At 61.7% G+C, this 112,005-nt stretch carries 109 protein-coding genes (1 of these 109 only partly in view); 54 read left to right on the forward strand and 55 right to left on the reverse strand.

The window, feature by feature from the left end; all coding sequences use genetic code 11:
- The first annotated feature begins 245 nt into the window (after positions 1-245).
- Entirely contained in the window at positions 246-2,672 is a 2,427-nt protein-coding gene (locus PFU01S_RS06795; RefSeq protein WP_028687024.1) for a TonB-dependent siderophore receptor, read from the forward strand.
- A gap of 51 nt (positions 2,673-2,723) precedes the next feature.
- On the opposite strand, the gene PFU01S_RS06800 is transcribed toward PFU01S_RS06795, so the two are convergent.
- Positions 2,724-7,061, reverse strand: a complete 4,338-nt coding sequence (locus PFU01S_RS06800; RefSeq protein WP_028687023.1) for an NEL-type E3 ubiquitin ligase domain-containing protein — start codon at positions 7,059-7,061, stop codon at positions 2,724-2,726.
- A 234-nt stretch (positions 7,062-7,295) separates the two neighbouring features.
- Between PFU01S_RS06800 and nhaA the strand changes: the two genes are divergently transcribed.
- Both nhaA and PFU01S_RS06810 read left to right on the forward strand, forming a co-directional pair.
- Positions 7,296-8,633: a Na+/H+ antiporter NhaA gene (gene nhaA, locus PFU01S_RS06805; RefSeq protein ID WP_027914788.1), complete on the forward strand. Its 1,338-nt coding sequence runs from the start codon at positions 7,296-7,298 to the stop codon at positions 8,631-8,633.
- 154 nt (positions 8,634-8,787) lie between these two features.
- On the forward strand, positions 8,788-9,645 hold the full coding sequence (locus PFU01S_RS06810; RefSeq protein WP_027914787.1) for an SDR family oxidoreductase: 858 nt from the start codon (positions 8,788-8,790) through the stop codon (positions 9,643-9,645).
- 39 nt (positions 9,646-9,684) lie between these two features.
- Here the strand turns inward: PFU01S_RS06810 and PFU01S_RS22350 are convergent, their stop codons facing one another.
- The 11 genes from PFU01S_RS22350 to pedF all read right to left on the reverse strand — a co-directional run bounded on the left by PFU01S_RS22350 (position 9,685) and on the right by pedF (position 20,208).
- Positions 9,685-9,825: a hypothetical protein gene (locus PFU01S_RS22350; protein WP_165919249.1), complete on the reverse strand. Its 141-nt coding sequence runs from the start codon at positions 9,823-9,825 to the stop codon at positions 9,685-9,687.
- Positions 9,826-10,047: 222 nt separating this feature from the next.
- Positions 10,048-11,775, reverse strand: a complete 1,728-nt coding sequence (locus PFU01S_RS06820) for a PAS domain-containing hybrid sensor histidine kinase/response regulator (RefSeq protein WP_027914786.1) — start codon at positions 11,773-11,775, stop codon at positions 10,048-10,050.
- A complete protein-coding gene (gene ercA, locus PFU01S_RS06825) occupies positions 11,759-12,922 on the reverse strand; it encodes an alcohol dehydrogenase-like regulatory protein ErcA (RefSeq protein ID WP_027914785.1) in 1,164 nt (387 codons plus the stop codon). Before ercA ends, PFU01S_RS06820 begins: the two co-directional genes overlap by 17 nt.
- Before the next feature lie 89 nt (positions 12,923-13,011).
- Positions 13,012-13,284, reverse strand: a complete 273-nt coding sequence (pqqD, locus tag PFU01S_RS06830; RefSeq protein ID WP_027914784.1) for a pyrroloquinoline quinone biosynthesis peptide chaperone PqqD — start codon at positions 13,282-13,284, stop codon at positions 13,012-13,014.
- A gap of 63 nt (positions 13,285-13,347) precedes the next feature.
- Positions 13,348-13,419 carry a pyrroloquinoline quinone precursor peptide PqqA gene (gene pqqA / locus PFU01S_RS21680; protein WP_080672057.1) on the reverse strand — a complete coding sequence of 24 codons (72 nt, stop codon included), beginning with the start codon at positions 13,417-13,419 and terminating at the stop codon, positions 13,348-13,350.
- A gap of 119 nt (positions 13,420-13,538) precedes the next feature.
- On the reverse strand, positions 13,539-15,059 hold the full coding sequence (exaC, locus tag PFU01S_RS06835) for an acetaldehyde dehydrogenase ExaC (protein WP_028687022.1): 1,521 nt from the start codon (positions 15,057-15,059) through the stop codon (positions 13,539-13,541).
- A 118-nt stretch (positions 15,060-15,177) separates the two neighbouring features.
- Entirely contained in the window at positions 15,178-16,968 is a 1,791-nt protein-coding gene (gene pedH, locus PFU01S_RS06840) for a PQQ-dependent alcohol dehydrogenase PedH (RefSeq protein ID WP_027914782.1), read from the reverse strand.
- A gap of 142 nt (positions 16,969-17,110) precedes the next feature.
- The gene (locus tag PFU01S_RS06845; protein ID WP_028687021.1) at positions 17,111-18,043 is read right to left on the reverse strand and encodes a quinoprotein relay system zinc metallohydrolase 1; all 933 of its coding nucleotides are present in this window, start codon (positions 18,041-18,043) and stop codon (positions 17,111-17,113) included.
- A gap of 39 nt (positions 18,044-18,082) precedes the next feature.
- Complete coding sequence (locus tag PFU01S_RS06850; protein ID WP_028687020.1) at positions 18,083-18,847, reverse strand: quinoprotein dehydrogenase-associated SoxYZ-like carrier; 765 nt, start codon at positions 18,845-18,847, stop codon at positions 18,083-18,085.
- Between the two features lie 9 nt (positions 18,848-18,856).
- Positions 18,857-19,723: a substrate-binding periplasmic protein gene (locus tag PFU01S_RS06855; protein ID WP_088523007.1), complete on the reverse strand. Its 867-nt coding sequence runs from the start codon at positions 19,721-19,723 to the stop codon at positions 18,857-18,859.
- A 23-nt stretch (positions 19,724-19,746) separates the two neighbouring features.
- On the reverse strand, positions 19,747-20,208 hold the full coding sequence (gene pedF / locus PFU01S_RS06860) for a cytochrome c-550 PedF (RefSeq protein ID WP_027914778.1): 462 nt from the start codon (positions 20,206-20,208) through the stop codon (positions 19,747-19,749).
- Between the two features lie 251 nt (positions 20,209-20,459).
- Between pedF and exaA the strand changes: the two genes are divergently transcribed.
- Complete coding sequence (gene exaA, locus PFU01S_RS06865; RefSeq protein WP_027914777.1) at positions 20,460-22,355, forward strand: quinoprotein ethanol dehydrogenase; 1,896 nt, start codon at positions 20,460-20,462, stop codon at positions 22,353-22,355.
- A 62-nt stretch (positions 22,356-22,417) separates the two neighbouring features.
- On the forward strand, positions 22,418-23,077 hold the full coding sequence (locus tag PFU01S_RS06870) for a pentapeptide repeat-containing protein (protein WP_027914776.1): 660 nt from the start codon (positions 22,418-22,420) through the stop codon (positions 23,075-23,077).
- Positions 23,078-23,091: 14 nt separating this feature from the next.
- Here PFU01S_RS06870 and PFU01S_RS06875 read toward each other — a convergent pair whose 3' ends face one another.
- The gene (locus PFU01S_RS06875) at positions 23,092-23,730 is read right to left on the reverse strand and encodes a response regulator (protein WP_027914775.1); all 639 of its coding nucleotides are present in this window, start codon (positions 23,728-23,730) and stop codon (positions 23,092-23,094) included.
- A complete protein-coding gene (locus tag PFU01S_RS06880) occupies positions 23,727-25,010 on the reverse strand; it encodes a HAMP domain-containing sensor histidine kinase (protein WP_027914774.1) in 1,284 nt (427 codons plus the stop codon). The genes PFU01S_RS06875 and PFU01S_RS06880 overlap by 4 nt, the downstream gene beginning before the upstream one ends.
- Positions 25,011-25,157: 147 nt before the next feature.
- Here PFU01S_RS06880 and PFU01S_RS06885 point away from each other — a divergent pair, with 147 nt between their 5' ends.
- From PFU01S_RS06885 to PFU01S_RS06910, 6 genes are all read left to right on the forward strand, one after another.
- Positions 25,158-26,351: an ABC transporter substrate-binding protein gene (locus PFU01S_RS06885; RefSeq protein ID WP_028687018.1), complete on the forward strand. Its 1,194-nt coding sequence runs from the start codon at positions 25,158-25,160 to the stop codon at positions 26,349-26,351.
- Positions 26,352-26,380: 29 nt separating this feature from the next.
- The gene (locus PFU01S_RS06890) at positions 26,381-27,370 is read left to right on the forward strand and encodes a YVTN family beta-propeller repeat protein (protein WP_033695038.1); all 990 of its coding nucleotides are present in this window, start codon (positions 26,381-26,383) and stop codon (positions 27,368-27,370) included.
- A complete protein-coding gene (locus PFU01S_RS06895; protein ID WP_028687017.1) occupies positions 27,367-28,107 on the forward strand; it encodes an ABC transporter ATP-binding protein in 741 nt (246 codons plus the stop codon). The genes PFU01S_RS06890 and PFU01S_RS06895 overlap by 4 nt, the downstream gene beginning before the upstream one ends.
- Positions 28,107-28,898 (forward strand): ABC transporter permease, encoded by a 792-nt coding sequence (locus tag PFU01S_RS06900; RefSeq protein ID WP_027914770.1) that lies wholly within the window; start codon positions 28,107-28,109, stop codon positions 28,896-28,898. The genes PFU01S_RS06895 and PFU01S_RS06900 overlap by 1 nt, the downstream gene beginning before the upstream one ends.
- A 133-nt stretch (positions 28,899-29,031) precedes the next feature.
- A complete protein-coding gene (locus PFU01S_RS06905) occupies positions 29,032-29,592 on the forward strand; it encodes a PQQ-dependent catabolism-associated CXXCW motif protein (protein WP_027914769.1) in 561 nt (186 codons plus the stop codon).
- 56 nt (positions 29,593-29,648) lie between these two features.
- The gene (locus PFU01S_RS06910; RefSeq protein ID WP_027914768.1) at positions 29,649-30,311 is read left to right on the forward strand and encodes a response regulator transcription factor; all 663 of its coding nucleotides are present in this window, start codon (positions 29,649-29,651) and stop codon (positions 30,309-30,311) included.
- Here PFU01S_RS06910 and nahK read toward each other — a convergent pair.
- The 11 genes from nahK to pstS all read right to left on the reverse strand — a co-directional run bounded on the left by nahK (position 30,300) and on the right by pstS (position 42,973).
- Positions 30,300-32,954, reverse strand: coding sequence for a hybrid sensor histidine kinase/response regulator NahK/ErcS' (nahK, locus tag PFU01S_RS06915; RefSeq protein WP_081783937.1), 2,655 nt, complete (start codon positions 32,952-32,954; stop codon positions 30,300-30,302). The two genes, PFU01S_RS06910 and nahK, sit on opposite strands and share 12 nt — an antisense overlap.
- Positions 32,884-34,047 (reverse strand): nitric oxide-sensing protein NosP, encoded by a 1,164-nt coding sequence (gene nosP / locus PFU01S_RS06920; RefSeq protein ID WP_028687015.1) that lies wholly within the window; start codon positions 34,045-34,047, stop codon positions 32,884-32,886. The genes nahK and nosP overlap by 71 nt, the downstream gene beginning before the upstream one ends.
- 274 nt (positions 34,048-34,321) lie before the next feature.
- Positions 34,322-34,735, reverse strand: a complete 414-nt coding sequence (locus PFU01S_RS06925) for a helix-turn-helix domain-containing protein (RefSeq protein WP_028687014.1) — start codon at positions 34,733-34,735, stop codon at positions 34,322-34,324.
- Positions 34,732-36,048: a type II toxin-antitoxin system HipA family toxin gene (locus PFU01S_RS06930; protein ID WP_028687013.1), complete on the reverse strand. Its 1,317-nt coding sequence runs from the start codon at positions 36,046-36,048 to the stop codon at positions 34,732-34,734. Before PFU01S_RS06930 ends, PFU01S_RS06925 begins: the two co-directional genes overlap by 4 nt.
- Before the next feature lie 306 nt (positions 36,049-36,354).
- On the reverse strand, positions 36,355-37,545 hold the full coding sequence (locus PFU01S_RS06935; protein ID WP_027914764.1) for a porin: 1,191 nt from the start codon (positions 37,543-37,545) through the stop codon (positions 36,355-36,357).
- Between the two features lie 260 nt (positions 37,546-37,805).
- Entirely contained in the window at positions 37,806-38,405 is a 600-nt protein-coding gene (locus PFU01S_RS06940; RefSeq protein ID WP_042139284.1) for a hypothetical protein, read from the reverse strand.
- The gene (locus tag PFU01S_RS06945) at positions 38,402-39,094 is read right to left on the reverse strand and encodes a hypothetical protein (RefSeq protein WP_027914763.1); all 693 of its coding nucleotides are present in this window, start codon (positions 39,092-39,094) and stop codon (positions 38,402-38,404) included. Before PFU01S_RS06945 ends, PFU01S_RS06940 begins: the two co-directional genes overlap by 4 nt.
- A gap of 88 nt (positions 39,095-39,182) precedes the next feature.
- Entirely contained in the window at positions 39,183-39,944 is a 762-nt protein-coding gene (gene pstB / locus PFU01S_RS06950; RefSeq protein ID WP_042139286.1) for a phosphate ABC transporter ATP-binding protein PstB, read from the reverse strand.
- Positions 39,945-40,017: 73 nt separating this feature from the next.
- A complete protein-coding gene (pstA, locus tag PFU01S_RS06955) occupies positions 40,018-40,911 on the reverse strand; it encodes a phosphate ABC transporter permease PstA (RefSeq protein WP_027914761.1) in 894 nt (297 codons plus the stop codon).
- On the reverse strand, positions 40,911-41,876 hold the full coding sequence (gene pstC, locus PFU01S_RS06960) for a phosphate ABC transporter permease subunit PstC (RefSeq protein ID WP_028687012.1): 966 nt from the start codon (positions 41,874-41,876) through the stop codon (positions 40,911-40,913). Before pstC ends, pstA begins: the two co-directional genes overlap by 1 nt.
- Before the next feature lie 65 nt (positions 41,877-41,941).
- Positions 41,942-42,973 (reverse strand): phosphate ABC transporter substrate-binding protein PstS, encoded by a 1,032-nt coding sequence (pstS, locus tag PFU01S_RS06965; protein WP_028687011.1) that lies wholly within the window; start codon positions 42,971-42,973, stop codon positions 41,942-41,944.
- 232 nt (positions 42,974-43,205) lie between these two features.
- Here pstS and PFU01S_RS06970 point away from each other — a divergent pair, with 232 nt between their 5' ends.
- Positions 43,206-43,901 (forward strand): type 1 glutamine amidotransferase domain-containing protein, encoded by a 696-nt coding sequence (locus PFU01S_RS06970; RefSeq protein ID WP_027914758.1) that lies wholly within the window; start codon positions 43,206-43,208, stop codon positions 43,899-43,901.
- A gap of 161 nt (positions 43,902-44,062) precedes the next feature.
- Complete coding sequence (locus PFU01S_RS06975) at positions 44,063-44,470, forward strand: response regulator (protein ID WP_027914757.1); 408 nt, start codon at positions 44,063-44,065, stop codon at positions 44,468-44,470.
- Between the two features lie 79 nt (positions 44,471-44,549).
- Here PFU01S_RS06975 and PFU01S_RS06980 read toward each other — a convergent pair whose 3' ends face one another.
- Both PFU01S_RS06980 and PFU01S_RS06985 read right to left on the reverse strand, forming a co-directional pair.
- The gene (locus PFU01S_RS06980) at positions 44,550-44,789 is read right to left on the reverse strand and encodes a hypothetical protein (RefSeq protein ID WP_033736765.1); all 240 of its coding nucleotides are present in this window, start codon (positions 44,787-44,789) and stop codon (positions 44,550-44,552) included.
- An 85-nt stretch (positions 44,790-44,874) separates the two neighbouring features.
- Positions 44,875-46,473, reverse strand: coding sequence for a histidine kinase famiy protein (locus PFU01S_RS06985; RefSeq protein WP_028687009.1), 1,599 nt, complete (start codon positions 46,471-46,473; stop codon positions 44,875-44,877).
- Positions 46,474-46,700: 227 nt separating this feature from the next.
- On the opposite strand from PFU01S_RS06985, the gene PFU01S_RS06990 reads away from it, so the two are divergent.
- The 3 genes from PFU01S_RS06990 (at position 46,701) to PFU01S_RS07000 (ending at position 49,999) form a co-directional block, all read left to right on the forward strand.
- Positions 46,701-47,510 carry an alpha/beta fold hydrolase gene (locus PFU01S_RS06990; RefSeq protein ID WP_027914754.1) on the forward strand — a complete coding sequence of 270 codons (810 nt, stop codon included), beginning with the start codon at positions 46,701-46,703 and terminating at the stop codon, positions 47,508-47,510.
- The gene (locus PFU01S_RS06995) at positions 47,507-48,679 is read left to right on the forward strand and encodes a PAS domain-containing sensor histidine kinase (protein WP_033736763.1); all 1,173 of its coding nucleotides are present in this window, start codon (positions 47,507-47,509) and stop codon (positions 48,677-48,679) included. Before PFU01S_RS06990 ends, PFU01S_RS06995 begins: the two co-directional genes overlap by 4 nt.
- A gap of 114 nt (positions 48,680-48,793) precedes the next feature.
- Positions 48,794-49,999: a zinc-dependent alcohol dehydrogenase gene (locus tag PFU01S_RS07000; RefSeq protein WP_027914752.1), complete on the forward strand. Its 1,206-nt coding sequence runs from the start codon at positions 48,794-48,796 to the stop codon at positions 49,997-49,999.
- Positions 50,000-50,053: 54 nt separating this feature from the next.
- Here PFU01S_RS07000 and PFU01S_RS07005 read toward each other — a convergent pair whose 3' ends face one another.
- The 4 genes from PFU01S_RS07005 to PFU01S_RS07015 form a co-directional block, all read right to left on the reverse strand.
- Positions 50,054-52,087 (reverse strand): hybrid sensor histidine kinase/response regulator, encoded by a 2,034-nt coding sequence (locus PFU01S_RS07005; protein ID WP_028687007.1) that lies wholly within the window; start codon positions 52,085-52,087, stop codon positions 50,054-50,056.
- Between the two features lie 107 nt (positions 52,088-52,194).
- The gene (locus tag PFU01S_RS07010) at positions 52,195-52,719 is read right to left on the reverse strand and encodes a hypothetical protein (RefSeq protein ID WP_023536033.1); all 525 of its coding nucleotides are present in this window, start codon (positions 52,717-52,719) and stop codon (positions 52,195-52,197) included.
- Positions 52,720-52,830: 111 nt separating this feature from the next.
- Positions 52,831-52,995: a hypothetical protein gene (locus PFU01S_RS22355; protein ID WP_165919250.1), complete on the reverse strand. Its 165-nt coding sequence runs from the start codon at positions 52,993-52,995 to the stop codon at positions 52,831-52,833.
- A 9-nt stretch (positions 52,996-53,004) separates the two neighbouring features.
- Positions 53,005-53,238 (reverse strand): PLDc N-terminal domain-containing protein, encoded by a 234-nt coding sequence (locus PFU01S_RS07015; RefSeq protein ID WP_028687006.1) that lies wholly within the window; start codon positions 53,236-53,238, stop codon positions 53,005-53,007.
- A gap of 165 nt (positions 53,239-53,403) precedes the next feature.
- Here PFU01S_RS07015 and PFU01S_RS07020 point away from each other — a divergent pair, with 165 nt between their 5' ends.
- Positions 53,404-53,907, forward strand: coding sequence for a CinA family protein (locus tag PFU01S_RS07020; protein ID WP_028687005.1), 504 nt, complete (start codon positions 53,404-53,406; stop codon positions 53,905-53,907).
- Positions 53,864-54,424: a hypothetical protein gene (locus tag PFU01S_RS07025; protein ID WP_156041701.1), complete on the forward strand. Its 561-nt coding sequence runs from the start codon at positions 53,864-53,866 to the stop codon at positions 54,422-54,424. Before PFU01S_RS07020 ends, PFU01S_RS07025 begins: the two co-directional genes overlap by 44 nt.
- A 75-nt stretch (positions 54,425-54,499) precedes the next feature.
- On the opposite strand, the gene PFU01S_RS07030 is transcribed toward PFU01S_RS07025, so the two are convergent.
- The gene (locus PFU01S_RS07030) at positions 54,500-54,793 is read right to left on the reverse strand and encodes a DUF6555 family protein (RefSeq protein ID WP_027914747.1); all 294 of its coding nucleotides are present in this window, start codon (positions 54,791-54,793) and stop codon (positions 54,500-54,502) included.
- Between the two features lie 224 nt (positions 54,794-55,017).
- Between PFU01S_RS07030 and PFU01S_RS07035 the strand changes: the two genes are divergently transcribed.
- The gene (locus PFU01S_RS07035) at positions 55,018-56,772 is read left to right on the forward strand and encodes a glycoside hydrolase family 15 protein (RefSeq protein WP_028687003.1); all 1,755 of its coding nucleotides are present in this window, start codon (positions 55,018-55,020) and stop codon (positions 56,770-56,772) included.
- Positions 56,773-56,872: 100 nt separating this feature from the next.
- Complete coding sequence (locus PFU01S_RS07040; RefSeq protein ID WP_027914745.1) at positions 56,873-57,343, forward strand: PA2171 family ribosome-binding persister protein; 471 nt, start codon at positions 56,873-56,875, stop codon at positions 57,341-57,343.
- Positions 57,344-57,385: 42 nt separating this feature from the next.
- On the opposite strand, the gene PFU01S_RS07045 is transcribed toward PFU01S_RS07040, so the two are convergent.
- Complete coding sequence (locus PFU01S_RS07045) at positions 57,386-58,495, reverse strand: Gfo/Idh/MocA family protein (protein ID WP_028687002.1); 1,110 nt, start codon at positions 58,493-58,495, stop codon at positions 57,386-57,388.
- A gap of 185 nt (positions 58,496-58,680) precedes the next feature.
- On the opposite strand from PFU01S_RS07045, the gene PFU01S_RS07050 reads away from it, so the two are divergent.
- Entirely contained in the window at positions 58,681-58,926 is a 246-nt protein-coding gene (locus PFU01S_RS07050; RefSeq protein ID WP_027914743.1) for a hypothetical protein, read from the forward strand.
- A 182-nt stretch (positions 58,927-59,108) separates the two neighbouring features.
- Here PFU01S_RS07050 and PFU01S_RS07055 read toward each other — a convergent pair whose 3' ends face one another.
- Positions 59,109-59,333 (reverse strand): hypothetical protein, encoded by a 225-nt coding sequence (locus tag PFU01S_RS07055; protein ID WP_027914742.1) that lies wholly within the window; start codon positions 59,331-59,333, stop codon positions 59,109-59,111.
- A 73-nt stretch (positions 59,334-59,406) separates the two neighbouring features.
- On the reverse strand, positions 59,407-60,120 hold the full coding sequence (locus PFU01S_RS07060; RefSeq protein ID WP_028687001.1) for a DUF72 domain-containing protein: 714 nt from the start codon (positions 60,118-60,120) through the stop codon (positions 59,407-59,409).
- 127 nt (positions 60,121-60,247) lie between these two features.
- Between PFU01S_RS07060 and PFU01S_RS22100 the strand changes: the two genes are divergently transcribed.
- From PFU01S_RS22100 to PFU01S_RS07070, 3 genes are all read left to right on the forward strand, one after another.
- Positions 60,248-60,397: a hypothetical protein gene (locus PFU01S_RS22100; RefSeq protein WP_154665190.1), complete on the forward strand. Its 150-nt coding sequence runs from the start codon at positions 60,248-60,250 to the stop codon at positions 60,395-60,397.
- Positions 60,398-60,462: 65 nt separating this feature from the next.
- Complete coding sequence (locus PFU01S_RS07065; protein ID WP_042139293.1) at positions 60,463-60,846, forward strand: low affinity iron permease family protein; 384 nt, start codon at positions 60,463-60,465, stop codon at positions 60,844-60,846.
- 210 nt (positions 60,847-61,056) lie between these two features.
- A complete protein-coding gene (locus PFU01S_RS07070; RefSeq protein WP_028687000.1) occupies positions 61,057-62,181 on the forward strand; it encodes a mechanosensitive ion channel family protein in 1,125 nt (374 codons plus the stop codon).
- A gap of 144 nt (positions 62,182-62,325) precedes the next feature.
- Here PFU01S_RS07070 and PFU01S_RS07075 read toward each other — a convergent pair whose 3' ends face one another.
- A complete protein-coding gene (locus PFU01S_RS07075; RefSeq protein ID WP_028686999.1) occupies positions 62,326-65,982 on the reverse strand; it encodes a CheR family methyltransferase in 3,657 nt (1,218 codons plus the stop codon).
- A gap of 216 nt (positions 65,983-66,198) precedes the next feature.
- On the opposite strand from PFU01S_RS07075, the gene PFU01S_RS07080 reads away from it, so the two are divergent.
- The 8 genes from PFU01S_RS07080 (at position 66,199) to uvsE (ending at position 75,422) form a co-directional block, all read left to right on the forward strand.
- Positions 66,199-66,642, forward strand: coding sequence for a hypothetical protein (locus tag PFU01S_RS07080; RefSeq protein ID WP_028686998.1), 444 nt, complete (start codon positions 66,199-66,201; stop codon positions 66,640-66,642).
- Positions 66,643-66,753: 111 nt separating this feature from the next.
- Entirely contained in the window at positions 66,754-68,232 is a 1,479-nt protein-coding gene (locus tag PFU01S_RS07085; RefSeq protein ID WP_028686997.1) for an MFS transporter, read from the forward strand.
- An 82-nt stretch (positions 68,233-68,314) separates the two neighbouring features.
- Positions 68,315-68,695 (forward strand): hypothetical protein, encoded by a 381-nt coding sequence (locus PFU01S_RS07090; protein WP_027914736.1) that lies wholly within the window; start codon positions 68,315-68,317, stop codon positions 68,693-68,695.
- A gap of 107 nt (positions 68,696-68,802) precedes the next feature.
- Positions 68,803-70,590, forward strand: a complete 1,788-nt coding sequence (locus tag PFU01S_RS07095) for a thiamine pyrophosphate-requiring protein (RefSeq protein ID WP_028686996.1) — start codon at positions 68,803-68,805, stop codon at positions 70,588-70,590.
- Between the two features lie 97 nt (positions 70,591-70,687).
- Complete coding sequence (locus PFU01S_RS07100; RefSeq protein WP_028686995.1) at positions 70,688-71,194, forward strand: (2Fe-2S)-binding protein; 507 nt, start codon at positions 70,688-70,690, stop codon at positions 71,192-71,194.
- Positions 71,191-72,192, forward strand: a complete 1,002-nt coding sequence (locus PFU01S_RS07105; protein ID WP_027914734.1) for an FAD binding domain-containing protein — start codon at positions 71,191-71,193, stop codon at positions 72,190-72,192. The genes PFU01S_RS07100 and PFU01S_RS07105 overlap by 4 nt, the downstream gene beginning before the upstream one ends.
- Complete coding sequence (locus PFU01S_RS07110) at positions 72,189-74,381, forward strand: xanthine dehydrogenase family protein molybdopterin-binding subunit (protein ID WP_028686994.1); 2,193 nt, start codon at positions 72,189-72,191, stop codon at positions 74,379-74,381. Before PFU01S_RS07105 ends, PFU01S_RS07110 begins: the two co-directional genes overlap by 4 nt.
- A gap of 27 nt (positions 74,382-74,408) precedes the next feature.
- Positions 74,409-75,422, forward strand: a complete 1,014-nt coding sequence (uvsE, locus tag PFU01S_RS07115; RefSeq protein WP_028686993.1) for a UV DNA damage repair endonuclease UvsE — start codon at positions 74,409-74,411, stop codon at positions 75,420-75,422.
- A gap of 17 nt (positions 75,423-75,439) precedes the next feature.
- On the opposite strand, the gene PFU01S_RS07120 is transcribed toward uvsE, so the two are convergent.
- The 5 genes from PFU01S_RS07120 to PFU01S_RS07140 all read right to left on the reverse strand — a co-directional run bounded on the left by PFU01S_RS07120 (position 75,440) and on the right by PFU01S_RS07140 (position 78,743).
- Complete coding sequence (locus tag PFU01S_RS07120) at positions 75,440-75,667, reverse strand: hypothetical protein (RefSeq protein WP_028686992.1); 228 nt, start codon at positions 75,665-75,667, stop codon at positions 75,440-75,442.
- A 270-nt stretch (positions 75,668-75,937) separates the two neighbouring features.
- Positions 75,938-76,750 (reverse strand): exodeoxyribonuclease III, encoded by an 813-nt coding sequence (gene xth, locus PFU01S_RS07125; protein WP_027914730.1) that lies wholly within the window; start codon positions 76,748-76,750, stop codon positions 75,938-75,940.
- Entirely contained in the window at positions 76,747-76,989 is a 243-nt protein-coding gene (locus PFU01S_RS07130) for a hypothetical protein (RefSeq protein WP_023536082.1), read from the reverse strand. Before PFU01S_RS07130 ends, xth begins: the two co-directional genes overlap by 4 nt.
- Before the next feature lie 59 nt (positions 76,990-77,048).
- Positions 77,049-77,753, reverse strand: coding sequence for an SDR family oxidoreductase (locus PFU01S_RS07135; protein ID WP_027914729.1), 705 nt, complete (start codon positions 77,751-77,753; stop codon positions 77,049-77,051).
- An 84-nt stretch (positions 77,754-77,837) separates the two neighbouring features.
- Positions 77,838-78,743, reverse strand: coding sequence for a LysR substrate-binding domain-containing protein (locus PFU01S_RS07140; protein WP_027914728.1), 906 nt, complete (start codon positions 78,741-78,743; stop codon positions 77,838-77,840).
- Positions 78,744-78,962: 219 nt separating this feature from the next.
- On the opposite strand from PFU01S_RS07140, the gene PFU01S_RS21685 reads away from it, so the two are divergent.
- The 3 genes from PFU01S_RS21685 (at position 78,963) to PFU01S_RS07155 (ending at position 82,157) form a co-directional block, all read left to right on the forward strand.
- Positions 78,963-79,412, forward strand: a complete 450-nt coding sequence (locus PFU01S_RS21685; RefSeq protein ID WP_081783936.1) for a GNAT family N-acetyltransferase — start codon at positions 78,963-78,965, stop codon at positions 79,410-79,412.
- A 126-nt stretch (positions 79,413-79,538) separates the two neighbouring features.
- The gene (locus PFU01S_RS07150; protein ID WP_027914726.1) at positions 79,539-81,392 is read left to right on the forward strand and encodes an ABC transporter ATP-binding protein; all 1,854 of its coding nucleotides are present in this window, start codon (positions 79,539-79,541) and stop codon (positions 81,390-81,392) included.
- Between the two features lie 228 nt (positions 81,393-81,620).
- Entirely contained in the window at positions 81,621-82,157 is a 537-nt protein-coding gene (locus tag PFU01S_RS07155) for a WCX domain-containing protein (protein ID WP_027914725.1), read from the forward strand.
- Positions 82,158-82,164: 7 nt separating this feature from the next.
- On the opposite strand, the gene PFU01S_RS07160 is transcribed toward PFU01S_RS07155, so the two are convergent.
- Positions 82,165-82,887, reverse strand: a complete 723-nt coding sequence (locus tag PFU01S_RS07160) for a hypothetical protein (RefSeq protein ID WP_027914724.1) — start codon at positions 82,885-82,887, stop codon at positions 82,165-82,167.
- A gap of 83 nt (positions 82,888-82,970) precedes the next feature.
- On the reverse strand, positions 82,971-83,273 hold the full coding sequence (locus PFU01S_RS07165) for a DUF3077 domain-containing protein (RefSeq protein WP_027914723.1): 303 nt from the start codon (positions 83,271-83,273) through the stop codon (positions 82,971-82,973).
- Positions 83,274-83,440: 167 nt separating this feature from the next.
- On the opposite strand from PFU01S_RS07165, the gene PFU01S_RS07170 reads away from it, so the two are divergent.
- Positions 83,441-84,064 (forward strand): glutathione S-transferase family protein, encoded by a 624-nt coding sequence (locus PFU01S_RS07170; protein ID WP_027914722.1) that lies wholly within the window; start codon positions 83,441-83,443, stop codon positions 84,062-84,064.
- Positions 84,065-84,096: 32 nt separating this feature from the next.
- On the opposite strand, the gene PFU01S_RS07175 is transcribed toward PFU01S_RS07170, so the two are convergent.
- Positions 84,097-85,266: an MFS transporter gene (locus PFU01S_RS07175; protein ID WP_027914721.1), complete on the reverse strand. Its 1,170-nt coding sequence runs from the start codon at positions 85,264-85,266 to the stop codon at positions 84,097-84,099.
- 94 nt (positions 85,267-85,360) lie between these two features.
- On the opposite strand from PFU01S_RS07175, the gene PFU01S_RS07180 reads away from it, so the two are divergent.
- Positions 85,361-86,272, forward strand: a complete 912-nt coding sequence (locus PFU01S_RS07180) for a LysR family transcriptional regulator (protein WP_027914720.1) — start codon at positions 85,361-85,363, stop codon at positions 86,270-86,272.
- Here the strand turns inward: PFU01S_RS07180 and PFU01S_RS07185 are convergent.
- Both PFU01S_RS07185 and PFU01S_RS07190 read right to left on the reverse strand, forming a co-directional pair.
- The gene (locus PFU01S_RS07185) at positions 86,245-87,669 is read right to left on the reverse strand and encodes an MBL fold metallo-hydrolase RNA specificity domain-containing protein (RefSeq protein ID WP_028686990.1); all 1,425 of its coding nucleotides are present in this window, start codon (positions 87,667-87,669) and stop codon (positions 86,245-86,247) included. The two genes, PFU01S_RS07180 and PFU01S_RS07185, sit on opposite strands and share 28 nt — an antisense overlap.
- 106 nt (positions 87,670-87,775) lie before the next feature.
- Complete coding sequence (locus PFU01S_RS07190; RefSeq protein ID WP_027914718.1) at positions 87,776-89,158, reverse strand: aminotransferase-like domain-containing protein; 1,383 nt, start codon at positions 89,156-89,158, stop codon at positions 87,776-87,778.
- A 124-nt stretch (positions 89,159-89,282) separates the two neighbouring features.
- Between PFU01S_RS07190 and PFU01S_RS07195 the strand changes: the two genes are divergently transcribed.
- A complete protein-coding gene (locus PFU01S_RS07195) occupies positions 89,283-90,152 on the forward strand; it encodes a DMT family transporter (RefSeq protein ID WP_028686989.1) in 870 nt (289 codons plus the stop codon).
- An 81-nt stretch (positions 90,153-90,233) separates the two neighbouring features.
- Here the strand turns inward: PFU01S_RS07195 and PFU01S_RS07200 are convergent, their stop codons facing one another.
- Genes PFU01S_RS07200 through PFU01S_RS07220 form a run of 5 tightly spaced genes read right to left on the reverse strand, consistent with a single transcriptional unit; the run spans position 90,234 to position 96,731 of the window.
- On the reverse strand, positions 90,234-90,611 hold the full coding sequence (locus PFU01S_RS07200) for a response regulator (protein ID WP_027914716.1): 378 nt from the start codon (positions 90,609-90,611) through the stop codon (positions 90,234-90,236).
- Between the two features lie 45 nt (positions 90,612-90,656).
- Entirely contained in the window at positions 90,657-91,883 is a 1,227-nt protein-coding gene (locus tag PFU01S_RS07205; protein ID WP_028686988.1) for a hybrid sensor histidine kinase/response regulator, read from the reverse strand.
- A complete protein-coding gene (locus PFU01S_RS07210) occupies positions 91,877-92,452 on the reverse strand; it encodes a chemotaxis protein CheB (RefSeq protein ID WP_027914714.1) in 576 nt (191 codons plus the stop codon). Before PFU01S_RS07210 ends, PFU01S_RS07205 begins: the two co-directional genes overlap by 7 nt.
- Positions 92,449-93,270, reverse strand: a complete 822-nt coding sequence (locus PFU01S_RS07215) for a CheR family methyltransferase (RefSeq protein WP_027914713.1) — start codon at positions 93,268-93,270, stop codon at positions 92,449-92,451. The genes PFU01S_RS07210 and PFU01S_RS07215 overlap by 4 nt, the downstream gene beginning before the upstream one ends.
- Positions 93,267-96,731, reverse strand: a complete 3,465-nt coding sequence (locus PFU01S_RS07220) for a response regulator (protein WP_028686987.1) — start codon at positions 96,729-96,731, stop codon at positions 93,267-93,269. The genes PFU01S_RS07215 and PFU01S_RS07220 overlap by 4 nt, the downstream gene beginning before the upstream one ends.
- Before the next feature lie 235 nt (positions 96,732-96,966).
- On the opposite strand from PFU01S_RS07220, the gene PFU01S_RS07225 reads away from it, so the two are divergent.
- Positions 96,967-97,326 (forward strand): response regulator, encoded by a 360-nt coding sequence (locus tag PFU01S_RS07225; protein WP_027914711.1) that lies wholly within the window; start codon positions 96,967-96,969, stop codon positions 97,324-97,326.
- Here the strand turns inward: PFU01S_RS07225 and cobF are convergent.
- The gene (gene cobF / locus PFU01S_RS07230) at positions 97,298-98,104 is read right to left on the reverse strand and encodes a precorrin-6A synthase (deacetylating) (protein WP_042139299.1); all 807 of its coding nucleotides are present in this window, start codon (positions 98,102-98,104) and stop codon (positions 97,298-97,300) included. The two genes, PFU01S_RS07225 and cobF, sit on opposite strands and share 29 nt — an antisense overlap.
- A 298-nt stretch (positions 98,105-98,402) precedes the next feature.
- On the opposite strand from cobF, the gene gloA reads away from it, so the two are divergent.
- Together gloA and PFU01S_RS07240 are read left to right on the forward strand one after the other, a co-directional pair.
- Positions 98,403-98,930, forward strand: coding sequence for a lactoylglutathione lyase (gene gloA, locus PFU01S_RS07235; RefSeq protein WP_028686986.1), 528 nt, complete (start codon positions 98,403-98,405; stop codon positions 98,928-98,930).
- 93 nt (positions 98,931-99,023) lie between these two features.
- The gene (locus PFU01S_RS07240) at positions 99,024-99,266 is read left to right on the forward strand and encodes a hypothetical protein (RefSeq protein WP_027914709.1); all 243 of its coding nucleotides are present in this window, start codon (positions 99,024-99,026) and stop codon (positions 99,264-99,266) included.
- Positions 99,267-99,326: 60 nt separating this feature from the next.
- Here PFU01S_RS07240 and PFU01S_RS07245 read toward each other — a convergent pair whose 3' ends face one another.
- Positions 99,327-100,148, reverse strand: a complete 822-nt coding sequence (locus PFU01S_RS07245; protein ID WP_028686985.1) for a shikimate 5-dehydrogenase — start codon at positions 100,146-100,148, stop codon at positions 99,327-99,329.
- A gap of 216 nt (positions 100,149-100,364) precedes the next feature.
- Between PFU01S_RS07245 and PFU01S_RS07250 the strand changes: the two genes are divergently transcribed.
- The 4 genes from PFU01S_RS07250 (at position 100,365) to PFU01S_RS07265 (ending at position 103,390) form a co-directional block, all read left to right on the forward strand.
- On the forward strand, positions 100,365-100,547 hold the full coding sequence (locus PFU01S_RS07250; RefSeq protein ID WP_027914707.1) for a hypothetical protein: 183 nt from the start codon (positions 100,365-100,367) through the stop codon (positions 100,545-100,547).
- Between the two features lie 176 nt (positions 100,548-100,723).
- Positions 100,724-101,839: a sensor histidine kinase gene (locus tag PFU01S_RS21690; RefSeq protein WP_028686984.1), complete on the forward strand. Its 1,116-nt coding sequence runs from the start codon at positions 100,724-100,726 to the stop codon at positions 101,837-101,839.
- Between the two features lie 166 nt (positions 101,840-102,005).
- Entirely contained in the window at positions 102,006-102,383 is a 378-nt protein-coding gene (locus tag PFU01S_RS07260) for a response regulator (protein ID WP_027914706.1), read from the forward strand.
- 128 nt (positions 102,384-102,511) lie between these two features.
- Positions 102,512-103,390, forward strand: a complete 879-nt coding sequence (locus PFU01S_RS07265) for a DMT family transporter (RefSeq protein WP_028686983.1) — start codon at positions 102,512-102,514, stop codon at positions 103,388-103,390.
- A gap of 72 nt (positions 103,391-103,462) precedes the next feature.
- Here PFU01S_RS07265 and PFU01S_RS07270 read toward each other — a convergent pair whose 3' ends face one another.
- The gene (locus PFU01S_RS07270; protein ID WP_134325423.1) at positions 103,463-103,645 is read right to left on the reverse strand and encodes a hypothetical protein; all 183 of its coding nucleotides are present in this window, start codon (positions 103,643-103,645) and stop codon (positions 103,463-103,465) included.
- A gap of 288 nt (positions 103,646-103,933) precedes the next feature.
- On the opposite strand from PFU01S_RS07270, the gene pbpG reads away from it, so the two are divergent.
- Positions 103,934-104,863, forward strand: coding sequence for a D-alanyl-D-alanine endopeptidase (gene pbpG / locus PFU01S_RS07275; RefSeq protein WP_027914703.1), 930 nt, complete (start codon positions 103,934-103,936; stop codon positions 104,861-104,863).
- A gap of 24 nt (positions 104,864-104,887) precedes the next feature.
- Here pbpG and PFU01S_RS07280 read toward each other — a convergent pair whose 3' ends face one another.
- Positions 104,888-105,334, reverse strand: coding sequence for a hypothetical protein (locus PFU01S_RS07280; RefSeq protein WP_027914702.1), 447 nt, complete (start codon positions 105,332-105,334; stop codon positions 104,888-104,890).
- A gap of 165 nt (positions 105,335-105,499) precedes the next feature.
- On the opposite strand from PFU01S_RS07280, the gene PFU01S_RS07285 reads away from it, so the two are divergent.
- From PFU01S_RS07285 to PFU01S_RS07320, 8 genes are all read left to right on the forward strand, one after another.
- Positions 105,500-106,834: a lysine N(6)-hydroxylase/L-ornithine N(5)-oxygenase family protein gene (locus PFU01S_RS07285; protein ID WP_028686982.1), complete on the forward strand. Its 1,335-nt coding sequence runs from the start codon at positions 105,500-105,502 to the stop codon at positions 106,832-106,834.
- A 166-nt stretch (positions 106,835-107,000) separates the two neighbouring features.
- Positions 107,001-108,194, forward strand: coding sequence for a PepSY-associated TM helix domain-containing protein (locus PFU01S_RS07290; protein WP_027914700.1), 1,194 nt, complete (start codon positions 107,001-107,003; stop codon positions 108,192-108,194).
- On the forward strand, positions 108,191-108,730 hold the full coding sequence (locus tag PFU01S_RS07295) for a PA2404 family protein (RefSeq protein WP_027914699.1): 540 nt from the start codon (positions 108,191-108,193) through the stop codon (positions 108,728-108,730). Before PFU01S_RS07290 ends, PFU01S_RS07295 begins: the two co-directional genes overlap by 4 nt.
- Entirely contained in the window at positions 108,727-109,047 is a 321-nt protein-coding gene (locus PFU01S_RS07300; protein WP_027914698.1) for a hypothetical protein, read from the forward strand. The genes PFU01S_RS07295 and PFU01S_RS07300 overlap by 4 nt, the downstream gene beginning before the upstream one ends.
- Positions 109,044-109,613 carry a DUF6162 family protein gene (locus tag PFU01S_RS07305; RefSeq protein WP_028686981.1) on the forward strand — a complete coding sequence of 190 codons (570 nt, stop codon included), beginning with the start codon at positions 109,044-109,046 and terminating at the stop codon, positions 109,611-109,613. The genes PFU01S_RS07300 and PFU01S_RS07305 overlap by 4 nt, the downstream gene beginning before the upstream one ends.
- 17 nt (positions 109,614-109,630) lie before the next feature.
- The gene (locus PFU01S_RS07310; RefSeq protein ID WP_027914696.1) at positions 109,631-110,533 is read left to right on the forward strand and encodes a metal ABC transporter substrate-binding protein; all 903 of its coding nucleotides are present in this window, start codon (positions 109,631-109,633) and stop codon (positions 110,531-110,533) included.
- Positions 110,530-111,276 carry a metal ABC transporter ATP-binding protein gene (locus PFU01S_RS07315; protein WP_027914695.1) on the forward strand — a complete coding sequence of 249 codons (747 nt, stop codon included), beginning with the start codon at positions 110,530-110,532 and terminating at the stop codon, positions 111,274-111,276. Before PFU01S_RS07310 ends, PFU01S_RS07315 begins: the two co-directional genes overlap by 4 nt.
- Positions 111,276-112,005, forward strand: the 5' portion of a protein-coding gene (locus PFU01S_RS07320) for a metal ABC transporter permease (RefSeq protein WP_027914694.1). 170 nt of this gene lie beyond the right edge of the window; only the first 730 of its 900 coding nucleotides appear in the window; it begins with the start codon at positions 111,276-111,278; its stop codon lies beyond the right edge, outside the window. Before PFU01S_RS07315 ends, PFU01S_RS07320 begins: the two co-directional genes overlap by 1 nt.

Genomic DNA, 112,005 nt, shown 5'->3' on the forward strand with positions numbered 1-112,005 from the left:
CGGCGCCTGGGCTACCGCGCGCTTAGAAGCAAGAGCAAAAGCAACTGCAACTGCAACTGCAACTGCAACTGCAAGCCGCGCGCCCTGCAAGATGTATTGCAACTGAAATTAGTCTTGTAGGGCCATAGAATATCACCCTAGCCAAGGCTCATCCCCAACAACCCTGGTGAATCATCGTGCTCGTTCGTTCATATAAAAAAGCGGCGGAATAACCCGCGATCACGCCTAGGACGAACGGACACGCCATGACACTTCGCACCCAATCACTTTCACGTACCCAGATATTGCGCCTAACCTTGCTAGCCGTTGCCCTCTCACCGCTTGACCACCTACCCGCCCTGGCAGCTGATCAGGTGAAGACCATCAGCCACGATATCGCCGCAGGCCCCCTCGACAGCGTACTGAACGAATACGCCCAGCGCGCCGCCCTTTCGGTGTCGTTCGATCGTAACGCCCTCGCCGACCTGCGCTCGAGCGGCCTGCAAGGACGCTACGGCGCATGGGAGGGGCTTAATCACCTGTTGCAAGGCACTGGCCTGCGCCTTAGTCGCGACACCAATGGTGGCTACCTAGTGCTCCCCCCCGCCCCGAGCAACAGCGGGGCGATTGAACTGACCGCCCTGAGCATTTCCGGCAAGGCCCCCGGCGCACTCACCGAAGGTTCAGGCGCCTACACGACCGAATCGTCCAGCAGCTCCACGCGCCTGAACCTGTCACTCAAGCAAACCCCACAATCGATCACGGTCCTGACGCGCCAGCGCCTGGACGACCAGAAGCTCGATACCCTCACCGACGCACTGGACGCAACCACCGGCATCACCGTCATTCGCGAAAGTCTGGGCGCCGACAGTACGGCGTACCTGTCACGGGGCTTTGCCATCCGCAACTTCGAGATCGACGGCGTCCCCACGTCGGCGAACATGGACAACTACACCCAGAACACGGCCATGTACGACCGCGTGGAAATCGTGCGCGGCGCCACGGGCCTGATCAGTGGCATGGGCAACCCATCGGCCACCATCAACCTGATTCGCAAACGCCCCACCGTTGATCCTCACGTGCAACTGAGCGCCGAGGCTGGTAGCTGGGATCGCTATGGCCTGGGTGTTGATGTGAGCGGCGCGCTCGATGAAAGCGGCAGGCTGCGCGGCCGCCTGGTGGCCGATCACAAGGACCAGCACGCCTGGATCGACCGCTTTAGCCAAGCAATCTCGACCCTATATGGCATCACCGAACTGGACCTGAGCGACACGACCCTGCTGACGTTGGGCCTCAGCCATCAGGTCACCCACAGTACCGCCCCCATTCGCACCGGCTTCCCGCTGTTCACCACGGACGGGGCACGCACACATTTCTCCCGCTCGTTCAATACCGCGCCAAACTGGAGCTACTATGATCGGCAGCAAAGTACCCTCTTCACCTCGCTTGAACATCAGTTCGCCAACGGGTGGAGCGGCAAGGTGGAGTACACCCACGCGCGCAACGACTACGACACCGTGATCGCCTACGTCGATGGCGAAATCGACCCAGCAACCGGTGCCGGTGCAACGATCAACCCGACACGCTGGAAGGCAGCGCCCACCCAGGACAGCCTGGACGCCTATCTCACCGGCACCTTCGACGCCCTGGGGCGCGAGCACGAATTGATCGGTGGCGTGACCCTGTCGCGGACCGAGGAAAGAGGCACCTCCAACTTCGGCGGCTGGCAGAGCGCTCGAACAGGCTACGACGACACCATCGACAACATCTTCAACTGGAACGGGTCGTCCCCCAAGCCAGTGTTCACCCAAATCGGTACCACCGACATGACCGAAACCCAGTACGCCGGCTACTTGACCTCGCGGCTGCACCTGAGCGACGCCGCCAGGCTGATCCTCGGGGCGCGCGTGGTCGACTGGAACAGGGTGAACAAGAGCGCGCTCTATAGTGGCTCGCGTCAACGCACCGAGCGCACCGAAAATGGTGTGGTCATCCCCTATGCTGGGCTGGTCTATGACCTGAACGATACTTGGGCTGCCTACGCCAGCTATACCCAAATCTTCAACCCGCAAGGTAACCAGATCCGCGACGTCAAGGGCTCGCCCCTCGATCCACAGGAAGGCACAGGCTACGAAGTAGGATTGAAAGCCGACCTGCTCGACGAACGCCTGACCGCGAGCCTGGCCCTGTTCCGAGTAGAGCAGGACAACCTGGCAATCGCCGATGGGCGCCTGCTCCAGCCCAACGGGTTTCAGGCGTATCGCGCCGAGAGCGGCACCACGAGCGAAGGTGTGGAGCTTGAGGTCAACGGTGAGCTGGCTGAAGGCTGGCAGGTCACGGCGGGCTATTCCTATAACGTCAGCTTCGATACCAACGACGAGCGCATCGTCACCGAGATTCCGCGCAACAGCGTGAAGCTGTTCACCACTTACCGCCTGCCGGGTGGGCTGGATAAATGGACTGTCGGCGGCGGGTTCAACTGGCAAAGTGAAACGGGCTACGCCTTGAGCTACGCCACCACCCAGAGCAGTTATGCGCTGGTCAACCTGATGACTCGCTACCAGGTCACTCCACAGCTTTCAGCCAGTGTGAACGTCAGTAACCTGTTCGACAGGCACTACCTGACGACCACGGCGGGTGGCATCTACGGCGCCCCACGCAACGTCATGACAACGCTGCGCTACAACTTCTGAGGCCCACACCCGCCAGCGGATAAGCGGGCCCATCAATGACGGGCCCGGTAGTCACGCCAGTTCTCCCTCCCAGGGATGCTCCAGCAGCAGCCGCAAGGTCAATGACAGGGTCAGCTGGCGCTCGGCCGCGCTGCGCTCATCGGCAAGTTTACCCACGGCCTCGATGATCTGCTGCTCGGTCATACCTTCCTGGCCCTGCAAAAGTGCCTCGAGCTGGACGTGGTAGGGCTGGTTCAATGTCTCGTATTCGTTTGCATACGAAGTGCGCACAAAATCCATCCAAAACGTGCGCTGCAGTAGCGAATCGGCAATCCGCGCGTTGCTTTCAGCCAGCAGAATACTGCGTGCGGCTTCACGCAGACGCACATCGTCGACGTCGGAAAATACCCGGTGATACATGTAGCGTGATTGAGCCGGCAGTCCCAACGGCCGGACCAACCCTGCCCGATATGCCAGGTGTATCTCCACTTCATCGATCAGGCCGTAGGGGTTGCTGGCCCGCTCGCTGGCAATGTGCTGGGCTGCGACACGATCCACCTCGTCCAGGCGATACAGCTCGCGGCCAATGCGCACGAGAGCAGGCGCCGTGTCTGCGGCGGCAAGCCCTGCGGTGCGGGTCGCGACCAGGGCACGCACCTCGAACAGGCTAAGCATCAGCAGCATCTGATCAGCACAGGTGCGCGGGCCCGCTGCCTGCTGGAAGACAGCTTCACGGACCTGCGAATGCTCGACACACACCTCGATCAACGCCCAGATGCGCCTGCGCAGATCGATGCCTTGAAAGTCATAGTCGTTCGAGCGCCCAAGGTCGTTGAAGAACCGCATCAGGTCATCGCTGCCAGGCTCGTCGGTCAGCGCCGCCCAATGCTCGGAGCGAATCCCACGCTCCTCAGGGCTGGAGTCCGCCAACCAGCGCTCAAGGGATTCTTGCCCGCCAGGGCCATGACGGCGCACAGGCAAGGCCGTTGCCCCGACTTCGCCCAGCGTGCTGCGTAGCGCGGTCTGGGTGGGTTCGGGCACAGGGTTATCGTGCAGGCTTAGCCCAGCCAGACGCCGGTGGGAGTGAGCAAGGGTCGGGCTCATGCCCGCGATATGGTTGTCGCGAAGGTCGATGTCTTCCAACGCGGGGTGCATGTATGCCTCTATCGGCAACTCGTTCAAGCCCGTGCCACGCAAGTGCAGCCGTTGTAGATCCAGCAACCGTCCCAGCGGTGGCAGCCGACCGATAGGGTTATGCGACAGGTCAAGGATGCGCAACCTGGTCAATGCACTGAGCCTGGCCAGGCCTGCGTCGTCGATCACGATCTGGTTGCGCGTCAGGCGCAGCTCGGTGAGCTGGGTCAGTGCCTGCAAGCCTTCTGGAACACTGCTTAGCAAGTTGTGGCTCAAGTCCAGGGTGCGTACATTGGGGAATCGCTGGAGAAACCCCTCGGTGATGCCCGACAAGTAGGCGCGGCGAATTGTCAGGTGGGTGACGTGATCGAACGACGCTTGCTCAGGCAACAGCGGAAGACTTTCGATGCGCTCGCTGTCGATGACCAGGCGGTACTCGCCATCGGCATCGGGTCGCTTACGCCGCCAGCATTGGCGGATGCGACGAGCAATCTGTCGACGGCGCTCAGGCAAAGGCGCAGTGGTTGCTTCTCGGCGCCAGGCTGCCAGGTTTTCACCCAGATCGACAAGGCACTGCTGCAATTGGCGCAGGTGATCCCACGGTTGCTCGCCCTGCAACCGCACCCGCTCAAGATACACTTCGATTTCCATCTCGTTCAGCGTCGGGAAGATCTGCTGGTAGCCCCGAAGCATGGCTTGCCGCGACCCTTCCGGACGGCCACTCAGCCTATAGCCGATACGTCCATCACCAAGGCGCATCGCAGGCCTTGGCTTGCCCACCGGCACCATGCCCAAGAGCCGCGCAGCCTGTGTCCGGTCAGCAAAAGCACGGTCTGCCAGCGCGCTGGCAAGATCGGCCGGGGCCCCCGAGGCCGCCCCCATGGCAACGCGCTGCTCGGGGTCAAGGGTGCGCAGCAATGCCTGGAAAAAATCATCACTGGCCACAGCACCGTGCAGGGGACGTCCTGCATGATCGGTTATCAGGTACCCCTGTGCCTTATGAATCAGGCAGCGGGTCTCGGGTGCCGTGTCAGCGCCTACGCTGGCTCGCATATCGCCCCCGAATTGCGCCTCGTGCACTTCTATCTTGACTGCCGCAGCCCAAGGCCAGTCGCGGTGCAGCAATGCCAAAGCCAACCGCTCGGTATCCCTGTTAACGGCGTTGGCCTGCTCGAAACCGGCACACGCACGATCCAGGCGTGCGTCATGCAACGCCCATCGTGCCCGCTCGGCCAGCGCGAGCGGCACTTTGCGTTGCTCCAGCAACTGCCTGAGCTCGGTATCGCCCGCGGCCGTGAGCAACTCCCGGCCAGCGCGCGTGGAAAGTGCTGGAAAATCGCGGTGCAGCGGCTCGGCCGCCAGCGCGGGCACTTCCTCTGCCTCATGCCAATGCGCTTCGAAGGCTTGTCCACGCAGGCGGGGGAACGCTCGATGCAGCTCGTATCTGTGCACGGCATCACACAAGCGCGCAGGTGCAGGTGCGTTTTCAAGATGCAAGCGACGCAACGCGGCTTCGTCCAGCCCTACACTGCGCAGCACCGCGCGCACCGCTGCTGGGCTAACCGAACTCAGGTTCGAGCCCAGACGCGCCACCAGCATGCCGACGTCGGACCACTCCTGAGGGCGCTCCAGTGCATGGCGCATCCCGCCCGCCTCATTGTCTTCCAGGCTAACAGCAGGGGCTTGGACACGCTGCGGATGCTCAATCGTCGCGCGATACTCACTAGGCCCCAACCTGTAGGCACTGCCCTCTACGGCCACGTGTAAACGCCCATTGAGCAAACCCCGCTGCCCGGCCATCAGGTCCGAGTCGGGAACCGCATAACCTGGCAGGTCGACCCGGGCCAGGCGCTGCTCGCCCGCAGGCGTCAGCACAGGTGCCAGTTCATCGATGACGCCCTCTCGCGCCAGCATCCGGCCCGTGGCTGCACCGACAGCGGCGCCTACCCCAATCATGACGACGTTTTGCGCCACCGACATCAGATGACCGAGCGCTGCCTCTCGATCGCCAAGCGCCCACTCGTGGTAGCCATCGATCACGTCATCGGTAACCTGGCGCGCCGCCAGTGCGAGCAAGGGCAACCCGAGCTCGGGTACGAAGAAACTGGCCAAGCCCAGCAGGTCCAGCCCGAGACCCTTGAGTAAGTGGTTACGCCGGTCGCGCGCTTGACTGTCCACCGCCGTGCTGGGCACAGCCAGGGACTGCGCGTCCTCGAGCAGGGTATCGACCTGGACGCTGCGCAGGTGCGCGATCAGTGCACCGTGGATGACTTGGTGGCGACCGTCCAGTTCGATGGGGTCCTCAGCCGCTGCGCTGCCCAGCGCATGCTGGAAGCGCTGGCTGAAATGCAGGCGATCATGCTCCTTGATGAAGCGCTGGAAGAACTGCCGGTACGCAGGGTCGCGCAAACGCGTGCCAAGGCTGCGAAACAACTGCGACCACGAAGGGTAAGCGCCAATGGCGCCATGGGGATCGTCAGGTATCCACACGATCAGGTTCTGTGGCGCGGATGAGCCGTGCTCAGACGCAGGTTCGAACACCGTAACACCGGTCACCACTCGGCCAAACAGCCGAATTTCGCTGAACGCGCCTGGCAGTGGCTCGACAGCGCCGGCTACAGCACTGACCAGGCGATCAAGCTTCGCACCCTTCACGACGCCCTGTAGCCGCGCGAGCTCTACAGCGGCCAGTAGGCTGCGGCGCCACCCCTCTTCAAGGTCCGCGTTGACTTCGCGTCGGCGCTTGTCGTCGGCAAACAGCACCTGCTTGAGGTGCTGCTGGTAAGCAGCGCCCAGGTCCAAGGACCGACAGACCCCCGCGAAAGCCCGCGGACGCAAGGGGAGCACCGTCCCATCCGCATCCAGCACGTTCGACTGTGGCAACCAGGCTACCTCGGCGGTCTCTCGCCGATCAAAATTGTGCAACGCACAGGCCAGCAAGGGTTGCTCCAGCGTCTTGGGAACCACGCGATCAGGAATGGCGGTTACACCGGACGGGTAACGTACATGCACCACGCGATGAAGCCTGGCAGCTCGGACGTCCACCGGCCGGTGCAAGAGCCTTTGCAATGCCGCCTCAAGTAATGTGCTGGCGAAGTCGTCCAGAGGCTGCACTTGGGCGAAAACGGCCTGAACCTGCTCACGCGCCCGTTGCTGGTCAAGCAGCGCCTGATGCAGGACTTGGAGCTGCTCGACCGTGGCATCAGTCATCCAGGGTGGCAGTCGGTCGGCGATGAATGCATCCACGGAATCATCGGAAAACGGCGAGTTTGTCATGAAGCACCTGTGAGTCGCAAAAGCGTCACTCAGCCAGCTTCGAGACCTGTCTTTGAGGTAGTTGTCTAACGCCACCCACATGCAGCGCGGTGCATAGCCCGGCGTCACCGACCTCAGTCTCCCCACACGTGGCCAGTTGCGCTACAATCGCGCCCGGGTGCTAGCTGCTTGGGGCAGTGAAGCAGGTTAAACAAGCTACGCAGGTCGGGCCGCCATGCGGGAGTTATTGCGCCTATGCAAAACACGATAGTCCCCAAAGCACAGCAACTGGCCGAGCGCGCGCTGGCCAGCCTCGAACGTTTCCTGCACATCGAAGCCGTCAGTGGTGTGGTACTGCTGATCGCCGCCATCGCCGCCCTGATCTGGGCCAACTCCCCGGCCGCCGCCAGTTACGACGCCCTCTGGCATACGCCAATCACGCTGGGCATCGGCTCGCTGGTCTATTCCCAGTCCCTGCATTTCTGGATCAACGACGGCCTGATGACGATCTTCTTCCTCGTGGTCGGCATGGAGATTCGCCGCGAGATTCATGAAGGCGCCCTTTCCAGCCTGCGCCAGGCGTCCTTGCCCATGGTGGCAGCCATGGGCGGCGTCGCCGTGCCTGCCATGGTCTACCTGGGCTTCGGCCATGCGCCCAGCGAACAGCAAGGCTGGGCCGTGCCGACAGCCACCGATATCGCCTTTGCGGTCGGCGTATTGGCGTTGCTGGGCAAGTCGATCCCGTCGAATATTCGCGTCTTTCTGCTGGCCCTGGCGATCATCGACGACATCATCGCCGTGCTGATCATCGCCGTGTTCTATTCCGGTGGCCTGGACTACCTAGGCTTCGCTGTCGCGGCAGTGGGCGTGCTGCTGGTCCTGCTCATGCAGCGCATTGGCGTCGGCTCGGCCTTCGCCTACGTCATCCCAGGCGCGATCACATGGGTGGGTGTGCTGATGACCGGCGCCCACCCTACCCTGGCAGGCGTCGTACTCGGCCTGATGACCCCTGTCACCAGCCGACCCATGTGGGAGCGCCCCGTAGAAGCCGTGTCGCGCCTGAGCGATGAGGTGGTCGGCCGCGCCAAAGCCGCGGCCCAAGACGCAAGCGAACTGCTGACGCCCCTCAAGCAGCTGCGCGTGGCCCAACGTGAAGTGCTGCCGCCGGTGGTGCGTGTGCAAAGCGCGCTGCACCCTTGGGTGGCATTCGGGATCATGCCGCTGTTTGCCTTGGCGAATGCCGGGGTGAGCCTGTCGGGCGTCAACCTGGACAGCGAGACGCCGCGCTGGGTGATGGAGTCGGTGATGGCGGCGCTGGTCATCGGCAAACCAGTGGGCATCGTCGGCATCAGCTGGCTGATGGTGCGCCTGGGCGTGTGCTCGCTGCCGCCAGGGGTCAACTGGAGCGGCATCACCTTGATCGGGCTGCTGGCCGGCATTGGCTTCACCATGTCCATCTTTATCGCCAACCTGGCGTTCGCCAGCCCAGCGGCGCTGGGTGCGGCCAAGTTGGGCGTGCTGGCAGGCTCGGTGGTTGCGGCCACGCTGGGCCTGGCATGGGGCGCGTGGCGCGTGCGCGGTAAACACAGGTAGCGCCGACGCTGTTTCCCCATGCTCACGCGCATGGGGAAACACGCTTAAGGCTTGCCAACGGCCGCTCGTCGTCCCAATCATCGATCCGAATCAACCCAGGGCAACGGGACCTTTCGAACAGGTACGAGCATTCTCAACTGCAGGAGCTTTTACCATGCGCGACTACCCTACCCCGCCCTTCCCCTCCCAACCCCAGACAGTGCCCGGCTCCCAGCCGAAAATGGACCCGGTACCGGACTGCGGCGAGCAGACCTACGTCGGCCATGGCCGGCTCGAGGGCAAGAAAGCGCTGATTACTGGCGGCGACAGCGGCATTGGCCGCGCAGTGGCCATCGCCTATGCCCGTGAAGGCGCCGATGTCGCTATCTCCTACCTGGACGAACACGAAGACGCCAAGGAGACCGCGCGCTGGGTCGAGGCAGCCGGGCGCAAGTGCCTACTGCTGCCAGGCGATCTGGCGCAGAAGCAGCAATGCCATGCGATCGTGGAAAAAACCGTGTCCGAATTCGGCCGCATCGACATCCTGGTCAACAACGCCGCCTTCCAGATGGCCCACGAAACGTTCGAGGAAATCGAAGATGACGAATGGGTGAAAACCTTCGACACCAACATCACGGCGATCTTCCGCATCTGCAAGGCCGCCTTGCCGTCCATGCCCAAAGGCAGCTCGATCATCAACACAAGCTCGGTCAACTCCGATGATCCGTCTTCCTCGCTGTTGGCCTATGCGGCGACCAAAGGCGCCATCGCCAACTTCTCCGCAGGGCTTGCGCAACTGCTGGCCAAAAAAGGGGTACGCGTCAACAGCGTAGCGCCAGGCCCGATCTGGACGCCGTTGATCCCCGCGACCATGCCCGACGAAGCAGTCAAGAATTTCGGCTCCAGCTACCCCATGGGCCGCCCGGGCCAACCGGTGGAAGTAGCCCCGATCTACGTGCTGCTGGGTTCGGACGAAGCGAGCTACATCAGCGGCTCGCGCTATGCAGTGACAGGCGGCAAGCCCATTCTCTGACAGACGCAGGGCTCTGCACCCGCAGAGCCCTCCACCACCTCACGGCATCAGAATCGCCTGAGCGTGGTCAATGCAAGGCACCGGCATGCTGTCCCTGCTCACCATGAGCCACTGGCGCATGCGAGCAGTGTCGAATATCTGGCCTTCTTCCATCATCGTCAGAATCAATGCCTGGGACATTCGGTAACACCCACACTGGGCGCACTGGCGCTGCTCCCACCCGCCGGCACATTCGACGGACTCTGCTTGTCCTGCGCATATCAGACAGCTCATGTAAGCCCCCTTGTTGTTCTTGTTCACCAACGCGTGGTCGCATGACCCACCCGACCCGGGCATGGCCAACTTCCATGAGATATCCGTGCCAACGCTTAAATTCCGTGAAATACGCTGCCCGATTGTCGGTCAGGTCAGCAGTTGACTGAGCACCGCGCGCAGTTTCCCGGGTTTTACCGGCTTGTTCAGTACCGGCATGCCCAGCGCCTGGAACGCCCGCCTGCCTTCGTCGCTGCGGTCGGCGGTAATGATGACCGCAGGGATCGTGCACCCGAATTGCTCACGCAACCGCTCAACCACGTCGCACCCCAAAACGCCATGATCCAGGTGATAGTCGGCCAAAATCAATTCTGGCGGCCGACCCTGCAGCGCGATACAGGCCGCGTGCTGATCCAAAGCCGTGACGACCTCGCACCCCCATTGGCTCAACAAGGCGCCCATGCTGTGCAAGATACTCGACTCGTTATCCAGCACCAGCAGCCGCCGCCCCGGCAGTGGGTCCCCCATGCTCGGCTGCAGGAGGACCACTGGGGTAGCAGCCGGCAGGCAGCTTGCCATTGGCACCTCAATCGTGAACACCGACCCTCGTCCGGGCCGCGACCGCACCCGTACCGGATGCTCGAGTATCTTGGCGATGCGCTCGACGATCGCCAGGCCCAGGCCAACCCCCTTGCGCTCGGCTGCACGGCCCACATCCAACTGGTTGAACTCGAGGAAGATCGACTCCAGGCGATCTTCCGGGATACCGCGCCCGGTATCCCATACCTGCAGCGCCAGGTAATGGCCACGCCGCTGCGCCGCCAACAGCACGCCGCCCGTTGACGTGTAGCGGCAGGCATTGCTGAGAAAATTGCGCAGGATACGGGTCATCAGCCGCAGATCGGTGCCCACGGCAACGTCGGGAATGCGCGCCCTGAGCTTGAGCCCTGCGGCGTCGGCCACTGGCTCGAACTCAGACACCAGCGGCGCGAACACGGTGCTCAGGTGGTACACGCCCATGTCCGGCTTCACGGCGGCCTGATCAAGTCGCGAGATGTCCAACAGGTCAGTCAGCAGGTCTTCGGCCCCTTCCAAGGCCTGGTGAGTGCGCTCCACCAGCAGTTGTTCGGCCTGCGCAAGCGGCCGCTCGCGCAGGGTCGCGATCAGCAAGCGGGCGGCATTGAGCGGCTGCAGCAGGTCATGGCTGGCCGCCGCCAGGTACTTGTCTTTGCTGCGATTGGCCAGTTGTGCGGCGTCCCGGGCGTCGCGCAGGGCCCGGGCGATCTGCTTGCGTTCGGTGATCTGCTGGTGCAGGTTGCGATTGGCTTCGAGCAGTTGGTCGGTCCGGTCGGCCACCCGCTGCTCAAGCTCATCGTTGAGTTGCTGCAAGTGCTGCTGCGCCAGCTTGCGCTCGGTAATATCGGCCACGAACCCTTCCACCAAGCCCTCATGCCCGGGTTTGCGCAACAGGTTCATGAGCACGTCGATGTGGCTGCCATCACGGCGCCGCAGGCGGGTTTCGTAACCGTGCAGGCTATGCTCGCGCGCCAAGGTCGTGGTGATGGCGTGCAGTTCCTGAGCACCCCCGACGAAGAGGTTGGCGCCAAGGTCGGTCAACGAGAACAGTACGGCCTGAGGGTCGTCGTAGCCCAGCATCCGCGCCAGGGCCGGGTTGGCAGCACGCATGCCGTCCTGCAGGCTGGCCTGGAAGATGCCGTGAACGGCATTTTCGAACAACCACTTGTAGCGGTTGCGCTCAGCTTCCAGTTCCTCCAGCCGCGCGGCCAGCTCCGGGTAATGACTCTTGCGCGCGGACTGGTCGCCCAGCCCGAGCAGCCCGGCCAGTGCTCGCTGCTGCGCTTCAGAGGGCTTCGCCATAAACGACCTCGACGTCTCGCTGACTGGAGGCACGTGGGTTGGTCAGGATGCACGGATCGTCCATTGCGTGCTGCGACAGGAATGGAATATCGCTGGTGCGCACACCGTGCAGCCCGAGTGTTTCATGGAAGCCCATGGCGTATTTCAAGGCGATCAGGTGGTCGACCAGACGCGCGCAGATCTGCCGGTGGTTCAGGCCCCGGCAATCGATGCCCATCACCTCGGCAATCACCTTGAAACGCTCTGGCGCCGAGCTGTAGTTGAACGCCACCACATGCTCGACCAGCACCGCGTTGCACAGCCCGTGGGGCAGATCCAGGAAGCCGCCCAGGCTGTGGGACATCGCGTGCACGGCGCCGAGGATGGCATTGGAAAAGGCAAGCCCCGCCTGCATGCTGCCCAGCATGACTTTTTCGCGCAGGCCGATGTCGGTCGGATTGGCGATCATCTGCACCAGGTTGCCGTTGATCAGCCGCATGGCTTCAAGGGCATGGGGGTCGGTCAAGGGGCCGTGGCCGGTGGAGACGAACGCCTCGATCGCATGCACCAGGGCATCGATCCCGGTACAGGCCGACAGAAACGGGTCCATGCTCAGGGTGGTCTGCGGATCGATCAACGACACGTCGGGCACCACCGCCTTGCTGACGATGGAGAACTTCATGCGTTCCTGTTGGTTGGAGATGATCACGAACTGCGACACATCCGCCGAGGTGCCGGCCGTGGTCGGGATCAGGATCAGCGGGGGGCTGGGCACGCGGATCATGTCCACACCCTCGAATTCGAGGATGCTGCGTCCGTGCGCCACCACGATGCCGATGGCCTTGCCGCAGTCCATCGGGCTGCCCCCGCCGACTGCGACGATGACATCGCAATGGTTTTGCCGGTAGATCTCGGCGCCGAGCATCACCTCCTCGACCCGGGGGTTGGGCGACACTGCGCTGTAGAGGCAATAGTCGATGCCCTGGGCTTGCAGGCTGGCCTCGACGTCGGCCACCCACCCGGCAGCGATCACCCCGGGGTCGCTGACCACCAGCACCTTGCGGGCCCCGAAGGTCTTGGCGTAGTTGGCCACGTTATGCCGGCAGCCGGCACCGAAGATGATTTCAGGCGAAACGAATTTGCGTAGCGGGCTGAAACTCTGGCTCATGGGCAAGCCTGATCTTATTGTTCTGGAAGGTGAGTGCCAGCGTAATGCATCCATCCACGAAAGCAACCAGACCTAGGTGGCATCGTCGCTCACTCGACCCAGGCCCTGACCCTGGCGAGCTCGAGAAAGCCCAGCACATCCTCCTCAAGGCCTCGCACGTCCCCATAGCGCTGACGCAAGTGCTCGATCACAACGGCCACGCTGCGCTGCCCGTCCAGCAGTTCCAGCACCCAACCGGCACTGCCGGTCAGTTCGATGACCATGCCCGGGCATTGGAGCACATGCATGCCGGTACTCGGCTCCCAGCGCAAGCGTGCCCGCCGGTGCACTTGCAAGGCCTGCTGACGGCTGATCGGCTCCACGGCTCAACATGTTCCTGGCGGGTAGAAAGACGCCGGCCACCGCGAGGGTGGCCGGCGTGCGGATCAACGGTTAGCGAAGTACATCGTCACTTCAAAGCCAATGCGCAAGTCGGTGAAGGTGGGTTTGGTCCACATGGCGTGTCCTCTTCTTGGGCCGGACGATTCCGGTACAGCCATTAATGCACGGGCAGCCGCGGGGCCAAATGCTACTTTGGAACGAACTCACGGCGCCCATGGACGAGGGTGCCTGAGCCTTAGAAGAAGCCCAGTGGATTGATGTCATAACTCACCAGCAGGTTCTTGGTCTGCTGGTAGTGGTCGAGCATCATCTTGTGGGTTTCGCGGCCCACGCCCGACTTCTTGTAGCCCCCGAACGCAGCATGCGCCGGGTACAAGTGGTAGCAGTTGGTCCAGACGCGCCCGGCCTTGATGCCGCGGCCCATGCGGTAGGCACGGTTGATATCGCGGGTCCACACGCCAGCGCCCAGGCCGAATTCACTGTCGTTAGCGATGGCCAGCGCCTCGGCTTCGTCCTTGAAGGTGGTCACACCCACCACGGGCCCGAAGATTTCCTCCTGAAACACGCGCATCTTGTTGTCGCCCTTGAGCAGCGTGGGCTGGATGTAATAGCCGCTGGCAAGGTCGCCCTGCAGGCGCTCGGCAGCGCCGCCGGCCAGCAATTGCGCGCCTTCGTCCTGGGCGATCTGCAGGTAGGACAGGATCTTGTCGTACTGCTGCTCGGAGGCTTGCGCGCCGACCATGGTGTCGGTATCGAGCGGGTTGCCACGGCTGATCTTGGCGATCTTCTTCATCACCTCGGCCATGAACGGCTCGTAGATCGATTCCTGGATCAGCGCCCGCGACGGGCAGGTGCACACCTCGCCCTGGTTGAAGAAGGCCAGGACCAGCCCTTCTGCCGCCTTCTCGATGAAGGCGGGCTCGGCCTGCATGATGTCCTCGAAGAACACGTTCGGCGATTTACCGCCCAGCTCTACCGTCGAGGGGATGATGTTGTCCGCAGCGCATTTCATGATGTGCACGCCCACCGGCGTGGAGCCTGTGAAGGCGATCTTGGCGATGCGCTTGCTGGTGGCCAGGGCCTCTCCGGCTTCACGGCCAAAGCCCTGGACGATATTGAGCACGCCAGCGGGCAGCAGGTCGGCGATGAGTTCGGCAAACACGGTAATCGACAGCGGCGTCTGCTCGGCGGGCTTGAGCACCACGCAGTTGCCAGCGGCCAGTGCCGGGGCAAGCTTCCAGGCGGCCATCAGCAAAGGGAAGTTCCAAGGGATGATCTGCCCCACCACACCCAGCGGTTCATGGAAATGGTACGCGACGGTGCCCTCGTTGATCTCGGCGGCGCCGCCCTCCTGGGCTCGGATGCAGCCGGCGAAATAGCGGAAATGATCCGCCGCCAGCGGCACGTCGGCATTGAGCGTTTCACGAACGGCCTTGCCGTTGTCCCAGGTTTCGGTAATCGCCAGCACCTCCAGGTTCTGCTCGATGCGATCGGCGATGCGCAGCAGCATCAGCGCGCGGTCCTGCACCGAGGTTCTGCCCCAGGCATCGGCCGCGGCGTGGGCGGCGTCCAGGGCCTTGTCCACATCCTGGGCGGTGGACCGCGGAAATTCGGCGATCGGCTGGCCGTTGACCGGCGAGCTGTTGGTGAAATATTGCCCCGCCACTGGCGGTACGAACTGGCCGTTGATGAAGTTGCCATAGCGTGGCTTGAAGGACACGACGGCGCCTGGGGTTCCGGGTTGTGCGTAGATCATGCTGAGCCTCTGCGGGTCGATGCCTGCCTGCGACAGGCGATACGACGATGGTAAAAAGCCCCGCTTGCCAGGCGAATGCATCGTTAGCAGCGGGGCGCTCGTCATTTGGTAGTAGGGTTCAGCGCTGCGCGGTTGCGCTGGCGCCCTGCAATTGCTTGGGCAGCTTGAAGGTCCAGAGCATGCCGCCCTGGTTGAAGTCCTTGACCCGCTTGGCCACCTCCCCGCCCCACAGCGGTACAGCCCCGCCCCAGCCGGAGACCACCGACACGTACTGCTCGCCATCCATTTCCCAGGTCACCGGTGAGCCAAGGACACCGGAGCCGGTCTGGAACTCCCACACCTTCTCGCCGGTCTTGGCATCGAAGGCCTGGAGGAACCCCTCGGGGGTGCCGGTGAAGACCAGGTTGCCCTTGGTGGTCAGCACCCCACCCCACAGCGGGGCGTAGTTCTTGTGGCGCCAGACTTCCTTGCCGCTGACCGGGTCGATGGCACGCAGTACGCCGATGTAGTCTTCGTTCAGGGGCTTGATGGTGAAGCCTGCGCCCAGAAACGCTGCGCCTTTCTTGTAGGCGATGCCCTCGTTCCAGATGTCCATGCCCCATTCGTTCGAAGGCACGTAGAACAGCCCGGTGTCACGGTTGTAGGCCATGGGCATCCAATTCTTGGCGCCCAGGAAGGCAGGCGCGACGAACACCGAGCTGCCCTTGGCCTCGCTGCCCGGTGCGCCCGGGCGACTGGCGTCGTTGTAGAGCGGGCGACCGTCCTTGTCCAGGCCCGTGGCCCAGGTGATCTTGTCGACGAAGGGGAAGCCGCGGATGAACGTGCCGTTGGTGCGGTCTAGCACGTAGAAAAAGCCGTTGCGGTCAGCCGTGGCGGCGGCCTTCACCTCCTTGCCCCCGTCCTTGTAGTTGAACGCTATCAGCTCGTTGACGCCGTCGAAGTCCCAGCCGTCGTGGGGCGTGCTTTGGAAGTGCCACTTGATCGTTCCATCGTCCGGGTTCAGTGCCAGGCGCGAGGACGAATACAGGTTGTCGCCGGGACGCAGGTGCGAGTTCCAGGGGGCGGGGTTACCGGTGCCGAACAGGATCAGATTGGTTTCCGGGTCATAGTAGCCGCCCAGCCAGGGAGCCGCGCCGCCGGTCTTCCACAGATCGCCCGGCCAGGTCTTGCCGGCTTCACCGCCCGAGATGCCGTTCTCGATGGCTTTGCCGTCCTTGTAGACATAGCCCATGTGGCCCTCGACCGTGGGCCGCATCCAGAGCAACTCGCCATTCTCCGGATTGTAGGCCTGGATCTTGCCCACCACCCCGAATTCGCCCCCGGCAACGCCGGTGATGAGCTTGCCGTTAACGATCATGGGCGCCGCGCTGATGGAGTAGCCTTCCTTGTGGTCGGCCACTTTTTTGCTCCAGACCACTTTGCCGGTGTCCTTGTTCAGGGCCACCAGTTTGGCATCCAGGGTGCCGAAGAAGACCAGGTTGCCGTACAGCGCAACCCCTCGGTTGATGACATCGCAGCAAGGGCGGATATCGTCGGGCAAGCGGGCATCGTACTGCCACAGCTTCTTGCCGGTGCGTGCGTCGACGGCGAATACCCGTGAGTAGGAACCTGTGAGGTACATGACCCCATCCTTGATCAACGGCTGCGCCTGCTGGCCGCGCTGCTTCTCGCCGCCAAACGAGAATGCCCAAACCGGCCGCAACTCCTTGACGTTGCGGGTGTTGAGCATGTCCAGCGGACTGTAGCGCTGGCCCTGCACACCCAGCCCGTTGGTCACGATCTGCTGGGGGTTCTTGGGGTCTTGCAGGATCTCGGCATCGGTGACGCCGGCGTGGGCTGCGCCGGCAAGCAGCAAGGCGCTGAACACAAGGCTCAAGGCAAACACGGGACGGCATGGAGTACGGGTCATGGCAGCTACCTTTGGCTTTTTGTTATGCCGGGAAATTTTCCCGGTGTGGCGGGAATTCTTGTTCCCGCCCTGGCTGCCAGCAATTGACCGCAATGCGCAAAACCCTAGTTCCTTGGTACAAGGGAACAGGGCCTGGCCGTTATCAGGGCCTCACATCCACCCGTTGCATCACCTGCTTTTCATAGCGTGGGTACAGGTGACTGACACTTCGAATCAGCTCATAGCGCGTCAGGCTGATCGCGGCAAACCGCTCGGGCACAGGGCTGCGGATCATCTCGACCATGTCGGCGCCCTGCTCGGCGCCTTCGCGCATCAGGCCATCCAGCCAACGCAGGTAATCGTGCATCTGGGCAAAGGGCCTGCTATCGCTTGCGACAGGGCCATGGCCCGGTACCAGTTGCTGCCAGGGCAAGGCCTGCAACGTGTCCAGGTCACGTTGCCAGACGTCCAGCCCCGGGCTGTTGGGCGTGGTCAGGGCACGCTCGTAGAACACCAGGTCGCCCGCGAACAGCACGCCGGTCGTTTCATCGAAAATGGCCAGGTCAGCGCCGGTATGCCCTGCCAAGCCCAACAGGCGCAGTCGATGCCCGCCCACTTCACGCCTGCCGGGTTGTACCACCTCGGTCGGCAAGACCACTTCGGTGCCTCGCATCCAGTCACCGACCAGACGGTACATGTTCTCGGTCATGGCATCGCCCTGCTGGCGCAACAGCTCGGTCGTACCGGCCAGCGCAGCGATCGGCACCTCGGCGAATGCCTGGTTACCCAGCACATGATCCGGGTGGTGATGGGTCAACAGGACTTCGATGACGGCCTTGTCCGTGACCCCGGCGATTGCCTGGCGCATGGCCTCCCCATAGCGCTTGGACGGCCCACTATCGATCACCACCACACCGGCGTCGGTCACGATGAACGCCGTGTTCACGACATTGCCGCCGTTGGCCTTCTGGAAATTGTCGGTACTGCCTTCAAGTACCCAGGTGCCCTGGGCGATCTGTCGCGGCGCTAGCCGGTAGTCGAAGTCGGCCAGCGCCGGCAGGCCCACGCCCAGCAGCAAGAGCATCATCCATCGCATCAGGTACCTCCCATGGGCATGAAACCACGCCGGCCACGTTCAAGGCACGGCGGCTTCGAACCGATTGCCGCTGTTGTCCTGAAGCACCAGGCGGATAGGCCCCGGTGCGCGTACATCGAACCCAAGGCTTGGGTTTTCACTGACCGCCGGATAAAGCACCAAGGTCGCGATCTGCTGCCCGTGTTCATCCAGCAACTCAGCTTGGTTGATGAAGAATTCGGGAATCCCGCTGACCAGGCCATTGTCCATGGGGTGAGCGATCTGCAGGCGCAAGCGGCTGCCATCCTGGCGCCGATAGCGCCCCCCGAGCACTTCACCCAAGTGCTCCTCCCATCCAGGCTGGGTGCGCACCACGCTGGGTGCGGTGCACCCCCCACCCGCTGCGTCGACCAGGGCCGATCCCACATGCCAGGTGCCGTCGCGGGTCAGCGCCGCTGCGCGTAACGGCGTAGCCTGCTCGACCCGGATGCGCACCGACAACCAGGGCATGACCTGTTCCCCAGGTTCGAAGTCGACGATGCGCGGCAACGGATTGAGCTCGGCCCAGGCCAGAATCCGCACCACGTCAGGCAAGGCCCGAGCATCGATCTCCAGCGGGACCTGGCGAGCATCCTCGGCAAAAGGCGGCGCCAGCACCTTGACCCGATCATCGAAGACGAACGGCGCCTGGTTCAAGATCTGCTTGTGGTAGAACGCCCACATCACCGAAGGGACAGGGTCGGCATTGCTGGCAGGTGTACCGCCCAGCCCATGAGCCGACCCGCTCAGGATGCACACCAGCCCCAATCCCGCTCGCCAGTTCATCGTCCGCTCCTATTGGTACATCTCCGGGACTTCGTAGCGCAGCCCGTAGTGCGCGTAGAGCGCCTGCATGCGCCCCTCGCGGATCATCGTTTCCAGGGTTTCTTCCAGGGCATAGGCCAGCTGCCGGTTGCTTTCGTGCACCGCCATTCCGATTTCCCAAACCTGCTTGCCCAGGCTGGGGTAGGCGTTTTCAGCCACCTGCAGGTGCCGATCGCGGGCCTGGTGCAGTTGCCAATCCACTTCACCGCGCATGGCCATCACCGCATCCACCTCGCCCTTGCCCATGGCCGCGAACGCTCGCTGCACGCTGGGGTAGTGGCGCGCGCTGGCACGCAGTAGCCCGTCGAACACCGATGTCAGGTAGAACGAAGGCACGCTGTCCACCTCGACCCCGACCGGGTGACCCTCTAGCGCCGCGATATTACTGACCGCAGGCAGGCGCCTGCGATCGAACGCCACCTGCCAGCGCTCCTGCTGGTAAGGGCCGAACATCACCACCTGGCCGTTTTCCAGCTCGCCCAATTCGTTGCGCTTCTGGGTATAGGCCTGGTCGTAGGGCACGCGCATCATCACATCGGCCAGCTGCTGGTGACGCAGCGGGCTTGCTCGCCAGATGTAATCGCGCAGGTCGTCGTCGAGCTTCTCGCCAGGCGGTGCCCAGATCAGTTGCAGGCGTACGCCCAACCCGTCGGCCAGCGCCTGCGCCAGCTCCACGTCCACCCCACGGGCCTGGCCATGGTCCTGGAAACTGTAGGGGGCAAAGTCCTTGTAGACCGCCACCTTGAGCTCGCCTGCGGCGATGATCGAATCGTAGTTGCGCAGCTGCGCCTGCACCGGTGCATCCCCTAGCAGCAGGCCGGCAATGACGCAGAACATGGCCGCCCAGTGGCGCACGACGTTCATTCCTCCACGTGCACGCTGTCCAGGTAAGTGCGCACTGCCCAGAGCGCTTCCTGGCTCAGGTAGTCCGCCATCTTGGGCATGTATACGCGGCCATCGCGTACGGCACCGTGACGCACACGTTCGACGAACCACTCATCACCCGCTTCACCGACGTCGAGCATGCGCAGGTCAGGCGCGATGCCGCCGGACTTGGCTTCAAGACCATGACACGCCGCGCAGTTCTGGTTGTACGCCGACGCCCCGATTTCGACCGCCTTGTCGTGCTCGGGTGACTCGCGGTAAGGGTTGACCGCCGCCCAGCCATCGGCATCCAGGCTCACGCCGGCCTCCTTGATCGGGGTCAGCCCCTGGGTCTCCACCGCCTGCGGCACCACGTTGCCATGGGCCCAGGCCGACCCGGTCAACACGGCACCGGCCAACAGGCCGGCAGCCAGCACGACGTTGCGTTTGATTGTCATTGTTATGCCCTCACGGTTGCACGCAAGGCCTCAACCACAGAGGCCGTGCCGCCATCTTAGAAACCGCGGCGCCGGGGCCGTATGCTGCTTTGGTGGTCGGGTGCTCGTTCCTTGGTAGTAGGGCTTGCGACGACGTGCGAAAAGAGGTTGGCGGTGGGAAGTTTTCCCGGCCTCGGCGGGATTTTCTCCCTGTTGCGCAGCGTCCGGACGGACCACGCTGTGCGGGCCAAACTCCACAGGGAATTGCAACCATGACAACAAGATCGCTACCCGCCCCGTCTCCCCTGGCCCTGAGCGTGAAGGCCCTGCTGCTGGCCGCAAGCCTGGCCACCGGGACAGTGGCCACGGCGGCAACCACAAGCCCGGCACCTGCCAGCAAGAACGTGACCTGGGAAGACATCGCCAACGACCACCTCACGACTGGGGACGTCCTGCAATACGGCATGGGCACCAACGCCCAGCGCTGGAGCCCGCTGGCCCAGGTCAACGACAAGAACGTGTTCAAGCTGACCCCGGCCTGGTCTTACTCCTTTGGTGACGAAAAGCAACGTGGCCAGGAGTCTCAGGCTATTGTCAGCGACGGCGTGGTGTACGTCACCGGCTCCTACTCGCGGGTATTCGCCCTCGATGCCAAGACCGGCAAACGCCTGTGGACCTACAATCACCGCCTGCCGGACAACATTCGCCCGTGCTGCGACGTGGTAAACCGTGGCGCTGCCATTTACGGCGACAAGGTCTACTTTGGCACGCTGGACGCCCGGGTCATCGCGCTGAACAAACACACCGGCAAGGTGGTGTGGAACAAGAAATTCGGCGACCACAGCGCCGGCTACACCATGACCGGGGCGCCTGTGCTGGTCAAGGACAAGACCAGCGGCAAGGTGCTGCTGATCCACGGCAGCTCCGGCGACGAATTCGGCGTGGTGGGCCAGCTGTTCGCCCGTGACCCGGAAACCGGCGAGGAAGTGTGGATGCGCCCCTTCGTCGAGGGCCACATGGGCCGCCTCAATGGCAAGGACAGCACCCCTACTGGCAACGTCAAGGCACCGTCCTGGCCGGATGACCCGACCACCGAAACCGGCAAGGTGGAGGCCTGGAGCCACGGCGGCGGCGCACCCTGGCAGAGTGCAAGCTTCGATGCCCAAAGCAATACCATCATCGTTGGTGCAGGCAACCCAGGCCCCTGGAACACCTGGGCACGCACCGCCAAGGACGGCAACCCGCACGATTACGACAGCCTCTATACCTCCGGCCAGGTGGGCGTGGACCCCAGCACTGGCGAGGTCAAATGGTTCTACCAGCACACCCCCAACGACGCCTGGGACTTCTCTGGCAACAACGAGCTGGTGCTGTTCGACTACAAGGACAAGCAAGGCAAGGTGATCAAGGCCACGGGGCATGCCGACCGCAACGGTTTCTTCTACGTGGTCGATCGCAACGACGGCAAGCTGCAGAACGCCTTCCCCTTCGTCGACAACATCACCTGGGCCAGTCACATCGACCTCAAGACCGGCCGTCCCGTGGAAAATCCAGGGCAACGGCCTGCCAAGCCGCTGCCGGGAGAAACCAAGGGCAAGCCGGTGGAAGTGTCGCCACCCTTCCTGGGCGGCAAGAACTGGAACCCCATGGCCTACAGCCAGGACACCGGTCTTTTCTACATCCCGGGCAACCAGTGGAAAGAGGAATACTGGACCGAGGAAGTGAACTACAAGAAAGGCTCCGCTTACCTGGGCATGGGCTTTCGCATCAAGCGCATGTACGACGACCACGTAGGCACCCTGCGCGCCATGGACCCGACCACCGGCAAGCTGGTGTGGGAACACAAGGAGCACCTGCCGCTGTGGGCCGGGGTGCTGGCGACCAAGGGCAACCTGGTGTTCACCGGAACCGGTGACGGTTTCTTCAAGGCTTTCGACGCCAAGACCGGCAAAGAGCTTTGGAAATTCCAGACGGGCAGCGGCATCGTTTCCCCGCCCATTACCTGGGAGCAGGACGGGGAGCAATACATCGGTGTCACTGTCGGCTATGGCGGGGCGGTGCCGCTGTGGGGCGGCGACATGGCCGAACTGACCAAGCCAGTGGCCCAGGGCGGTTCGTTCTGGGTGTTCAAGATACCGAGTTGGGACACCACGACTGCTCAACGTTGACCGACAGCGGGGCGCGCTCCGGCTGCGCCCCGCCCTTTTGCGCCTGTCCAGGGAACTCGATCATGACCTTTCTACCACTGGCCTTGTTGCTGGCCATCACTCCCGCGTTGGCGCTGGCCACTGATAGCGATGACGGCGACACGCCGTTGAGCATCAACGGCTGCGTGATCGCCGAAGCCAGCCAATGCCCCGGCGCCAACCTGCGGGGCGCCAAGCTGGCCAATCAGGACCTGCGCAAGATGAACCTGGCCGGCGCCGACCTGCGCGATGCCGACCTGCGCCACGCCCGGCTGGACCTGGCCAATCTCGAAAAAGCCCGGTTGCAGGGCGCCAACCTGACCCGCGCCAGCCTGCAGCAAAGCAACCTGCGCCTGGCCGACCTGAGCAGTGCACGGCTGATGGCCATCCAGGGCTGGGGGCTGTTTGCCCAAGGCGCCCAGTTCACCAACGCCGACCTGAGCGCTGCCTACCTGCAATTCGCCCGGCTCTCGGGCGCCAGGATGCAGCAGGCCAACTTGCAGGCTGCGGACCTGGAAATGGCCTGGCTGAACAAGACCGACTTGCGCGGCGCGCATCTGAACGATGCCAATCTCCAAGAAGCCAAGCTTGGGCAGAGCAACCTCGAACAAGCCAAGCTGGAAGGCGCGCGCCTTCACTACGGCAACTTCCAGGACGCCAACATGCAAGGCTGCAGCGGCTGCCCAGCCACCTGGGAACATTGACTTCGAGCACTCGGCTAACCCGCTACACGTACCAGACCCAGGTCGATGCCCACGTGCACCAGTTCAGCATGGGAGCCGACCTGCAGTTTGCTCTTGAGCATGGTCAGGTGATTGGAGACGGTCTTTGCACTGATACACAGCTGCTCGGCGATCGACCGGGCCGGTGTGCCGCGAACCAGCATCACGAAGATTTCCAGCTCCCGCTGGGTCAGGCGTTGCAGCCTGGGATCACAAGCATCGTGCGTCGAGCTGCAGGCCAGTTGGGTAGCCAGCCCCTGCTCGATGTACGCGTATCCGGCAAGCACGCGCTGTACGGCCTCGACCAGAACCTGCGGGGCCGAGCTCTTGGTCAGATAGCCGGCCGCGCCGGCGTCCAGCGCCTGGCGTACCAGTGGCAGCTCGTCATGCATGCTGAAGAACAGCACCCGCAACTGCGGCAGGCGCTGGCGCAGGCGTCGGGTGGTTTCCAGCCCACTGATGCCGGGCAGGCCGAAGTCCATGATCACCAGATTCGGTACCTGCTCCTGCACGCGAGCCAGGGCTTCTTCACCGCTGGCAGCCTCACGCACCTGCATCGATGGCAACACGGCGCGCAGCAGGCTGGCGTAGCCTTGGCGAACCACGGCGTGGTCGTCGACCAGCACGATATTCATGACACCTCCAGGGGAATCGTCAGGGCCAGTGCCCACCCGGCACCGGGACGGGTGAGAATGAGCAGTTCACCGCCCAGGCTGCGGGCGCGCTCGGCCATTGAATGCAAACCTACCCCGGGCCGCCCAGGCTGGCTGGCGCCGCAGCCGTCGTCGCGAACCAGAAGGCGCAGCCCGTTGGCGCCCCGTTGCAGGCGTATCCGCACCTGACGGGCGTGGGCATGGCGAGCGACGTTGGTCAGCGCTTCCTGCAACAACCGGTACAGATGCGTGCGTTGGGTAGATGACAGCGCCGGCAACTGGGCCCCGACCCGCAAATGACACTCGATGGCCTGGCTGGCACGCCATTGGCTCACCAACTGGTCGAGGGCTTCGGCCATGGGCAGGTGCTGCAGCGCAACCGGGTACAAGTCCCGTATCAAGGCTCGGAAACCGAACTGCAAGCCTGCACAGTTGCGCTCCAGCGTCTGGGTGGTTTGTCGCACCTGCTCAGGTTGGTGGGCACACAATTGCAACAGACACACCTGGGCGCGGATGCCGGCCACGTACTGGCCCAGGTCGTCGTGCAGCGCCTGAGCCAGCCGCGTGCGTTCCTGCTCCTGGACCGCCAGCAAAGCGCCAGTCAGTTGCTGGTTGTCGGCCTGGGCCTGCTCGATCGCCGCGGCCATCTGGTTGAAGTGCCCGGCCAATTGGCGCGCTTGCGGGCCACCGGTCACTTGCAGACGCACGTCCAACTGCCCTTGCGACACCTGGCGCAATGCACGCAGCAGCGCAGCCAGCAGGCGCAGCCCGCGCTGCACGGCCCAACTGATGGACAGCAGGCTCATGGCCAACGCGACAGCACATACCGCCAGCAGCTGTTGCAGCGAGTCCCAGACTTCATCGACCTCATCGCGTGCGTCCACGCTCAACGCGACGCGGCGGCCATCATCGAGTACCAGCATACGGGTGCTGTCGTAATGCTCGCCTGCCAGCACCGTGCCCAACCAGCCATCGAGCCCGGCCTCGGACGGCACCGCCGTTTTTTCAGGCTCGCCAGGGTTCAGCCAATGCACGCGCACGTGGCGCAGGTGCTCGGTCAGCACAGGTTGCAGGCTCGCCGGGTCGTGGCTGGCGGCTTGGGCCATGTACGCCATCACCGCTTCGGCCGACTGCAACTCCCGCTTCACATCGGCTGATGCCTGGTGCAGCACGACCCCCGCGCAGGCCAGGGTCAACACCGCGAAACAGCCAGCGACCCACAGGTTGATACGCCAGAGGGCAGACAGATTGACAGCATGCATGACCGGGCTCCAGGGCAACTGCTGCCATCCTAGGGCGCCACGCCAGCGCACCCGCTACTACCTTGGTAGCGGCTGGGCGCTACTTTCTGCATATTCCCCGGCCCCGGTAGGCTTTCTATGCTGGCGCCATCTGCCGTGGAGTGCGATATGCGCCAGCCTGCCCACCTTGTCCTGACTTGCCTGCTGACCTTGCTTGCGCCGACGGCCTGGGCTCAGAACGAAAGGGCCGACACACAGGCCGTGAGCCCCTTGCAGATCCGTATCGGCTACCTGAGCTATCGCCCTGACAGCGGCCCGCTGTTGTCCACTATCTGGCCTGAACCGAACGATGCCGGCCTGCAAGGGGCACAGTTAGCCGTTGCCGACAGCAATACCACCGGGCGGTTTCTCAAGCAGCAGTTCGCGCTGGTCAGCGCACGTGCCGACTCCGCCGAGCAACTGCTGCATGCCGCCCAGGCCCAGCATGGGGATGGCGTGCGGTTGTTCGTCATCAACGCGCCGGTCGCCAGCCTGCGGGCCTTGTCTGCGGCCCTGCCTGACAGCCTGCTGTTCAATGCCGGCAGCCCGGATGACGCCATACGCAGCGTGCAGTGCCTGGGCAATGTGCTGCACGCCCTGCCTGGGCGGGCGATGCTGGCCGATGCGCTGGTGCAGTTTCTGGTGCTGCGCAAATGGCAGCGCGGGTTGCTGATCGTCGGGCAGACCCCGGACGATGAAGCCTACGCCGCCGCGCTGCGCCGCGCGGCCAAGCGCTTTGGCCTGCAACTGGTGGCCGAGAAGCGCTGGACGTTCGACAACGACCAGCGCCGCAGCGCCCAGGCCGACATGCCGCTGTTCACTCAGGCGCGCGAATACGACGTGGTGCTGGTGGCTGATGAACGGGGCGACTTCGGCGAATACGTGCCCTACCAGACCTGGTTGCCACGCCCGGTCGCCGGCACTCAGGGCCTGACGCCCACCGGCTGGCACAAGACCGTAGAAACGTTTGGCGCCGCGCAATTGCAAAAACGCTTCGAAGCGCAGGCCGGCCGTTGGATGAACGACCGCGATTTCGCAGCGTGGATGGCCGTGCGCAGCATCGCCACGGCCGTCAGCAAGCTGCGCGAGGCCAAGCCCAGGGCCTTGCAGCAACTGCTTGTGAGCGAACAACTGCCACTCGACGGTTTCAAGGGGCGCAAGCTCAGCTACAGGCCCTGGAATGGCGAGCTGCGCCAACCCATCCCCCTGGTGCAGCCCAGAGCCCTGGTCAGCACCTCACCGCAGGAAGGCTTCCTGCACCCTTCCAACGAGATGGACAGCCTGGGATTCGACAAGGCCGATGTGAGCTGCACTTACCCCTGACACGCCCACACAATAACAAGGAACCTGTCATGCGCCGCCGCCCCTCATCACGCTGCCTGCTGTGCGCCCGTCTTCTGCCGGTCGTCCTGGCCCTGGCCGGCGAGCCTGCTCTGGCCGCCACCGCCTGGGTGTCCAACGAGAAGGACAACACCCTGAGCCTGATCGACCTGCAGACCTTGACGGTGACCGACACCCTGCCCGTCGGCCAACGCCCGCGCGGCCTGCTGCTGTCGCACGACAACAAGCTGCTGTACATCTGCGCCAGCGATTCGGATCGGGTGCAGGTGATGGACGTGGCCAGCCGTATCCTCGTCAAGGAACTCCCGTCAGGCAAAGACCCCGAGCAATTCGCCCTGCATCCCAACGACCGTTGGTTGTACGTGTCAAACGAAGACGATGCCCTGGTCACGGTCATCGACACCGTTAGCGACACGGTGCTGGCCCAGGTGGATGTGGGCATCGAACCTGAGGGCATGGCCGTGAGCCCGGATGGCAAATGGGCGGTCAACACCAGCGAAACCACCAACATGCTGCACTGGATCGACACCCAGACCCAGACCTTGGCCGACAGCACCCCGGTGGACCAGCGCCCCCGTTTCGTGGAATTCAGCCAGGATGGCAAGCACCTGTGGGCGTCGGCAGAAATCGGCGGCACGGTCACCATCCTGGACGTGGCTTCGCGCCAGGTGCTCAAGACCCTGAACTTCGCCATCAAGGGCGTGCACCCTGACAAAGTCCAGCCAGTGGGCATCAAGCTCAGCGCCGATGGCAAGTACGCGTTCGTGGCACTGGGCCCGGCCAATCATGTGGCGGTGGTCGATGCCAGGACATTCGAAGTGCTGGACTACCTGCTGGTGGGGCGTCGCGTCTGGCAGCTGGCCTTCACCCCTGACCAGCAGCAACTGCTGGCCACCAATGGCGTGAGCGGCGACGTGTCGGTGATCGACGTGGCCAGCCTCAAGGTGCTCAAATCGATCAAGGTCGGCCGCTATCCATGGGGTGTGGTGGTCACGCCATGAACGCGCTGCACATTGAGGGGGTCAGTTTCGCCTATGGTCAGCGCGCGGCACTCAGGGACGTGACCTTCAGCCTGACGCCCGGCCACTTCACCGCCTTGCTGGGGCCCAACGGCGCCGGCAAGTCGACCTTGATTGCCTTGATGACCTGCCTGTATGACGTGCAGCACGGCGATATCCAGGTCTTGGGTTATTCGCTGCGCCGTCAGCCTCGGGCAGCGCTAGGGCAGCTGGCCGTCGTGTTTCAGCAGAGCACGCTGGACCTGGACCTTAGCGTGGAACAGAACCTGCGCTATCACGCAGCGCTGCATGGGATGCCCCGGCGGGAGGCCCAGCGCCGCGTGGACGCCGAACTGGCCCGCCAAGGGCTGGGAGAGCGGCGCCGTGACCCCGTGCGCGAACTCAATGTTGGGCACAGGCGCCGCGTCGAAATCGCCCGGGCACTGCTGCACGGGCCCCGCCTTTTGCTACTCGACGAAGCCAGCGTTGGCCTGGATCCGCCCAGCCGGCAAGCACTCAACCAGCACGTGCGTAGCTTGTGCCACAGCGATCGGCGCTTGAGCGTGCTGTGGACCACTCACCTGCTCGATGAAGTGCAGGCGACCGATGACCTGGTCATCCTGCACCAGGGTCGGGTGGTGGCAAATGGGCCTGCCGAGGCCATGATGCAGCCCCACGGCGGCGATCTGGGCCGTACGTTCGCCTATCACACGTGTAACACGGCTGGAGCGCCCGCCTGATGAACGCCTATTGGTACTGTTTTAGCGGCATCCTCATGCGTGAAGCCCTGCGGTTCGTGCGCCAACGCACGCGTCTGATCAGCGCACTGGTGCGCCCCTTGTTGTGGCTGGTGGTGTTCGCTGCCGGGTTTCGTGCTGCACTGGGCATCGCCATCATCGAGCCATACGACAGCTACATTCCCTACGAGGTCTACATCGTGCCGGGCCTGGCCTGCATGATCCTGCTGTTCAATGGCATGCAAGGTTCGCTATCGATGGTCTACGACCGGGAGATGGGCAGCATGCGGGTGCTGCTGACCAGCCCGCTGCCCAGGGCCTTTCTGTTGTGCAGCAAGCTTTTGGCGACGTCGCTTATCTCTGTGCTACAGGTGTACATCTTCATCGCCATCGCTTGGCTTTACGGCATTCAGCCCCCAGTCGGCGGCCTGGGGCTGGCCCTGCCCGCGGTACTGCTCGTGGGGTTCATGCTCAGCGCACTGGGGCTGTTGCTGTCCAATGCCATCCGCCAACTGGAGAATTTTGCCGGAGTGATGAATTTCGTGATCTTCCCCTTGTTCTTTCTGTCGTCGGCGCTCTATCCGCTTTGGAAAATGCAGGAGGCCAGCCAGTGGCTTTACTGGCTGTGTGCGGTCAACCCGTTCACCCACGCCGTCGAGCTGGTGCGCTTTGCGCTCTACGAGCGGCTGAGCCTTCTGGCGCTGGCGGTATGCCTGACGCTGAGCATGCTGTTCACGCTGCTGGCTATCGTCACCTTCAACCCGCAGCACGCCGCCCTGCGCAAACCACGGTGAGGTGCCCCGGTGGACCGTGCGCTGCAGGGGAGGCTCGCCTCTACTACTTTGGTACTACCCAGGGTGTCTATGGTCGCATTCACAAAGCCGTGGCACTGGCATGTAATGCGCTTATAACAAGAAGGAACAGACCATGCCACGTGCCCTCCAAAGGCTGCCCCTGTGCTTGCTGGCCGCCGCCTCGCTGAGCCTTCTGCTGGGCCATGCCCAGGCCGCCGCCCCACCGACGTTCACGCCAGATGGCTACCGCGCCACGCTGTACCGCAGCCCGACCCCGCCGCAGGTCGAAGGTGGCAAGGTGATAGACACTGCCGCGCTGCAATCGATGATGCGGGGGCATCCGGCCCCTGTCCTGATCGACGTCTACCGCCGCCAGTGGCTGCATGAACGCTTCATCGAAGACGAGCCCCACGCCAACCTGCCTGGCAGCCTGTGGCTGCCCAACACCGGCGACGGCGTGCTCAGCCCTGCCTGGCAAGGTTACTTCGAGCATCACCTGCGTCAGGCCACAGGGGGGCAGCCTCATTACCCTGTCGTCTTCTATTGTCGGTCCGATTGCTGGTTGAGCTGGAACGCGGTAAAACGCGCAGCACACCTGGGCTACACCAACCTCTACTGGTACCGCGACGGGCTAGACGCCTGGCAGCAGGCCGACCTGCCCGTGCAGACGGCCCAGCCAGCAGCGTTTCCCTGACAGCTTGCTTGCCCCTGCGCGCTTAATTATTCAAACAAGAACAAGGTGAAAAGGCCATGTACAAAATCTTGATTGCCGACGATCACCCGCTGTTTCGCGAAGCGATCCACAACGTCATCAGTGACGGGTTTCAGGGCAGTGAAATCATGGAAACCGCCGACCTGGACAGTGCGCTGACGCTGACCCAGGACCATGACGACCTCGACCTGATCCTGCTCGACCTGAACATGCCGGGCATGCATGGCCTGAACGGGCTGATCACCTTGCGCAACGAGGCACCTACCACCCCGGTGGTGATCGTCTCGGCCGAGCAGGAGAAGCAGGTGGTGCTGCAAGCCATCACCTACGGTGCGGTGGGCTTCATCACCAAGTCCTCGCCGCGCGCGCAGATGATCGAGGCGATCGAGCAGATCCTCAACGGCAACGTGTACCTGCCGCCGGATATCATCCGCGCGCAGAAAAGCAGCAGCCGCCGCCTGAGCGATGCCCCAAGCTTCCCGCCGGAAATGCTCCAGGCCCTGACGCGCAAGCAGTTGCTGGTGCTCGAACGCATGACCAAGGGCGAATCGAACAAACAGATCGCTTATGCCTTGGACATCGCCGAAACCACCGTCAAGGCCCACGTCTCGGCCATCCTGCGCAAGCTGAACGTGCACAACCGGGTGCAGGCCATCCTCAGCGCCGGCGACATCGACTTCGCTGACTATCTACGGCGCTGACCCCCAAGGGGCCCGGGAGGCCAGCAAGTGGCTCATGGCGGTCTTGAGTTTCATGGGCCGTACGGGCTTGTGCATCAGCGTATGGCCTCGCTCACGGATCTGTTGCTTGAGTTCATTGCTGTAGTTGGCGGTGATCATCAGCGCAGGCAGCGGCCGGGCACGGCGGGCATTGATACGTGCCACGGCGTCGACGCCAGTGCAGTCGTCATCGAGGTGATAGTCGGCAATCAGCAGGTCGGCATCGGCGTGGTAGTTCTCCACCTGACGGGCCAGGTCCTGCTCCGACAGTGCCGTGATCACGCAACAGCCCCAGCCTTCGAGCAGTGTGCGCATGCCGGCACAGATGGCAGCGTCGTTGTCCAGCACCCACACCCGGGCCCCACGCAGGCACTCGAGCATCGGCTGGCATACGGCATGCTCGGGCCGTGCAATCGGGACGGCGGTGCTCAGCGGCACTTCCACGGCGAATACTGACCCCTTCCCGGGCCAGGAGCGCACGGCAATACGGTGGCCGAGGATGCCGGCAATCTTCTCGACGATGGCAAGCCCCAGGCCCAGGCCGCGATCCTGATCCGGCCGCTGCACGGCGCCACGCTTGAATTCCTGGAACATTTCCTCCAGATGCTCCTCGGCAATGCCGATACCGGTGTCCCACACCTCGATGCGCACGCAACCTGCCTGGCGGCGACAGCCCAGCGCCACGCGCCCGCTGGGGGTATAGCGGATGGCGTTGCTGAGCAAGTTGCGCAGGATCCGCGCCAGCAGCTGGATATCGCTGCGCACCACGACCGAGCAGCTTACGAAGTGCAGGGCCAGCCCCTCGCTGCGGGCGACGTGGGCATACTCTGCCGCCAGGTTGTCCATCAGTTCCGCCAGGGCGAAGGGTGCCACGTCGGCTGTGATGACGCCGGCATCGAGCTTGGAGATGTCCACCAGCGTTCCCAGCAGGTTCTCGACGTCTTCCAGGGAGTTGCTGACATTACGCACCAGCTGTGCACTGGCCAGCGGATCGCGGCGCTCGAGCAAGGCGCTGGTGAACAAGCGCGCCGCGTTCAGTGGCTGCAGCAGGTCATGGCTGACCGCGGCAAGGAACTTGGTCTTGGACAGGTTGGCCTGGTCAGCCTCGTGCTTGGCCTCGCGCAAACGCGCCTCGGCACGTCGCCGTTCTTCGATCTCCCGTAACAACTGTTCGTTGAGGCTGGTCAACTCGGCCGTACGCTCACGGACCCGCAGCTCCAGGTGCTGATAAGCCTGGTGCAGCGCCTGGGCGGTGTTGCGCCGTTCGGTGATGTCACGGATCAACACGAAGATACCGACCACCTCGCCAGAGGCCAGCCGATTGGGCACATAGGAGCGCAGCATGTGGCGCTCCTGGCCGTTGATGTTGGTTTCCGGAAATTCGAACGTGACGCTCTCCCCTGCCAGCGCCCGCGCCACATAGGCTTCAAGGCGCTGATAATGCTGCTCGCTATGGGCCTGGCGCAGGCTCTGGCCCAGCATCAGCCCACTGGGCCAGCAATACCATTGCTCATAGACCTTGTTGGTGAACTCATACACCAGGTCGGCGTTGAGGTAGGCGATCAGTGCCGGCACATGGTCAGTGATCAGCCGGATCCAGCGCTCGCTTTCGCTGAGGGCCTCGGCATGCAGGTAGCGTTCGGTGATATCGGTAAACGTGTTGACGAATCCGCCAGTGGGCAGTGGATGCGTGCGGATCTCCAGCATGCGCCCGTCGAACAGGCGTTGCTCGCACTCGTGCACGATACGCCCGTTGTCGTCGCGGCTTTCGGGCGTGAGCAAACGCAGCTCGCTGTCGGCAATCACGTCGGCGAAGGGACGGTGCGCAGCGACCGGGGCCAGCCCGCTCAGCTCCAGGAACCGGCGGTTCCACAACTCCAGGACACCGTCCGCGTTGACCATGGCCACGCCTTGGGACAGGTTGTCCACCGCCCGCTGCAACAGGTGCGATTTCTGCGCCACCGCCTGTTCCCTGCGCAGGGTTTCGCTGAGTTTGACCTCGGTGATGTCGGTGAACAGGATCACCCGGCCACCCTCGCAGGTGGGGCGCTCGTTGACCTGCAGCCAGCGGCCATTGTGCTGTCGGTACAACAGATGTTCGTCGGCAGGGCCGCGCGGATCCTCGCTGAACAGGCCGCTGCTGGTCATCAGCCTGCGCACGTCGACCAGGCGCATGCCGGGAATGATGCGCACGCGGCGGTTCTCCCAGAAAGCCTTGAAGCGGCTGTTGCACAGCACCATGCGCAGGTTTCGGTCGAACAGGATGAACGCGTCGGAAATGCTTTCGATGGCATCGATCAGGTGCTGGTGCGCGGTTTCAGCGCGCAGACGCGCTTCGCTGAGCAGTTGGTTGCCCGCCTTGAGTTCGGCCATGGCCTGGTTCAACGCATCAGTGCGCTCGCGCACCTGCTCGGCCAGCACCACCGAATGCTGGAAGGCCGCATAGGGATCGCTCCCGCGCGTGACACCCGACTCGATGCGCTCGATCAGCGCGGCGTTGATCCGTTGCAGCTTGCGGTTTTCATAGCGAAGCTGCGCCAGTTCGGCCTGCACGTCATTGCCCGGGGCGGGTTCGGTTGCGGGCAATGGCAACCCCGGTGAAGGTCTGGTTGATGTGCATACCATTGAACTGTTCTCCATAGGTGTTGAAGCCCATCACCCGCTGCTCGCGCAGAAAATCACCCACCGCCGCCAGGCCTTGCTGGGTCTCCAGCTCCAAGCGGCGCAAAAAACAGTCGCAGCCGATGGTGAGCATCAGCGGACCCAGGCGTTGCTGCAGGCCATCGAACAGCTGCTGCAGGTTCGGCAGCAACGGGCCGGGTGTCATGGGCGTGAGCACAATGCCGTTCTCTACCGCACAGTAGAAGCTCAGGCTCAGATCGGCATGCACCTGCTGGATGGCCCGCACGTAGTACCGGTTGTGCATGCGCACGGCCAGCGGGTGGGCGGCAAACAGCCTGTGGTCCAGGGCGCTGACGGGCACCCCGATATGGCGTGCATATTCTTCGGCCGCAGGCTCGGCATTGAGCTCATACACCCGTCGCTGGGCGCTGTCGGCGCCGGTGACCACCAGTTTTTCCTGCCGTGGCTCAAGGTGGTGGGTGGTGAACACTTCGAAGTCCAGCCAGGTATTGACCAGCACCACCACGGCAGCACCGTGGTGAAACGCCCCGCCATAGAAGACGTGGGTCCGTGTCAGGTAGTTGTCGTCCCCGGCCGAGCCGCCAAAATGCGGGATATCGCCCAACGCTGCGCTCAGGGCCGCCAGCACCGTCTCTTCACGGCTGGACAAGCCATCGAGCAAGGTCAAGGCGAAGCTGTGCCCTTTGATCTGGGCCAAGGCGTTGCCGCGACAGCTGCCGACCAACCGCTCGACCATCTGCTGGGCGTCGATCAGGCTGAAACGCTCCATTTCGTCGATCAGTTCGGTGGCGATGGAAAAATGCCGGTGATCAAAACCTACGGCCGTCACGCAACTGCGCCCATAACCCAGCGGCGTGATTTCCCCCGCACTGGTGCACCCGACCAGCGGGATGCCGCCAAAGCCTTGTTCAAGGGCCTGGCCCAAGGCCTGCAGGTCGTACTCGGCGGTGCAGAAGAACAGCACGAAGCCCAAGTGCGGATGCAGCAGTTGCCGCGCCAGTTCCTGAGCCGCCACGCGTGCATCGCTGGCCTGGGACATGGCGCTGACCACGCCCTCGTTATGTGCCTGCTGCATCGGGGTCTCCGGCAAGGGCTGGCTGAGCGGTGAGTGTACGAAGCATGGGCCAGGGTTCGAATGCTACTTGCGTAGCGGGTGCACGCGTCGATGGGCGTAGTGGTGAGCTACTGACGCACGCTATTGCTGGAGGAGGCGAATGCCCTGGGTGGCCCAGAACGTCCGGTAGCAGCACTGCCCGAGCCTCCATGCACTGGCGAAACGATCCCCGCACCATCGCAAGATCATCCAGGCAGTCGTCAGAGCGCCTCTCGCACGCTCAGCTACCGCCCTTTCACTGTCCGTCGTCGCGTGACGGAAATTTGGGCGTTTCCTGCTTGGATCCTCCCCGTTTTGCCTTAGCTGCCGCAGGGCTTCTTCCTCGTTTCGGTTCAGCCTGTGCGGGTGTATCGGTCAACGACACCGGGTTAATTCCCCCCCGGGGATTGAGCACAATACCCATCCGCAGCCCAAAAAGACGCAGCACAGCCTCCAGGGTGCCGAGTTTGGGGTTGGATTTCCCACTTTCGAGTTCATACAAGCTTTTCGTGGACATCTTGCACATCGTTGCAAAGGTCTCTTGATCCAGACCGGTGACTTCGAGCCGCAAGCGGCGGATGGATGCGCCGATCGAATCAAGCCCCAAGGCGTTGCGCTGGGCGATCTCCTCCACAAGCTGAGCACGCTGTTCGGGCTGTAATTTTTTCATCTCAACCCCCACTGTGCGAGTCGCTTGTCCAGGTCATTGACCGGCAAAGAGGCTGCATTGCGTACCGACTCGGGGACACCCGTCAGCAGATCGGGCAACGCCCTGAAGCCATCAGCCGCATTCATCAACCGTTGCAGCAGCACATCGGGATCGGTGTAACCGGCCAGTTCAGCGCAATTGTCCCTCCAGTTGGAGGAACCCTTGCGCTCGGCCACCCACTTCGTCGTCCGTGTGACGCCCTCTTCGTCAAGGATCATTGGCGCAAGGTCATAGATCGGGGCCAAACGAAACTTTCCATTTTCACGGATGATGGAGATGTTTCGTCCGTGGTTATCGGTATTGCCCAGAATGCGATTGAGCAGATCGCGCCGTACGTACTCGAACACCAAGTCCTCTATCTCATCCTGCTGGCCGTTGTGGGTCCACAGCTCCACCAATCGGTGAACGACTTCAGCATGGGTCATCACCTGCCCATAACCGGTAATGCCGCAGATTGAATACACCGACTCCAGTGGCACCCGCTCCACTACGCCATTCACGACTCGGCGATCAAAGCGCGGCATCCACAGGCTGGGCTTGACTGCCTCCTCGAGCATCAAGCCCTCAGTGGGAACCGTATCAAGTCCCAGGGCCGCCACCGCGTTGTAGTAATGGAACTCGGTGCGCAGGATATCGTTATCGCGCTCACTCCCTTTATTGCGCGCGAACTTGATCAGCCAGTGTTGACGCGCTTGGTTATCGGCAAGCATTGCATCAGCGTATAGCGCACCGTCGTGGGCTTGGGTCATAAGCAGTTTGGGGGCTTGCCCGTTGGCACCGGTAGCGCCACCCAACGCCGCACCGGTTTCAAAGGCGTACTCCAGAAACTCATTCGTCCTGTTCACGACTTCAAGGCGCGCGAATGCCTCTTGTCGACCCGGCTGCAGATCCTCTACCGACTCCTTGATCCGCAAATGCCCGACGGGGGCCGGTGTGAAACGCTTCAAAAGGTACAGCCCCATTTCCATACCTTCGGGTTTGGATCGCGCGTAACGCGATTCAAGGGACTCTTTGGCAGCGCCAGAAGGAATGAGGTCGTATAGAAATGCCGGATAGCCTTTCCCGCGGTGGTGATCCCAATTCAAGGGCAGGCCAACGCTCAGCGCCCGTTCGCAACGATCTTCCATGCAATCAAAGTTTGCGATGATGTAGTCGTCGTCATAGGCCACCAGGCACGCACCCTCAGCAACACGCTCAGGGTTCTCAAACGTAAGCGTGGCCGCGTCGGCCCATGTGCCCTCAAAAAAAGCTTGAATGACGAGCTTGAGCGGCATGTCAATCTCCTAATCAGTACTGCAATGCTGATTAGAATAGTCCCCGGGTCAATAACCGGCAATAAAATGCTGACTAACAGCCTGAACTTTGAAAAACCGGCACTAAACTGCTGGTTTTAATTGCTTGCCGCATGCATTGGGTGCTGTCCTGACGGCTGGGAAGCGTCCGGCGGGCAAGTGAGCGTCAACAGCGTTGTGCGTGCAAGCATCATTCGGGCTGCAGCGCTGCACCGCCATCAGGCGCCTGACCCTGAAGGTCTGGAATACCACGCAAGCCCCGTTGAACACTGCGCCTGCGCCACATCGTTACCACGTCAGCACCGCACCCACGGCAAACGTATCGGTGTCTTCGTTCTGCTCGCGAGTCTCATGGCCCTCAATGGAAAACTGGTTGTACTCGGCCACCAGCTTGAGGTTGTCGTTGATGTCATGGAACAGCGCCACCCCGCGGGTTTGATAATCGGCACCGCTGCCTACCGCGCCGTTGCCGTCGTCCTTGGTCTTGCCGTAGGAAAGCGCAACCCGGTTCTTGCCGACCTTGTAAGAGGCTTGCAGCAGGTAGCCGTCGCTGTCCACGTTGCGCAACACCGGTTCGCCGGCATTGTTGGTGAAGAACGGGTTGATGCCCTTGGCCTGGAAGCCGGACCCGGTCAGGGACAGCCCGCCCAGCTTGGCCTGCACGCCATAGCCAAGCCCTTTTGAGGTGACAGACCGCACCGCGTCGTCAGTGTTGTCGGAGGTCTGGTAGCTGCCGTTTAGCCAGCTGTAGATGTGTGCGCCTGCCAGGTCGAACTGGTACGTGATCTCGGACTCGGTGCGGGGGTTCTTCTGGTAGGCCTTGCCCGTGGGGCTGCTGTCATTGGTGTCGACCGGGTCCATGATCCCCACGGCGATACGCAGGCCCTCCATGACCGGGGTACGGTAGGTGATTTGCGAGGTCGGGAACGGGTACGGGTAGCCGCTGCCGATGTTGCCGAACGATACCCCACCGCCATCGACAAGACCCAGCGTGTCACTGACCTGGCCGTAACCGGCGAGCAACTCGTCGAGCAGGATGTTCGAGCGGGCGAACAGCCCGAAGTCCTTGCCGATGAGCACCTCGCCCCATTCAGGGTTGGCCACAGTACCGTAGAACTGCCGGACATCGATGGCCGTGTCGGTACCCGTGCTTTCGCTGTCGTTGATGGTGACCCAGAACGAGGCACGGGCACCGAGCTTCAGGTCATTGACCTGCTTGCCCATGTTGAACCCCAGGTAATTGGGCAGAAAGCCCATCTTCACCCGAGACTGGCGGCGGTCGAACTGCTCACCTTCACGGTCGACCTTGCTGTTGACGTAGAACGCGTTGATATAGCCGTCGGTGGAAAAGGTGGTCTGGTTCTGGTCGTACAACATGATCTCGGCTTGCGCCAGGGAACTCAGGCTGACAGCCGCAAGGCTGGCGATGGCAACTGCCAGGTAACGAGGCCGCAGAGACTTGTTTTTATTGTTGTGCATGGCGCGCTCCAAACGGGGGACAGAGGGTCGGAGGCGATTATCGAAAGGTGGGTAGCGGTCAGAAACGCTGCTTTGGCGCAGCATCGAGCCTGCTTGCGAAGGGCGTGCAAGGCCCGGTGGTTTGGGACCACTACGGGCTAGGCCGGGTCGTGCGACCTAGGGCTTACGCATCAATGATGGACACCGAAGATCGGCACGAAAGTGGCCGAGCGTATGAACGGGACAGCTGACCAGACAGGGCCTGCCTGGCCTCTGGCGGGTCAGGAAGCGAGCATCGATCCCCGCTGCGCACGTGCTGTGGTAAAGCGATGAGGTTGCTGCCAGGCCAGCGTGGCCTGAACATCGGTAGCCGCCTGCTTGACCTTCTGCGTCCATTGGTCGTCTTTGGGGCAGACCACTACCACGCGAAAACCATGCTCGAGCCCCTCGAGCCGTACACCTTCGGAGTCGTCCACATGCAGGTCGATGTCAAACGCCGAGGGCAGCTTGGAGGGCGAGTTGACCAGCCCCCGCTGGCCCAGCATGTGCTGGTGGCGGTCGCTGTTGACCACGCCATCGACGCGGATACCGTACAGCAGCAACCATCGGCGGATGTAGGCCGGCGTGCGTCCGGACGATGTGTAGATCCACACGCTGCAACCCTGGCGGCGCAGGTCGCTGATCAATTCGCGGGTACCGCTGCGCAGTGGCTCGCCCAACCAGCGGTGGACGAAGCTCGGCAGCCGGTCCGGCTCGGCTTCGGCGTGCTCGGGCAGGCAGGCCAAGGTATCGTCGATGTCGAACGAGATGCGCACTCGCGCTTGACGTACAGTGCTTTCGAGCACCGCTCGGCAGCGCTGCCAGGCTAATCCGCGACTCATCGAAGGCTCCTCTCGCGCAGGGGGGTTGGCAGGAAAAACGTCTCGGGCGCCGGGGCATGGGCTTCCAGGAAGGCGGCGTACTTTTTCTTGATCTTGGGCAGCTCGTACAGCGCCTTGACGCCGTGCTTGGCCGAGTTGCGGATGACTGACGAGGGATTGAAGTAGCCTTCGGCGTTCTCGAGCGACAGCACGAATGGCGGCAAGCCTGCGCGCATCAGCAGATAACTGACGATCAGCGAGCCGGTACGGTTGTTGCCTTCGATGAACAGCTGTGGCTTGCTGAGGATGCGCACGTACACGCCAGCTGCGCGCTTCCATATCGAATCGCTGCCATAACCGCAGTACCAGTTGTACAAGTCCTTGATGCCGCCTTCGACGTTGTTGAAAAAATGGGTTTCGGTAGCCGCCAGGTGCGCAGCGAACTCCTGGCGGCGGGCGGCGTCGGTGCCACAGAGCACCGTGGCGTTGATTTCCAGCATCAGGTTCACCTGCTGCAGGTGAAACAGGTCGATACCGCGCGCCACGTAGTGATCGACCAACGCGTAGCCCTCCAGCACGTTGCACAGCACCTCGTCGGTGAACGGGTCGCGAGGTTCGGTGAAGTGGCGGCTGAGCTCGGCGAAATGCGCCTGCACTTGGCGCAGGGCGTGCTCGACGGCGTTGAGATCCAGGCGGGGCGTCGCTGGCATCGGTTATCCCTGATTGCGGTATTGGGGTAAAGACCACCGCGGGCCTTGGCCGTCCTGGCACTGGCGCGCGGGCGTTCTCAAGCGAGGCTCAGCTGAACTTGCCACTGATGTAGTCGGCAGTCAGCTGTTCACGAGGGTCTTGGAATATCTGGGTGGTGGGCCCCATCTCTACCAGGTAGCCCGTGCGCGTGCCTTGGGAAATGTCGACCGAAAAGAACGCCGTGGTGTCAGCCACGCGAATGGCCTGCTGCATGTTGTGGGTCACCAGCGCAATGGTGTAGTCCTTTTTCAACTCCACCATCAGCTCCTCCACCCGCCGGGTCGCAATCGGGTCCAGCGCCGAACAGGGTTCATCGAGCAACAGCACCTCGGGTTCGGTGGCGATGGCCCGGGCAATACACAAGCGCTGCTGCTGGCCACCGGACAGGGACAGGCCACTGACCTTGAGCTTGTCTTTCACTTCATCCCACAACGCAGCGCCTTGCAAGGCATGCTTGACCCGGTCACCGATATCGCCCTTGTAGCGGTTCAGCCGAAGGCCGAAGGCCACGTTGTCGAAAATGCTCATCGAGAACGGGTTGGGCTGCTGGAACACCATGCCGATGTAGCGGCGCACCACGACTGGATCGACCCCCTTGCCGTAGACGTCCTGCCCCAGAAAGTGCACATGCCCTTCGAAGCGAAAGCCCTTGACCAGGTCGTTCATGCGGTTGAGGCTGCGCAGCACGGTGCTTTTGCCACAACCGGACGGGCCGATGAAACCGGTGATCTCGTTCTTGCGGATCGGCACGTGGCTGTCGCGCACGGCCATGAAGTTGCCGTAGAAGATCTTGTCCAGCTTGCAATCCATGACGATGGGGGTTTCGCTGGCCAGGGGAGCGACTCTTTGGGCGGTGGATACGTTCACGTCGAATGCTCCCTTATCAGTACTTGGGCTTGCCGAATACACGGCTCAGGATGTTGATGACCAGCACGATCATTACCAAAACCAGCGACGCCGCCCAGGCGAGCTCCAACTGGTTGTCGAACGGCATGCCGGAGAAGTTGTAGATCAGCACCGCCAGCGAAGCGGTGGGGTTCATCACCGCCAGGCTGCCATCGTGGTAGATCCAGTAGTTGCTGAACAACGCGGTGAACAGCAGCGGCGCCGTTTCACCCGCCGCCCGGGCCACGGCCAGCATGACGCCGGTCAGGATGGCGGGCAGGCCGGTGGGCAGCACGATCTTCCAGATCACCTGGGCCTGGGTGCAGCCCATGCCGTAGGCGGCGTCCTTCATGATCTTGGGCACCATCTTCATGGCTTCCTCGGCGGTCAGGACCACGATTGGTAGCATCAAAACGGCCAGCGCCACGCCGCCCGCCGGCGCCGAGTAGGTCCCAGTGGTCATCACCACCAGCGCATAGGCAAACACGCCAGCCAGGATGGACGGCAAGCCGGTCAGCATCCTGGCGGCGAAGCGTGCGGCGTTGGCCAGCTTGCTGTCAGGCCCGAGCTCGGCCAAAAACACGGCCGCCAGGATGCCCACCGGCACAGCAATGGCCGCTGCAATGCCGACCATGACCAGGGTACCGACCATGGCGTTGCCGAAGCCGCCGCCCATTTCGAAGCCGGTTGGCGGCAGCTCGGTGAACACTTCCAGGTTCAGCCGTGCGCCACCACGGGTGATGAGCATGTACAGCACCGAAATCAGCGGCACGCTGGCCACCAGGGCGGCGAGCCAGGCCAGTGTGGTCAGCAGTACGCTGCGCAGCGCCCGGCCCTCGAGCTTGCGCTGCAGGCTTGGCAGCGCGGCCACTGGTGTAGAGAGATCGGTCATCAGCGGTTACCTCGTTGCGCGTAGAGCATGATCATCGAGCCCAGCACGTTCACCAGCAGCGTGATGAACATCAGCACCAGGGCGGCGTACATCAGCACTTCCACCTCGTTTGGTCCGGCTTCGGGGAAGTTCAGGGCCAGCAACGCTGCCAGGGTATTGGCCGGCGCGAACAGTGACACAGAGAGGGTGTTGGCGTTGCCCACCAGCATGGCCAGTGCCATGGTCTCGCCCAGGGCGCGGCCCAGGCCCAGCACCAGCGAGCCAAAGATGCCGGTCGCAGCCGAGGGCACCATGACTTTGAGAATCGCCTCCCAGTGCGTCGTGCCCATGCCATAGGCGGCTTGCTTGGTTTTCATCGGCACACTGGTCAACGCGTCCTGGGAGACCGCGGCGATGGTCGGCAGAATCATGATCGCCAGCACCAAGGCTGCAGGCAGCAACCCCGGCCCGCTCAGGGACGTGCCGAAGAACGGGATCCAGCCCAGCTCGCTGTTGAGCCAGGTGGTCAGTGGCCGTATGGCCGGAATCACCACATAGATGCCCCACAGCCCGTACACCACGCTGGGGATGGCGGCCAGCAGCTCGACGATGGTGCGAAACACCGCCGCGAGTCTGGCCGGCAGAAAATCCTGGGTCAGGAAGATGGCCATGCTGACGCCGAAGAAACCGGCGATCAGCAAGGCGATGAATGCGCTGTACAGCGTGCCCCAGATGGCAGGAAGAATGCCGTACTGGCCTTGGTTGACGTCCCAGACACTGCCCAGCAGCACGTCGAAGCCATGCTTCTCGATGCCGGGCAAAGCCTTGCGGCCTACCTCGTAAACCAGTGCGAAGACCAGTGCCAGGACCAGCACAACCCCAATGCGGGCCAGCGCACGGAAGGTGCGGTCCACCAGCACGTCCCTGGCAGACGGCGGCCGGCAGGCGGAGTCGGGGTTATCCGGTAGGTCGAAGGGTGTGTTCATTGGCAGGTTCCGAGACAGGGTGCTGACACCCCCGGCGTATCAGGCGCACGCCGGGGACGCCGGTATCACTTGATGTTGGCGGAGGCTTTGCGCACTTGCTCGACCACCGAAGGCGGCAGCGGGATGTAGCCCATCGAGTCGGCGATCTTCTGCCCTTCGGTCAGGCTGTACTCGACCATGTCGCGCATGGCCTTGGCCTTGGCGGGGTTGCCATTGTCCTTGCGGAAGATCATCCAGGTGTAGGAGGTAATGGGATAGGACTTGGCGCCGTCCGGATCAGGCAGCCAGGCCACCAGGTTTTCCGGCATGTTCACGGCGGCCAGGGCCTCGGCGCCACTTTCGGCATTGGGCACCACGTACTGCCCGGCCTTGTTTTGCAGTTGGGCGAAGTCCACCTTGGCCAACTTGGCAAAACCGTACTCAATGTAGCCAATGGCGCCTGGGGTCTGGCGTACGGTGGCGGTTACACCATCGTTTTTAGGTGACTTGATGAACTTGTCGGTAGCCGGCCAGTTGACCGTGTTGCCCTCACCCAGCTTTTGCTTGAAGTCGGCATTGATAGCCGAGAGGTGCTTGGTGAACACCGCTGTCGTGCCACTGGAGTCGGCACGCACAACGACGGTGATGGGGGTATCGGGCAGCTTGAGCTCCGGGTTGGCGGCCGCGATCTGCGGGTCGTTCCAGCGGGTGATGGTGCCAAGGAAAATATTGGAGTACACCTCGCGCGGCAGCTTGAGCCCTTTCGGGTTGCCAGGCAGGTTGTAGGCCAGCACGATCTCGCCGGCGGTCATGGGCAGCAGTTGTACGCCCTCGCCCACCTTGGCCATGTCAGCTTCGCTCATGGCCGAGTCGCTGGCGGCAAAGTCCACGGTCCTGTTCAGAAAATCCTGCACCCCGGCGCCGCTGCCCTTGGACTGGTAATCGACGGTCACGCCGTCGGACTTCTTGCTGAAGTCCTTGAACCAGGTCAGGTAGATGGGTGCGGGGAAGCTGGCCCCGGAACCGGTCAGGCGAATGTTTTCTGCGGCGATCGAAGCCGATGTGGCGCAAAGGGAGACCGCGACGGCGAGTGCAGCAGACTTCATCAGGCGTATCATTGAAAGCGCTCCGTGTGATGGCCGGCACACTTTGCATCAGCTGTGTTACAGCTTTGTGACCACCGCGTGGCACCGCGCCCCTCTCCACGCCACGCCCTGCCCTGCGCCCCATTGAGCTGCGGCATTTTTTCAATGCCTTACGCTCACGTCCATGGAACACTCACCGTTTACCGCACTCCCACCCTTATCAGGGCAGCGGCCCTGCACAACCTGAGCTGGAGGACAAACCTGCATGAAGAAGATCCTGATGGTGTTGACGTCCCACGACCAACTGGGTGACACCGGTAAGAAAACCGGGTTCTGGCTGGAAGAGTTCGCGGCACCTTATTACGCATTCGTGGATGCCGGCGCCGACGTCACGCTCGCTTCGCCCAAGGGCGGGCAGCCGCCGCTGGACCCGAAAAGTGACGAAGACGATGCACATACCGAGGCCACTCAACGCTTCGCCAAAGACACCGAGGGCCAGGCTGCCCTGGCCGATACCGTCCCCCTTGGCGAAGTCGACCCTTATGATTTCGACGCCGTTTTTTATCCAGGCGGCCACGGCCCACTGTGGGATCTGGCCGAAAGCCAGGACTCGATCGTTCTGCTGCAGGCCTTTTATGCCGCCAACAAGCCCATCGCAGCGGTATGCCATGCACCGGGCGTGTTGAAAAACGTCAAGGCGCCTGACGGTCACCCTGTCGTCAAGGGCAAAAAAGTCACGGGCTTCACCAACAGTGAAGAGCAAGCCGTGGGTCTGACCGACGTCGTCCCGTTTCTGGTGGAGGACATGCTGCGGGGCCATGGCGCACACTATGCCAAGGCCGAAGACTGGGCGAGCCATGTGGTCGAGGATGGGCATCTGATAACAGGTCAGAACCCGGCATCCTCAGCAGCAACTGCCAAGGCATTGCTTAAACGGTTAGCCCAGGAACCCGGCGCCTGAGCATTGGTTTGTGCATCGCAAAGCAGCAAACGCTACGCAAAGGAATTTTTTGCTACAGCCCGAGGTCACAACGGTAGCGCACAGCTATCGCTTGCACCTCTGGCTGCAAGTCTACATCGGATGTTCCCTTTATTCAGCGTGCGCAGAGCCAGAGTATTGCCATGAAAACGTGCGAATTCCCAAGCTGTCCGACCGTTCTGCTGGTTGAGGACGAACCTATCATCCGTGAGCTGATCGCCATTGCCCTTGAGGACCTGGGCGCAGCGGTAACCAGCGTGGAAACAGCACAGGAAGGCCTGGAAATAACCTCGCGTTCGGCATTTTCGATGCTCCTCACCGATGTCCGCACCCCTGGTGCGGTGAACGGACTGGAGCTGGCCTACCAGGTGGGCCAGTCGCAGCCTGACACTCGCATCGTGGTCATGAGTGGTTATCACGACCCGTCAAGCTGTGCCCTCCCCTCTGGCGCTATATTCCTGCCCAAGCCCTGGACCCTGGATCATTTCATCGGCGTGATCAGTGATCAGCTCGCGCGTTCAGCTTCGCTTCGCGCTCAGCCTGCGGCTTGATCCAGGTTCAGCCAGTTCGGATCGACCGCATGCTACCGATCCTTGGAAGTGAGTCTGCATCGATTGCGGTCGAGCCGTTTCAGCGGGCGCCTTCCAGTGCCTGCTGCAACGATTGGTCAGCCAGTTGTCGAAGGTCCCGCCACTGCTGCCTAGCGATCAGCCCGAGCCGCTGCATCTCGTCCGCCTGACGCAGCAGTTCCTGGTGGGAGGCACGGGGGCAGGCGCAGCGTGCCACGTCATCATCGAAGGTAGAAAACCAACGGTTGATTGCCTCCAAGTACATCAGGTCAGTAGAAGGCTGCTCAATGAATGCCGTCATGCCGGTCTCCCTGGTGCTCGCTTTTTCAATCGAACCCAAGGAGTGACCGATGGTTCACTCCGGTTGGTAATCGAGCGAGCCGGCCTCACACGATACCCGTATGACCATCCAGTACCTGTCGCACGCGCCGTGCCAGATCATGGGGCTGGCAGGGCTTGGAGATCACATCGAATTCAGAGCCACCGATGTCGGTGCGTTCGATCGAGTTCTCCGCGTAGCCGGTGGTGAGCAGCACCTTGATCTGCGGCTGCAGGCGACGCACCTCGCGCGCCAGCATCACCCCATTCATGCCGCCGGGCATGATCAGGTCGGTGAACAGCAAGTCATAGCGCTCACCCGCTTCGATAAGCTTCAGCGCTTCGCGTGCGTTGAGCACCATGTCGGCGTCGTAGCCATAGTTTTCCAGCACCATCTTGGCCAGCTCCGCAACGTCTGGACGGTCTTCGACGATAAGAATCCTCTCGGTACCGGAACTGCGCTCGACCAGCTTCACGGGCTTTTCCTGAATCGGGCTGGCTTCATCCACCGGGAAATACAAGCGCAGCGTGGTCCCCTCACCCTCTTCGGTATAGATCCTGGCAGCGCCGCCGGACTGACGCGCGAAGCCATACACCATGGACAGACCCAGCCCCGAGCCCTTGCCCTCCTCCTTGGTCGTGAAGAAAGGGTCCATGACGCGATCACGAATGCTCGCAGGCATGCCGATGCCGTTGTCGGTAATGGAAATGCTCACGTAACTGCCCGGCAACAGGCCGTCGAAGGACAGATTGATGTCGCTTACGTGCACGTTTCGCGTTTCGATGAATACGTGGGGGCGCTTGCGACCGATCAGAGCGTCGCGAGCGTTCATGAAGATGTTCAGCAGTGCCACTTCGGCCTGGGTCGGGTCGATGCGACAGTTGCGCAAGTGCTCTTCCAAGTCATATTCGACCGTCACCTGGGCGCCGAAGGTGCGCTCGATGATAGGGCTCACGTCATCGAGCAGATGATTGAGGTTGAGCACGCGGCCGTGCAGTTTCTGCTTGCGGGCAAAGGCCAGCAACTGCTTGGTGAGGGTACTGGCACGATCGACCGCCGTTTGCGCATGCCCGACGCTTCGGCGAATGCGGCTCAGGTCCGGCTGCGCCTTGTCGGTCTCGCTGGCCACCAGCCCCATGTAACCGCCCATCACTTGCAGCAAGTTATTGAAGTCGTGAGCAATGCCGCCCGTCAACTGACCCAGAGCTTCCATCTTCTGCGCCTGACGCAATGCATCCTCGGCATCGCGCCGACGGCTGACGTCCAACTGCGAGGCGAAGAAGTAGATCAGGTCGCCACGCTCGTTGAAAATCGGCGAGATGAACAGCGCATTCCAGAAACTGGAGCCGTCCTTGCGGTAATTGAGCACTTCGGTGGCGATATCCACGCGCTTCTCGATCGCCTCACGGATAGCGTCGACCACCGACCGCTCAGTCTCGGGGCCCTGCAGGAAGCGGCAATTTCGCCCCATGATCTCACCGGATTCATAACCGGTCATTTCCAGAAACGCGCGGTTGGCAAAGATGATAGGATTGTCGTCGCGGCTGGGATCGGTCACGATCATGGGCATGCGCGTCGTTTGCACGGCAGCGAAGAACATGTCGTGCGGCAGGTTGGATATGTCTCCGGTCGCCTGATTGCTGACGCGGGCCTTCTTTTCCGTCACGTGACTCTCCTGGTTGGGCAATGGTGCAACTCGTCACTTCTTGACAACGCCAAGCGGTAAATTGCTCCGCCAATAGCGGCTGCTTACGAAACTATTGTTCGATGGCCAATGTCGATTCGTCATCTCCGGCCTACGCTTGCTTGTAAGCGGTAGATTCAACAGCCAACGTTGCCCAAGCCATGCCCCACCCACCCTGCCACGGATGCTGCACACCCTCTTGGAAAGCCATGACCTTATCTACGCGTAACCACGTGCGCATCACCGGTGCTGGCCCTGTCACGTTGATCTTTTCCCACGGTTTTGGCTGCGATCAATCGATGTGGAAGTACCTGTTGCCGCATTTTCAAGCGCGCTTTCGCATCGTGACCTACGACTTGGTTGGTGCTGGGCAATCGGACTTATCGGCGTACGATCGCGTCCGGTACGACTCCTTGGCGGGTTATGCAGCGGATCTGAACGAGATAATCACAGAATACGGCCAAGGCGCCGTGATTCTGGTCGGTCATTCGGTCAGCGCCATGATTGGTGCACTGGCGGATCGACAGCAACCTGGTCGCATTGCAGCTCATGTGATGGTCGGCCCATCGCCATGCTATATCGACGACGGCGACTACATCGGCGGTTTCAAGCAGGAGGATATCCACGAACTGCTCGAAACACTGGACAGCAACTACCTGGGCTGGTCGAGTACCATGGCGCCGGTGATCATGGGCGCGCCGGGCCAGCCTATGCTGAGCGAGGAGCTGACCAACAGTTTCTGCCGCACCGATCCAGACATCGCTCGGCAGTTCGCGCGTGTCACGTTCCTGTCTGACAACCGGCTGGATGTGCAGGGCCTGCCTACGCCCGTGTTGATTCTTCAGTCCATCGACGATCTTATCGCGCCAGTTTCCGTGGGCCAGTACCTCCATGCCGTGCTGCCCAACAGCACGCTGTGCCTGATCGACAACATCGGCCATTGCCCGCACATGAGTGCCCCTACAGCCTGCTCCCAGGCCATGGACGCCTTCCTGCAACCCTGGGCACCGGGGCCATGACCGGCGCGGGTGAGATACCGGCTGTCGACGCGTTGTTCGAAGGGGCACCCTGCGGCCTGGTGGTCACCACCGAGACGGGCGTGATCGTGAGGGCAAACCAGACCTTCTGCAAGTGGTTGGGCTACGCGCCCGAGGACCTGACGCAGTGCAGGTTTCAGGAGCTGTTGACCATGGGCGGACGAATTTTCCACCAGACCCATTGGGCGCCGCTGATGAGAATGCAGGGTTCGGTCGCCGAGGTTAAGCTCGAAGTACGGCACCGCACCGGTCACGTCATCACCATGTTGCTCAATGGCGTGCGCCGTCAATATGCCCACGGCGTGTTCCACGAGCTGGCGCTGTTCGGCACCATCGAGCGGGATCGCTACGAGCGTGAATTGCTCACCGCCCGGCGCCGCGCCGAGCAATTGCTGGCGCAGACCACTGAGGCCGAGGCTGCGTTGCAGCAGGCCAAGGCCGAGCTGGCCGACGCCTACCAGAGCGCCCAGCGACGCGCAGCCTTTGCCGAACAGATGGTCGCCATCGCCAGTCATGACCTGAAAAACCCGCTGACTGCGATCAAGATGGCGACGCAGTTGCTCGAACGCGGTGAGCACAGGGACAAGGAACGGCGTCTGCTGGGCAGTATCAGCCATTCTTCGGAGCGCGCCAGGCGCATGATCGCTGATCTGCTCGACTTTGCCTCGGTCAGGATTGGCCAAGGCATCACCATCTGCCGTCAACCGATAGACCTGTGCTCGACGGTCGATCAAAGCGTCAACGAATTGAGAGTCGCCTTCGCCCAGGCGCACATTCGTCACCTGTGCAAAGGCAAGGGTCAACGTGCGCTGGACCCAGACCGCGTGCAACAAATGATTGGCAATCTGGTGGCCAACAGTGTGGCCTATGGTGACCTCACCCATCCCGTCACCGTTACCACTGATCTTCATGAGCATGGCGCCGTCATCAGCGTGCACAACCATGGCCCCTGCATTCCTGATACCTTGCTTACATCCTTGTTTGCACCTATGACTCGGGGCACGGACCGTGCCGACTCGGTGCGCTCTGTCGGGTTAGGGCTGTTCATCGTCAGCGAAATCACTTTGGCCCATGGCGGCGATGTCACCGTCGCTTCGGATGCGGCGCTCGGTACCACTTTCACGATACGCCTACCGTTACTGGCAGACTGAGCACGACGGCACGGGTATGCGCGTGTCCGCATGCCCGCCGAGCTTTTGACCTGAACTTTTGTTTGTCCTGTGGTTTCCCCTGCATAACACACTCGCCTTCGCAGGAGTTGAACCATGAGAGCATTGACGTACCACGGCGCACAGGATGTAAGAGTCGACACGGTTCCGGACCCTATCCTGCAAGACGCTGACGACATCATTCTGAGGGTTACCGCCACTGCCATCTGCGGGTCTGACCTGCACCTGTATCACGGCAAGATTCCACAAACCGAACAGGGTGATATTTTTGGCCACGAGTTCATGGGCGTCGTCGAGGATGTCGGCCGCGGGGTGACCAATGTGCAAGTTGGTGACCGCGTCGTGATTCCCTTCGTGATCGCTTGCGGCAGCTGCTTCTTCTGCCAGCACGACTTGTTTGCCGCCTGCGAGACGACTAACACAGGCCGCGGCGCCATCATCAACAAGAAAATCATTCCACCAGGTGCAGCGCTGTTCGGCTACAGCCATTTGTATGGTGGGATCCCGGGCGGTCAGGCGGACTATGTACGGGTACCCAAGGCCAACGTAGGCCCCTTCAAGGTGCCCACTTCGCTGTCAGACGACAAGGTGCTGTTCCTGTCGGATATTCTGCCCACCGCTTGGCAGGCAGTGACCAACGCGCAAGTGGGCCAGGGTTCGACAGTAGCCATCTACGGTGCGGGCCCCGTCGGCTTGTTGAGCGCAGCCTGCGCTCGCATGCTGGGCGCTCACACCATTTTCCTGGTCGACGACAACGACTACCGCCTGACGTTTGCCCGCGACGCTTATGGGGTAGTACCGATCAATTTCGAGCAGGACGATGACCCTGCCGACAGCATCATTCGGCTAACCCCGGGCATGCGCGGCGTTGATGCCGTCATCGATGCAGTAGGCTTCGAGGCCAAGGGCAGCACCACCGAAACCGTCATGACAGCCCTGAAGATCGAAGGCAGCAGCGGCAAGGCGCTGCGTCAATGCATTGCTGCCGTACGGCGCGGCGGCGTGGTAAGCGTCCCTGGTGTGTACGCCGGGTTCATCCATGGCTTCCTGTTCGGCGACGCGTTCGACAAGGGCCTGACGTTCAAGATGGGTCAGACCCACGTCCAGAAGTTCTTGCCAGAATTACTCGAGCATATCGAGGCTGGCCGGCTGCAACCTGAATTGATCGTGACGCATCGATTGGCGCTTGAGGAAGCGGCGATGGGCTACAAGATGTTCGACCAGAAAAAAGATGACTGCCGCAAGGTCATTCTGGTGCCTGGTGCGGCGGCGGGTACGCTGGCTCCCGAGGTGCCGATTTAAGGGCATTCCACGCTGTCTGTGGCCTGGCCCGCGGTTAGCGGGCCGAGCCCGGCTTCACGCGTGCATCAGGGTGCTCAAGGCCCCGACCAACGTGTCATGATCGAATGGCTTGCTCAGTACCATCCCGCCATGGGTGGGCCAGGTCTGCTGCTCAGGGGTGGGCGGTGCATAGCCAGTGATGAACAGCACTGGCAGCCGCGGCCTGATCCCCCTTGCAACGTCGACCATCTTTCTGCCATCCAACCCGCCAGGCAGTCCGACATCGGTGATCAGCAGGTCGATACGCGTGTCCGAGCGCAGCAATTGCAAACCCGCCAGGCTGTCGGCTGCTTCGATGACGACGTAGCCCATTCCACTGAGCGTTTCACTGACATACAGGCGCACCGACGCTTCATCGTCCACCACCAATACCGTTTCACCCGGCCGCGCCCGGTGATTCACTGCAGGGGCAACGCTGTCGCTGACCACACGGGCAGGCCCACCGTGACTCGGTAATTGCACAAAGACCCGAGTGCCTTGCCCCGGCGCCGACTCGATGTGCACATGTCCGCCGGTCTGGCGGGCAAAACCGTACACCATCGACAGACCCAGCCCCGTACCTGCACCTAGCGGCTTGGTGGTGAAAAATGGCTCGAACGCCCGCGAGAGGGTTGCGGCGTCCATACCAATGCCCTCATCCGTGACGCAGATGCTCAGGTAATCGCCCGAAGCGATCTCAGGGTCTGCATCCCCATCGATGCGCTTGTCTGCCGTGCGAATGCAAATCCGGCCGTTACCGTCCATGGCATCGCGCGCATTGATGCAAAGGTTCAGCAATGCGTTCTCAAGCTGGACGGGATCGACCAGACACGTGTGCAACGAAGCGGACAACTGGACCTCCAGCTTCACGGAAGGGCCTACCGTGCGGCGCACGAGCTCAGCCATACCATCGATCAGCGCATGGACATCCGTCTGCACGGGCACCAGGGTCTGGCGCCTGGCGAACGCCAACAGTCGGTGCGTCAGCGCGGCGGCCTTGCGTGTAGCACCGTAAGCCACGGTCATGTAGCGTTCAACGTCCTCATGACGGCCCTGGGCCAGGCGAGACCTGATCAGGTCAAGACTGCCCGAAATGCCCGCCAACAAGTTGTTGAAGTCATGGGCAATGCCCCCAGTCAATTGTCCAACCGCCTCCATTTTCTGGGCCTGACGCAAAGCGGCTTCGGCCTCCTCCCGCTCGGCTACCGCCTGGGCAACACGCGCCTCGAGCGTTCGGTTGAGCTCAAGAAGTTGCGCCTCTACCTGCCTGCGGGCCGTGACGTCGATGGAGGATCCTACCAAGCCGATCACCTCCCCGTCGTCACTGAGCAGCGGTGCCTTGACCGAGAGCCAATACGTGGCCGACCCGTCTGGCATGTCCACCCGCTCTTCGACCTGCACGGCCGTCCCGCCAGCCATCACACGCTGATCGGTTTCCATCACCTGCCTGGCCTGCTCCTTGTCCTCGAGGAACTCAAGGTCGGTCTTGCCCAGGTAGAATTCCGGCGGCTTGCCAATCAGCTGCGTGGCGCCATGATTGGCCACCAGCATGCGCCCCTCCAGGTCCTTGGCGTACACCACGCCGGGAACCGCGGCAGTGAAGGTACGCAGCAACGTGGACATGCGGTCGCGCTCGGCCTGGGCCTTGCGACGTGACTCGATGTTCATCAGCACACCAGGAAAGCGCACCGCAATGCCCTGCTCATCGAGCTCGACTCGACCGTTGGCTTCAACCCACCGATAACAGCCATCGTCCTGGCGGACCCGGTATTCACAGCGAAACGGGCCGCCCAGGGCCGTGGCCGCCTGAATGGCTTGCGCGACGCGTTCGCGGTCATCGGGATAGATGGAGGCAAACGCTTCTGCCAGAGGCATCCCTGTCAGGCATTTGGACAGCGGCAAGCCAAACGAATGCGAAAAACGCTCATCGGCCGTAACCCTGTCATTGGGTATATCCCATACCCACGTGCCGATGATCGCGCCCGCGTCCAGCGCAAGCTGCAACCGTTCTGCGGTTAACGCGGCATCATCCTGGCCACTGGCATCGATACCAGCGGTACGTTGATTCATCGATCGACCTCGAACTTCCTGAGTACAAGCACGGGCACCGGGCACGTCGCGCTGCGCAAAAGGCGCCTATCATGGGCCCCGCGGCCAAGAGTTGAAAGGCCTGGTCTTTATGCCAACTGAATAAAGATGGCGTATGACCCCAGCAAGACCCAGCACACGAGGAAAATCCAGGGTGTACGCAGCGAGAACAGCAAGGACTTGCGATGACCGGCCTGGGAGGTTTCGGTCTCGCTGAACAAGGGCGACTCGTCATAAGCCAGGCCCATCATGGGTTCGCTTCGCAGCAGATGGCTCTGTTTGAGCTGCCAATGCTCGATGATCTTGTAGGCGGCGTGAATACCTGGCCAGGCGTTCAGTGAACTGAGCACGCCAAGCAGCGCCAGAAACGGCGGCACCACCAACGTGAACATTTCACCCCAACTCTGATTGGTGTTGCCCATGGCAGACGCATAGGCAATCACCAGAAATGACTGGGCAGCCAGATAAGCATCCGTACGATTGGCAAGGATGCTGGTCTCGTACTGGATTTCCTGTCGGTAGAAGTCCAGCCGCTCCTTGGGCGAGCCGAACATGCGGGCATTATGCTCCTGTATTTCGTGCTCCGGGGTGGCTGGGGTGATGATACGTGGCACAGTACGGCTCCTAGAAAGTATTCACGGGCAGGGACAATGCCCACGCGCCAGTCAACAGCGCTTGACTGCCGTTGACGTCGCGCGATGTAGCGAAGCTGGCTGAACACTGCTTTACGGCTTGTGCGCAGGCACATCCCTGGCGGTCTTCTGCGCCGTAGTGTCCTGTTCGGTGCCCGTAGACCCGTCTGGACGGTGAGCGTCATTGTCTCGCTCTTCTTCGCCTGTGGTACGCGCTTGCTCAACGCGGTTGGCGTCCTGCTCATTCGATGTGCTCATGAAGACACCTCAGCCTTTGCTATGTTCAGGAGAAGAAGGTCCAGTGCCGCGCTTGATGCCACGCGGCCCCCAAATACCCCAGATCGCCAGACCCGCAACAGGCAGCGCCAGGAGCAATAGCGCCCAGGCCGCCTTTGTGGCATCGGTCTTGTCACTACGAAACACGCTGACGATCGCCCACAAGTCCACCAGTAGAATGAGGACCGCCACGGCAATCCAGAAGTACGTCACGGGCTCGTTCATAACCGCTCTCCAGGTTTGATCGGTTTTTCAACCTCTTTGAAGAGGAAGCATGAAAGTCCTGCTAAGTTCAGCTCGATTGTTGCGCGATGGACGGGCGGGCACACGTGCACTGAACCAAAAGCCTTGCGCTCGCGTCCACTGCAAAATGCTGCGCGAGTTACAGGTATGGTCACTGACCCGATTGAGTCCGTTTTCGAGTATTTGAAAAAACATGACCTTGTTCTGACCACTGCCGAGTCCTGCACTGCAGGCGCCATGGTAGCGGCACTGGCCGCCCTGCCAGGAACAGCCGAGGTGCTCGAAAGCGGCTACGTCGTCTACTCTCCTGCTGCCAAGCAGCGTCTGCTAGGCGTCAGCCCCACGACCATCGAGCGCTATGGCCTGACCAGCGAGGCGGTGGCCTGGGAAATGGCATTGGGCGCATTGAAAGACAGCAACGCTACCGTCGCCATCGCCACCACGGGCGTAGCGGGGCCTGCCGCGCAAGGCAAAATTCCGCCAGGTACGCTGTGTTTTGCCTGGGCATTCGCGGGTGAGCCGCTTGCCGTTTTTACCGGCACCCAACGTTTTTTTGCCGAGCGTGAAGAAGTGATGCGCCAGGGGGCAGTCTATGGGTTGTCGCAACTTGCGCATTATCACCAACGCTGGCTACGCGGCGAACGAGCCTGATCACATCTCGATGAATGAGCACCCGATGAATTCCAAGCATTATCCAGCGCCCGAAAGCGCCAATGCGCACCACGCTTTTTGGCCCGCCGGACGCATTAAAGGGTGTGCACTTTTGCTGCCCCTGGGTGTAGTAATGGCCGCAATGCCGGCCAGTACCTGGCTGATCGATACCCAGGCGAGCAGCGCCGATGGCAAGGTGCAGGTGCAGTACAAACGACTGAGTCGCAGCGCAAGCCCTGCCGATCTTTCGATTGAAGTAAGGGGAGCGCCGAGCAAGCCGCTTTGGGTTCAGCTCGGCGGCAGCATGCTTCAGGAGGCGAGCATCGAAACCGTGCAACCGCAACCGCTGCGCATTCAAACCCAAGGGAAGGCAATGCTCGTTGAAGTGGCGACAGACGAAGCAGGGCTGGCCACGTTGCACCTCACCGTGCGCCATGAAGCACTTGGTCAGGTCACAGGTCACGTACGGGCCGGCGCCAACAGCGCCGTGCGACTATCGACACTCCTGTACCCGTAGCCCTGAACGGCTGAACACACACGCCTGAACACGAACACGCCGGGGCCCGTGCCACCGGCGTGTCGCCAATCTAATTCAGGACTTCTCAGTGGCAACCGCGAATTTCGTCATGTCCACCGCCGGCGCGACGAACTCCGGGCCTTTGCCCGAGACCCGCCACCGCACGTTGGTCAACCCATAGCGCTCAGCCATGGGTCGGCTGACTTTCTTGATCTTGTGCTGACCGAACCGCGGGATGATACCGACGCCTGCATCGCAACTCGCCCAGTGCCAGGCCTCGGCGTTGTCCATGCGTTCCAGTCGAATGATGAAAGTCCTGAATTCTCCGTGTAGCTCGTACTCGATTACATACAGTTGTTGTCCTGCCATTGGACTCTCCTCCATCAAACTCAGCCTAATGGAGCCAAAGGCGTAACAAAAAATTCCATTTATTTTGACCCGACAGTCATCGTCTTGCCGTTGCCCATTTGTGCCGAACTGTTGTCGCTTCGCTTCAGTCACACTTGTACAAAAGGTGCAGGAGCTGCAATGTGGAAGACGTATCTGAAAGCCCGCGGCAATGTGCCGAGCCCCAACGAGATACCGGTGGCTGGCTGGCGCTGGAGCAGTATGCGGCCCTTGGGGATGGGCGCTCGGTAGCACTGGTGGGCCTGGACGGTTCCATCGACTGGTGGTGCGTGCCCCACATGGACTCCCCCCCTCTGTTCGATCGACTGCTCTCGCCCAGGACCGGCGGTTACTTTGCCATCACCCCAACCCAGCCCTATCAGGCAAAGCGTCGCTATCGCCCCGGCAGCAATGTGATGGAAACCGAGTACATCACCTCTACCGGCAGCGTGCGATTGACCGAATCGCTAAACAGCGGGCCTGCCGGGCGCTTACCCTGGGCGGAACTGGCTCGCCGTATCGAGGGCATCGAAGGGTCGGTCACGCTTGAGATCGCCATCGATTTTGGTACCCAGGCCGACACGGTTAGCCCGTACCTCACGCCCAACGACAACGGCTGCGTTTTTCACGCAGGCCATATTCTCGGGATGTTCCTGCATGATCAACAGATCAGCGTGCGGCGCAAGGACGACATAGGCGTGCGCGCCACACTCGACACCTCGCCGGGGCAACGCACCGTGGTGGCCCTGATCGCGGGGCGTGACGAGCCCTTGGTGGTGCCGCCACTGAGCCTGATCGATGAACGCATCGACGGCTCTGATCGTGAATGGCGGCAGTGGTCGAAAAGCCTCATCTATAAAGGCCCCTATCAGTCAGTGGTGATACGCAACGCGCTGGCGCTCAAGTTGTTGCTGTCATCACCCAGCGGTTCGATCATGGCGGCTGCCACCACGTCGTTGCCAGAGCGCATAGGCGGCACCAAGAACTATGACTATCGGTTCGCATGGATACGCGATGCCGGGTATACCATCGAAGCCTTCCTCGGCATTGGCGCTCAGCCTGAAGCCAAGGCAGCGTTTACCTGGTTGCTGCGCAGGCTGGCCGAGCACGGCGCGCAGGTCTTCTACACCCTGGACGGGGCCATCGGTGACTGCACACGCACCATCGACCTGCCGGGCTACAAGCAATCCCCGCCCGTAGTGGGCAACGACGCCCGCGACCAGTTGCAGCACGGCGTGTTCGGCGACATTTTCGAAACTGCCCGTTGTTTCATCGACACCGGCAACATCCTGGACGGCAGCAGTGCAGTGCTGCTGTCACGGCTGGCCGATCAATGCGCAGACCAGTGGCGCCAGCCCGATGCCGGTATCTGGGAGTTACCAGAAACGCGGCACTACACCCTGTCGAAGATTAGCTGCTGGCAGGCCCTGAGCCGGGCCATCGAACTGGCCGACGGCGGCCATCTACCCACAACCTGCCGGCAGCGCTGGGCGCGCGAGCGTGACCGTATTTTCGAGTGGATCGAAACCCATTGCTGGCATGAGGGCCGCCAGGCGTATGTGTTCTACCCAGGCAGCGATCGGCTGGACGCAGGTATCGCCCTGGCGGTGCGCTTCGGCTATCCGGCGCCTGAGAGGCTGCAAAGCACCCTGGAGGCTGTGCAGCAAAGCTTGTCGGCAGGCCCCTTCCACTACCGCTACAGCGGTGCGGTCGAGGAGGAAGGCTGCTTCCTGGCGTGCACGTTCTGGCTGGTAGAGGCTTGGGTACTGCTCGGCCAACACGAACGCGCGCAGCACGCCTATGAAGCTGCCTTGCAAGGCCTTGCCCATGGCGCAGGCATCTATTCGGAGATGGTCGACCCTGGCACGGGAGAGTACCTGGGCAACCTGCCGCAAGGCCTCACGCACCTGGCGGCGCTGCGCGCAGCGTTGGCACTGGGTGGCCGCGCACCGTGTAGATGAGGGTACACGCCAGGCACGTCATCTGCGCAGCGGAACTGATGGCCTGGCGCTCGACTCAACCCATGGCAACCGTGATTACAACAACCTGCAGAGGTGATCCATGAACGCCATCGAATTGCTGACCCAGGACCACCAGTTGGTCAAGAAACTGCTCGAAGAGTTGTCTTCGACAACGGAGCGCGCGGTGAAAAAGCGTGCCGAACTGCTGGAACGCATCAAGCAGGAAGTCACTATCCATACCGCGCTGGAGGAGGAAATCCTGTACCCGGCCATTAAAGAGGCTGGCGGCAAGGAAGAGGAAAAGATGTACTACGAGGCCAAGGAAGAGCACCGTACCGTCGATTCACTGGTGCTGCCTGACCTTGAAGGCACAGACACCGGCACGGTCGAGTTTGCAGGCCGGGTCAAGGTGATGAAAGAGTTGCTGGAGCATCATATCGAGGAAGAAGAAAGCGAGCTGTTCCCTACGGCACGCAAGCTGCTGGGTAAGCAGCAACTCGAGGAGATGGGCAAGACGATGATGGCGCAGAAGAAACTGCTCAAGGGCAAGTCGGAGCAGCGAGCCGCGTGATCAAGCCTGCGCGCCCCCTCAAGGGAGCGCGCAGCTCGCCCGCTATTCTGCCGGCGATTCGGCATCGACCATCGGCGGTACTGGTGCCAGGGCAAAGGCCCTGCGTTGTTCGGATCGCCGCGCGAACGGGCGAGCGGGCAGCGGTTCCAGCTGTTGTGGCGTACCGGTTTCAAGCGCTCGCTTGATCGCCTCGACTACCCGTACATCGCGCCACCCCTCCTCCCCGTCGGGTTCGGGCGCTACGTTGTTGAGGATGCAGTCGGAGAAATAAGCAGTTTCCCCAGCAAATTGATCCACCACAGGGTTAACGTGCACACGCGTCTCGCCATCGATGGTGGCCCTGTAGCTGATCGCCACCCCTTCCCCATAACCAAAGCACGGTGAAGCCTCGATCTCGCCCTTGGTGCCCAATAGCTGGAACCGCTCGGTAGACGGCAAGGTATAGCTGACGGTGAACTGGGCCAGTCGTTCGTCTTCGAAGCGCAGGCTCACGGTGACCGTGTCCCAGGTGTCCATGGTGCTGCCAGGCGAGCGAACTCCCATGGCCGAGACTTCGATGGGTTCGGCGTTGAACAACTGGCGAACCATGTTCAGGGGATAGGGGCCCATGTCGGGCACCGGCCCGGCCTCGAAACCATTCTGGGCACGGTGGTTATTGGGCTTGACCCGCTGCGTGAAGATAGAGGTGAACAACCTGGGATCACCGAAATCGCCCTTGTGCACCCGCTCGATCATGTCCAGCGTGCCAGGCTCGCAGTGTAGACGGTAGGCAACCATCAGCTTCGCCCCAGTGCGTTTCGAGGCCTCGATCATGGCCTTGCAGTCGGCTTCGCTGATGCCCATGGGCTTTTCGAGCAATACATGAATACCGGCTTCGAGCGCCGGCACCACGAATTCACGGTGACGGAAATTAGGCGTTGCGATGTAGAGCGCATCCACCTCCCGCGCAGCAAGCATCTGAGCATACTGGTCGTAATGGTAGGTGCGCAGGGCATAACGCTCGCCCAACTGTCGGGCTTTTTCCTCATCCCCGGTGACCAGGACGGTAATTTCCGAGTTGTCGGTCTGCCCGATACCAGGCATGAACGCACCCTGGGAAATCGAGCCCCCGGCCACTACACCATAACGGACCTTGCGTGCTGTACTGGGCATGACATCCCTCCTCTTGATCACGATTCAAAGCAGTACCTCTCAAGTGGGCAAGCCAAGGCTGGGTGAGGTTCAAAAAAACGTGTGTGCCCGCGCTGTCATGGCCATGCGTATCCGGGTAGAGGATCGATCTGAACCCGTCTTCAGCTGGCCTGTCCCACGAACAAACCAAGACCGAGGACAGCGCGATGGAGGATTGGATCGATTGGCTGGAATGGCCGGCCATGGTGCTGACGGTAGTGGCAGCATGGTGCATAGGGTCGCGGCGACCCGCCCGCCGCAAAGTCGGCTTCTGCTGTTTCATTGCAAGCAATCTGTTATGGGCGGCCTGGGGCTGGCACGCCGAGGCCTGGGCGCTGATCATTCTGCAGTTCACGCTGTGCGTCATGAATCTGCGAGGATGGAAGAAGAATACGAGGATGGAGCCGGGTTGACGTGGATCTAGGTGTAAGTGCCTTTGCCGGAGCGCCGGGCCGGCCCCGGTAGCTGAAGGTGTCAAGTTGAATGTCAGGCGCCCAGCTCAAATCGTGGGGCCGCTTTGCGGCCCATTGCAGCACTAAGCCGCTGGCTTCAATTTCGGGAAAGCCCAGCGCATGCAGCAAAACGACCCCATCGCTTAGCGATCCAGGCGCTTTTCGACGTTTTCAGTCTGCTGCTCGATCGCCCGCGTCTGCTCTTCCAGTTCCTTGATGGATGTCGGGGTGATCGCCTTGTCTACGGCCTCAGTGGCCGGATCAGGGCGTTCCAACACCGGATCAGGTGACTGCTCGCCTTTTTGCGCTTCCTCAGAGGAGATCGGACGCGGGACTTTGTCGCCGGTGTGGGTATGAGTGTCTTTCATGGGCATCTCCAACTTCAACAGGGTGTCTTTATGAGCAGAGCGCAACGCCGGGGAAAAGTTTGATCCGCTTCGCTTAGCCCAGGTGACTGCGAACCGTCAACGCATCACCCACGGCGGCGCCACTGGCTGTGTTGTCAAAGATGCACCAGGTGATCGCCCCCTGAACATGGGTACGTGTCACCTGCGCGCCAAGCTGCCGTAAGCATGGATCGGAATAAGCGCTGTGATACAAAACCGGTACGCCGTGCAACCGCCAATACGCTATGCCTGGCCATCCTGAGGGCCGGCCATCTAGCGCGAATCTAGGCGGACTTGCCGCCACCTGTCCCACCTGAAGGTCAATCAGCAGCGTTTGCGCTGAACGCCATGTCGCATGCCTAGGTTCGACGACGACCGGCTTGTCGGACCGGCGGCGCAGCGCTTCGAAAAAACGCCTGGCTACCGCTTCGTCAAAGCTTAGCGACGGTGGTAGCTGGACCAGCAAGCAGCCCAGTTTCTCCCCCAACTCCCAGCATTGGGCCAGAAAGCTGTCCAACGCCGCTTCACACCCTTGCAGACGCATCTCATGGGTAATGGCCTTGGGTACCTTGACTGAGAAGCGAAAGCCCTCAGGTGTCGATGCGGCCCAGCGCGCGTAGGTTTGCGGCCGATGGGGCCGGTAGAACGAACTGTTGATTTCCACAGCGCTCAGGCGCGCAGCGTAGCGCTCCAGATGGCTGCCTGCCTCGGGAAAAGCCGGAGCATGCTCCTTGGGCAGACTCCAGCCTGCACAGCCTAAGTAGATCATCTCAGTAGTCCGTTGAACTCACTCAATGATGGAGCCGCTTCAGTGTCAGGACGTTCCACTGGGCAGATCGATGGAACACCCGGCAACGGGCTGGGCACTAACGCAGCACATCCCAGAGGAATCCAACATGACTGACCCCAATCATCCAGACCCTTATGTGGACGACGTACCCCACAATCCGGGTGACACCATTGGTACACCTGAACAGGCGCCCACAGAGCCGGCTCCGGAATGGCCGGAAGGCCAGGTGCCACCTGAAGAACAATCTGACGGCTGATCGTTTCACACCTGGCGGCGTACGCTGCGCCGCCGCAAACCACTGCAATCACCAGGAGGGATCCGATGAAGTTCGCGCAGTTCTGTCAGTGGCTATCCAACCAGGCTGGCCGCCCCAGCACATTCCTGATGGCCATCGTGCTCATCATCATGTGGGCGGTTTCCGGCCCATGGTTCCACTACAACGATACCTGGCAACTGATCATCAACACCTCGACCACCATCATCACATTCCTGATGGTGTTTCTGATCCAAAACACCCAGAACCGGGACAACGACATCATTCACGTCAAGCTCGATGAGCTGATCCGCGCCACTCAATCGGCGCAACGTTCGGTGCTGGACCTGGAGGCCATGGACAGCAAGACCCTGCGCGAGCTGCGCAAGGAATACCGTGCGCTGGCTGCGCGTACCGGCGCAACGCTTGAAGACGATGTGCCGCATCCATGAGGAGCCCTCTCAGCGCATCGCTGGACGGGGCCCCACCTGTTGTCAATCGTGGGCCAATCAATGGCCTACGGGCGCACGGTCCCTTACCCGGTCTGCACTGTTCATCTTCTTATGATCGATGTGCACCCACCCTCTGATAACCACTCGCAGGGCAATTGTTTTGCTCGACGCCTGACACCTCGAAATCTTTGCTAGAGGAGGCAAGCCTTCATGAGCGATCGCATCATTACACTCTTCACCGATACCACGTTCTTCGGTATTTCCATTCTGAACCTGTTACTCGCCGTCACTGTGGCCGTCCTGACGTTCCTGGTGGCCAGGGCCGCCATAAGCTTCGTACAGCGGCGCGTCAAGCACTGGTCATCTCACTCCGGTGCCTTGAGCCATGTGGTTGAGAAAGTACTGTCAGGCACCAGCAACTCGCTACTGTTCCTGGCTTCACTGTTGGTGGGGTTGAGCATGCTCGACCTGCCGGAGCGTTGGTTGAGCCGGGTCGGCAGCCTCTGGTTCGTCGTCGCCGCGTTGCAGATCGGCCTGTGGGTCAACCGTGCCATCGGTCTGGGCCTGGACCGCTACTTCACCCGCCATAATCCGGACGGTTCCCAGCAGAGCAGTGCCCTTGCCACGTTGTCGGCCTGGGGTGCGCGGGTATTGTTATGGTCGATCGTGCTACTTGCCATGCTGTCGAACCTGGGCGTGAACATCACCGCCTTCGTCGCCAGCTTGGGTGTGGGCGGTATTGCGGTCGCCCTAGCTGTGCAGAACATTCTGGGTGACCTGTTCGCCTCGCTGTCCATCGCCGTGGACAAGCCGTTCGAGGTGGGCGACTTCATCGTCATTGGCCCATTGGCCGGTACCGTCGAACATGTGGGCCTGAAAACCACGCGCATCCGCAGCCTGGGCGGCGAGCAGATCGTCATGGCCAATGCCAGCATGATCAGCAGCACCATCCAGAACTACAAGCGCCTGCAAGAACGACGCATCGTGTTCGAATTTGGTCTTTCCTATGACACGCCTACCGAGGCGGTGAAGAAGGCACCCGGGATCGTAGAGGAAGCGATCAAGGCGCAAACGCAAGCACGCTTCGACCGCGCGCACCTGCGGGGCTTCGGCAAGGAAGCGCTTGAGTTCGAATGTGTCTATATCGTGCAGGACCCAGGCTACAACCTGTACATGGACATTCAACAGGCCATCAACTTCAAGCTGCTTGAGCGGTTCTCGAAAATCGGCGCCAAGTTCGCCGTACCGGTGCGGGCCATCAAGGTTACGGCGCTGCCGCAGGAGGCGAACGTGCATGCGCAAGGGCGAGACAACCTGGGTATGCGGGGGGCTTGAGAGCGTCACCTGTGACGCTTGAACGTGGCAGCGGACCCGGCGGTCCGCTGCCCTGCCGTCTCACATAGGCTCATCACCATTGACCTTGCCCAGTTCGGCACCGGTCATCGGTTGCGGTGAGCCGCACTGCCCACCGATTCCCTTTCAAAGCGTTTGCGAGGCACGACAGAGTGACTCAATGGCGCCTACCAGCTCGTCGTAGTGCACGGGCTTGGTCAGTTGCAGGTCGAAGTGCGCGACCCGACCCTCCCGGCTTGGCGGGCTGACCCCATAGCCACTCAACGCGATTGCAGGCGTCGCCTGATACTGAGCTTGTTCACGAATCGCCGTGATGAATGCGTGCCCGTCCATTTCAGGCATGCCGATATCGGTCAGTATCACATCGAACCGGTGCCCTCCCACATTCTCCAGCGCCTCAACCGGATTGAGGAACGTAGTAACGTGGGCGTCTTCCATTTCCAGCAGCATCCGCATGACGTCCACAACGTCCGCAGAATCGTCTACCAGCAAGACATGAACGCCCTTCAGCCTGCCTTCACTGGGCCCAGCGTCTGAGTTGGCTGCGCCCTTCCCAAGGGTGCGCTGCGACAGCGGTAGCTGGACACTGAATGTTGAACCAAGCCCCAGCCCCGCCGAGTGTGCGCTCACAGTACCGCCATGGGCCTGCACCAGTTGCTTGACCAGTGACAACCCGATGCCCAGGCCGTCACCGTGATGACGGGTGTGGTGGGGCTGCCGAAACAGCTCGAAGATGTCTGTCACATCATCTGCAGACAGGCCAGGGCCGTTGTCGCTGACAGCCAAACGCACGTTTTTTTCGGTAAGCGAGAGCTCGACCGTGACCCATGCCTGCGGGCCGCTGAACTTCAGGGCATTGTTGATCAGGTTCCAGATGATCTGCTCGAGACGCGTCGCATCACCATAAACCACCATCGGACCGCGCGGTTCGGGCAGTACGAGGAGGATCCGGGCCGTGGGGTACTCCTCAATGGCCATGGCATGTATCGACTTGAGCATATCGGCCAGATCCAGAAGCTCTTTCTTGAGCATGAGCTTTCCGGTCCGCAGGCGAGCGACGTCTAGCAAATCATCGATGATGCGGGTCTGGCTGGTCACTGCGTCGTTGATCACGGCAAGCGCCTTGCCACCCTTGGCCGTGTACTGCACGGCAGGCAGTCGGCGCAATATCTCGGCATTGAGCTGAATGAGGTTCAGCGGATGCTTGAGCTCGTGCGACATGAAGGCGAAGAACTCATCCTTGAGCAAGCTGCTGGTACGTGTCTCAGCCAGGCGCTTGCCCTGTTCATCCTGCAGGTGCTTCTGCCCCGTCATATCACGGGCAATCTTCACGTACCCCGGGGTATCACCACGCAAGCGCGCCGTTTCCCCGCTGCAGTACAAGCGGCTCCCGTCGCGACGCAAATGCCAGCGCTCGTCTTCGGCACGCCCATTTACCTGGGCTTTGCGCAATTCGGCTTCAGGTACACCAGCAGCTCGATCCTGGTCCGTGAACAGCACGTCGAAATGGCTGCCGGCAATCTGCTCGGCGCTGTGGCCGAAGATAGACTCCGCACCGCGATTCCACTCACAGATGACGCCGTTGCCGTCCAGGATGATGATGGCAAAGTCCTGGGTGCTTTCCGCTACCAGTCGCATGCGCTCCTGTCCCAGGCGCAGGTCCTGTTCAGCTTCACGCCGTTTGGTGATGTCGATGAACGTGAGCACCGTACCGTCGATGTGGTCCTCGCTCGAGCGATAAGGCAACAGGCGAGCGATGTACCAGCGCCGGTCACTGCTACTGACCTCCCGTTCCCTGACGGTCAGCGATTGATGAACCGCAGCCGCGTCTTCGGTCATTTTCGGATAATCGAGCCGATGGGTGATATCCAGCAGCGAACGGCCCGTGTCCGTCTGGCGCATGCTGAAGATGTCTTGCGCTCTCGGCGTGAACCAGCGGATATGCATGTTGCGATCCACGAACACTGTGGCGATGTCGGTAGAAGCGATCAGGTTGGCCAAGTAGTCGTTGATCTTGTCGGTTTCTTCGACCTTGCTCTTGAGCTCGAAATTGACCGTGAGCAATTCTTCGTTGATCGACTGAAGCTCTTCCTTACGGGTTTCCAGCTCTTCGGTAGCCAAGCGCAGCTCTTGGTTGGTGGCTTGCAGTTCTTCGTTGGAAGCTTCTAACGCTTCGCTGGAGACTTCCGACTGTTCGATGGTTTCCTGCAGGTGCAGCTTGGTGCGATGCAGCTCGCTCTCCAGGCTCGTCATCACCTGATTTTGATTTTGCTCGACGGGGATGTTGGCGGCGACATTGGCGCGGAAAATCCGGTTGCGTTTATCGACCGCCTTGAACAGCTCCGGGCACAGGTCAGCAGACTCCGAGGAGCCCATGAACAGGTAGCCGCCAGGGCGCAGCGCGAAATAGAACATCTGCAGCATTTGTTTCTGGATCTCGCGATCCAGATAGATGAGCACGTTGCGACACACGATCAGGTCTACCTGTGAGAAAGGCGGGTCGCAAAGCAAGCTGTGCCTGGCGAACAGAACCTTCTCACGAATTTCCTTCCTTACCCGGTAGTGATCGTTCTCCTTGGCGAAGTACTGGCGCAGGCGCGTGGTTGATACATCGGTGATGATCGCCTCGGGGTAGATCCCCGCGCGACCTATGGCAATCGCACGCTCGTCGATGTCGGTGGCAAATACCTGCAGCTTGAGCAGAGCAGGCTCAAGTTTGCGGTGTTCGGCACACAGTATCGCCAGGCTGTAGGCCTCTTCTCCCGTTGAGCAGCCAGCGGACCAGATTCGCACGTCTTCACGCTTGTCCTCAGGGCCACCTGGGTTCAAGACAACGCTCAATACCAAGCGCTCGAGCGCCTCGAAGGCTTCCCGGTCGCGAAAATAGTTCGTCACACCGATCAGCAGGTCTTCGAGCAGGTTCTTTGCCTCATCAGGGTGCTGCTCAAGATGACGCAGGTAGCTCGGCAGGTCGGCCCGGCCAGTGATCTGCAAGCGGCGTTCGATGCGCCGTATGACCGTCGCGCGCTTGTAGTGCTGGAAATCGTACCCGGTACAGTTGCGCAGGGTCATGAGAATGTCCTGCAGCGCCTGCTCGCTATCCTCTCCCGCTTGCGCAGCGTTGGCTTGGATTCCGGCCTCTGCATCGGCGACACGGATGCTGCGCATGCCCATCCAGAAACCGAGCAGTTTTTGCGGTATGTCGGCTACCGGCAGTATCGCATCGACCAGTCCGGTGGCAATGGCAGCCAGCGGCATCCCGTCGAATTCGGCATCGGCCGGGCTCTGCACCAAGGTGATGCCACCTTGCTCCTTGATACGCGACAAGCCCACTGCACCATCACTGCCTGCACCGGAAAGCACTACACAGAAACTTCGCTGCTTGTGCACATCGGCCAGATCACGGAAGAACAAATCGATGGCGACATGCTTTCCCGAAGGCCGCGAAGAGGGAACGACCTTGAGGTGGCCGTCAGTCATGATCAGTTGCCAGGCAGGTGAAATGACATAGACGTGATCGGGCTCGATGGGCACGCAGCTGTTTACCTGTACGACCGGCATGGAAGTCGCGGCCCGAATGATCCCGTCCGCGACGCGCTGATGATCGGGCGAGAGGTGCAGCACGATGACGAATGCCATGCCGCTCTCAGCCGGCATGTGTTCGAAGAAAACCTTGAGCGCGGCGATACCGCCTGCCGAGGCACCAATGCCTACCACCGGAAACCCAAGCTGGCTGGGTACGGTTCGATCTGTGTTGGCGGCGGTGCTGGACGGGCTGTTCATCGTTGGTTCCTGTCTGAAAACATCCACGAAGTGACGTGGTTTTCCTGTATGACCCCCGTCAAGCGCCGGAACACCCGCAAAAAACCGCATGCCCTGCCAGGCGGTCGGTTGGCACTTCATCGCCCTAGGGAAAGGCCCGTTCGTCGCCTACAGGGCACGGCGTGGTAGTGCAGCCTGACGAACACTACGAGGACACCTCATAAAAGGAGCTTCATCATGACAATGCTAAAACCTTCTTCCTTGCTGCTTGCACTCTGCCTGGGTGCGTCCGCGCCAATGGTCATGGCAGCTACCAACATGAACGATCAGCACACCCCCAGCATGCAGTCGGGTGATCACGGGACCATGAATGGCACCGGCGGCGCTACCGGTTCCGGCACCCCAGGGGACGGCATGGGTACCGGCAGTGGCACCGGAAGCAATGGTACGGACGCCACGGGTGGCGATGGCACAACCTCAGGCCCGGGTACCGGTAGTGGGGCGAACACGGGTCCCGGCGGCACCGGGAGTGGCTCAGGCATGGGCGGTACCGGGAGCGGCGACATGGGCGGTAGAGGCGACATGGGCGGCAGCGGAGGTACCGGTATGGGCAGTGGGACCGGGAGCGGCGGTACAGGTGGCGGTACGGGCGGCGCAGGCGGCTCGGGTGGTGGTAGCTGATCATCAGGGGTACTTGATCATCGCAAAGGCTCACCGAGCCTGATACCTGGAATCTAAGGGCTGCTTCGCAGCCCTTCCTGTAAACGGCAGCGATAGAGGCTCGAGGCTGGCGTGACGACTAAACCTAGACACGGCACACATGCCAGCAGCCCCGATCAGCGGCTCTACAGCACGGATATTCCTGCCCGCCTTGATCGACTGCCATGGACCCGGTTTCACACGTTGCTGGTGGTGGCGCTTGGCATCACGTGGCTACTGGACGGCCTGGAAGTCACCCTTGCCGGGTCACTGGCCGGCGCCCTGAAGGACAGCCCTGCTCTGGCCATGAGCAACCGCGACGTTGGTCTGGCTGGCGCCATCTACATCGCAGGGGCGGTGCTCGGCGCACTCTTTTTCGGATGGCTGACCGACCGCCTGGGCCGGCGCAAACTGTTCTTCATCACCCTGGCGCTCTACATCGGGGCCACCGCAGCCACGGCATTTTCCTGGAACCTGTGGAGCTTTCTGGCATTTCGCTTTCTCACAGGCGCGGGCATAGGTGGGGAATATACGGCCATCAATTCGACCATCCAGGAGTTCACCCCAGCGCGCTACAGGGGCTGGGTCGATCTGACCATCAACGGCACATTCTGGCTCGGCGCTGCGCTGGGTGCAGTGGGCGCCATCGTGCTTCTGGACCCGTCGATCGCGAACGGCGACCTCGGATGGCGCCTCTGTTTCGGCACCGGCGCCGCGTTGGGATTGCTGATCATGCTGATGCGGCTGTGGGTGCCGGAGAGCCCGCGGTGGCTGATGATTCACGATCAGCCCGAAGCTGCTGAGCGTATAGTGGCCGATATCGAGCGCAAGTGCCGCGCTCAAGGCTTGAGACTGCCTGCGGTAGATGTTCCGCCCCTGCAATTGCGTGCCAGGCATCACACGCCTTTGCCCGAGATCTTTCACAGCCTGTTCGTGGTCCACAGACGCCGGGCCATGGTAGGCCTGACGCTGCTCACGGCGCAGGCGTTTTTCTACAATGCCATCTTCTTCACCTATGCCCTGGTGCTGACCGATTTCTACGATGTGCCCTCCTCCAGCGTTGGCTGGTATGTCTTGCCGTTCGCGCTCGGCAACTTCTGTGGCCCGCTGTTGCTCGGGCGGCTGTTCGATGTGCTGGGGCGGCGTATCATGATCAGCGCCACGTATGCCCTGTCGGGCATACTGCTGACCCTGAGCGGCTACCTGTTCGAACAGGGGATGATCGATGCCATCGAGCAAACGATCGCCTGGATGGTGATCTTTTTCTTCGCATCGGCTGCGGCCAGCTCTGCCTACCTTACTGTCGCAGAAACCTTCCCGCTGGAGATCCGCGCTCTGGCCATTGCCGTGTTCTATGCATTCGGCACAGGGCTCGGTGGCATGGTGGGGCCGACGTTGTTCGGTGCCTTGATCGAATCGGGCGAGCGCACCCAGGTCTGGTATGGGTATCTGCTCGGCGCCGCGCTCATGCTGGTAGCGGCATTCGTTCAGGCCGTTTACGGCGTAGCCGCAGAGCGCCGGTCACTGGAGCACGTTGCCCGTCCCCTTTCTCAGGTGGAGTCCGCCGATTAAAAGGGCCACCGCCCGTCCGCCAACCGGCACTTGAGCGCGTGCTGGCCTTCAACCCTATATCCATCAGAGAGGAGCGGCGACCATGGCACGCGGCGACAAAGACAAGTACACCCAAGAGCAAAAGCGCAAAGCCGAGCACATCGAGCAAAGTTACGAGGACAAAGGGCTCTCCAAGGACAAAGCCGAGGCGCGCGCCTGGGCTACGGTGAACAAGCAATCCGGTGGGGGCGACAAGCAAGGTGGCTCTGGCAGCAAGACCAGCAGTACAGACAAGGAAAGCGCACGTTCGGACTCTGCCAAACGAGCTGCCAAGACCCGTGAGGGGCACGCGCGCAACAGCTCGGCTTCCCTCGAATCGCAGACCAAGGAAAGTCTGCTCAAGGAGGCACGCAGCAAGGACATCAAGGGCCGCTCGACCATGACCAAGGCCGAGTTGATCGAAGCGCTGCGCAAGCACGGTTGATTTGCACGAACGGGTTATTCCGGTCGGCTGAACCGCTTCAAGTCCGTTGAAACTTTAGTATTCCCTGTCAAGTCCAGAACTTATCCGAGACGCGGCAGGAGAAGACAATGAGCGGCACTGTAGGCGATTTTCTGGTCGAGCGGCTGTACCAATGGGGCGTACGCCGCATCTTTGGTTACCCGGGCGACGGGATCAACGGTGTGTTCGGCGCCCTGAACCGCGCGGGCGGCAAGATCGAATTCATCCAGGCCCGGCACGAAGAGATGGCTGCCTTCATGGCCAGTGCCCACGCCAAGTTCACTGGCGAGCTGGGCGTCTGCATCGCGACGTCCGGCCCGGGTGCTTCGCATCTGCTGACCGGTTTGTACGACGCGCGCATGGACCATCAGCCGGTGCTGGCCATCGTGGGCCAGCAGGCGCGCGCAGCCTTGGGCGGTCACTATCAGCAGGAGCTGGACCTGGTCTCGATGTTCAAGGACGTCGCTGGTGCGTTCGTGCAACAGGCATCCACGCCTGAACAGGTACGTCATCTGGTAGACCGCGCCGTGCGCACGGCCGTTGGAGAGCGACGTGTGACTGCCGTGATTCTGCCCAACGATCTGCAGGACCTGCCCTACGAAGACCCGCCCCGCGCCCATGGCACCGTTCATTCGGGCGTTGGTTACAGTAAACCCAAGGTGGTTCCCTTCGATGCTGACCTGCAACGCGCCGCCGATGTGCTCAACGCCGGACGCAAGGTCGCCATCCTGGTCGGGGCCGGCGCGCTGGGTGCCAGTGACGAGGTAGCCGCAGTGGCCGAGCAACTGGGTGCTGGCGTTGCCAAGGCCTTACTGGGCAAGGGCGTGCTGCCCGATGAGCTGCCGTGGGTGACTGGCGCCATCGGCCTGCTCGGGACGGAGCCGAGTTACAAGTTGATGGCCGAATGTGACACGCTGCTGATGATTGGTTCTGGCTTCCCGTATTCCGAATTCCTACCCAAGGAAGGTCAGGCGCGCGGCGTGCAAATCGACCTGCAACCCGACATGCTCAGCCTGCGTTATCCCATGGAGGTGAACCTGGTCGGTGACGCGGCGCAGACGTTGCAGGCATTACTACCTTTGCTGCACGCGCGCCCTGATCACAGCTGGCGCAAGAAAATCGAGAAGTGGCGCGCCAGCTGGGACAAGACATTGACCAAACGCGCTTTGGTCAAGGCCGACCCGATCAACCCGCAGCGAGTGGTGCATGAGCTCTCCCCGCGCCTGCCGGACCAAGCGATCATATCCAGTGATTCAGGTTCGTGCGCCAACTGGTACGCCCGTGATCTGATGATCCGCGAAGGGATGCAGTGTTCCTTGTCGGGGGGCCTGGCCTGCATGGGTGCGGCCGTACCTTACGCCATTGCTGCCAAGTTCGCCCATCCGACCCGGCCGGTGATCGCCATGGTGGGCGACGGCGCCATGCAGATGAACAACCTCGCCGAACTGATCACAGTGGCCAAATACTGGCAGCAGTGGGAAAACCCCACGTGGATCTGCGCGGTGTTCAACAACGAAGACCTCAACCAGGTGACCTGGGAGCAGCGCGTGATGGAGGGCGATCCGAAGTTCGAAGCCTCTCAGTCGATCCCTGATGTGCCTTATCACTTGTTCGCCATATCGATTGGTCTTGAGGGTATCTACGTCGAGCGTGAAGAAGATGTCGCTCCCGCTTGGGAGCGTGCCTTGGCGGCCGATCGCCCAGTCCTGATCGAGTTCAAGACGGACCCCAACGTAGCGCCACTGCCACCGCACCTGAAACTTGAGCAGGCCAGGAAGTTTGCGACCACCTTGCTCAAGGGTGACCCGGATGAAGCCGGCGTGATCGTGCAGACCGCCAAGCAAGTGCTGAGCGCGGTGCTTCCAGGCAAGAAATGACAAGGGCTTGGCGCTTGGGATGAACGTTCCGGGCGCCTGACCAGTCGCACTCCATAGACACAGCCTACTGTGCGCAATCGAACCGTGAGGACCTACCATGACTGCACTCCCTGAACAGGGCGCTGCACAGCAGACCCTGAACTTCACCCTCAATGGCCAACCCCAGGCCCTGACAGTACAACCCTGGACCACCCTGCTCGACCTGTTGCGTGAGCAGCTGGACCTGGTGGGCACCAAGAAAGGTTGCGACCATGGCCAATGCGGCGCCTGCACCGTGCTGCGCGACGGCCGCCGGGTGAACGCTTGCCTGACCCTGGCCGTGATGTGCGAAGGTGCCGACCTCGTCACCATCGAAGGCCTGGCCGAGGGTGACCAACTGCACCCCATGCAGCAGGCATTCATCATTCAGGACGCCTTCCAGTGCGGTTACTGCACCCCTGGCCAGATCTGCTCGGCCGTGGGCCTCGCCAATGAAGGTCACGCCCATACCCGTGCCGACATCCGCGAGCAGATGAGCGGCAACCTTTGCCGCTGCGGCGCTTACAGCAACATCGTGGCCGCCGTCGAACAGGCCCTGCCGCTGATCAAGAGGGCACGCACATGACCCCTTTCAGCTACCACAAGCCTGCCTCGCTGGACGAGGCACTGCGCTTGACCAATGCGTCCTCGCGTTTTATTGCAGGCGGGACCAACCTGGTCGACCTGATGAAGGAAAATGTCGAACGGCCCGAGCGACTGATCGATATCACAGGACTGGAACTTGACCGTATCGAGTCCTCCAACGCGGGCGGTGTAATGATCGGCGCGTTGGTCAGCAACGCGGACCTGGCCTGGGACCCGCTCATCCGCCAGCGTTACCCACTGCTGTCGCAAGCGATCCTGGCCGGTGCATCGCCTCAGTTGCGCAACATGGCAAGCACCGGCGGCAACCTGCTGCAACGTACGCGCTGCTACTACTTCTACGACACCGGTACGCCTTGCAATAAACGCGAACCCGGCAGCGGTTGCCCGGCACGCAGCGGCTTGAATCGCATTCATGCGATTCTCGGCGCCAGCGAGGCTTGCGTGGCGACTCATCCTTCGGACATGTGCGTGGCATTGGCTGCCCTGAAGGCCGTGGTGCATGTGCAAGGGCCCGCCGCCAAACGCCAGATTCCGTTCGCCGAGTTCCATCGCCTGCCCGGCGATACGCCGCAGCAGGACAACCACCTGGCGCCTGATGAGCTGATTACCGCCATCGAGCTGCCTGATCAAGGCTTCGCCGAGCATTTCCGCTACGTGAAAGTACGTGATCGTGCCTCCTATGCCTTCGCGCTGGTCTCGGTCGCCGCTGCCCTGCACATCGAAGGCGGGGTTATTCAGGAGGCCCGCATCGCCTTGGGTGGCGTGGCCCACAAGCCATGGCGCAACGAAGCTGTCGAAGCGATGTTGCAAGCAAAGGCGCCCAGCACCGAGCTCTTCACGCAAGTGGCCACTGCCCTGCTGCAAGGGGCACAACCCCTGAGCCAGAACGGCTTCAAGGTGCAACTGGCACAACAAGCCATCATTCGGGCATTGAACGAGGCCGCCGCCGGCGGCAGCCTCGAGGGGGACGCGCAATGAGCAAGGTAGTAGGAACCCCAGCGGACCGCGTCGACGGCGCAGCGAAGGTCACCGGCCAGGCACGTTATGCCGCCGATTACCCGGAAGAAGGCCTGCTGCACGGCAGCGTCGTTTCCAGCACCATCGCCCGCGGCCGGGTGGTCAAGGTCAACAGCGACAAAGCGCTACAGGTGCCAGGCGTGGTGGCAGTACTGGACCACATCAACCGTCCGCGCATTTCCAGCTACGACGATGACTACAGTGACGATGATGCAGCCGAGGGCTCACCCTTCAGGCCGTTGTTCAATGACCGCGTGTTCTACAGCGGTCAGCCCGTCGCACTGGTCGTCGCACAGACGCTGGAAATCGCTCGGCATGCGGGCTCGCTGGTCGAGATCGATTACAGCCAGGAAAGCCATGAATCCGACCTGGAAAAGGTACTGGGTCAAGCACACGAGGCGCCGGCTGAAACACCTGAGCCCCGTGGTGACTTCCCAGGCCGGTATGCCAGCGCCCCTACCCGCGTGGACGCCACCTACTGGACGGCCAACGAACACCACAACCCGATGGAGCCCCACGCCTCCACCGTGTGCTACCAGCTCGATGGTAGCCTGGTCATCCACGACAAGACCCAAGGCACGCAGAATTGCCAGGAATACGTGCACAACGTATTCGGACTGCCCAAGGAAAAATTGCGCGTCAAGGCAGCCTTCGTCGGTGGCGCCTTCGGTTCCGGCCTGCGTCCCCAGTACCAGCTGCCCCTGGCGGTCATGGCTGCCCTGCACCTGATGCGCTCGGTGCGCGTGACCTTGACCCGCCAGCAGATGTTCACCTTTGGCTACCGTCCACGCACACAGCAACGCCTGCGCCTGGCGGCCGATGAGCAAGGCCGCCTGTCTGCCATTGGGCATGACGCCATCGGCCAGACGTCACGGTTTGAAGACTTTGCCGAGCACGTCGTCGAGTGGAGCGGCATGCTGTACCAATGCGACAACGTCGCGTTGAGCTACCGCTTGGCCCCACTGGACGTCTACACCCCATTGGACATGCGCGCGCCGGGTGCAGGTTCGGGCATGCTGGCGCTGGAGTGCGCCATGGACGAACTGGCCTGCGCAACAGGGCTGGACCCGGTCGAGTTGCGGCGACGAAACTTCGCCAGCCACAATGGCAATGAGGGTAAGCCTTACTCGAGCAAGGAACTGCTAGCCTGTTACGCACAAGGGGCCGAGCGTTTTGGTTGGGCCAAGCGCCAGGCTGCGCCCGGCTCGATGCGGGACGGCAATCAACGCATAGGCTGGGGCATGGCCGGCGGTGTATGGGAAGCCATGCAGATGCAAGCCAGCGCCAAGGCGCGTCTGGGCTGTGACGGGCACTTGACTGTCAGCAGCGCCACCACGGACATCGGCACCGGCACCTATACCGTCATGACGCAGATCGCTGCCGATGCCGCGGGCCTCGACATGGCCGATGTCACGTTCCTGCTTGGCGACTCCTCCTTGCCCAAGGCTCCGTTGCAAGGTGGGTCGTTCACCGTGTCCTCCGTCGGTTCTGCCGTGCGCAAAGCGTGCCTGGAGCTGCGCAAGCAGGTTGTCGAGCAAGCCAGGCAACAGCACCAGAGCCTGGCCAGCCTGGACGATTCCGACTTCGTGATCGCAGGTGGCCAGGTGAGCGCCGGTGAGCATTCGTTCGCCCTCGCCGACCTGCTGCCCAGTGCCCAGCAGGCCTGCTTCGAGGTGCAGGTCGAGGCGGGCCCTGACGACAAGCGCAAGCCCTACTCCACTGCCACCCATTCGGCGGTCTTCGTCGAGGTATCGGTGGACGAAGACCTGGGGACCGTGCGCGTCAAGCGCGTGGTCAGTGCGGTGGCTGCAGGCCGGGTCGTCAACCCCAAGACAGCGCGCAGCCAGATCCTGGGGGGCGTGGTGTGGGGCATCGGCATGGCGCTACACGAAGAAACCCAGACCGACCATGCGCTGGGCCGCATCCTCAACCACAACCTGGCCGAGTACCACGTGCCGGTGAATGCCGACATTGATGATATCGAGGTGATCTTTGTGGAAGAGCACGATGATGTGGTCAACGAGCTGGGCTCCAAGGGCGTGGGCGAGATCGGCGTGGTAGGTGTCGCTGCGGCCGTGGCCAATGCCATTTATCACGCCACCGGCAAGCGGGTCCGCGAGTTCCCGATCACCTTGGACAAGCTGCTGTAAACGGGCCCTGCCCTCTGGAGTAATCGCATGCCACGCCTGGGTTTCGCCTGCATGTACCGACACCCGCACCGCAGCTTGTCGGTCAAGGAGCTGGAGACCATCGAGCGTACGTTCAACCCGCGCAGCACGACGCTGCGTTGGGTTTCGGGCGCCTCCCGCGAGGCGGCTCGGAACAAGTTGCTTGAACTGGTGGAACACAACCTCCAGGCCCAGCTGCGCTTGCTCGACTATGTGGCCCAGCTGCCCCAGGCGCTGCGCATGCTGCGCCTGAGCAGCGACCTGCTGCCGCTGTACAGCCACCCTAGCGTGGCCCACGTGTACCGCGAGGCCGACTTTCAAGCGCTGATGGCCGAACGTTTCGCCGCCATCGGTGCTTTCGCGCGCGCCAGGCAGATACGCCTGTCATTTCACCCTGGACAGTACTGCGTGTTGGGCTCGGACCGCCCCGAGGTGGTGGAGAACAGCCTGGCCGAATTCGAATACCATGCCGACATGATCCGCATGATGGGTTACGGGCAGGTCTTCCAGGACTTCAAATGCAATGTGCACATTGCCGGCCGGCTGGGCGGTGCGGGGATTCGCACCGTATGGCCACGCCTGTCCGAGGTGGCCCGCAATGTGATCACCTTCGAGAATGACGAGAAGACCTATGGGCTCGACGACTGCCTGGCGTTGGCTGACCTGGCGCCGGTGGTGCTGGATATCCACCATTGCTGGATTCATGAGGGTGACTACATCGACCCGGGCGATACGCGAGTTGAGCGGGTGATCGAGAGCTGGCGCGGCGTACGCCCCACCATGCACTACTCTCAGCCCCCGGAGCACCTGCAGGCGCTGGGGTTCGGGCCTGATCGCAAGCTGGTGATCGGTGAGTTGCTGGAACAGGTGAACAAACGCGATCTGTACGCCCACAGCGCTCGCATGTGGAACCGCTGGACGAACCGCTACGCACTTCAGTTTCTCGACAGGTTCGACATCATGTTCGAGTCCAAGGACAAGAACCTGGCCACGCTTGACTACTTCAACGACTACCTGGCTTGATCGGGCCGGGCAGGCCCTCAGCCGCTTCCGGTCAGGTCACCGGCCACTTCGCAGCCGTTGCGACAGCTGCACTCGTACTCGGCCTGTGCGCGAGTAGGCAGGTTCAGGCTCAGCCTGACCTTGTCCTGCGTGTCGTACAGGTCGTAGCCCTCCCCCAGTGATGATCGAAAGCCGAGTCGCCGTGGCAGCCATTCTTTTGTTTGCGGTACAGCTGGAACCACAACGAATCGCATCTGCATGATCATCCCTCACCGGCCGTTCCTTAGTATTAGTCACGCTAAGAGAAAGCATCAAGTAGACTCATGCATGTTTATGACGTTCATTAAGTCGTACGCGCAGGTAACTGGCTGTAAGCGCAGCTTTGACGCCTGGCCAGCGCTCCCCCTGTGGGAGCGGCCTTGCCGGGGCATCGGACCGCTCCCATAGGGGAACTCAAGAGATGATGGATGGGGTACAGGGCAGCTGGAAAGATGCGTATAGGATCGTGCAATCAGGCGCTTGAGCTCCCGACCTTATTAGCTGACTCCAGCCGACTTGCGGCTGCGCCGACTCCCCAACTCGATCCAGGTCGGGGCATGGTCACTGGCCTTGGGCTCATTGCGCACCCAGGCATCGACGCCCGCTCGCTTGAGGTACGGCGCCAGGTCCCGGCTGAGCAGCAGGTGATCGATGCGCAGACCCGCATTGCGCGCCCAATGGTTGCGGAAGTAGTCCCAGAACGTGAACACCTGCTCTTGCGGATGCAGGTGCCGGATAGCATCGATCCAGCCGCTGGCCAGTAAACGCTCGAAGCAATCGCGCGATTCGGGTTGCAGCAGCGCATCCTTTTGCCAGGACTTGGAGTCGTAGATATCCAGGTCCGTGGGCACGACATTGAAGTCACCGGCCAGGACGGTGGGGTGACCACTGCCCTGCAACTGCCGGGCATGCTCGATCAGGCATTCGAACCAACGCAGCTTGTAGTCGAACTTCGGCCCTGGTTGCGGGTTGCCGTTGGGGAGGTACAAACACCCTATCAACACCCCATGCACCGCTGCCTCCAGATAGCGGCTCTGGGTGTCGTCCTCCATGCCCGGCAAGCCTCGCCGTACCTCGAGCGGCTCGCTGCCGCGCGCCAGGATCGCCACTCCGTTCCAGGCAGGTTGGCCCAGGTGCAGATACCCGTAGCCAGCGGCTTCCAGAGCCTCACCCGGGAACTGATGGTCGGGTGCCTTGAGCTCCTGAAGGCAGACCACATCGGGCTTTTCACGTTCGAGCCAGGCCAGCAGTGCAGGCAGCCGGCTGCGAATGCCGTTGATGTTGAATGTGGCAATCCTCAGCGCTTTCATGTGTCAGGGTCGATTACATGGGCGCGCACGGCATCTTCGAGGGCATGCACATGCGCCTGGTCGGCCAAGGCCTTGAGCGCCAGCCAATCGTCCCAATCGATGATGCCATCGTCACGCAACGCTTCGGCGGTACGCACCAGTTCATGGTGGTAGGCATCGGGTGACTCACGGCGGTAGCTGATGTCGTCGTACTGCGCGTACCAGGCCGCGAGTTCAGGGATACTGCGTTCGATACTCATCGCACTGCTCCTGTGAAACCCTTTGGGGTTGTGAGCTTGCCTTGAGCGCATCGTTCAACTCAGACGCTTCGCGTCACGCCACCGTCGACCCGGATATTCTGCCCGGTGATGTAGGCGGCGCCGTCACTTGCCAGAAACGCGACCGTGGCGGCAATTTCGTCGCTGCTGCCATAGCGCTTGAGCGGCACGCTGTCGCGACGCTGCTCAAGGGCCGGCAAGCTGTCTATCCACCCCGGCAGCACGTTGTTCATGCGCACATTGTCACGTGCATACGTATCGGCGAAAAGTTTGCTGAATGCAGCGAGCCCGGCACGCATCACGGCGGAAGTGGGAAACAGATCACTGGGTTCGAAGGCCCAGGCACTGGAAATATTCACGATGACCCCGCCGCCCTGGCGCTGCATCACCGGCGTGACCAGGCGTGTCGGCCGGATGACGTTGAGCAGGTAGGTCTCCATGCCGGCATGCCAGTCGGCGTCGCTCAGTTCCAGCACAGGCCCCCGAGGCCCGTGGCCAGCACTGTTGACTAGCACGTCGATGCGGCCCCACCGCTGCATGACTGCCTCGACCAGCCGCTCGAGGTCCTCCATGCACTGGTTGCTCCCCGTCACGCCCAGCCCGCCCAGCGTCATGGCCAAGGCCTCTCCTTTGCCAGAGGACGAAAGAATCGCGACCTTGTAGCCATCGGCGGCCAGGCGCCTGGCCGCCGCCGCGCCCATACCGCTGCCACCTGCGGTAATGATTGCAACCTTTTCGTTTGTCATGCTGCCTCCTGTGATGGGCATCGAGTGGGTACAGGAACCAGGCTACCAAGGGGCAGAGAAGCGAGGGAGATAGCTCCCAACGCGTCAGCCAGTAGTTTTTCTATCGCCTGCGTCTGACCTGAGCCAGTCGATGACCCACTGCAGCTGCTGCGCGTCTCGAGCTTTGCGTGGCCACACCAGGTAGAACGCCTTGTCTGGGCGCAGATGCGATTCGGCAACCTGGACCAGGCGCCCTGCGTCGATCTCCTGAGCCACGAAGGCGCGTTCTGCCAGCGCAATGCCCTGCCCGCCAATGGCCGCGTCAATGGCCAGTGATGTCTGGTTGAACTGGACTGACCTTGCACCAACGGCAGGGTGACCGGGATAGACCTGCGCGCGATAAGACGGCCACAAGTCGTGGGCATCACACAGAGCTACATAGCGCTCCAGTGTTGCGAAGTCTTCAGGCGGGCCAAGCGCCGCTACCAGGGTGGGGCTCGCCACCGCGATGATCTCCGAACCCATCAACAGTGCCTGCTCAAGCCCTGGCCCGAAAGGTGGCCGCCCGTAACGCACGGCAAGGTCGACGCCGTCGGTATGAAAATGCGACAGACGATCGGTGGCCAGTACTCGCACATCCAATGTCGGGTAGCGCTCGGCCAGTCCACCGAGCCTGGGGATCAGCCACTTGGCGGCGAAAGTGGGTGTCACGCTGACGGTGATATGGGAAGGCGCAGGGCGCAGCCGGCGCGTTGCCTCATCGAGCATGGCCATTGCCGTACGCACGGTCTCGCTATACCCGCGGCCAGCGTCGGTCAATGCCAGGCCTCGAGGCAGGCGTTCGAACAGGCGTACCTCCAAGGCGCGTTCCAACCCCCGAATCTGCTGGGCCACGGCGGGCTGGGTGACACCCAGCTCTTCGGCGGCCAGGCCAAAATTGAGATGCCGCGCCACGACCTCGAACACCCGCAGGGCGCCAAGGGACGGCAACTCGGAAAAAACGGCAGGCATAGGGGGTAGGCGATCCAGGCTGGGCAGGTTGGCACGAGGCTAGCCCCATCCGTGCAGGAAGTCGATGAGCGTCCAGGACTGGGTACTCGCCTGGTGATATGGAATCGATCAGCAACTCTCCGGCTGCACGCTCAAGCAGGCACGAATACACTCCTTTGCAATTGCCAGAAAGAAGCGCTGGTACTATTAGCTCACCGCTTGCCCACACGGACCGTCAGCATGCAAATACGCACCCTCTATCGCCATGAACTCGATCAGGCCAATGCTCTGTGCATGGCTTCGTTCATGCATTCGGTAGCGCCACTTTTGCCTGCGCAGGCCATCACGACATTCACCGAAGTGGCGAGCGTGAACGCCTTTGCAGAGCGATTGCAAGGTGACAACCTCATGCTGGTGTGCGAGGTCCAAGGAAGGCTTGCGGGGCTGGTCGAACTCAAGCAAGGCCGTCATGTGGCAATGCTCTTCGTATGCCCCGCTCGTCAGCGCCAGGGTATCGGCCGACGCTTGATCGAGGCCGCTCTCGGCCATGCCCGCAGCCAGACGGTTACGGTAAGCGCGTCGCTGCCATCGGTGGCGGCCTATCAGCGTTATGGCTTCAGCCAGGCAGGTGAAGTTGGGGAGCACGCGGGGCTGATTTACCAGCCAATGCAAAAGGTCTTGAGCATGTGAAGCCTCACGCAGGCCCATGGCGCTGAAGTTTTTGATCAGATGGACACTCATTGTGTCTATGTAAAGGCGGGCACTGCTGGTGAAGTACCAGGGCAGCCACGCCATTCGTTTTTCCGGAGACACTGCATGCTTCGTATCTTTGAGCGTAGGCTCGACCCTTTCCCTCCCGATGAGGTGCCGCCGCCCCCCGTTGGCCTCATGCCTTTCCTGTGGGCGTGCACCCGTGGGGCGCGCGGCTACATTCTTGCGCTGGCCCTGCTCAGCGCTAGCGTGTCCCTCTACGAAGCCTGGCTGTTCAGCTTCCTCGGCCAGGTGGTGGACCTGCTGTCAGCCTGGCAGGCCGGCGACACCGCTGCCGCCCAGGAAAGCCACGTGTTGTGGGGCATTGGCATCGTGCTGGTGATTAGCATCGGCCTGGTGGCGCTACGCACCATGGTCCAGCACCAGGTGCTGGCCATCAACCTGCCGCTGCGACTGCGCTGGGATTTTCACCGGCTGATGCTGCGCCAGAGCCTGTCGTTCTTCTCCGACGAGTTTTCAGGGCGCGTCACCACCAAGGTCATGCAGACTGCACTGGCCGTGCGCGAGGTGCTGTTCACGGTCATCGAGATCCTGCCCGGCATTGGCGTTTATTTCATCGCCATCATCGCCCTGGCCGGCGGCTTTGCCTTGAAACTCATGCTGCCGTTCATTGCCTGGCTGGTGCTATTCGGGCTGGCGATGGTTTATTTCGTTCCACGCCTGGGCGCAGTAGGCGAAGAGCAGGCCCACGCGCGGTCGTCGATGACCGGGCGCATTTCCGACGCCTACACCAACATCACTACAGTCAAGTTGTTCTCGCACTCCAAGCGCGAAGCCCATTTCGCCCGAGCGGCCATGGAGGACTTCAAGCAGACCGGTTTCCGGCAGATGCGTCTGGTGAGCCAGTTCGAGATCGTCAACCAGGCGTTGGTGGTAGGGCTTATCCTTGGTGCAGGCGGTTATGCGCTGTGGCTGTGGCATCAGGGCCAAGTGGGCACCGGCGCTGTGGCGGCCATCACTGCCATGGCCCTGCGCATCAATGGCATGTCGCACTGGATCATGTGGCAGATGACCTCACTGTTCGAAAATATCGGCACACTGCAGGACGGCATGGCCACCCTGACGCGCGGTCCAAAAGTGCAGGACGCCCCGGACGCCACCGCTCTGGTGACCCGTGGTGGCGCAGTGACATTCGACAAGGTCAGTTTCAACTACAACGGTGAGCGCCAGGTACTGACCGACCTCAGTCTGGACATCAAGCCGGGTGAGAAAGTGGGCCTGGTCGGCCGCTCCGGTGCTGGCAAGTCGACGCTGATCAACCTGCTGCTGCGCTTTTACGACGTGGACAGTGGCCAGATCCGTATCGATGGCCAGGATGTAGCCAAGGTCACCCAGGACAGCCTGCGCAGCGCCATCGGCATGGTGACACAGGATACGTCACTGCTGCATCGCACCATACGCGAGAACATCGCCTATGGACGGCCGGACGCCACCGACGCGCAAATCCAGGCCGCCGCCCGCGATGCGCAAGCCGACGGGTTCATCAGCCAGCTCAGCGACCAACAGGGCCGCACCGGTTACGACACCATGGTCGGTGAGCGCGGTATCAAGCTGTCCGGTGGGCAACGTCAGCGCATCGCCATCGCCCGGGTGATGCTCAAGAACGCACCTATCCTGCTGCTTGACGAGGCAACCAGTGCACTGGATTCGGAGGTAGAGGTCGCCATCCAGGAAAGCCTGGACGAGATGATGGAGGGCAAGACTGTAATTGCGATTGCCCATCGACTGTCTACGATCGCCGCCATGGATCGTCTGATCGTGATGGATGAAGGGCGCATCATCGAGCAAGGCACCCACGCCCAGCTGCTCGAGAAAAACGGCACCTACGCGCGCCTGTGGCAGCACCAGAGCGGTGGTTTCCTTGGCGAAGACCAGGGTATGGCGCACGCGCTCAACTGAGTGGGCGCACGCTGACCCGTTGCCTGGACGGATGATGTTCGAGCGTTAACCCATCGCCCCTGTGTCGTTGATCGGGGGCGATGGCGTTGCAAGTACGAAGACACCGTTTGCGCTCGTCGCTTGCCTCACGGGTATGAATGACTTGGTTCAAAACCTGCGAAACGGTATCCTCCGGTAGCTTAAAGCCACCAGTTAGGCATTCATTGTCTGCCCCTCAAGGAAGAGCCTTTGCCCAGTCAGTCATCGCGTCACACCATCGCCCGCCAGTGGGAACTCCTCAAGCTCCTTCCGGGCCGCGATCCCGGCATGAGCTGCACGCAGTTACAGGCGGCACTGTCGAGCGCGGGCCATGCCACGACCAAGCGTACGGTCGAGCGTGACCTGGTGGAGCTGGCAGGACTGTTCCCGTTGCAGTGCAACAGCGCGTGCATGCCGTATAGCTGGCACTGGCAGCCCGGACGCAAATTGCGCGATGGGGCACCGCCCGCGCCAGGAGATGCGCCCGCTCAAGTGGAATTGCACGCCTGGGTGGACGAGTCGCTCTACCATCATCTGGAGATGCATCCGCTGGGCACAGGTATGCGCCTCACATGCCTGCCCAACGGCGGTGCCATCCTGGTCACAACGGTAGCGGATGATCGAGCGTTGATGGGCTGGCTGCTGTCCCAGGCCGGAGCGATCCGCGTTCAGGGGCCGCAATCGGTGCGCCTGGCCTTGCTGGAGCACTTGCGTCAGAGCCTGGCACTGCACGACACCGGCGCTTGAGCAATGCCTAGGCCGACCGCCGGCGGGACAGGCAGGCGTAACCCAGTGCCAACACGCTCAACCCCATTACAATCAACAGCCCCATCAGCTCTGTGCTGTAGCGGGCAGCCCAGGCCGGGAAGCCGGCGACCGACTGATACACCTGCACATCCGCCGTCCCCTCGGCATAGCTGATGCCTACCCCACTCTGGCGAATCTGCGAATAGTCAGCATCGAAATACACCCAGACCTTGCTGGAGCCGCCGGCCTCGATCGCCGGGATCTCGAGCTGAGCGGTGGCCGCCTCGAGCAAGGTGTCATTGCCGGCCGAATCCCGGATCTGCACCAGGCCTTTGGAGGGCAAGCGGATCCTTACCTGATCCACGGGGGCATTGCCGGTGTTCTGCAACTCGATGAGCAAGCCGGTCCGGTGGTCTACCAGGCCGGCCTCGAAAGGTTTTGCAAACAGCTGGGCATAAGGCGCCTGTGCCATCTCCACCAGCCGGTCGACCTGGTCGCGGCTCAGTTGACCTTGGCCGATCGTGTTTATGCGTGCACTCAACTGCTCGTACTTGAGCTGCTCGCTGGCTTTGCTGATACGCTCGCTGAACTGTCCCGGATAGGTCAGGTACGCGTAGGTCAGCGACGCTTCCAGGCGCGGGTTGCCCATCACTGCCTTGTAGACGAACAACAGGGCCGCCAGCCCGATCAGAACGGCTACGAGGAGTTTCCCCACCTTGTCCCAGCTCAATGCACTCTTCCTTTTGTCGAGTTACAGGCGATACGCGCCGCCAAGGGTGCCAAGTTCGCGGCCCCCAAGCAAGCGCCTGACCGCTATCGTTCGACATCGTCCTCACGAACATGGCGCAACGCCTGTAATTGCCCGTCGATGAGGGCCTTGGCCATTGCGGCCAGGTAGCAGGTGGCGAGCATTGCGTTCTTGCGGTCTGCAGGCTTGTCGATGGCCTTGCGGGTAAGCTCGGTGATGCAACCCATGATGACGGATGCTTCCACTAAGGCAGTACGCAAGGGCAACGCTGGCTTCATCTGGACCAGGTCGGTACCGGCGCTCGCGAATCGACGGGTTGCGTTGACCACGGTGGGGCCTTGGGGGGGTCTGGTGATGTCATTGTCCATGCTGTTTGCTCCCTGTCTGGAGAGCCGAGACTAGGCAGGTGCTTCCCTGAGCACAACGAGCAGCAAGTACCTGCGCGCAATTTCAGAAAGGGCCTACACGATCGCTACCTCTTGACCGTTTGCCGTCGGTCACCGAGGATCGAAGCTCCGCCTACAAGGATGTCAACATGCTGCGCATACTGGGCAAAGCCTCATCGATCAACGTACGCAAGGTACTGTGGGCGTGCGCGGAGTTCCAGGTCCCATTCGTGCGGGAGGACTGGGGAACGGGCTTCCAGGCTACCGACAGCGAAGCGTTTCTGGCGCTCAACCCCAATGCCATGGTGCCGGTCATCCAGGACGGCGACTTCACCTTGTGGGAGTCCAACAGCATCATTCGCTACCTGGCCAATTGCTATGGCCCAGCAGCCTTCTACCCGGGGGAGGCCCGTACTCGGGCCAGGATCGACCAATGGATCGACTGGCAGGCTTCGGACCTGAACGCATCCTGGCGCTACGCGTTCCTGTCGCTGGTCAGACACTCCCCCGCCCATCAAGACCCGCATGCCCTGGCCAACGCCTGTGCCGACTGGGGGCGCAATATGCTCATTCTCGAGCGCCAGTTGGCACGCACCGGCGCCTATATAGCCGGGCGTGACTTCACCCTGGCCGACATTCCCATAGGCCTGTCGGTCAACCGCTGGTTCGAAACGCCGCTCGAACACCCTCACCTGCCTGCCCTACGCGATTATTACGAGCGCCTGAGCGAGCGCCCGGCCTATCACGAACATGGGCGTAACGGCACGCCTTGACAGCTAGCACAGCCTTCGCGAAGGCGCATGCCTCAGGCCGCGACCTGGGTAACCTGGTGACGACCACGCCAGGCGAACGTCAGCACCATTATCAAGCCCAGCGCTGCGGTGCCTGCGCCCGCCAGCGCGATGGCCGAGTAACCGAGGCCGCCATTGATCACGGCGCCCCCCAATGCAGCGCCGATGGCGTTGCCCAGGTTGAAAGCACCGATGTTCACGGCCGAGGCCAGGTTGGGTGCATCCTTGGCCGCCTCCATCACGCGCATCTGCAGGGGCGGAACCAGGGCGAAACTGGCTGCGCCCCAGACCAGGATGGCGCCGGCAGTAAGCAGGGATGAGCCCATTACGAGTGGGAACACCAGCAGTACCGCGATCAATATGGCGAGCGAGACAATCAGGGTTCGATCCACGGACCGGTCCGCCGCTTTGCCGCCCCAGACGTTACCCAGGGTCAGGCCAACACCAAACAGCACCAGCATGGAGGTGACGAATGCGGTAGACGCGCCGGCTTCGTTTTGCAGGATGGGCGCAATGTAGGTGAACACCGTGAACATCGCGCTGGAGCCCACCACGGTCAGGAGCAAGGCTGCCAACACAGGCCCACGTGTCAGCACGCGTATCTCGGCCAGCGCACCGTCGCCCTTGGGCGATGGCACATTGGGCAAGGCATACCACAGCGTGGTCATCGCCACCAGGCCGAGCCCGGCTATGCCCCAGAACGCCGTGCGCCAGCCGAGCAACTCGCCGAACCAGGTTGCCAGGGGGACACCGCCGATGGTGGCCAGCGTCAGGCCCATGAACATCGCGGCCACGGCGCCGGCACGTTTCTCGGCGGGCACCACGCTGGCCGCGACGATGGCACCTATACCGAAGAAGGCGCCGTGGTTGAGGGAGGTCACTACCCGTGCGACCAACAGGCTGGCGTAGTCGCTGGCCAGGGCCGACATAAGGTTGCCCAAGGTGAAGATGGCCATCAGCCCGATCAGCAGGTATCGGCGCGGTACGCGTACGGTTGCCAGGGTCATGAGCGGGGCGCCGATCAGCACACCCAGTGCATAGGCGCTGACCAGCAGACCAGCGGCCGGAATGGACACACCCAGGTCAGTGGCAATGTTGGGCAGCATGCCCATGGGAGCAAACTCGGTAACCCCGATACCGAACGCGCCCATGGCGAGTGCTACAAGGGGTGGATTGATACGCATGGCTAACTCCTTATCTGTGCCGTGAATGCTACGATCTGTTTCACCAAGGCACTAGATAGCGATTGTGCGAACCACCTTTGCGTACGAGGCACAAATGGATCTGACAGGACGATCAGGTGAGATGGAGGTGTTCACCCAGGTGGCGCAAGCAGGCAGCCTGTCGGCAGCCGCCCGTGCATTGGGCCTGACACCCTCTGCCGTCAGCCGCATACTGGCGCGCACCGAGCAGCGTCTTGGAACACGGCTGATGCTGCGTACCACGCGCGCGATTACCCTCACACCCGAAGGCGAGACTTATCTACGCGGGGCACGCCGCGTGCTGACAGACCTTCAGGAGGTGGAGCAGGCCATTACGGACCAGGGCGTGCCCCGTGGTCGAGTTCGCGTCAGCGCTGCACTTGGGCACGGCCGACTGCGCATCGTCCCCTTGGTGGCGGCTTTCAGCGTGCAGTACCCGCAGGTATTGGTCGACCTGACCCTGAGTGACGAAGTCGTTGATGTGCTCGGTGGCCAGGCCGATGTGGCTGTGCGCTTCGGCACGCTGCCAGACAGCTCTCTGAATGCTCGGCAAATCGATGAAACGGGCCAGGTGGTCGTGGCCTCGCCAGACTATCTGAGCCGGTGGGGAACCCCTTTGCTACCCGAGGACCTGGCAAAGCACAACTGCCTGCGATTCAACTTCAGGCGAGCCACGTCGGACTGGCCGTTCGTACGTGACGGTCGCGAGTTCGCACTGAAGGTAAGCGGCAACATCGAGTGCAGCAGCGGCGAAGCCCTGGCCCAGTTGGCCAGGCTGGGCGCAGGCATCGCGCGGATAGGCACCTTCACCGTCGCCGATGACCTGGCCAGCGGCCGCCTGGTGTCACTGTTCGAGGCCTTCAATCCAGGTGACCGGGAGCCCATCCACGCCGTTTTCGCCGGTGGACCGAACATGCCTGCACGCGTGCGGGTGTTCGTGGACTTTCTGGTCGCTAACCATCAGGGGATGTGCACACGTCCCTCGTGACCGCTCTCGCGATAGCGCGCTTGCAGAACGCCGGCCAGGCACTGCTTGGCCTCAGGCTCTCCGTGTATCAGGCGAATATGCGACGGCCAAACCTGCATTCGCGTGACGAAACCGACCAGATCCGCCTGGTCGGCATGGGCTGAGTAGCCCTCCACACGCTCGATCCCGGCACGAATGTCTATGCGTTCGCCGTCCAGCATGACGTACCCGCCTTCCGGGCCGTGGGTCAGGATGTCCCGGCCAGGTGTGCCATGGGCCTGGTAACCGACGAAGACCACATCGTGCCGGGCATCACCTAGCATCGCCTTGAGGTAGTTGACGATACGCCCGCCCGAGCACATGCCATTGCCCGCGATGACGATCGCCGGCCGAGCCGTTTCGGCCAGGTGCTGAACGATGCGTTGGTGCTCCTCATGGCTGTCGATGGTGATCAGTTGCTTGAAGGACAGGGGTTTGCGCCCTTCCTTGATACGGTCCTGGGCCGATTCGTCCCAATACCCTTGCAAGCCCTTGTAGACCTGCGTGAAGCGGCTAGCCAGCGGTGAATCGAGAATAATCGGCAAGTGTGGCCAATCCACTTCCGGGCCGCTGTTGGCCTGATCGTTTCCCGCCAATTCGTGCTCGTGGAGGATTTCTTCTAGCTCGTAGAGCAAGTCCTGGGTGCGGCCGATGCAGAAAGAAGGGATCAGCACCGTACCCTGGTCTTTCAGCGCGCGCTCGATGACGGCCTGCAAGCGTTCACGCCGGTGCTTCCGGTCGGTATGCCGACGGTCACCGTAGGTGCTTTCCAGAATCAGCAGGTCAGCCCGCTCGGGAGGCGTCAGGTCTGGCAACAGTGGCGAATGCGGCGCCCCCAGATCACCACTGAAGACCACCCGTTGGGCAGTGGCGCCTGGCCTTTGCATGTCGAGTTCCACATACGCCGAACCCAGCACATGGCCGGCCGGTTGCAGCCTGACCTTGCAGTGGGCAGCCTCGGTTTCGTGAAGCGTGAACCAGTTGCCGTAGGGCAAGGCGATGGTGCGCTGCTCCACAACCTTGAGATAGCGTTCCAGTTGCTCGGGATCGTCACTGATACCGAGCCGGAACGCGTCTTCGAGTACGATGGGCAACAACTGAGCTGACGGTTCGCTACACAGGATCGGTCCCTCGAAACCCGCAGCCAGCAGATGAGGGATTCGCCCAACGTGATCCAGGTGTACATGCGTCACGATCAGGGCCTTGACGCCATCGATGGCGAAGTCGAGGGCCAAGCCCTCCCCGCCTTGATCTTCGTCCTCGCCTTGAAAGGCGCCGCAGTCGATCAGCAAGCTGGCCGTCTGCTTCATCCAGACTTGATGGCAGGAGCCGGTCACGCCCTCGCGGGCGCCGTGGTGAATGATTTCTGGGTGGTCCATGATGGCTAGCCTGCTTGAGCCTGGAGTAACGTTGGGCACTGCCCGATTGACGAGGGTTCAGAAAAGCTCGGGCGTCAGGGTTCGCGGGCCTACCCAGGCGCAAGGCTCAGGCATTCAGAGCCCGCGCCAGTACCTCGTAGATTTTCCCGTCGGCTGACTGCGCAACATTGAAACGCACATAATCGCCTGCCGTCTGGGACTGGCTGAACGCGTTCCCAGGCGCCAGCACCACGCCATTGTTCAAGCACACCTTGGCCAACGCGGCCGCGTCCTTGCCCTGCGGCAGACGGCACCACAGGTACAGCCCTGCCTGTGGCATCAGCCAGGGAATGATGCCGAGCGCTTTGAGCTTTTCAGCCGTTCTGTCCCTTTCGATGGCAAGGCGCATCCTCACGGTCTCCATGTGCTTGCGGTAGCCGCTGCTGGTGATCGCATGGTGAACGATGTCCGCTGCCAGACGACCGCCTCCGAAGGTGGTGGCGATCTTCAGGTCGACCAGGCTCTGGATCCAGTCATGACGTGCGGCGATATACCCACACCTGACCGAAGCGGAGACGGTCTTGGAGAAACTGCCAATCTGGATGACCCGGGCCAGACCATCGAAGGCTGCGAGCCTGGGCGCTGGCGTATGCTCGAAATCGGCGAAAACGTCGTCCTCGACGATCAACAGGCCCGAGGCCTCAGCGAGCTTGAGCAGCCGGTGCGCAGTGCCCGGTGACAGGGAGGCACCTGTTGGGTTGTGAATGCCGGAATTGGTGATGTAGAGCCGTGGCGAATGCGCCGCCAGGGCAGCACCGAATGCATCGATATCCGGGCCGGTAGGGGTCTGACGCACACCGACGATGTTGACACTGTGGGCCCTGAGCAAGGCATGGAAGTTGAAATAACAGGGATCGTCGAGCAGTACGGTGTCACCAGGTTGGAGCAGAAAACGGCAGATCAGGTCGATGGCGTGCGTGCCGGACTCTGTGAGCATGACCTGCTCCGCCGGTGCGTCGATGCCAAAGCCGGCCAGTCGCCGCGACAGAAAATCGCGCAGCGGCCGATGGCCCTGCGGCGATGCGTACTCAACCACCTGCTCGGCTTGCGAGCGCGCCGTAGCCCGGAGCGCCTTGCGCACTCCAGCCTCGAACATCCAGTGCGCAGGAAGCCAGCCGCAGCCAGGTTTCAACAGGTCGCCAGCGGGTTCCAGCGCCTGGCGAGAAATCCACAGTGGATCGACCTCATGCTCAAGCTTGGGTCCCAGCTCGGTCAGCACCAAGGGCGCCGCGCCCCCTGCCACATAAAACCCGGCGCCACGGCGGGCATGGAGTACCCCTCCGGCCACCAGTCGTTCGTAGGCTTCGACCACGGTCGACACCGAGATCTGCATGCTCTGCGCCATTGCCCGTACTGAAGGTATCCGCGCACCGGGCAAATAGGTACGGGCCGCGATGCGGGCATGGATTTCAGCCATGACTTTTGCAATGCGCGTGCTGTGCTCTTTCACTGGATTCTTCCCACCTGTACTGCCCATCAATACCTAACAGTTCCGCCAAACTGTACTGGATTGTACATGGCATCTGCGCGCACATCGGTGTTGTACTGGCTTCATTGACGACAAGGAGTGCGAGATGCAGAGAACAGCAAGCGGCTGGATCAACGGTTTTATCGGCGTGGTCATTTTCGCAGGCTCCTTGCCCGCAACGCGCGTGGCAGTGGCAGCGTTCGAACCCACCTTTCTGACCTGCGCAAGGGCAACCATTGCCGCGTTGGTGGGTGCTTGTTGCCTGATCTTGCTGCGTCAGCCCCAGCCTCGACGAGGCGATTGGCCATCCCTGGCCGTGACAGCGCTCGGCGTCGTGGTTGGGTTTCCGCTATTGACTGCATTGGCCTTGCAGCACGTCAGCTCAGCCCACTCCATTGTGTTTGTGGGTCTGCTGCCGCTGTGCACCGCCGGCTTTGCCGTGCTGCGCGGTGGCGAGCGTCCCAGACCGTTGTTCTGGGCATTTTCGTTGGCAGGTGCCGGGTTGGTGGCGGGCTATGCATCGGCCTATGCAGGGCAGGCTTCGATAGTGGGTGATGGGTTGATGGTCGCGGCAGTCGTGGTATGCGGATTGGGGTATGCAGAAGGTGCACGACTGTCTCGCACATTGGGCGGCTGGCAGGTCATCAGCTGGTCGTTGTTGCTCGCGCTGCCCGCGATGCTGGTGTTGGCGGTCATCACCATGCCCACGATGGCGAACCTGACGCAAGTCGGCGCCTCTGCCTGGTTCAGCTTCGGTTATGTCTCGTTGTTCAGCATGTTCATCGGATTCGTGTTCTGGTATCGCGGGCTCGTCCAGGGCGGGATTGCGGCGGTCGGCCAATTGCAGTTGGTACAGCCCTTCATTGGGCTGGGCTTGGCAGCAGTCTTACTGCACGAGCAGGTGAGCTGGGCCATGGTGTCGGTGACGGTGGGTGCGGTGCTGTGCGTTGCCGGGGCCAAGCGGTTCGCCCATTGACGCTCAACCCTGCGGTGGAACTGGAACCAGGCAACTGATTGCTGAACCAGTAGCCACCCGCTTTGGTTTAACCTGCCGCTGTCAGCGCAGCAGGGTCTGAATCTTGTCATGCAATGTGTCGAGGTCGAACGGCTTGGCCAGGATGGGCGCCTTGCGGGTGATCGGGCTACCGGACTCCAGGATCTCCGCTGGATAGCCGCTGATGAAGATCACCTTCAGGTCTGGCCGCAACTTGACTGCGGGTTCAGCGATTTCCACGCCTGAGATGCCACCGGGCAAGCGGAAGTCGGTCACCATCAGGTCCAGGTGCGGCTTGCTGGCCAGGATGGCAAACGCCTGCTCGCCATCTTCGGCTACCAGCACGTGGTACCCCTCCCCGGCCAGGTAGTCCCGCAAAATCATGCGAATAGCCGGTTCATCCTCGACGACCAGCACCACATCTTGTGCATCTTCACTCATATCGAAACCTTGGAAATTCTTGCAGTTTGCCATCAGACCCCGGGCTCACGCAGAGGTTGCCCGCGCCTGATCGTTTTGTTGTTCGCACACGCCAAGCGGCAATTGCAGGGTGAACGTGGCACCTTGGCCCTCCTCGCTTTCGACCAGAATACGCCCGCAGTGGGCCTGGACGATCTGCTCGGAGATGTAGAGCCCAAGCCCCAGGCCACCCGTCGCCTTGTGGTTCGAGACCCGCTCGAACTGCTGGAAGATACGCTGCTGGTTGGCCGCACCAATGCCAATGCCATTGTCTTGCACCTGCACGCATGCCATGCCGTCCAGCTCGAACACCCGTACGTGTACAGGCTTGCGCTCCCCATAGCGCAGGGCGTTGGACAGCAGGTTCGCCAGCACTTGCTCGATGCGAAATTCGTCCCACTCGCCAGCCAGGCACCCGTCACAGTGCAGGTCGATTCGGGTATCCAGCGCGATCGCTTGCGCCGTGAAGTTCTCCACCAGCCCCCGTACCAGTTGGCTGAGGTCAAACAGCTTCGGGCGCAGTGAGAGTTTACCGGTGCGGATGCGTGACACGTCGAGCATGTCTTCGATCAGCCGTATCAGGCTGTTGATCTGACGCTCGTCGCGCTCGACCATGGCCTTGAGCTTTTCCTCACTGAAAGCCTCCAGATTGCCCCTGGCCAGGTTCAGCTTGCGCAGTTGCGTTTCCAGGATCAAACCGTTCAAAGGCGTTCTCACCTCATGGGAAACGATGGACATGAAATCGTCACGCATCCGCACGGCGTGCTCCAGCTCGCAGCGCGCGCTTTGCAGCTTATCCAGCAAGGCCTCCTGCTCCTGCCGGCTGCGCTCGAGCGCTTGCAGTTGCTGGTCGAGCACTTTGCGTTGTCGGTAGAGATCCACGAAAACCGACACTTTGCTTTTGACCGCCATGGTATCGAGCGGTTTGTAGAGAAAATCCACGGCGCCGCTTTCGTAGCCCTTGAAGGCATAGTTCATTTCGCGCCCAGCCGCGGTCACGAACACGATAGGGATGTTGCGGGTTTTTTCGGTACCGCGCATCAGCTCGGCCAGCTCGAAACCGTTCATGCCAGGCATCTGCACATCTAGGATGGCCAAGGCGAATTCGTGCTCAAGCAGCAGTGACAACGCCGCTTCGGCGGACTGGGCTTGATGCACCTCGCGATCGTCACCCTGTATGAGGGCATCGAGGGCCAGGAGATTTTCTGGCAGATCGTCGACGATCAGGAGTTTGGCGATGGTCTGGCTTAACATGCGCTGGATTCCAGAGTACCAAGCAACTGCTCGATACCACTCAAAGGAAGAATATGGTCGGGACGATGCAGGGCCAAAGCGGCCTCCGGCATCAGCGCGACCTGTGCATCGCGAGGGTCCTGGACAATGGTCCGGCCGCCGCTGTTCTTGATGTACGCAAGGCCTTGGGCGCCATCTTCATTTGCGCCAGTGAGCAGTATACCCAGCAGTGCCGCGCCATAGGCATCGGCTGCCGACATGAACAGGTAGTCGATCGAAGGCCTGGAAAAGTGCTGCGCCGGCTCCTGGCTCAGAGAAAGGGTGAAGTCGCATTCTACCGAGAGGTGGTAACCAGGGCCCGCCACGAAGATACCGCCGTCTTGCAAAGGCTGCTTGTCGCGTGCCTCGAGCACTGGTCGGCCCAAGCGACGTTGCAGCACTTCAGCCAGATGACTATGCCGGTCCTCGGGCAGATGCAACAGGCACACCACAGGCACCTTGCACGCCCCTGGCAACCCGCCGAGCACCTTGAACAAGGCAGTCACACCGCCCGCCGAGGCGCCGATCACGACAGCTTGTATGCCCTTCATGACTTGCGGTAGATCCGTTCAGGCTTGACCCAGGGCTCGAAGCGCTGGCTGTAGGCCGAGAAATCAACCGACTCCTTGCTGCCCAGCACCAGAAAACCCCGGTGGCAAAGGGACTCATGGAACAGGCCCAGGGCGCGGTCCTGCAGGACCTTGTCGAAATAGATGAGCACGTTGCGGCACGAGACGAGCTGGGTTTCCGAGAACACACTGTCGGTGGCCAGGCTGTGATCGGCGAAGGTCACCTGCTCACGCAAGGTGCTGTCCATGATGGCGTTGCCGTAAGCAGCAGTGTAGTAATCGGAGAAGTCGCGTCGCCCACCGGCCAACCTGTAGTTTTCTTCATACTCGCGCATGCTTGGCATGGAATAGATGCCTTGCTTGGCTTTTTCCAGCGAGTGCGGGTTGATGTCGGTGGCGTAGATGATGGTGCGCTCCAGCAGACCCTCCTCGCGCAGCAAGATGGCCATCGAATACACCTCCTCGCCTGTGCTGCAGCCGGCGATCCAGATCTTTATCGATGGCCATGTGCGCAACAGCGGAACCACTTCGTTGCGCAGGGCAAGGAAGTGGCCAGGGTCGCGAAACATCTCGCTGACTGGAATCGTCAGGTACTGCAACAACTGCATGAACATGCCAGGGTCATGCAGTACCCGCTCCTGAAGTGCAGACACGGTCTGGCAGTCGAACTGGCGCAGGGCATGCAGGATCCGGCGCTTGATCGAAGCGCCAGAATAATTGCGGAAATCGTAGCTGTACTTGAGGTAGATGGCCTCGATGAGCAAGCGGATCTCGATGTCGGTATTGCGTTCGCTAATCAAATTCGCTCCAGTTGCGGCAACCACACACGTATCAGCGAGAACAGGCGGTCCAGGTCGATGGGCTTTGCCAGGTAATCATTGGCGCCGGCCTGCAGGCAGCGGTGCTGGTCGTCCTTCATCGCCTTGGCAGTCACGGCGATGATCGGCAGCTTGCGCCAGCGAGGCTGCTGGCGGATCAGCCGGGTCGCTTCGAACCCATCCATTTCCGGCATCATGACGTCCATCAATACCAGGTCGATATCCTCATGCTGTTCGAGGCGTTCGATGGCTTCGCGGCCGTTGCGGCCGATTTCGACGATGGCCCCCTTGTGCTCCAGGGCACTGGTCAGGGCAAAGATGTTGCGCACATCGTCGTCCACCAGCAGGATCTTGCGCCCTTCGAATACCTTGTCGCGGCTTCGCGCCGTCTTGAGCATACGCTGACGCTCATGGGACAGCTGCGATTCCACCTTATGCAGGAACAGGGTGACCTCATCGAGCAGACGCTCGGGCGAGCGTGCGCCCTTGATGATGATCGAGCGCGAATACTTGAGCAGGTCGGCCTCCTCTTCACGCGTCAGGTTACGACCTGTGTAGACGATCACAGGTGGGAACGCGCGGATATCTTCAGCCGTCATGCGCTTGAGCAACTCGTTACCGAGCATGTCAGGCAGCTTGAGGTCGATGATCATGCAGTCGTAGACGTTTTCGCGCAGCAGTGCCAAGGCTTCCTGGGCCAGGCCCACAGCGGTGATCTCGACGTCTTCGTCGCCGATCAGCCGGGCAATGCTCTCTCGCTGCAGGTCATCGTCCTCTACCAGCAGGATACGCTTGAGCTTCTGGGTCAGCTTGGCTTCCAGGCGCGCGAAGACTTCCTTGAGCTCTTCGCGGCTGGTGGGTTTGACCGCATAACCGACTGCGCCCATGTGCATGGCCGCTTCGACGCGGTCCTCGACCGAAATGATATGCACCGGGATGTGCCGCGTCTCGGCTTGTTCCTTCAGGCGCTGCAGTACGGTCAGGCCGGAATGGTCCGGCAGTCGCATGTCCAGCAGTACGGCATCGGGCAGGAACCGAGCAGCCAGCTCGAAGCCCTCGTCGGCGCCATGGGCCACCAGGCAGCTGTAGCCCAGTTCATGGGCCAGATCGAAGAGAATACGGGCAAAGTTTGGCTCGTCCTCAATGACCAGAATGCAGCGGTTGGTGAACGGCGCCCGCTCGCGGTCATCGGTGAAGGCCAGGATCGGCGGTTTGGCCGCCGCTGCTGGCGGCTGGATGACCGATGGCAACGCAGTCACCGCAGGGCGTAGGGTAAGCGGCGCGACGGGCTGTTCGTCGACATCATGGCGCTCTGGCAGTACCAGGCTGAATACGCTGCCTTGGCCCGGCGTGCTCTGTACGGTGATCTGCCCGCCCAACAGGCGGGCCAGGTCGCGGGAGATGGACAGGCCCAGCCCGGTGCCACCATAGCGGCGGTTACTGGTGCCATCGACCTGGTGGAATGCACCGAAAATGGCTTGCTGCTGATCGGGCGCGATGCCAATCCCGGTGTCGCGCACCGCGAACACGATGCCGGCCTCGGGCTGGTAGCCGATATTCAGGCTGACCTGACCCCGCTCGGTGAACTTGATGGCGTTGGACAACAGGTTCTTGAGGATCTGTTCCAGGCGCTGGCGATCGGTGAACAGGGTAGCCGGCACGTGCTCGGCCGCTGTGACCTCGAAGCCCAGCCCCTTCTGAGAGGCCAGTGGCGTGAACATGTCACGCAAGCCCTCGACCAGCCGTTCGACGTGGGTCGTTTCGGGGCGCACCTCAAGCTTGCCGGCTTCGACCTTGGCAATGTCCAGAATGTCATTGATGAGGTTAAGGAGGTCATTGCCCGCCGAGTAGATGGACTCGGCGAATTTGACCTGCTCCTGGCTCAGGTTGCCTTCGCCGTTCTCGGCAAGCAGCTTGGCCAGGATCAGCGAGCTGTTGAGCGGCGTGCGCAGCTCATGGGACATGTTGGCAAGGAATTCGGACTTGTACTTGCTCGAACGCTGCAGCTCATCGGCACGAGCCTGAAGCTCGGCCTGTGCACGGCTAAGCTCCTCGTTCTTGAGGTCCAGTGCATCGGTGCGCTCGGACAATTGCTCGTTGGTCTGCTCAAGCTCCGCCTGTTGGGTCTCAAGGTAAGCCTGGGACTCCTTGAGCACCCGGGACTGCTCTTCGAGTTCTTCGTTGGCGGTTTTCAGCTCTTCCTGCTGGACCTGTAGCTCTTCGTTGAGCTGCTGGGTTTCGGCCAGCACTTCCTGCAGGCGTTGACGGTAGCGGGCGCTTTCGATGGACATGCCCAGGTTGCCCGCCACACGCTCGAGCATCTCCGCGTCGCGGTCCTGCAAGGGGCGCAGCAGGCCCAGCTCGATGACACCGTTGACTTGACCGTCCTCGGTGGCCGGCACGATCAGGCCGCTGCGAGGCAGGCCCTTGCCCAGGCCCGACGCCAACCGGTAATAGTCTTCCGGCAAGGCATCGAGGCGGATCAACCGTTCTTCACGCACCGCTTGTGCCAGCAAGCCGTGATGATCACCCAGCACCTGCTCGCGGGCCTGTTCCTGGGCTTCGAGCCCATAACTGGCCACCCGCACCAGGCGGCCATGTTCATCACGCACATACACGGCGCCAACCACGCTGCCCAGGTAGGCAGCGAAGAACCGCAGGATTTTGTCACCCAGCATGGGCAAGGACAATTGACCCAGCACCTGCTGGGCCAGTTGGGTCTGGCCGTTACGCAGCCAGGCCTGATGCTCCAGTCGCTCTGCAGCGCGCTGCTGGGCCTGCAAGTTCTTGGTGTAGCTGTCGGACAAGGCCAGCAGGTCTCGGCGTCCGAGGTAGGCGAGCAATGCGCTGAGCCCGACCAGCAACACAATGAACGTGATGATGCCCGCGACGGTGACAGTGCTGACCGTCTCGTTACGGGTCATGCGCAGCTGTTGCTCGGCGCCGATCAGGTCCTCGAATTCCTTGCGGATTTCGTCGGTCAGGCGTTTGCCACGGCCGTTACCGATCAGTTCTCGGTATCCCCCTTCGGCGCGGCGCAGGTCGATCATCTGGCTGCCGAAGTCGTTCCACGCGCCCTGCAGCGCGATCAGCCGATCAATGCGCTCGACCTGCTGGGGATTATCCTCGACCATGCTTCGCAGGCTTTGCAGGCTGTTGAAGATCCTGGGCTTGGCCACCTCGTACGGGTCCAGGAAACGCTCATCGCCTGTGATCAGAAAACCGCGCATCCCGGTTTCCATGTCGATCGAGAGCTTGAGCGTTTCGTTGGCGTTACCGATCACTTGGTCGGTATGTTCCACCCACTGCATGGCAGACAGCAGGTAGTTGATAACGGCGACGAACGCCACGGCACCGAGCAGGCCGAGCCCCAGGGGCAGGCCGATGTTGCGGCTCAACAGCTTGCGAAAGCTACGTTGATCCATCGAGGCAGCTTGTATCATCTGAAAACGCCCGAGCAAATGAGGTCCATGAACAGCATGGTCAATCTTTCCTTATGGTAAGGGGCAGCCCCTGGCCTGGCGCACGCCCTGATCAGCGTGCCCGGCATTTAGCCAGCATTTGAAACATACCTGCTCCAATCGTTCCATCGGATCGATCAGATAGGTATTCTTCGGGAACTTCTGGGCCCTGGCGACGCACAGAACAAAAGACATTCAACAAGACAGGATCTGAACCATGTCCCTTCTGGTAGTCGAGGACGACGACATCGTACGCATGCTCATGGTCGAGGTCCTCGACGAATTGAAATATGACGTGATCGAGGCGCAAGACGCCACGACCGCACAGAAAGTACTCGAAAATCCTGACCAAACGCTCGAACTCATGATAACCGATGTTGGCTTGCCGGACATGGATGGCCATGACCTGGCCAAGCGTGCACGCGCACTGCGTCCAGGGCTTCCTGTGCTGTTCGCCAGTGGCTATGGCGACAACGTCGAAGTGCCTGAAGGCATGTACAGAATTGGCAAGCCTTACTCCATTGACCAATTGCGAGACAAGGTGGCCTCTATCCTTGATGCCCATCAAGCGGGGTAGTTGGTTCGGCTTGATAATCCGTTGTCGGGCGTGCTTCACGGCGCAGCAGGTAGATGTCCATTATCCAGCCCTTGCGCCTGCGTAGAGTTGACCGGGCCTCCACAATGCGTGCCTTGACCGCGTCAAGTGGCCCGGCGATCACCATCTCGTCTGCGGTTCCCAGGTAGGCCCCCCAGAAGATCGTGAGCGCCGGATCGGACAGCTCAGCAAAGACGCAGGCACTGTCGAGCATCACCACAACATTGTCGACTTGTTCGAGATCCGCCAGCCGCCGTCCTGGCAGCACGATCAACGGCTCACCGGCACGTGTGAGCGCGATCTGGTGACGGGCGGCCAACAGCTGCATGCTGCTTATTCCTGGTACAACCTTCAAAGCAAGCGACACGCCCTGCTCGCGGACCAATTCCATCACACGTAGCGTGCTGTCGTACAAGCCTGGTTCACCCCACAGTAAAAATGCGCCGGTCTGCCCTGGATGCAGTTGCGCCTGCAGCAGCGAGGCATACGCCATGGCCCTCTGACGGTGCCAGACATCGACCGACTCGGCATACCCTGGAGCCTGCCTGGCGCGTCGCGGGTCGGTAATCTGCACGATGCGATAGCTGTCGTCGGGTAGGTAGCGCTGCAGGATCGCCTTGCGCACCTCCAGAAGGTCCTGGACCTCGGGACCTTTGTCCATGACGAAAAACACGTCTACGCAGCGTAACGCCTCGACCGCTTCGTAGGTCAACTGACGAGGATCGCCAGCACCAATGCCGATCAGCAGTACCTGTATCATTTCCCCTCCCGTGCCATTTCGCCCACTCGCTAAAAGGCGACTGGCCATGAATGTGCTCGCGTTGGCGCAATGATGAAACCTCAACACTTGCTTCACACTTTTTTCACAGCGCCATAGGCATCATCAACACAGCTAACGGACTAGCGACCCCATCACGCGCCCGCACACGCGGGCCTCTAATTCCAGCGCCCTGCCTTCAGCAGGGCGCTTTCATTTGCGCAATCGTTTCACTGCCGTATCATGAGCAGCCTGTCTGTTTCGCCGGGTCCTTGCACCCGGCCCCGTCTCAGGAGTTTCCATGAGCTTGCACGATCTGCAAACCGTTCCGGGCGTCACCGCACAGCCTGACGCTGCCACTGCCCAATTCGTCTTCAACCACACCATGCTGCGGGTCAAGGACATCCAGAAGTCGCTGGATTTCTATACCCGCGTACTGGGTTTCCGCCTGGTGGACAAGCGTGATTTCCCGGAAGCTGCTTTCAGCCTGTACTTCCTGGCCCTGGTCGACCCTGCCCAGATCCCAGAGGACGACCATGCCCGCCACCAGTGGATGAAGTCGATCCCGGGCGTGCTCGAACTCACACACAACCATGGCACCGAACAGGATGCCGACTTCGCCTACCACGATGGCAATACCGATCCACGCGGCTTCGGCCACATCTGTGTCTCGGTGCCGGACGTACGTGAAGCCTGCGCCCGCTTCGAAGCCCTGGGCGTGCCGTTCCAGAAACGCCTGCAAGACGGGCGCATGAACCACCTGGCCTTCATCAAGGATCCGGATGGTTACTGGGTCGAGGTCATCCAGCCTGGCGAGGTGAAAGCCTAAGGCTCACAGGCCACGCTTGTCGGGTGACCGCCCGCATACCCTTTGCTGTGGTATATGAAGTAGAGGCTTCATTGCCACAGCGAGGTACCGATCATGCAATCGCTCCAGTGTGAATACCGCAAGCACGTCATCACCGCCAGCGTCATGCCTCATCCTGACTCGCCGCTCCCCTTTGCGGCAGGCTGCCTAATCACAGCGCCCGACGGCCATGTCAGCCGCCGGCTATCGATGCCCATGAAGTTCTTCAGCGACTTGGACAATGCCCAGCATGTGTCGCTGGCGTATGGCCGTGCGCTGGTTGACAAGCAGTTGGATCAAGTCACCCAGGTGCGCTGATCGCCGCAGCGACCCGACCCTGCTTGCTGGTCGCTGCATGCCGCAGGGTCTGCAGCTGGCTCAGCCTTGACGCGCGTAGGTCACGGCAGCTTGTACCTGTTCAGCCGTTGGCCTGATCCCGGTGTACAGGACAAATTGCTCCAACGCTTGCAGTGCGATGACTTCAAGCCCGGTGATCACCCGCTTGCCGAGCTGCTCTGCGTGCTTGATCAGCGGTGTTTGCGCGGGCATGGCCACGACATCGAATACGCACTCGGACGCAGCAATTGCCATCTCGCTGAACGCCAGCTGCTGCGCCTCTGGCCCACCTGCCATGCCCACCGGGGTGACGTTGATCAGCATTGGTGGGCAAAGGTCGCCAAGTTCGGGCAGCCAGCGGTAGCCGCACACATCGGCCAGTCCCCGCCCGGCCTGCTCGTTACGGGCGACAATCATGCCTTCGCCAAAACCTGCGTCACGCAACGCACTGGCCACCGCCTTGGCCATGCCACCGCTGCCGCGCAAGGCGAACGCCGTGGCCGGGTCCACCTTGTGCTGCGTCAGCAACTGCCGGACTGCCAGGTAGTCAGTGTTATAGGCTTTGAGGTGGCCCTCGGTATTGACCAAGGTGTTGACGGAGTCGATTGCCGCAGCCGAGGGGTCAATTTCATCGACCAACGCCATGCACGCTTCCTTGTACGGCATCGAGACACCACAACCACGAATGCCAAGCGCCCGGATGCCCGCTACAGCAGCCGGCAAGTCATCGGTGCGCATGGCCTTGTAATAGAAATCCAGGCCAAGCTGCTCATAGAGGTGGTTGTGGAAGCGGACACCGAAGGTCCCTGGACGGCCTGCCAGGGAAATGCACAGCACGGTATCCCGGCTGGGTATAAGGGACATACACGATCCTTTTGCGGTGTACAGACGGTGAGTGAGCCTAGCAGAGCGGATGCCCCACGCATACCGACTCGAGGCTGCTCGCAACGCCCTACGAATCGACCATGCACAATGACGCAAGCACATTAGGCAAAACTGATAAGCACTATTGAGCACATTGATTTCAGTCCCGCCCATGGCGTCGGTACAGTAACGCCATGTCTTAGCGGAGGGCTGTAGATGGCCACTATCGAGATCATGTCCGTGATCGGCTCGGCAGTACCGGCCTCCTTGCGCAATCAGGGCCTGCTGGCTTGCTGGTACCTGGTCAGTAATGGCGAGCCGGTCAGCGGGCCGATGCCGAGCCTGGCCAGTGCGCGCGCCCTGATCGAACAGCTGCAACCCCTCAGCCTACTCGCCTGACACGAACATTTAGTGCTGCTCCCTGTTGCCCGCCATCGTGCGGGCTTTTTTTTAAGTGCCCTGTCACTCGCCAGGCTGCGCGCATCCGCGAAACGCTGTAACCTTGCCGTTTCAAAACACCGAGACACTTCGTCCAAGGAGACGTCGTTGCCATTCCCTGCAAGGCTTCCTGGCTCATGACGGCACTGGTCGACAGCTTTCGGGACGAGGCCATCGAGATCATGGCCAACGGTGAATCCATCCTCCCTTTGCTGAGCGCCTTCGTCACTGCACTGGCTGCGCAACTGCCGGGCAGTCACGTCGGCATCAATATCCTGGACCATCCAGGCAAAACCTTCAGGCACTCTGTCTTTCCGAGCCTGCCTGAAGCGTTCAGCAGCAAGCTCACTGGCAATCCCATTTCGACAAACCGCGGCTCATGCGGCCTGGCCATTCTCAGCGGCGCGGCCATTGATGTGCCTGACGTGGCTAACGATCCACGTTTCGCAGCAGCCTGGAAGGGCTTGTTTCATGAGTATGGACTCAAAGCATTGACGTCGTTTCCGGCCCGGGACAAGGACGGCGCCGTACAAGGCACCATCGCCCTGATCTACGACCCACAACGCCCGATTACCGAGGCTTTTCGCGCACAGATGCCCAGCGCCTTGCGTTTGTGCGCGCAGCTCTGCGCCTACAGCCGTACCCAGGAAGCGACCGCGATACTCGTGACCGAGCTTGATCATCGTATGCGCAACCTGTTCAGTACCCTTGGCGCTGTCGCCATCCTGACTGCGAAGCATCATCCAGAAATCACCGAGTTCCGCAGTGTTCTGCAAAACCGCCTGGTGACGATGCAGAAGGCTCACACGCTGGCGCTTGCGAAGACCCCAATCAGCTTGCACAGCCTGGTGACTGAAACCTTGGCCCCCTATGTGACGGACATGCACGACGACAAAAGCAGGCCGTACATAATCCTGGCGCCCGAGGCGGCTTCTGCACTGGCGTTGGTCCTGCACGAGTTGGCGACAAACGCCGTGAAATATGGAGCCTTTTCACAATACGGCGGCGTTGTGGCCTTCAGTTGGCAGATTGAAGAGCAGACGGACTCACCGCCTCATTTCACCTTCAACTGGCATGAATCCGGCGGCCCAGTGGTTGCGCCGCCCACCAGGCGAGGCTATGGCACTGTGATGATGCAAGGCAGCTTACGCAACGCGTTCAACGGCAAGGTGACGTTCAACTACCAGCCGGCTGGATTCAGTTGCCAGATCACCGCCCCGTTTACCCAGAAGCTAGGCAAACACATCTGCTGAACGGCCTGAACGAGCCGCTGAAACCGGTGATGGCATGCATGCCACTGTTGTACAACAGTCGAGTTTCAAGCCAATAGCTGTACAAACTGCACCGCCTATCCATTCGAAGCAACGCGCTGCTGACCTAGCCCTCGGAAGCACATGATGGAAACGATGGTCTGCGCTCATGAAGGGAAAACGGATCTTAGTGGTCGAGGACGAGCCTGCCCTGCGGGAATTCTTGGCCATGATCATAGAAGATACAGGCGCGACGGTCGTCTCTGTGGATACCGCCGAAGAGGGTATTCGCCAACTCGATAAGCAGCCCTGGGCGGCGGTGGTGACCGACGTGCGCACACCGGGGCTTTCCGATGGCTGGGATCTGGCCTGGACGGCTTACGAAAAATGGCCGCGCTTGCCTGTGATCGTGACCAGTGGCGGGCACAGTAGGCTCGACGTGCCATTACCACCCACCGCTGCATTCATTGCCAAGCCGTGGTCGATCGAGGCGATGATCATGCTGCTGGTAGGGTGCACCGGTACGGACCACTCATCCGACAACTAGGCCGCAGGGCTTTACCAACCTGGTAATTGCCAGTGGGCAGGCAACGCTTTATCTTTGCGTTTTTAGGTACCGCTGACAGACATTTCTCGGCAAGGCATTCGGTATAAATGCCTGCCCAAGGATTCGTCATGTCTAAAAACACCCTCTGGTCGATTTCGCTTCTGGCTGTCACCGCGGTATGGGGTTGGAGCTTCGTGGCCAAGCACGACACGCTGAGCATCATGGCTGCCTCCACCTTGAATGCGTGGATGTTCAGCCTGGCCGCATTGGCGCTGCTCCCCTTCTCGATTCGCTCGTTTCGACTGATGGGCCCACGCACTTGGTTGAGTGCTGGCTTGGCCGGGGTCGTGCTGTTTTTGGCTTTTTCGCTGCAGACCTCCGGTACTGCCCTGACGACGCCCTCCAATGCCGGTTTCATCACGGGCCTGTGTACTGTGTTCACGCCGGTGCTGATCTACCTCATGGGCAAGGGTCGCCCCAGCCTGAAGCAAGGGGTCGGAACCGGTATCGCGGTAGTCGGGCTCGGCCTGCTAAGCCTGGATGGATTTACCCTGCACTACGGCGATTTGCTGGTGCTGGGGTGTGCCGTGTGCTTCGCGTTGCATATCGTGATGGTATCGACGTTCACCACGCCTGCGCTCGCTTTGGCATCGGCTTCGATTCAATTAAGCGTCGTCGGCGTGCTGTCGCTGATATGGAGTTGGTCGAACAACGAGTTCTTCGTACCCACCACGCTACCTGTCACCACCACCCTCCTGGTATTGGCGCTGCTGGCAACAGCCTTGGCTTACGCCATCCAGAACCGTGCCCAAGCGGTGTTGCCCCCGGAAAAGGTTGCATTGATACTCATATGCGAGCCAATTTTCGGCGGCCTGTTCGGCTACTTCCTTGCCGGTGATCGTTTGCCTGCCGAGCGTCTGGCCGGCGCAGGCTTGATATTGGTCGGGTTGGCCATCACCGAGCTGCGACTCACGCGCATCGCCTCGCGTGCCTGGCGCAGGGCATAGGTATTTTACGACCCGAAAGTGCCAGCAGGCCCGTAGGGGCTGGGCCCGCTGCGAGGCTTCATTTGCTTCCCATCACTCTGGCTTGGGGGCCGTTTCATCTTCATAGGTAAGGTCTACGACGAGCTTCACTGCATCTTCATCATCTTCGAGCAATTGCACACTCCCCTCCTGGTCCTCGACCTCGTAGAGTTCATCGAGATCGTCACGCTGGTACCACTCCGGGATGTCATCTCCGCGATACGTTCTCAATTTCACAACCATGCCTGGATCCTCCGTATGTTCAAAGGTGACAGGGCCGAGTCACACGGAGTTCACCTCGAATCAGTAAATCAGCCCAAGCGGTTCAGTGAGAGGGGACGACCAAAGGATGGGGAGTTGGCCTACTCAACGCGCTGAAGCCGTACCCGCAGGATTAAATTTCCTTCACCTTACGCCCATTGGTGATAAGGCAATCGACACGGCTTGAGCCATACTCCAGAATGCGCCGGCTTGGGGAAAACCCTCGCAATGCCAACGACATAGCCCTCTTTAGTGAGCCTCAACGTGAAAACGATCCTGTCCACCCTCAGCCTTGTGTTGTTGCTCACAGGTACCCTGACCCCTATTACCGGCGCTGTCGCTGCACAGCCCGCTGCCCAGTTGCAACGTGACCCCGCCAAGCTGCACTTGGCCTCCGGCAGCGCCTTGTTGATCGACCTCAACACCAACAAGGAGCTGTACGCCAGTCACCCTGACCGCGTGCTGCCCATTGCGTCGGTGACCAAACTGATGACGGCCATGGTCGTGCTCGATGCCAAGCTGCCCATGGACGAAATGCTGACCATGACCATTGCCAACAACCCGGACATGAAAGGCGTCTACTCTAGGGTTCGGCTCGGCAGCCAGTTGAACCGACGCGAGACGTTGCTGATCACCCTGATGTCCTCGGAAAACCGCGCCGCAACCACCCTGGCCAACCACTACCCTGGCGGTTACCCGGCTTTCATCAAGGCGATGAACGCCAAGGCACGCAGCCTGGGCATGAGCCATACCCGCTACATCGAACCCACCGGTCTTTCGACTCAGAACGTCTCCACTGCCCGCGACCTGACCAAGCTGTTGATGGCGTCGCGCAAGTACCCTCTGTTGAGTACGTTGTCGACCACCCGTGAGAAAACCGTAGCGTTCAGCAAACCCAATTACACACTCGGGTTTCGCAACACTGATCACCTGGTGAACAAGAGCAACTGGGACATCAAGCTGACCAAGACCGGCTTCACCAACGAGGCTGGACACTGCTTGGTACTGTTGACACGCATGGACAACCGTCCGGTCGCCATGGTCATTCTCGATGCATTCGGCAAGTACACCCACTTCGCCGATGCCAGCCGTATGCGCCAGTGGCTTGAGACGGGCGCGGCCAAGCCAGCCCCAGCGGTGGCCATGCAGTACAAGGCCGATCGTCACAACAAAGCGCGGTTGGCCGCCGATTGACCCTCTCGGCTTGGTCAGCGCCGGCTAGGCACGGGTGCTGACCAGGCCACCGGCACTGCCACCACCGCTTTGCTGCAACAGTTCAAGCAACTGTGCCGAGGCCGCGATGATCTGGCTGCTGAGCGTGGCAATGCTGCTTTGCTTGGTGCTGATGGCAGCCATCTTCGCGGTCTCTTCCATGTCGCTGTTCATCAGCGCTGAAAGTTGTTTCTGCTCCTCTGCCAGCTGTTTCTGCAACGTCTTGATCAACTCGCGCAGCTGCTTGACGGCCTCTGGCTCGTCGCTGTCGTCGCTCTGGGCAGATTGTGCCTGGCCCGTAGCCGTGGCGTTGAGGCTGTCACTGGTGATGCTCAACGGGCCGGGCGCTTCGCCCGCCTGCACACGCCGTTCACGCTCGGCGGCAGCGTCAACGCTCAGCGTCTGGGCTGAGACGCCGTTGATCAACAGATTGCTCGAGTTGATTGCGACCATGATGATTCCTTGCTCCAAAACCGGTCCGTGCCCCATTTATCGGCACAAATGGGCTTGTCTTGAGCCCTGCTAAATTCCCTGTCGGTTGGCTCGTTCCAGAAGATGTACCAGCGCGGTAGCCGGATCACCGGTGAGCGTCCACATCGACCTTATGGAATCGCGGCCATGACCCAAGCCACACAGCAGGAAACCATCAAAGATCTGATCGGCGTAGGCTTCGGCCCGTCCAACCTTGCGCTGGCAATCGCCCTCGAAGAGCTGGCCGAAAGCCAGGGGCGCGCCCTTGACGCGCTATTTATCGAGAAGCAGCAGGACTATCGCTGGCACGGTGAAACCCTCGCCACCCAGAGCGAGTTGCAGATCTCCTTCCTCAAGGACCTGGTGTCCCTGCGCAACCCCACCAGCCCCTACAGCTTCGTCAACTACCTGCACCAGAAACAGCGCCTGGCCGACTTCATCAACCTGGGCACCTTCTATCCCTGCCGACTGGAATACAACGACTACCTGCGCTGGGCTGCCGAACATTTCGCGACCCAGGCGGTATACGGTGAAGAAGTGCTGCGTATCGAACCTGAAATCACCCAAGGCCGCGTCGAGCACCTGCGCCTGGTGTCCCGTGATGCCGAAGGCCGGGAATACACCCGCAGGGCCCGTTCGGTCGTGGTGGGCAGCGGCGGAACACCGAAGATTCCGGAAACGTTCGCGGCCTTCAAGAACGACCCGCGCGTGTTCCACCATTCCCGCTACCTCAGCAGCCTCAGCCAGCTGCCCTGCAATGCCGGAAAACCAATGCGCATCGCGGTCATTGGCTCAGGCCAGAGCGCAGCCGAGGCGTTCATCGATCTCAACGACAGCTACCCGTCGGTGAAGGTGGACATGATCCTGCGCGCCTCGGCGCTCAAGCCAGCCGACGACAGCCCGTTCGTCAACGAGATTTTCGCACCCGACTACACCGACCTGGTCTACAACGAACCGGCCGATCAACGCAGCAAGTTGCTCGATGAATACCACAACACCAATTACTCGGTGGTCGACCTGAACCTGATCGAGCGCATCTACGCCATTCTCTATCGGCAAAAAGTGGCCCATCAGTTCCGCCACAACGTGCTGTGCCGGCGCCAGGTAGAAGCGGTGGTGGGCACCTCAGAAGGCATCGAGTTGACCCTCAGCGACCTGGCCACCGGCCAGCAACAGACCCACCGCTACGATGCCGTCATCCTGGCCACCGGCTACGAGCGCCGTTCGCACCGCGACTTGCTGGCCCCCCTGGCTGGCTACCTGGAGGACTTCAACGTCGATCGCAACTACCGCGTACTGACCAGCCCCGACCTCAAGGCGTCGGTGTACCTGCAAGGCTTCTGCGAGAACAGCCATGGTCTGAGCGACACGCTGCTGTCGGTTCTGCCCTCGCGGGCCGCCGAGATTGGCCGTGCGCTCTATCAAGACCTGCCATCGTTGCGCACCCTGCCACTGCCAGAAGCGGTCCTGTCCCGCGCCTGACAGACGCTTCGCCACCGCCCCCCCGTTTCAGGTGCGGGGGCCGGCTCCTCAGCCTGAAACATTTCCTTGCATTTAGATCGACGGAATTTCGATTCTCATTCGTCCTTATCAATACAGCTCTCCAGGGTTGGGCTTAAGCTCGACCCCTTATTGTGAAGATCGTCTGATGGCCAAAACTCCGAAAAAATCCAAGTCCAGGCTCTGGTTCCTGGTCCACAGCTGGCTCGCGCTGCCGATCTGGTTCTTTGTCCTGATCGTGTGTTTCACCGGCATGCTCGCGGTGGTCAGCCAGGAAATCGTATGGCTGGCCGACCCTGCGGTGCGCGCCAACAAGCCCGATGCCGACGTGGACCGCCTGAGTTTCCAGCAAGTGCTCGATGCGCTGCACAAGGCCGAGCCCGAGATGATCGTGGACATGCTTCGCCAGCCCGACGGCTCGCACTTCGCGGTCATTGCCAACGTTACCCTGCCCGACGGCACCAGCCCCACGCTGTATGTAAACCCCTACACCGGGGCCATCCAGGGCAAGACGCCCGACTTCGACTTCGAAGCCTTCACCCGCGCCTTGCATGGGTGGTGGCTGGTGCCATTCACCAACGGTTACAGCTGGGGCTGGTACCTTGTTTCACTACTGGGCCTGCCCATGCTGGCGTCCCTGGTCACAGGGCTGGTGGTGTACAAGAAATTCTGGAGGGGGTTCTTCAAGCCGGTGCGCACCGGTCACGGCTCGCGGATTTTCTGGGGGGACGTGCATCGCCTGGCCGGCGTCTGGTCCATCTGGTTCATCGCTGTCATTTCCATTACCGGTACCTGGTTCCTGATCCAGGCCATTCTGGGCGATAACCACGTCACGATTTCCACACGCCCCATCGTGCCGGTGATTGCACGCGAGGACGTGCCGCAGACCACCGACGGCACCCCGGCACCACGCATCGACCTGGACGAAGCCGTGCGCATTGCCGGGCAAGCGGTACCGGGCCTTGAGGTCAGCTTCGTGATATTGCCCGCCACGGCGTACAGCCATATCAGCCTTTCGGGGCCGGGGTGGTACCCGTTGATGTTCCAGAATGCCTCGGTCAACCCCTACACCCGCCAGGTCGACAGCCAGTTCCGCATCAGCGACCGCACGCCCCTGGAGTTCGTCACCGAATCCATGCGTCCGCTGCACACCGGCGACTTCGGCGGGCTGCCGATCAAACTGGTGTGGTTCTTCTTCGGCCTGGTATTGACCTTGATGGTGTTCAGCGGCCTGCTCATCTGGACCAAGCGCACCGCCCAGGCTACCGCCGCTGCCCTCAAGCGCAGCGAGCGCGCCCCGCGCGTCGCACAGCGCGAGCCTACCCTGGAGACCCAACCATGAGCCAGGCACACACCCTTGAGCAACGGCCATTGAAGCAGATCTGGTTGAAGTGGCGGTTTCACCTGAACATTCTGCTGGTCCTGATCCCGCTGGGCTTCATGCCCCAGTACTTTGCCGACGCCAAGCTGTTTCGCGGCGAAGCCGGGCTGGGCGCGAACGTGATACGTGATATCAAAGTAGGGCCCTACAGCCTGGACCTGGCTGAAATGCGTGACGAAGTGCCCCAGGCCGATGGTCCGGCCGGCTACTTCAAGGTGTTCAATGCCTCGCTCTGCAAAGGCTGCGCCCAAGAGGTGAAAGCCACCTACCTGCGCATCGGCAAGCCGCGCAGCCTGCGCGCCGCCGGCACCATTTTCTTCGGGGCCCCCTACCACATGGGTACCTCCCTTCCAATTGCGCCGCGTACTCGGCCAGATGCCCAAGTGTGGATCACCCTTGAAGGCTGGGACGGCAGCATGCATCAAGCCTCGGTGCCCTTGGCCCAGGCATCGCCAGCCACCGTGGCCTGGCTCAAGAAACAAGGAGGCAACAAATGAAACACCTCATGCGTAGGCTCATGCTCCCATCACTGCTGTTGACCGCGACGGCTGCCATGGCACACAACCCCATGTGTGAATGTGAGGAAGTGCCAGGCAGTCAGATCAAATGCACTGGCGGCTTTTCTGACGGTAGCGGTGCACCTGGTGTAACCCTGGACGTGATCGGCTACGACGAACAGGTGCTGGTCGGCGGCAAGCTCGGGGATGACTCCACCCTCACCTTCAAGCGCCCGGATGGTGAATTCTACGTGTTGTTCGACGCAGGCCCTGGCCATGTGGTCGAAGTCGACTACGCCGACATTTCGCAACCATGAGCCGGGTTCAGGTGATTCGCCCGGCCGGCGCCGGGCATGAAACGCTGTATGTGCTGATGGTCAGTGCATTGATCGTAGCCCTGGCAGCCAGCGTCGTGCTGGTGCGTGGGGAGCGTGTGGACGATCAGCCGATCGCCAGCCATCAAATTGACGCTCGGCGGGACCTGACGCCGGCTGAGCAAGGCCTCTACACCGACCTGCGGGTGGCCTTCGACGAAATCCAGTACCTTCGCGAGGAAGAGGGCGCCGTGCCCGACGTGCAAACACTGGCGGCCGAGGGTCTGCCGCCTTTCGTCGTTGATGCCGGTAGCCAGGGCCGTGGCGATCACCACTGGTCGTTGCTGGCCGACGGCGCCTACCTGGGCCGCAGCCAGGCGCCGGAAATCGCCGGCGACCTGCTGATGATCCTGCCCGCCGAAGCTGGCGCCGAGGCCGAGGTCTGGCTCCTTAGAGCCAGCCCCAGCTCATCGGTCGATGACCTTGCCCCGGCAAGCCTGATCGCCGCCGGCTGGCGCCAGGTCGTCAGCCACTACGACGCCGGTGTCACCCGCGAACACCGTCACTGACTCCAAAGGAATGTTCCATGCTTCGCTCCGCCCTCGCCCTGCTCCTGGCCTGCGCCCTACCCGCCTTTGCCCTGGCCGACGCCGGCAAACCGCTGCGTATCGGCATCACCCTGCACCCTTACTACAGCTATGTGAGCAACATCGTTGGCGACAAAGCCGAGGTGGTGCCGTTGATTCCGGCTGGCTTCAACCCGCATGCCTACGAGCCTCGCGCCGAGGACATCAAGCGCATCGGCACGCTCGATGTGGTCGTGCTCAACGGCGTCGGTCATGACGACTTCGCCGACCGCATGATCGCGGCCAGCGAAAAACCGAACATCGCCACCATCGAATCGAACCAGAACGTGCCTCTGCTCGCGGCAACCGGCATTGCCGCACGCGGCGCTGGTAAGGTCGTCAATCCGCATACATTCCTGTCCATCAGCACCACCATTGCGCAGGTCAATAACATTGCCCGGGAGCTGGGCAAGCTGGACCCGGAAAACGCGAAACTCTACACGCAAAATGCGCGGGCCTATGCCAAGCGTCTGCGTGCCCTGCGTGCAGAGGCCTTGGCCAAGGTGAGCCAAGCGCCTGGTGCCACCTTCCGGGTGGCCACGATCCATGCTGCCTACGATTATCTGGTGCGTGATTTTGGCCTGGAAGTCACCGCCGTGGTGGAGCCTGCCCATGGCATCGAGCCCAGTCCCGCTCAGCTGAAGAAAACCATCGACCAACTCAAAGCGCTGGATGTGCGCGTCATCTTCTCGGAAATGGACTTCCCCTCGGCCTATGTGGAAACGATCCAGCGTGAATCCGGCGTGCGCTTGTACCCGTTGACGCATATTTCCTACGGCGAATACACCAAGGACAAGTATGAGGTCGAAATGAAGCGCAACCTCGACACAGTGGTGCGCGCCATCGAGGAGAACCGCGCATGACCGCCGCCACTCAGGTGCTGCCGGTTTGTGGACCTCGCATCGAGTTCGAGGCGGTCAACCTCGAACTGGGCCGTACGCGCATTCTCGAACAGGTCAGTTTCAGCGTCGCGGCCGGCTCGGTGCATGCCATCGTCGGACCCAATGGGGGCGGCAAGAGCTCGCTGATCAAGACACTGCTGGGGCAGATGCCTCATCAGGGCCGATTGGCTATGCACTGGCCCAGCGAGCGGGAGGTGATCGGCTACGTGCCTCAGGCGCTGGAGTTCGACCGCGGCTTGCCCATGACCGTGGACGACTTCATGGCTGCCATGTGCCAGCGCCAGCCCGCCTTCCTAGGGTTGTCCAAGCGTGTCCAGCCGGCCATCGAGGCGGCCCTGACCCACGTCGGCATGCTCGACAAGCGCAAGCGGCGCATGGGGGCACTGTCGGGCGGTGAGCGTCAGCGGGTGCTACTGGCGCAAGGGCTGATTCCCGAACCGCAACTACTAGTACTGGACGAACCCATGTCGGCACTGGACGAAGCGGGTATTCGTGTGTTCGAGCACTTGCTGGCCAGCTGGCGTCGCTCCGGCACCACTGTCTTGTGGATCGAGCATGACCTTGAAGCCGTGCTGCGGCTGGCTGACCGGGTAACCGGCCTGAGCCGCCGCGTGCTGTTCGATGCACCGCCTGCCCAGGCTCTCACCCCTGAGCGTCTGCTCGGGCTGTTCTCCGTCCATCCGCGCAGCGAGAGCCTTGCCTGATGAGTTTCGAATCCTTCCGTGAACTGGTGCAGCAGTGGGCCGTTCAAGGCTACTTGCCCGAAGCGCTGGCCTACGGCTTCGTCGTCAATGCGCTGCTGGCAGGGTTGATGATCGGGCCGGTGCTCGGTGGCCTTGGCACATTGGTGGTGGTCAAGCGCTTTGCCTTCTTCTCCGAAGCGGTCGGCCACGCGGCGCTGACTGGCGTGGCCATCGGCATCCTGTTGGGCGAACCCTATACTGGACCCTACGGCAGTCTGTTCGGCTATTGCCTGCTGTTCGGCATCCTGCTGAATTTCCTGCGCAATCGCACCGGCTTGTCGCCCGACACGCTGATTGGCGTGTTCCTGTCGGTGTCATTGGCGCTAGGCGCCAGCCTGCTGCTGATGCTGGCCGGCAGGATCAACGTGCACATTCTGGAAAACGTGCTGTTCGGTTCGGTGTTGACCGTGAGCGGTCAGGACCTGGTCGTGTTGGGAATCGTCGCCGTGCTGGTGCTGGCCTTGGCGCTGCCGCTGTACAACCGCATCATGCTGGCCAGCTTCAATCCGCAACTGGCTGCTGTACGCGGGGTGGCGGTCAAAACCCTGGACTACCTGTTCGTGGTGCTGGTGACCTTGGTCACGGTGGCCGCGGTCAAAGTAATCGGTGCGATTCTGGTGGGCGCGTTACTGGTCATCCCCGCGGCTGCCGCGCGCCTGGTCAGCCAGTCATTGAAAGGCTTTTTCTTCA

The organism is Pseudomonas fulva NBRC 16637 = DSM 17717 (genome assembly GCF_000730565.1).
GTDB lineage: Bacteria > Pseudomonadota > Gammaproteobacteria > Pseudomonadales > Pseudomonadaceae > Aquipseudomonas > Aquipseudomonas fulva.

Bases quoted from the DNA above. Each gene is read 5' to 3' on its own strand.
- PFU01S_RS06795 (WP_028687024.1), top strand. From the start codon at position 246: ATGACACTTCGCACCCAATCACTTTCACGTACCCAGATATTGCGCCTA.
- PFU01S_RS06800 (WP_028687023.1), bottom strand. From the start codon at position 7,061: ATGACAAACTCGCCGTTTTCCGATGATTCCGTGGATGCATTCATCGCC.
- nhaA (WP_027914788.1), top strand. From the start codon at position 7,296: ATGCAAAACACGATAGTCCCCAAAGCACAGCAACTGGCCGAGCGCGCG.
- PFU01S_RS06810 (WP_027914787.1), top strand. From the start codon at position 8,788: ATGCGCGACTACCCTACCCCGCCCTTCCCCTCCCAACCCCAGACAGTG.
- PFU01S_RS22350 (WP_165919249.1), bottom strand. From the start codon at position 9,825: ATGTCCCAGGCATTGATTCTGACGATGATGGAAGAAGGCCAGATATTC.
- PFU01S_RS06820 (WP_027914786.1), bottom strand. From the start codon at position 11,775: ATGGCGAAGCCCTCTGAAGCGCAGCAGCGAGCACTGGCCGGGCTGCTC.
- ercA (WP_027914785.1), bottom strand. From the start codon at position 12,922: ATGAGCCAGAGTTTCAGCCCGCTACGCAAATTCGTTTCGCCTGAAATC.
- exaC (WP_028687022.1), bottom strand. From the start codon at position 15,059: ATGATCTACGCACAACCCGGAACCCCAGGCGCCGTCGTGTCCTTCAAG.
- pedH (WP_027914782.1), bottom strand. From the start codon at position 16,968: ATGACCCGTACTCCATGCCGTCCCGTGTTTGCCTTGAGCCTTGTGTTC.
- PFU01S_RS06845 (WP_028687021.1), bottom strand. From the start codon at position 18,043: ATGCGATGGATGATGCTCTTGCTGCTGGGCGTGGGCCTGCCGGCGCTG.
- PFU01S_RS06850 (WP_028687020.1), bottom strand. From the start codon at position 18,847: ATGAACTGGCGAGCGGGATTGGGGCTGGTGTGCATCCTGAGCGGGTCG.
- PFU01S_RS06855 (WP_088523007.1), bottom strand. From the start codon at position 19,723: ATGTTCTGCGTCATTGCCGGCCTGCTGCTAGGGGATGCACCGGTGCAG.
- pedF (WP_027914778.1), bottom strand. From the start codon at position 20,208: ATGACAATCAAACGCAACGTCGTGCTGGCTGCCGGCCTGTTGGCCGGT.
- exaA (WP_027914777.1), top strand. From the start codon at position 20,460: ATGACAACAAGATCGCTACCCGCCCCGTCTCCCCTGGCCCTGAGCGTG.
- PFU01S_RS06870 (WP_027914776.1), top strand. From the start codon at position 22,418: ATGACCTTTCTACCACTGGCCTTGTTGCTGGCCATCACTCCCGCGTTG.
- PFU01S_RS06875 (WP_027914775.1), bottom strand. From the start codon at position 23,730: ATGAATATCGTGCTGGTCGACGACCACGCCGTGGTTCGCCAAGGCTAC.
- PFU01S_RS06880 (WP_027914774.1), bottom strand. From the start codon at position 25,010: ATGCATGCTGTCAATCTGTCTGCCCTCTGGCGTATCAACCTGTGGGTC.
- PFU01S_RS06885 (WP_028687018.1), top strand. From the start codon at position 25,158: ATGCGCCAGCCTGCCCACCTTGTCCTGACTTGCCTGCTGACCTTGCTT.
- PFU01S_RS06890 (WP_033695038.1), top strand. From the start codon at position 26,381: ATGCGCCGCCGCCCCTCATCACGCTGCCTGCTGTGCGCCCGTCTTCTG.
- PFU01S_RS06895 (WP_028687017.1), top strand. From the start codon at position 27,367: ATGAACGCGCTGCACATTGAGGGGGTCAGTTTCGCCTATGGTCAGCGC.
- PFU01S_RS06900 (WP_027914770.1), top strand. From the start codon at position 28,107: ATGAACGCCTATTGGTACTGTTTTAGCGGCATCCTCATGCGTGAAGCC.
- PFU01S_RS06905 (WP_027914769.1), top strand. From the start codon at position 29,032: ATGCCACGTGCCCTCCAAAGGCTGCCCCTGTGCTTGCTGGCCGCCGCC.
- PFU01S_RS06910 (WP_027914768.1), top strand. From the start codon at position 29,649: ATGTACAAAATCTTGATTGCCGACGATCACCCGCTGTTTCGCGAAGCG.
- nahK (WP_081783937.1), bottom strand. From the start codon at position 32,954: ATGGTATGCACATCAACCAGACCTTCACCGGGGTTGCCATTGCCCGCA.
- nosP (WP_028687015.1), bottom strand. From the start codon at position 34,047: ATGCAGCAGGCACATAACGAGGGCGTGGTCAGCGCCATGTCCCAGGCC.
- PFU01S_RS06925 (WP_028687014.1), bottom strand. From the start codon at position 34,735: ATGAAAAAATTACAGCCCGAACAGCGTGCTCAGCTTGTGGAGGAGATC.
- PFU01S_RS06930 (WP_028687013.1), bottom strand. From the start codon at position 36,048: ATGCCGCTCAAGCTCGTCATTCAAGCTTTTTTTGAGGGCACATGGGCC.
- PFU01S_RS06935 (WP_027914764.1), bottom strand. From the start codon at position 37,545: ATGCACAACAATAAAAACAAGTCTCTGCGGCCTCGTTACCTGGCAGTT.
- PFU01S_RS06940 (WP_042139284.1), bottom strand. From the start codon at position 38,405: ATGAGTCGCGGATTAGCCTGGCAGCGCTGCCGAGCGGTGCTCGAAAGC.
- PFU01S_RS06945 (WP_027914763.1), bottom strand. From the start codon at position 39,094: ATGCCAGCGACGCCCCGCCTGGATCTCAACGCCGTCGAGCACGCCCTG.
- pstB (WP_042139286.1), bottom strand. From the start codon at position 39,944: ATGGATTGCAAGCTGGACAAGATCTTCTACGGCAACTTCATGGCCGTG.
- pstA (WP_027914761.1), bottom strand. From the start codon at position 40,911: ATGACCGATCTCTCTACACCAGTGGCCGCGCTGCCAAGCCTGCAGCGC.
- pstC (WP_028687012.1), bottom strand. From the start codon at position 41,876: ATGAACACACCCTTCGACCTACCGGATAACCCCGACTCCGCCTGCCGG.
- pstS (WP_028687011.1), bottom strand. From the start codon at position 42,973: ATGATACGCCTGATGAAGTCTGCTGCACTCGCCGTCGCGGTCTCCCTT.
- PFU01S_RS06970 (WP_027914758.1), top strand. From the start codon at position 43,206: ATGAAGAAGATCCTGATGGTGTTGACGTCCCACGACCAACTGGGTGAC.
- PFU01S_RS06975 (WP_027914757.1), top strand. From the start codon at position 44,063: ATGAAAACGTGCGAATTCCCAAGCTGTCCGACCGTTCTGCTGGTTGAG.
- PFU01S_RS06980 (WP_033736765.1), bottom strand. From the start codon at position 44,789: ATGACGGCATTCATTGAGCAGCCTTCTACTGACCTGATGTACTTGGAG.
- PFU01S_RS06990 (WP_027914754.1), top strand. From the start codon at position 46,701: ATGACCTTATCTACGCGTAACCACGTGCGCATCACCGGTGCTGGCCCT.
- PFU01S_RS06995 (WP_033736763.1), top strand. From the start codon at position 47,507: ATGACCGGCGCGGGTGAGATACCGGCTGTCGACGCGTTGTTCGAAGGG.
- PFU01S_RS07000 (WP_027914752.1), top strand. From the start codon at position 48,794: ATGAGAGCATTGACGTACCACGGCGCACAGGATGTAAGAGTCGACACG.
- PFU01S_RS07005 (WP_028687007.1), bottom strand. From the start codon at position 52,087: ATGAATCAACGTACCGCTGGTATCGATGCCAGTGGCCAGGATGATGCC.
- PFU01S_RS22355 (WP_165919250.1), bottom strand. From the start codon at position 52,995: ATGAGCACATCGAATGAGCAGGACGCCAACCGCGTTGAGCAAGCGCGT.
- PFU01S_RS07015 (WP_028687006.1), bottom strand. From the start codon at position 53,238: ATGAACGAGCCCGTGACGTACTTCTGGATTGCCGTGGCGGTCCTCATT.
- PFU01S_RS07020 (WP_028687005.1), top strand. From the start codon at position 53,404: ATGGTCACTGACCCGATTGAGTCCGTTTTCGAGTATTTGAAAAAACAT.
- PFU01S_RS07030 (WP_027914747.1), bottom strand. From the start codon at position 54,793: ATGGCAGGACAACAACTGTATGTAATCGAGTACGAGCTACACGGAGAA.
- PFU01S_RS07040 (WP_027914745.1), top strand. From the start codon at position 56,873: ATGAACGCCATCGAATTGCTGACCCAGGACCACCAGTTGGTCAAGAAA.
- PFU01S_RS07045 (WP_028687002.1), bottom strand. From the start codon at position 58,495: ATGCCCAGTACAGCACGCAAGGTCCGTTATGGTGTAGTGGCCGGGGGC.
- PFU01S_RS07050 (WP_027914743.1), top strand. From the start codon at position 58,681: ATGGAGGATTGGATCGATTGGCTGGAATGGCCGGCCATGGTGCTGACG.
- PFU01S_RS07055 (WP_027914742.1), bottom strand. From the start codon at position 59,333: ATGAAAGACACTCATACCCACACCGGCGACAAAGTCCCGCGTCCGATC.
- PFU01S_RS07060 (WP_028687001.1), bottom strand. From the start codon at position 60,120: ATGATCTACTTAGGCTGTGCAGGCTGGAGTCTGCCCAAGGAGCATGCT.
- PFU01S_RS22100 (WP_154665190.1), top strand. From the start codon at position 60,248: ATGACTGACCCCAATCATCCAGACCCTTATGTGGACGACGTACCCCAC.
- PFU01S_RS07065 (WP_042139293.1), top strand. From the start codon at position 60,463: ATGAAGTTCGCGCAGTTCTGTCAGTGGCTATCCAACCAGGCTGGCCGC.
- PFU01S_RS07070 (WP_028687000.1), top strand. From the start codon at position 61,057: ATGAGCGATCGCATCATTACACTCTTCACCGATACCACGTTCTTCGGT.
- PFU01S_RS07075 (WP_028686999.1), bottom strand. From the start codon at position 65,982: ATGAACAGCCCGTCCAGCACCGCCGCCAACACAGATCGAACCGTACCC.
- PFU01S_RS07080 (WP_028686998.1), top strand. From the start codon at position 66,199: ATGACAATGCTAAAACCTTCTTCCTTGCTGCTTGCACTCTGCCTGGGT.
- PFU01S_RS07090 (WP_027914736.1), top strand. From the start codon at position 68,315: ATGGCACGCGGCGACAAAGACAAGTACACCCAAGAGCAAAAGCGCAAA.
- PFU01S_RS07095 (WP_028686996.1), top strand. From the start codon at position 68,803: ATGAGCGGCACTGTAGGCGATTTTCTGGTCGAGCGGCTGTACCAATGG.
- PFU01S_RS07100 (WP_028686995.1), top strand. From the start codon at position 70,688: ATGACTGCACTCCCTGAACAGGGCGCTGCACAGCAGACCCTGAACTTC.
- PFU01S_RS07105 (WP_027914734.1), top strand. From the start codon at position 71,191: ATGACCCCTTTCAGCTACCACAAGCCTGCCTCGCTGGACGAGGCACTG.
- PFU01S_RS07110 (WP_028686994.1), top strand. From the start codon at position 72,189: ATGAGCAAGGTAGTAGGAACCCCAGCGGACCGCGTCGACGGCGCAGCG.
- uvsE (WP_028686993.1), top strand. From the start codon at position 74,409: ATGCCACGCCTGGGTTTCGCCTGCATGTACCGACACCCGCACCGCAGC.
- PFU01S_RS07120 (WP_028686992.1), bottom strand. From the start codon at position 75,667: ATGATCATGCAGATGCGATTCGTTGTGGTTCCAGCTGTACCGCAAACA.
- xth (WP_027914730.1), bottom strand. From the start codon at position 76,750: ATGAAAGCGCTGAGGATTGCCACATTCAACATCAACGGCATTCGCAGC.
- PFU01S_RS07130 (WP_023536082.1), bottom strand. From the start codon at position 76,989: ATGAGTATCGAACGCAGTATCCCTGAACTCGCGGCCTGGTACGCGCAG.
- PFU01S_RS07135 (WP_027914729.1), bottom strand. From the start codon at position 77,753: ATGACAAACGAAAAGGTTGCAATCATTACCGCAGGTGGCAGCGGTATG.
- PFU01S_RS07140 (WP_027914728.1), bottom strand. From the start codon at position 78,743: ATGCCTGCCGTTTTTTCCGAGTTGCCGTCCCTTGGCGCCCTGCGGGTG.
- PFU01S_RS21685 (WP_081783936.1), top strand. From the start codon at position 78,963: ATGCAAATACGCACCCTCTATCGCCATGAACTCGATCAGGCCAATGCT.
- PFU01S_RS07150 (WP_027914726.1), top strand. From the start codon at position 79,539: ATGCTTCGTATCTTTGAGCGTAGGCTCGACCCTTTCCCTCCCGATGAG.
- PFU01S_RS07165 (WP_027914723.1), bottom strand. From the start codon at position 83,273: ATGGACAATGACATCACCAGACCCCCCCAAGGCCCCACCGTGGTCAAC.
- PFU01S_RS07170 (WP_027914722.1), top strand. From the start codon at position 83,441: ATGCTGCGCATACTGGGCAAAGCCTCATCGATCAACGTACGCAAGGTA.
- PFU01S_RS07175 (WP_027914721.1), bottom strand. From the start codon at position 85,266: ATGCGTATCAATCCACCCCTTGTAGCACTCGCCATGGGCGCGTTCGGT.
- PFU01S_RS07180 (WP_027914720.1), top strand. From the start codon at position 85,361: ATGGATCTGACAGGACGATCAGGTGAGATGGAGGTGTTCACCCAGGTG.
- PFU01S_RS07185 (WP_028686990.1), bottom strand. From the start codon at position 87,669: ATGGACCACCCAGAAATCATTCACCACGGCGCCCGCGAGGGCGTGACC.
- PFU01S_RS07195 (WP_028686989.1), top strand. From the start codon at position 89,283: ATGCAGAGAACAGCAAGCGGCTGGATCAACGGTTTTATCGGCGTGGTC.
- PFU01S_RS07200 (WP_027914716.1), bottom strand. From the start codon at position 90,611: ATGAGTGAAGATGCACAAGATGTGGTGCTGGTCGTCGAGGATGAACCG.
- PFU01S_RS07205 (WP_028686988.1), bottom strand. From the start codon at position 91,883: ATGTTAAGCCAGACCATCGCCAAACTCCTGATCGTCGACGATCTGCCA.
- PFU01S_RS07210 (WP_027914714.1), bottom strand. From the start codon at position 92,452: ATGAAGGGCATACAAGCTGTCGTGATCGGCGCCTCGGCGGGCGGTGTG.
- PFU01S_RS07220 (WP_028686987.1), bottom strand. From the start codon at position 96,731: ATGATACAAGCTGCCTCGATGGATCAACGTAGCTTTCGCAAGCTGTTG.
- PFU01S_RS07225 (WP_027914711.1), top strand. From the start codon at position 96,967: ATGTCCCTTCTGGTAGTCGAGGACGACGACATCGTACGCATGCTCATG.
- cobF (WP_042139299.1), bottom strand. From the start codon at position 98,104: ATGATACAGGTACTGCTGATCGGCATTGGTGCTGGCGATCCTCGTCAG.
- gloA (WP_028686986.1), top strand. From the start codon at position 98,403: ATGAGCTTGCACGATCTGCAAACCGTTCCGGGCGTCACCGCACAGCCT.
- PFU01S_RS07240 (WP_027914709.1), top strand. From the start codon at position 99,024: ATGCAATCGCTCCAGTGTGAATACCGCAAGCACGTCATCACCGCCAGC.
- PFU01S_RS07245 (WP_028686985.1), bottom strand. From the start codon at position 100,148: ATGTCCCTTATACCCAGCCGGGATACCGTGCTGTGCATTTCCCTGGCA.
- PFU01S_RS07250 (WP_027914707.1), top strand. From the start codon at position 100,365: ATGGCCACTATCGAGATCATGTCCGTGATCGGCTCGGCAGTACCGGCC.
- PFU01S_RS21690 (WP_028686984.1), top strand. From the start codon at position 100,724: ATGACGGCACTGGTCGACAGCTTTCGGGACGAGGCCATCGAGATCATG.
- PFU01S_RS07260 (WP_027914706.1), top strand. From the start codon at position 102,006: ATGAAGGGAAAACGGATCTTAGTGGTCGAGGACGAGCCTGCCCTGCGG.
- PFU01S_RS07265 (WP_028686983.1), top strand. From the start codon at position 102,512: ATGTCTAAAAACACCCTCTGGTCGATTTCGCTTCTGGCTGTCACCGCG.
- PFU01S_RS07280 (WP_027914702.1), bottom strand. From the start codon at position 105,334: ATGGTCGCAATCAACTCGAGCAATCTGTTGATCAACGGCGTCTCAGCC.
- PFU01S_RS07285 (WP_028686982.1), top strand. From the start codon at position 105,500: ATGACCCAAGCCACACAGCAGGAAACCATCAAAGATCTGATCGGCGTA.
- PFU01S_RS07290 (WP_027914700.1), top strand. From the start codon at position 107,001: ATGGCCAAAACTCCGAAAAAATCCAAGTCCAGGCTCTGGTTCCTGGTC.
- PFU01S_RS07295 (WP_027914699.1), top strand. From the start codon at position 108,191: ATGAGCCAGGCACACACCCTTGAGCAACGGCCATTGAAGCAGATCTGG.
- PFU01S_RS07300 (WP_027914698.1), top strand. From the start codon at position 108,727: ATGAAACACCTCATGCGTAGGCTCATGCTCCCATCACTGCTGTTGACC.
- PFU01S_RS07305 (WP_028686981.1), top strand. From the start codon at position 109,044: ATGAGCCGGGTTCAGGTGATTCGCCCGGCCGGCGCCGGGCATGAAACG.
- PFU01S_RS07310 (WP_027914696.1), top strand. From the start codon at position 109,631: ATGCTTCGCTCCGCCCTCGCCCTGCTCCTGGCCTGCGCCCTACCCGCC.
- PFU01S_RS07315 (WP_027914695.1), top strand. From the start codon at position 110,530: ATGACCGCCGCCACTCAGGTGCTGCCGGTTTGTGGACCTCGCATCGAG.